This window comes from Pseudomonas sp. 10S5 (assembly GCF_035019745.1).
Classification (GTDB): Bacteria; Pseudomonadota; Gammaproteobacteria; order Pseudomonadales; family Pseudomonadaceae; genus Aquipseudomonas.
In genome coordinates this window covers 170,603-282,010 of sequence record NZ_JASJVL010000003.1, presented here as the reverse complement: position 1 = coordinate 282,010, position 111,408 = coordinate 170,603, and the positions used below count along the sequence as shown (strand labels likewise).

General features: G+C 54.0%; 117 protein-coding genes, 1 tRNA gene and 8 pseudogenes (2 of these 126 only partly in view). 62 read left to right on the top strand and 64 right to left on the bottom strand.

Annotation, left to right across the window (positions count from 1 at the left end):
• From QN378_RS04540 to QN378_RS04515, 6 genes are all read right to left on the bottom strand, one after another.
• A protein-coding gene (locus tag QN378_RS04540; protein ID WP_322202611.1) for an anti-sigma regulatory factor crosses the window boundary here: on the bottom strand, window positions 1-392 show its 5' portion. It extends 13 nt beyond the left edge of the window; the window shows 392 of its 405 coding nt (coding positions 1-392); the start codon lies at window positions 390-392; its stop codon lies off the left edge, out of view.
• On the bottom strand, window positions 389-751 hold the full coding sequence (locus QN378_RS04535; protein WP_323549405.1) for an STAS domain-containing protein: 363 nt from the start codon (window positions 749-751) through the stop codon (window positions 389-391). The genes QN378_RS04540 and QN378_RS04535 overlap by 4 nt, the downstream gene beginning before the upstream one ends.
• A 2-nt stretch (window positions 752-753) precedes the next feature.
• The gene (locus QN378_RS04530) at window positions 754-1,605 is read right to left on the bottom strand and encodes an STAS domain-containing protein (RefSeq protein WP_322202608.1); all 852 of its coding nucleotides are present in this window, start codon (window positions 1,603-1,605) and stop codon (window positions 754-756) included.
• Window positions 1,606-1,788: 183 nt separating this feature from the next.
• Window positions 1,789-2,646 (bottom strand): SDR family oxidoreductase, encoded by an 858-nt coding sequence (locus tag QN378_RS04525; RefSeq protein ID WP_322202606.1) that lies wholly within the window; start codon window positions 2,644-2,646, stop codon window positions 1,789-1,791.
• A gap of 193 nt (window positions 2,647-2,839) precedes the next feature.
• Complete coding sequence (locus tag QN378_RS04520) at window positions 2,840-3,685, bottom strand: isocitrate lyase/phosphoenolpyruvate mutase family protein (RefSeq protein ID WP_322202604.1); 846 nt, start codon at window positions 3,683-3,685, stop codon at window positions 2,840-2,842.
• Window positions 3,686-3,951: 266 nt separating this feature from the next.
• A complete protein-coding gene (locus QN378_RS04515; protein WP_322202602.1) occupies window positions 3,952-4,992 on the bottom strand; it encodes an NAD(P)-dependent alcohol dehydrogenase in 1,041 nt (346 codons plus the stop codon).
• A 166-nt stretch (window positions 4,993-5,158) separates the two neighbouring features.
• Between QN378_RS04515 and QN378_RS04510 the strand changes: the two genes are divergently transcribed.
• A complete protein-coding gene (locus QN378_RS04510; RefSeq protein WP_322202601.1) occupies window positions 5,159-6,052 on the top strand; it encodes a LysR family transcriptional regulator in 894 nt (297 codons plus the stop codon).
• Between the two features lie 94 nt (window positions 6,053-6,146).
• Here the strand turns inward: QN378_RS04510 and QN378_RS04505 are convergent, their stop codons facing one another.
• The 3 genes from QN378_RS04505 to QN378_RS04495 all read right to left on the bottom strand — a co-directional run bounded on the left by QN378_RS04505 (window position 6,147) and on the right by QN378_RS04495 (window position 8,621).
• Window positions 6,147-7,382 (bottom strand): MFS transporter, encoded by a 1,236-nt coding sequence (locus QN378_RS04505; RefSeq protein WP_322202598.1) that lies wholly within the window; start codon window positions 7,380-7,382, stop codon window positions 6,147-6,149.
• A 47-nt stretch (window positions 7,383-7,429) separates the two neighbouring features.
• Window positions 7,430-8,023 carry a TetR/AcrR family transcriptional regulator gene (locus QN378_RS04500; RefSeq protein WP_322202596.1) on the bottom strand — a complete coding sequence of 198 codons (594 nt, stop codon included), beginning with the start codon at window positions 8,021-8,023 and terminating at the stop codon, window positions 7,430-7,432.
• 157 nt (window positions 8,024-8,180) lie between these two features.
• The gene (locus tag QN378_RS04495; protein ID WP_323552861.1) at window positions 8,181-8,621 is read right to left on the bottom strand and encodes a hotdog fold domain-containing protein; all 441 of its coding nucleotides are present in this window, start codon (window positions 8,619-8,621) and stop codon (window positions 8,181-8,183) included.
• 146 nt (window positions 8,622-8,767) lie between these two features.
• On the opposite strand from QN378_RS04495, the gene QN378_RS04490 reads away from it, so the two are divergent.
• Complete coding sequence (locus QN378_RS04490; RefSeq protein ID WP_322202592.1) at window positions 8,768-9,388, top strand: TetR/AcrR family transcriptional regulator; 621 nt, start codon at window positions 8,768-8,770, stop codon at window positions 9,386-9,388.
• 50 nt (window positions 9,389-9,438) lie between these two features.
• On the opposite strand, the pseudogene QN378_RS04485 reads toward QN378_RS04490, so the two are convergent.
• Both QN378_RS04485 and QN378_RS04480 read right to left on the bottom strand, forming a co-directional pair.
• A pseudogene (locus QN378_RS04485) lies at window positions 9,439-9,555 on the bottom strand (cell wall hydrolase); the annotation flags it as partial.
• Window positions 9,556-9,620: 65 nt separating this feature from the next.
• Window positions 9,621-9,959 carry a hypothetical protein gene (locus tag QN378_RS04480; protein WP_322202591.1) on the bottom strand — a complete coding sequence of 113 codons (339 nt, stop codon included), beginning with the start codon at window positions 9,957-9,959 and terminating at the stop codon, window positions 9,621-9,623.
• Window positions 9,960-10,223: 264 nt separating this feature from the next.
• Here QN378_RS04480 and pcsA point away from each other — a divergent pair, with 264 nt between their 5' ends.
• On the top strand, window positions 10,224-10,943 hold the full coding sequence (pcsA, locus tag QN378_RS04475) for a phosphatidylcholine synthase (RefSeq protein ID WP_322206844.1): 720 nt from the start codon (window positions 10,224-10,226) through the stop codon (window positions 10,941-10,943).
• Window positions 10,944-10,980: 37 nt separating this feature from the next.
• Here pcsA and QN378_RS04470 read toward each other — a convergent pair whose 3' ends face one another.
• A complete protein-coding gene (locus tag QN378_RS04470; RefSeq protein ID WP_322202589.1) occupies window positions 10,981-11,115 on the bottom strand; it encodes a hypothetical protein in 135 nt (44 codons plus the stop codon).
• Here QN378_RS04470 and QN378_RS04465 point away from each other — a divergent pair.
• Together QN378_RS04465 and QN378_RS04460 are read left to right on the top strand one after the other, a co-directional pair.
• A complete protein-coding gene (locus QN378_RS04465) occupies window positions 11,114-11,965 on the top strand; it encodes a CAP domain-containing protein (protein ID WP_322202587.1) in 852 nt (283 codons plus the stop codon). The genes QN378_RS04470 and QN378_RS04465 overlap by 2 nt on opposite strands.
• Before the next feature lie 143 nt (window positions 11,966-12,108).
• Window positions 12,109-12,231: a hypothetical protein gene (locus tag QN378_RS04460; RefSeq protein WP_322202585.1), complete on the top strand. Its 123-nt coding sequence runs from the start codon at window positions 12,109-12,111 to the stop codon at window positions 12,229-12,231.
• A gap of 74 nt (window positions 12,232-12,305) precedes the next feature.
• On the opposite strand, the gene katG is transcribed toward QN378_RS04460, so the two are convergent.
• Window positions 12,306-14,576: a catalase/peroxidase HPI gene (katG, locus tag QN378_RS04455; protein WP_322202583.1), complete on the bottom strand. Its 2,271-nt coding sequence runs from the start codon at window positions 14,574-14,576 to the stop codon at window positions 12,306-12,308.
• 280 nt (window positions 14,577-14,856) lie between these two features.
• Between katG and QN378_RS04450 the strand changes: the two genes are divergently transcribed.
• Together QN378_RS04450 and QN378_RS04445 are read left to right on the top strand one after the other, a co-directional pair.
• Complete coding sequence (locus tag QN378_RS04450) at window positions 14,857-15,267, top strand: ester cyclase (protein ID WP_322202581.1); 411 nt, start codon at window positions 14,857-14,859, stop codon at window positions 15,265-15,267.
• Between the two features lie 67 nt (window positions 15,268-15,334).
• Window positions 15,335-15,769 carry a GNAT family N-acetyltransferase gene (locus tag QN378_RS04445; protein ID WP_322202579.1) on the top strand — a complete coding sequence of 145 codons (435 nt, stop codon included), beginning with the start codon at window positions 15,335-15,337 and terminating at the stop codon, window positions 15,767-15,769.
• Between the two features lie 81 nt (window positions 15,770-15,850).
• Here the strand turns inward: QN378_RS04445 and QN378_RS04440 are convergent, their stop codons facing one another.
• The 3 genes from QN378_RS04440 to QN378_RS04430 all read right to left on the bottom strand — a co-directional run bounded on the left by QN378_RS04440 (window position 15,851) and on the right by QN378_RS04430 (window position 20,122).
• Window positions 15,851-16,738, bottom strand: a complete 888-nt coding sequence (locus QN378_RS04440) for a serine hydrolase domain-containing protein (protein ID WP_322202577.1) — start codon at window positions 16,736-16,738, stop codon at window positions 15,851-15,853.
• Between the two features lie 242 nt (window positions 16,739-16,980).
• The gene (locus tag QN378_RS04435) at window positions 16,981-19,419 is read right to left on the bottom strand and encodes an AAA family ATPase (protein WP_322202573.1); all 2,439 of its coding nucleotides are present in this window, start codon (window positions 19,417-19,419) and stop codon (window positions 16,981-16,983) included.
• Window positions 19,420-19,828: 409 nt separating this feature from the next.
• Window positions 19,829-20,122 carry a DUF4124 domain-containing protein gene (locus QN378_RS04430; protein ID WP_323547029.1) on the bottom strand — a complete coding sequence of 98 codons (294 nt, stop codon included), beginning with the start codon at window positions 20,120-20,122 and terminating at the stop codon, window positions 19,829-19,831.
• A 176-nt stretch (window positions 20,123-20,298) separates the two neighbouring features.
• On the opposite strand from QN378_RS04430, the gene QN378_RS04425 reads away from it, so the two are divergent.
• The 3 genes from QN378_RS04425 to QN378_RS04415 all read left to right on the top strand — a co-directional run bounded on the left by QN378_RS04425 (window position 20,299) and on the right by QN378_RS04415 (window position 21,924).
• Window positions 20,299-20,958: an aspartate/glutamate racemase family protein gene (locus QN378_RS04425; RefSeq protein ID WP_322202571.1), complete on the top strand. Its 660-nt coding sequence runs from the start codon at window positions 20,299-20,301 to the stop codon at window positions 20,956-20,958.
• The gene (locus QN378_RS04420) at window positions 20,955-21,653 is read left to right on the top strand and encodes a tRNA (adenine(22)-N(1))-methyltransferase (protein WP_322202569.1); all 699 of its coding nucleotides are present in this window, start codon (window positions 20,955-20,957) and stop codon (window positions 21,651-21,653) included. The genes QN378_RS04425 and QN378_RS04420 overlap by 4 nt, the downstream gene beginning before the upstream one ends.
• A gap of 109 nt (window positions 21,654-21,762) precedes the next feature.
• Window positions 21,763-21,924 (top strand): DUF2986 domain-containing protein, encoded by a 162-nt coding sequence (locus tag QN378_RS04415; RefSeq protein WP_322164895.1) that lies wholly within the window; start codon window positions 21,763-21,765, stop codon window positions 21,922-21,924.
• 114 nt (window positions 21,925-22,038) lie between these two features.
• Here the strand turns inward: QN378_RS04415 and QN378_RS04410 are convergent, their stop codons facing one another.
• Complete coding sequence (locus QN378_RS04410) at window positions 22,039-22,638, bottom strand: carbonic anhydrase (RefSeq protein WP_322202567.1); 600 nt, start codon at window positions 22,636-22,638, stop codon at window positions 22,039-22,041.
• A 198-nt stretch (window positions 22,639-22,836) separates the two neighbouring features.
• On the opposite strand from QN378_RS04410, the gene QN378_RS23510 reads away from it, so the two are divergent.
• From QN378_RS23510 to QN378_RS04385, 6 genes are all read left to right on the top strand, one after another.
• The gene (locus QN378_RS23510) at window positions 22,837-23,106 is read left to right on the top strand and encodes a LysR family transcriptional regulator (protein ID WP_322202565.1); all 270 of its coding nucleotides are present in this window, start codon (window positions 22,837-22,839) and stop codon (window positions 23,104-23,106) included.
• Between the two features lie 5 nt (window positions 23,107-23,111).
• Window positions 23,112-23,396: a LysR substrate-binding domain-containing protein gene (locus QN378_RS23505; RefSeq protein WP_322206843.1), complete on the top strand. Its 285-nt coding sequence runs from the start codon at window positions 23,112-23,114 to the stop codon at window positions 23,394-23,396.
• Entirely contained in the window at window positions 23,384-23,809 is a 426-nt protein-coding gene (locus QN378_RS04400; RefSeq protein ID WP_323547030.1) for a LysR substrate-binding domain-containing protein, read from the top strand. The genes QN378_RS23505 and QN378_RS04400 overlap by 13 nt, the downstream gene beginning before the upstream one ends.
• Window positions 23,810-24,068: 259 nt before the next feature.
• Window positions 24,069-24,908 carry a glutathione-dependent disulfide-bond oxidoreductase gene (gene yghU, locus QN378_RS04395; protein WP_322202562.1) on the top strand — a complete coding sequence of 280 codons (840 nt, stop codon included), beginning with the start codon at window positions 24,069-24,071 and terminating at the stop codon, window positions 24,906-24,908.
• Between the two features lie 173 nt (window positions 24,909-25,081).
• Window positions 25,082-26,428, top strand: coding sequence for a chloride channel protein (locus QN378_RS04390; protein ID WP_323547031.1), 1,347 nt, complete (start codon window positions 25,082-25,084; stop codon window positions 26,426-26,428).
• Window positions 26,429-26,631: 203 nt separating this feature from the next.
• Entirely contained in the window at window positions 26,632-27,360 is a 729-nt protein-coding gene (locus QN378_RS04385; RefSeq protein WP_322202560.1) for a TorF family putative porin, read from the top strand.
• A 126-nt stretch (window positions 27,361-27,486) separates the two neighbouring features.
• Here the strand turns inward: QN378_RS04385 and QN378_RS04380 are convergent, their stop codons facing one another.
• Together QN378_RS04380 and QN378_RS04375 are read right to left on the bottom strand one after the other, a co-directional pair.
• Window positions 27,487-27,909 carry a M15 family metallopeptidase gene (locus QN378_RS04380; RefSeq protein ID WP_322202559.1) on the bottom strand — a complete coding sequence of 141 codons (423 nt, stop codon included), beginning with the start codon at window positions 27,907-27,909 and terminating at the stop codon, window positions 27,487-27,489.
• Window positions 27,910-28,010: 101 nt separating this feature from the next.
• Window positions 28,011-28,700 (bottom strand): GNAT family N-acetyltransferase, encoded by a 690-nt coding sequence (locus QN378_RS04375; RefSeq protein WP_322202558.1) that lies wholly within the window; start codon window positions 28,698-28,700, stop codon window positions 28,011-28,013.
• A gap of 274 nt (window positions 28,701-28,974) precedes the next feature.
• Between QN378_RS04375 and QN378_RS04370 the strand changes: the two genes are divergently transcribed.
• Entirely contained in the window at window positions 28,975-29,565 is a 591-nt protein-coding gene (locus tag QN378_RS04370) for an NAD(P)H-dependent oxidoreductase (protein WP_322202557.1), read from the top strand.
• 288 nt (window positions 29,566-29,853) lie between these two features.
• On the opposite strand, the gene QN378_RS04365 is transcribed toward QN378_RS04370, so the two are convergent.
• Window positions 29,854-30,717, bottom strand: a complete 864-nt coding sequence (locus QN378_RS04365; RefSeq protein ID WP_323547032.1) for an aldo/keto reductase family oxidoreductase — start codon at window positions 30,715-30,717, stop codon at window positions 29,854-29,856.
• Between the two features lie 99 nt (window positions 30,718-30,816).
• On the opposite strand from QN378_RS04365, the gene QN378_RS04360 reads away from it, so the two are divergent.
• Window positions 30,817-31,713 carry a LysR family transcriptional regulator gene (locus QN378_RS04360; RefSeq protein WP_322202552.1) on the top strand — a complete coding sequence of 299 codons (897 nt, stop codon included), beginning with the start codon at window positions 30,817-30,819 and terminating at the stop codon, window positions 31,711-31,713.
• Window positions 31,714-31,809: 96 nt separating this feature from the next.
• On the opposite strand, the gene QN378_RS04355 is transcribed toward QN378_RS04360, so the two are convergent.
• A complete protein-coding gene (locus QN378_RS04355; RefSeq protein ID WP_322202550.1) occupies window positions 31,810-32,550 on the bottom strand; it encodes a glucose 1-dehydrogenase in 741 nt (246 codons plus the stop codon).
• Between the two features lie 72 nt (window positions 32,551-32,622).
• On the opposite strand from QN378_RS04355, the gene QN378_RS04350 reads away from it, so the two are divergent.
• From QN378_RS04350 to QN378_RS04335, 4 genes are all read left to right on the top strand, one after another.
• Complete coding sequence (locus tag QN378_RS04350) at window positions 32,623-33,549, top strand: LysR family transcriptional regulator (protein ID WP_323547033.1); 927 nt, start codon at window positions 32,623-32,625, stop codon at window positions 33,547-33,549.
• Window positions 33,550-33,991: 442 nt separating this feature from the next.
• On the top strand, window positions 33,992-34,285 hold the full coding sequence (locus tag QN378_RS04345) for a DUF6388 family protein (RefSeq protein WP_322202546.1): 294 nt from the start codon (window positions 33,992-33,994) through the stop codon (window positions 34,283-34,285).
• Window positions 34,286-34,412: 127 nt separating this feature from the next.
• Entirely contained in the window at window positions 34,413-35,108 is a 696-nt protein-coding gene (locus QN378_RS04340; protein ID WP_323547034.1) for a crotonase/enoyl-CoA hydratase family protein, read from the top strand.
• A 139-nt stretch (window positions 35,109-35,247) separates the two neighbouring features.
• Window positions 35,248-36,219, top strand: a complete 972-nt coding sequence (locus QN378_RS04335; RefSeq protein ID WP_322202543.1) for a magnesium and cobalt transport protein CorA — start codon at window positions 35,248-35,250, stop codon at window positions 36,217-36,219.
• A gap of 216 nt (window positions 36,220-36,435) precedes the next feature.
• Here the strand turns inward: QN378_RS04335 and QN378_RS04330 are convergent, their stop codons facing one another.
• From QN378_RS04330 to QN378_RS04280, 11 genes are all read right to left on the bottom strand, one after another.
• Window positions 36,436-37,164, bottom strand: coding sequence for an amidotransferase (locus QN378_RS04330; RefSeq protein WP_322202541.1), 729 nt, complete (start codon window positions 37,162-37,164; stop codon window positions 36,436-36,438).
• Window positions 37,165-37,857: 693 nt separating this feature from the next.
• Window positions 37,858-38,664, bottom strand: coding sequence for a transglutaminase family protein (locus QN378_RS04325; RefSeq protein WP_322202539.1), 807 nt, complete (start codon window positions 38,662-38,664; stop codon window positions 37,858-37,860).
• Window positions 38,661-39,620 (bottom strand): alpha-E domain-containing protein, encoded by a 960-nt coding sequence (locus QN378_RS04320; protein ID WP_323547035.1) that lies wholly within the window; start codon window positions 39,618-39,620, stop codon window positions 38,661-38,663. Before QN378_RS04320 ends, QN378_RS04325 begins: the two co-directional genes overlap by 4 nt.
• A 12-nt stretch (window positions 39,621-39,632) precedes the next feature.
• Window positions 39,633-41,042: a circularly permuted type 2 ATP-grasp protein gene (locus QN378_RS04315; RefSeq protein ID WP_322202535.1), complete on the bottom strand. Its 1,410-nt coding sequence runs from the start codon at window positions 41,040-41,042 to the stop codon at window positions 39,633-39,635.
• Between the two features lie 446 nt (window positions 41,043-41,488).
• Window positions 41,489-41,827, bottom strand: a complete 339-nt coding sequence (locus QN378_RS04310; protein WP_322202533.1) for a ribonuclease E inhibitor RraB — start codon at window positions 41,825-41,827, stop codon at window positions 41,489-41,491.
• A 243-nt stretch (window positions 41,828-42,070) separates the two neighbouring features.
• Window positions 42,071-42,307: a hypothetical protein gene (locus tag QN378_RS04305; protein WP_322202531.1), complete on the bottom strand. Its 237-nt coding sequence runs from the start codon at window positions 42,305-42,307 to the stop codon at window positions 42,071-42,073.
• A gap of 124 nt (window positions 42,308-42,431) precedes the next feature.
• Window positions 42,432-44,519: an LTA synthase family protein gene (locus QN378_RS04300; RefSeq protein WP_323547036.1), complete on the bottom strand. Its 2,088-nt coding sequence runs from the start codon at window positions 44,517-44,519 to the stop codon at window positions 42,432-42,434.
• 161 nt (window positions 44,520-44,680) lie between these two features.
• The gene (speE, locus tag QN378_RS04295; protein WP_322202527.1) at window positions 44,681-45,541 is read right to left on the bottom strand and encodes a polyamine aminopropyltransferase; all 861 of its coding nucleotides are present in this window, start codon (window positions 45,539-45,541) and stop codon (window positions 44,681-44,683) included.
• Between the two features lie 216 nt (window positions 45,542-45,757).
• Window positions 45,758-45,949, bottom strand: coding sequence for a PLDc N-terminal domain-containing protein (locus tag QN378_RS04290; RefSeq protein ID WP_322202525.1), 192 nt, complete (start codon window positions 45,947-45,949; stop codon window positions 45,758-45,760).
• 106 nt (window positions 45,950-46,055) lie between these two features.
• Entirely contained in the window at window positions 46,056-46,586 is a 531-nt protein-coding gene (locus QN378_RS04285; RefSeq protein WP_322202523.1) for a hypothetical protein, read from the bottom strand.
• Window positions 46,587-46,697: 111 nt separating this feature from the next.
• Complete coding sequence (locus QN378_RS04280) at window positions 46,698-47,195, bottom strand: ankyrin repeat domain-containing protein (protein ID WP_323547065.1); 498 nt, start codon at window positions 47,193-47,195, stop codon at window positions 46,698-46,700.
• A gap of 440 nt (window positions 47,196-47,635) precedes the next feature.
• Between QN378_RS04280 and QN378_RS04275 the strand changes: the two genes are divergently transcribed.
• On the top strand, window positions 47,636-47,914 hold the full coding sequence (locus QN378_RS04275; RefSeq protein ID WP_322202521.1) for a DUF3509 domain-containing protein: 279 nt from the start codon (window positions 47,636-47,638) through the stop codon (window positions 47,912-47,914).
• Between the two features lie 339 nt (window positions 47,915-48,253).
• A complete protein-coding gene (locus QN378_RS04270) occupies window positions 48,254-49,261 on the top strand; it encodes a hypothetical protein (RefSeq protein ID WP_322202519.1) in 1,008 nt (335 codons plus the stop codon).
• Here the strand turns inward: QN378_RS04270 and QN378_RS04265 are convergent.
• The 6 genes from QN378_RS04265 to aroC form a co-directional block, all read right to left on the bottom strand.
• Window positions 49,243-49,965 (bottom strand): helix-turn-helix transcriptional regulator, encoded by a 723-nt coding sequence (locus tag QN378_RS04265; protein ID WP_322202517.1) that lies wholly within the window; start codon window positions 49,963-49,965, stop codon window positions 49,243-49,245. The two genes, QN378_RS04270 and QN378_RS04265, sit on opposite strands and share 19 nt — an antisense overlap.
• A gap of 205 nt (window positions 49,966-50,170) precedes the next feature.
• A complete protein-coding gene (mtnC, locus tag QN378_RS04260) occupies window positions 50,171-50,854 on the bottom strand; it encodes an acireductone synthase (protein ID WP_322202515.1) in 684 nt (227 codons plus the stop codon).
• A 16-nt stretch (window positions 50,855-50,870) separates the two neighbouring features.
• Complete coding sequence (locus QN378_RS04255; RefSeq protein WP_322202512.1) at window positions 50,871-51,416, bottom strand: acireductone dioxygenase; 546 nt, start codon at window positions 51,414-51,416, stop codon at window positions 50,871-50,873.
• Complete coding sequence (locus tag QN378_RS04250; RefSeq protein ID WP_322202511.1) at window positions 51,413-52,042, bottom strand: methylthioribulose 1-phosphate dehydratase; 630 nt, start codon at window positions 52,040-52,042, stop codon at window positions 51,413-51,415. The genes QN378_RS04255 and QN378_RS04250 overlap by 4 nt, the downstream gene beginning before the upstream one ends.
• Complete coding sequence (locus tag QN378_RS04245; protein ID WP_407074035.1) at window positions 52,039-53,178, bottom strand: MFS transporter; 1,140 nt, start codon at window positions 53,176-53,178, stop codon at window positions 52,039-52,041. Before QN378_RS04245 ends, QN378_RS04250 begins: the two co-directional genes overlap by 4 nt.
• 82 nt (window positions 53,179-53,260) lie before the next feature.
• Complete coding sequence (gene aroC, locus QN378_RS04240) at window positions 53,261-54,352, bottom strand: chorismate synthase (RefSeq protein WP_323547037.1); 1,092 nt, start codon at window positions 54,350-54,352, stop codon at window positions 53,261-53,263.
• 140 nt (window positions 54,353-54,492) lie between these two features.
• On the opposite strand from aroC, the gene QN378_RS04235 reads away from it, so the two are divergent.
• Both QN378_RS04235 and QN378_RS04230 read left to right on the top strand, forming a co-directional pair.
• Window positions 54,493-55,488, top strand: a complete 996-nt coding sequence (locus QN378_RS04235) for an alpha/beta hydrolase (RefSeq protein WP_322202507.1) — start codon at window positions 54,493-54,495, stop codon at window positions 55,486-55,488.
• 129 nt (window positions 55,489-55,617) lie between these two features.
• Entirely contained in the window at window positions 55,618-56,415 is a 798-nt protein-coding gene (locus QN378_RS04230; RefSeq protein ID WP_322202505.1) for a hypothetical protein, read from the top strand.
• Window positions 56,416-56,551: 136 nt separating this feature from the next.
• Here QN378_RS04230 and prmB read toward each other — a convergent pair whose 3' ends face one another.
• Window positions 56,552-57,460 carry a 50S ribosomal protein L3 N(5)-glutamine methyltransferase gene (gene prmB / locus QN378_RS04225; protein WP_322202504.1) on the bottom strand — a complete coding sequence of 303 codons (909 nt, stop codon included), beginning with the start codon at window positions 57,458-57,460 and terminating at the stop codon, window positions 56,552-56,554.
• Window positions 57,461-57,728: 268 nt separating this feature from the next.
• Here prmB and QN378_RS04220 point away from each other — a divergent pair, with 268 nt between their 5' ends.
• From QN378_RS04220 to QN378_RS04210, 3 genes are all read left to right on the top strand, one after another.
• Window positions 57,729-58,319, top strand: coding sequence for a cysteine hydrolase family protein (locus QN378_RS04220; RefSeq protein WP_322202502.1), 591 nt, complete (start codon window positions 57,729-57,731; stop codon window positions 58,317-58,319).
• A 169-nt stretch (window positions 58,320-58,488) separates the two neighbouring features.
• A complete protein-coding gene (locus tag QN378_RS04215) occupies window positions 58,489-58,809 on the top strand; it encodes a hypothetical protein (protein WP_322202500.1) in 321 nt (106 codons plus the stop codon).
• Between the two features lie 107 nt (window positions 58,810-58,916).
• Entirely contained in the window at window positions 58,917-59,474 is a 558-nt protein-coding gene (locus QN378_RS04210; protein WP_322202498.1) for a Smr/MutS family protein, read from the top strand.
• Window positions 59,475-59,550: 76 nt separating this feature from the next.
• On the opposite strand, the gene QN378_RS04205 is transcribed toward QN378_RS04210, so the two are convergent.
• Window positions 59,551-59,676: a hypothetical protein gene (locus QN378_RS04205; protein ID WP_322202496.1), complete on the bottom strand. Its 126-nt coding sequence runs from the start codon at window positions 59,674-59,676 to the stop codon at window positions 59,551-59,553.
• A 228-nt stretch (window positions 59,677-59,904) separates the two neighbouring features.
• Between QN378_RS04205 and folE the strand changes: the two genes are divergently transcribed.
• Both folE and QN378_RS04195 read left to right on the top strand, forming a co-directional pair.
• The gene (gene folE / locus QN378_RS04200; RefSeq protein ID WP_322202494.1) at window positions 59,905-60,450 is read left to right on the top strand and encodes a GTP cyclohydrolase I FolE; all 546 of its coding nucleotides are present in this window, start codon (window positions 59,905-59,907) and stop codon (window positions 60,448-60,450) included.
• 88 nt (window positions 60,451-60,538) lie between these two features.
• Window positions 60,539-60,904: a glutathione S-transferase N-terminal domain-containing protein gene (locus QN378_RS04195; protein ID WP_322202492.1), complete on the top strand. Its 366-nt coding sequence runs from the start codon at window positions 60,539-60,541 to the stop codon at window positions 60,902-60,904.
• Window positions 60,905-61,059: 155 nt separating this feature from the next.
• Here the strand turns inward: QN378_RS04195 and QN378_RS04190 are convergent, their stop codons facing one another.
• Window positions 61,060-61,449: a lysozyme inhibitor LprI family protein gene (locus tag QN378_RS04190; RefSeq protein WP_322202490.1), complete on the bottom strand. Its 390-nt coding sequence runs from the start codon at window positions 61,447-61,449 to the stop codon at window positions 61,060-61,062.
• Window positions 61,450-61,474: 25 nt separating this feature from the next.
• The gene (locus tag QN378_RS04185; protein WP_322202488.1) at window positions 61,475-62,077 is read right to left on the bottom strand and encodes a glutathione S-transferase family protein; all 603 of its coding nucleotides are present in this window, start codon (window positions 62,075-62,077) and stop codon (window positions 61,475-61,477) included.
• A gap of 246 nt (window positions 62,078-62,323) precedes the next feature.
• Between QN378_RS04185 and QN378_RS04180 the strand changes: the two genes are divergently transcribed.
• On the top strand, window positions 62,324-63,517 hold the full coding sequence (locus QN378_RS04180) for a benzoate/H(+) symporter BenE family transporter (RefSeq protein WP_323547038.1): 1,194 nt from the start codon (window positions 62,324-62,326) through the stop codon (window positions 63,515-63,517).
• Between the two features lie 166 nt (window positions 63,518-63,683).
• On the opposite strand, the gene QN378_RS23500 is transcribed toward QN378_RS04180, so the two are convergent.
• The 3 genes and pseudogenes from QN378_RS23500 to QN378_RS04170 form a co-directional block, all read right to left on the bottom strand.
• Window positions 63,684-64,547, bottom strand: a complete 864-nt coding sequence (locus QN378_RS23500) for a methyl-accepting chemotaxis protein (protein ID WP_416194842.1) — start codon at window positions 64,545-64,547, stop codon at window positions 63,684-63,686.
• Window positions 64,542-64,769: pseudogene (locus QN378_RS23495) on the bottom strand (HAMP domain-containing protein); the annotation flags it as partial. The gene QN378_RS23500 and the pseudogene QN378_RS23495, both read right to left, overlap by 6 nt.
• Window positions 64,770-65,844: 1,075 nt before the next feature.
• Entirely contained in the window at window positions 65,845-66,795 is a 951-nt protein-coding gene (locus QN378_RS04170; RefSeq protein ID WP_322202482.1) for an LD-carboxypeptidase, read from the bottom strand.
• A gap of 179 nt (window positions 66,796-66,974) precedes the next feature.
• Here QN378_RS04170 and QN378_RS04165 point away from each other — a divergent pair, with 179 nt between their 5' ends.
• Window positions 66,975-68,192, top strand: a complete 1,218-nt coding sequence (locus QN378_RS04165) for an alanine--glyoxylate aminotransferase family protein (protein WP_322202480.1) — start codon at window positions 66,975-66,977, stop codon at window positions 68,190-68,192.
• A gap of 40 nt (window positions 68,193-68,232) precedes the next feature.
• Here QN378_RS04165 and QN378_RS04160 read toward each other — a convergent pair whose 3' ends face one another.
• Together QN378_RS04160 and QN378_RS04155 are read right to left on the bottom strand one after the other, a co-directional pair.
• Complete coding sequence (locus QN378_RS04160; protein WP_322202478.1) at window positions 68,233-69,690, bottom strand: mechanosensitive ion channel family protein; 1,458 nt, start codon at window positions 69,688-69,690, stop codon at window positions 68,233-68,235.
• 196 nt (window positions 69,691-69,886) lie between these two features.
• The gene (locus QN378_RS04155) at window positions 69,887-70,648 is read right to left on the bottom strand and encodes an SDR family oxidoreductase (RefSeq protein ID WP_322202476.1); all 762 of its coding nucleotides are present in this window, start codon (window positions 70,646-70,648) and stop codon (window positions 69,887-69,889) included.
• Window positions 70,649-70,885: 237 nt separating this feature from the next.
• Between QN378_RS04155 and QN378_RS04150 the strand changes: the two genes are divergently transcribed.
• A complete protein-coding gene (locus tag QN378_RS04150) occupies window positions 70,886-71,890 on the top strand; it encodes an NADP-dependent oxidoreductase (protein WP_322202474.1) in 1,005 nt (334 codons plus the stop codon).
• A gap of 129 nt (window positions 71,891-72,019) precedes the next feature.
• Here the strand turns inward: QN378_RS04150 and pyrF are convergent, their stop codons facing one another.
• Entirely contained in the window at window positions 72,020-72,718 is a 699-nt protein-coding gene (gene pyrF, locus QN378_RS04145) for an orotidine-5'-phosphate decarboxylase (RefSeq protein WP_322202472.1), read from the bottom strand.
• Window positions 72,719-72,896: 178 nt separating this feature from the next.
• Here pyrF and QN378_RS04140 point away from each other — a divergent pair, with 178 nt between their 5' ends.
• Window positions 72,897-73,064: a DUF2897 family protein gene (locus tag QN378_RS04140; RefSeq protein WP_322202471.1), complete on the top strand. Its 168-nt coding sequence runs from the start codon at window positions 72,897-72,899 to the stop codon at window positions 73,062-73,064.
• Between the two features lie 77 nt (window positions 73,065-73,141).
• Here the strand turns inward: QN378_RS04140 and QN378_RS04135 are convergent, their stop codons facing one another.
• Entirely contained in the window at window positions 73,142-73,924 is a 783-nt protein-coding gene (locus tag QN378_RS04135) for a transporter substrate-binding domain-containing protein (RefSeq protein ID WP_322202469.1), read from the bottom strand.
• Between the two features lie 525 nt (window positions 73,925-74,449).
• Here QN378_RS04135 and QN378_RS04130 point away from each other — a divergent pair.
• Together QN378_RS04130 and QN378_RS04125 are read left to right on the top strand one after the other, a co-directional pair.
• Window positions 74,450-74,995 carry an exonuclease domain-containing protein gene (locus tag QN378_RS04130; protein WP_322202467.1) on the top strand — a complete coding sequence of 182 codons (546 nt, stop codon included), beginning with the start codon at window positions 74,450-74,452 and terminating at the stop codon, window positions 74,993-74,995.
• Between the two features lie 98 nt (window positions 74,996-75,093).
• Window positions 75,094-75,378, top strand: a complete 285-nt coding sequence (locus QN378_RS04125) for a pyrimidine/purine nucleoside phosphorylase (protein ID WP_322202464.1) — start codon at window positions 75,094-75,096, stop codon at window positions 75,376-75,378.
• Window positions 75,379-75,473: 95 nt separating this feature from the next.
• Here QN378_RS04125 and QN378_RS04120 read toward each other — a convergent pair whose 3' ends face one another.
• Window positions 75,474-76,037, bottom strand: a complete 564-nt coding sequence (locus tag QN378_RS04120; protein WP_323547067.1) for a cysteine hydrolase family protein — start codon at window positions 76,035-76,037, stop codon at window positions 75,474-75,476.
• Between the two features lie 270 nt (window positions 76,038-76,307).
• Here QN378_RS04120 and QN378_RS04115 point away from each other — a divergent pair, with 270 nt between their 5' ends.
• The 3 genes from QN378_RS04115 (at window position 76,308) to QN378_RS04105 (ending at window position 77,776) form a co-directional block, all read left to right on the top strand.
• A complete protein-coding gene (locus QN378_RS04115; protein ID WP_322202462.1) occupies window positions 76,308-77,054 on the top strand; it encodes a 3-oxoacyl-ACP reductase family protein in 747 nt (248 codons plus the stop codon).
• A 175-nt stretch (window positions 77,055-77,229) separates the two neighbouring features.
• Window positions 77,230-77,319, top strand: a tRNA-Ser gene (locus QN378_RS04110).
• Window positions 77,320-77,452: 133 nt separating this feature from the next.
• The gene (locus QN378_RS04105) at window positions 77,453-77,776 is read left to right on the top strand and encodes a hypothetical protein (protein ID WP_322202460.1); all 324 of its coding nucleotides are present in this window, start codon (window positions 77,453-77,455) and stop codon (window positions 77,774-77,776) included.
• A 168-nt stretch (window positions 77,777-77,944) separates the two neighbouring features.
• Here the strand turns inward: QN378_RS04105 and QN378_RS04100 are convergent, their stop codons facing one another.
• Window positions 77,945-78,184, bottom strand: a complete 240-nt coding sequence (locus QN378_RS04100; RefSeq protein WP_322202458.1) for a DNA-binding protein — start codon at window positions 78,182-78,184, stop codon at window positions 77,945-77,947.
• 89 nt (window positions 78,185-78,273) lie between these two features.
• On the opposite strand from QN378_RS04100, the gene QN378_RS04095 reads away from it, so the two are divergent.
• Window positions 78,274-78,618 (top strand): helix-turn-helix transcriptional regulator, encoded by a 345-nt coding sequence (locus QN378_RS04095; RefSeq protein ID WP_322206839.1) that lies wholly within the window; start codon window positions 78,274-78,276, stop codon window positions 78,616-78,618.
• Between the two features lie 240 nt (window positions 78,619-78,858).
• A complete protein-coding gene (locus tag QN378_RS04090) occupies window positions 78,859-79,557 on the top strand; it encodes a hypothetical protein (protein WP_322202455.1) in 699 nt (232 codons plus the stop codon).
• Window positions 79,558-79,669: 112 nt separating this feature from the next.
• Here the strand turns inward: QN378_RS04090 and QN378_RS04085 are convergent, their stop codons facing one another.
• Entirely contained in the window at window positions 79,670-80,359 is a 690-nt protein-coding gene (locus QN378_RS04085) for a dihydrofolate reductase family protein (protein WP_322202453.1), read from the bottom strand.
• Between the two features lie 235 nt (window positions 80,360-80,594).
• Here QN378_RS04085 and QN378_RS04080 point away from each other — a divergent pair.
• Window positions 80,595-80,755: pseudogene (locus QN378_RS04080) on the top strand (aldehyde dehydrogenase); the annotation flags it as partial.
• Between the two features lie 75 nt (window positions 80,756-80,830).
• Here QN378_RS04080 and QN378_RS04075 read toward each other — a convergent pair.
• Window positions 80,831-81,616 (bottom strand): sulfite exporter TauE/SafE family protein, encoded by a 786-nt coding sequence (locus QN378_RS04075; protein ID WP_322202451.1) that lies wholly within the window; start codon window positions 81,614-81,616, stop codon window positions 80,831-80,833.
• 153 nt (window positions 81,617-81,769) lie between these two features.
• Window positions 81,770-83,839 carry a maltose alpha-D-glucosyltransferase gene (gene treS, locus QN378_RS04070; protein WP_323547039.1) on the bottom strand — a complete coding sequence of 690 codons (2,070 nt, stop codon included), beginning with the start codon at window positions 83,837-83,839 and terminating at the stop codon, window positions 81,770-81,772.
• 398 nt (window positions 83,840-84,237) lie between these two features.
• On the opposite strand from treS, the gene QN378_RS04065 reads away from it, so the two are divergent.
• The 3 genes from QN378_RS04065 (at window position 84,238) to QN378_RS04055 (ending at window position 87,904) form a co-directional block, all read left to right on the top strand.
• A complete protein-coding gene (locus QN378_RS04065; protein WP_323547040.1) occupies window positions 84,238-84,930 on the top strand; it encodes a hypothetical protein in 693 nt (230 codons plus the stop codon).
• A 174-nt stretch (window positions 84,931-85,104) separates the two neighbouring features.
• The gene (locus QN378_RS04060; RefSeq protein WP_323547041.1) at window positions 85,105-86,424 is read left to right on the top strand and encodes an Nramp family divalent metal transporter; all 1,320 of its coding nucleotides are present in this window, start codon (window positions 85,105-85,107) and stop codon (window positions 86,422-86,424) included.
• Window positions 86,425-86,494: 70 nt separating this feature from the next.
• Complete coding sequence (locus tag QN378_RS04055) at window positions 86,495-87,904, top strand: DUF2252 domain-containing protein (RefSeq protein WP_323547042.1); 1,410 nt, start codon at window positions 86,495-86,497, stop codon at window positions 87,902-87,904.
• On the opposite strand, the gene QN378_RS04050 is transcribed toward QN378_RS04055, so the two are convergent.
• The 4 genes and pseudogenes from QN378_RS04050 to QN378_RS23485 form a co-directional block, all read right to left on the bottom strand.
• Window positions 87,892-89,301 (bottom strand): MFS transporter, encoded by a 1,410-nt coding sequence (locus tag QN378_RS04050; RefSeq protein WP_323547043.1) that lies wholly within the window; start codon window positions 89,299-89,301, stop codon window positions 87,892-87,894. The genes QN378_RS04055 and QN378_RS04050 overlap by 13 nt on opposite strands.
• 271 nt (window positions 89,302-89,572) lie before the next feature.
• A complete protein-coding gene (locus tag QN378_RS04045; protein WP_322202440.1) occupies window positions 89,573-89,797 on the bottom strand; it encodes a DUF2188 domain-containing protein in 225 nt (74 codons plus the stop codon).
• Window positions 89,798-89,868: 71 nt separating this feature from the next.
• Window positions 89,869-91,011, bottom strand: a pseudogene (locus QN378_RS23490) (ATP-binding protein); the annotation flags it as partial.
• Between the two features lie 138 nt (window positions 91,012-91,149).
• Window positions 91,150-92,325: pseudogene (locus QN378_RS23485) on the bottom strand (PAS domain-containing protein); the annotation flags it as partial.
• Window positions 92,326-93,125: 800 nt separating this feature from the next.
• Here QN378_RS23485 and QN378_RS04035 point away from each other — a divergent pair.
• The 5 genes and pseudogenes from QN378_RS04035 to QN378_RS04020 all read left to right on the top strand — a co-directional run bounded on the left by QN378_RS04035 (window position 93,126) and on the right by QN378_RS04020 (window position 98,241).
• Window positions 93,126-93,440, top strand: a complete 315-nt coding sequence (locus tag QN378_RS04035; protein WP_323547045.1) for a cation transporter — start codon at window positions 93,126-93,128, stop codon at window positions 93,438-93,440.
• A gap of 59 nt (window positions 93,441-93,499) precedes the next feature.
• Window positions 93,500-94,540 (top strand): DMT family transporter, encoded by a 1,041-nt coding sequence (locus QN378_RS04030; RefSeq protein ID WP_323547046.1) that lies wholly within the window; start codon window positions 93,500-93,502, stop codon window positions 94,538-94,540.
• A gap of 189 nt (window positions 94,541-94,729) precedes the next feature.
• Window positions 94,730-95,767: pseudogene (locus QN378_RS23480) on the top strand (methyl-accepting chemotaxis protein); the annotation flags it as partial.
• Entirely contained in the window at window positions 95,765-96,652 is an 888-nt protein-coding gene (locus QN378_RS23475; protein ID WP_416350647.1) for a methyl-accepting chemotaxis protein, read from the top strand. The pseudogene QN378_RS23480 and the gene QN378_RS23475, both read left to right, overlap by 3 nt.
• A 257-nt stretch (window positions 96,653-96,909) precedes the next feature.
• Window positions 96,910-98,241, top strand: coding sequence for an MFS transporter (locus tag QN378_RS04020; protein ID WP_323547068.1), 1,332 nt, complete (start codon window positions 96,910-96,912; stop codon window positions 98,239-98,241).
• A gap of 39 nt (window positions 98,242-98,280) precedes the next feature.
• Here the strand turns inward: QN378_RS04020 and QN378_RS04015 are convergent, their stop codons facing one another.
• The 5 genes and pseudogenes from QN378_RS04015 to QN378_RS23465 form a co-directional block, all read right to left on the bottom strand.
• Entirely contained in the window at window positions 98,281-99,246 is a 966-nt protein-coding gene (locus tag QN378_RS04015; protein WP_416350646.1) for an AraC family transcriptional regulator N-terminal domain-containing protein, read from the bottom strand.
• Between the two features lie 4 nt (window positions 99,247-99,250).
• The gene (locus QN378_RS04010) at window positions 99,251-100,084 is read right to left on the bottom strand and encodes an oxidoreductase (RefSeq protein ID WP_323547048.1); all 834 of its coding nucleotides are present in this window, start codon (window positions 100,082-100,084) and stop codon (window positions 99,251-99,253) included.
• A gap of 233 nt (window positions 100,085-100,317) precedes the next feature.
• Window positions 100,318-100,995, bottom strand: a complete 678-nt coding sequence (locus QN378_RS04005) for a hypothetical protein (RefSeq protein ID WP_323547049.1) — start codon at window positions 100,993-100,995, stop codon at window positions 100,318-100,320.
• Window positions 100,996-101,520: 525 nt separating this feature from the next.
• On the bottom strand, window positions 101,521-102,309 hold the full coding sequence (locus QN378_RS23470) for a methyl-accepting chemotaxis protein (RefSeq protein ID WP_416194840.1): 789 nt from the start codon (window positions 102,307-102,309) through the stop codon (window positions 101,521-101,523).
• A 69-nt stretch (window positions 102,310-102,378) separates the two neighbouring features.
• Window positions 102,379-103,194 (bottom strand): annotated as a pseudogene (locus QN378_RS23465) (MCP four helix bundle domain-containing protein); the annotation flags it as partial.
• 660 nt (window positions 103,195-103,854) lie between these two features.
• Between QN378_RS23465 and QN378_RS03995 the strand changes: the two are divergent.
• The 5 genes from QN378_RS03995 (at window position 103,855) to QN378_RS03975 (ending at window position 107,785) form a co-directional block, all read left to right on the top strand.
• The gene (locus QN378_RS03995) at window positions 103,855-105,207 is read left to right on the top strand and encodes an OprD family outer membrane porin (protein WP_322202426.1); all 1,353 of its coding nucleotides are present in this window, start codon (window positions 103,855-103,857) and stop codon (window positions 105,205-105,207) included.
• A gap of 210 nt (window positions 105,208-105,417) precedes the next feature.
• Complete coding sequence (locus QN378_RS03990) at window positions 105,418-106,122, top strand: YoaK family protein (protein WP_322202424.1); 705 nt, start codon at window positions 105,418-105,420, stop codon at window positions 106,120-106,122.
• A 57-nt stretch (window positions 106,123-106,179) separates the two neighbouring features.
• Window positions 106,180-106,524 carry a DUF6388 family protein gene (locus QN378_RS03985; RefSeq protein WP_322202422.1) on the top strand — a complete coding sequence of 115 codons (345 nt, stop codon included), beginning with the start codon at window positions 106,180-106,182 and terminating at the stop codon, window positions 106,522-106,524.
• 76 nt (window positions 106,525-106,600) lie between these two features.
• Complete coding sequence (locus QN378_RS03980) at window positions 106,601-106,951, top strand: hypothetical protein (protein ID WP_323547050.1); 351 nt, start codon at window positions 106,601-106,603, stop codon at window positions 106,949-106,951.
• Between the two features lie 45 nt (window positions 106,952-106,996).
• Window positions 106,997-107,785 carry an SDR family oxidoreductase gene (locus QN378_RS03975; protein ID WP_322202418.1) on the top strand — a complete coding sequence of 263 codons (789 nt, stop codon included), beginning with the start codon at window positions 106,997-106,999 and terminating at the stop codon, window positions 107,783-107,785.
• A gap of 57 nt (window positions 107,786-107,842) precedes the next feature.
• On the opposite strand, the gene QN378_RS03970 is transcribed toward QN378_RS03975, so the two are convergent.
• Window positions 107,843-108,169 (bottom strand): hypothetical protein, encoded by a 327-nt coding sequence (locus tag QN378_RS03970; RefSeq protein ID WP_323547051.1) that lies wholly within the window; start codon window positions 108,167-108,169, stop codon window positions 107,843-107,845.
• A gap of 690 nt (window positions 108,170-108,859) precedes the next feature.
• On the opposite strand from QN378_RS03970, the pseudogene QN378_RS03965 reads away from it, so the two are divergent.
• The 6 genes and pseudogenes from QN378_RS03965 to QN378_RS03940 form a co-directional block, all read left to right on the top strand.
• Window positions 108,860-109,027: pseudogene (locus QN378_RS03965) on the top strand (hypothetical protein); the annotation flags it as partial.
• 299 nt (window positions 109,028-109,326) lie between these two features.
• On the top strand, window positions 109,327-109,575 hold the full coding sequence (locus QN378_RS23460) for a type II toxin-antitoxin system MqsR family toxin (protein WP_407074033.1): 249 nt from the start codon (window positions 109,327-109,329) through the stop codon (window positions 109,573-109,575).
• The gene (locus tag QN378_RS03955; RefSeq protein ID WP_323547053.1) at window positions 109,502-109,903 is read left to right on the top strand and encodes a type II toxin-antitoxin system MqsA family antitoxin; all 402 of its coding nucleotides are present in this window, start codon (window positions 109,502-109,504) and stop codon (window positions 109,901-109,903) included. The genes QN378_RS23460 and QN378_RS03955 overlap by 74 nt, the downstream gene beginning before the upstream one ends.
• Before the next feature lie 659 nt (window positions 109,904-110,562).
• On the top strand, window positions 110,563-110,700 hold the full coding sequence (gene lysC / locus QN378_RS03950; RefSeq protein WP_323547054.1) for an Rz1-like lysis system protein LysC: 138 nt from the start codon (window positions 110,563-110,565) through the stop codon (window positions 110,698-110,700).
• The gene (locus QN378_RS03945) at window positions 110,697-111,230 is read left to right on the top strand and encodes a phage tail protein (RefSeq protein ID WP_323547055.1); all 534 of its coding nucleotides are present in this window, start codon (window positions 110,697-110,699) and stop codon (window positions 111,228-111,230) included. Before lysC ends, QN378_RS03945 begins: the two co-directional genes overlap by 4 nt.
• Window positions 111,223-111,408, top strand: partial view of a phage virion morphogenesis protein gene (locus QN378_RS03940; protein ID WP_323547056.1) — the beginning only. It continues 270 nt past the right edge of the window; only the first 186 of its 456 coding nucleotides appear in the window; its start codon is at window positions 111,223-111,225; its stop codon lies beyond the right edge, outside the window. Before QN378_RS03945 ends, QN378_RS03940 begins: the two co-directional genes overlap by 8 nt.

Here is a 111,408-nt window from a genome sequence, read left to right as displayed (position 1 = left end):
GTAATCGTTACCCGGGTGCCTGCACCCGGCGTAGTGTCCAGCTCGAACTCGTCAACCAAGCGCTTTGCCCCGGTCAACCCCAAGCCCAATCCGTTGCCGGAAGTCCAGCCATCGGTCATAGCCAGCTTGAGGTCGGGGATTCCCGGCCCTTCGTCACGGAATGTTATACGAAGGCCGGTACGCAAGCCGTCCTCCAAAATCTGCCATTCCATGTCCCCACCGCCGCCATGCACCATGGTGTTTCGTGCCAACTCACTCACCGCCGTGACCATTTTGGTCAAGTCGATCAAACGCATTGCGCAATCTTGCGCCAACTTACGCACCAGCTGCCGCGCAAGCACTACGTCCTGTTCGATAACAACCGGCTGAGTGCCGCTGTTGCGTACGATCATTGCGCAAGCACCCGCTCGCGCAGCAACTTCATGCCACGCTCAACGTTAAGCGCTGTGCTGACACCCGGCAGCGTCATGCCCAGTTCGACTAATGTAATAGCCACTGCCGGCTGCATGCCAACCAGAACCGTTTCTGCATCCATGATCCGAGACAATCCGGAAATAGTGCCGATCATTCGGCCGATGAACGAGTCCACCATATCCAGCGCAGAAATATCGATCAGCACGCCACGCGCCGATGTTCGGCTGATTCGTTCGGACAGGTCATCTTGCAGCGTCAGCGCGAGCTGGTCATGCATGTCGACCTGGATGGTGACCAGTAAGAAGTCACCCATTTGAAGGATCGGAATTCGCTCCATCGTTATACCGCCTTGGTAACAGTCACGCCCAGACGTCGCAGCGCCAGTGCCAATGCATCAGCCAGGTTAGCTTTAGTAACCACGCCCTGTAGGTCCAGACCCAAATGGACGATGGTTTGGGCAATTTGCGGACGTACGCCGCTGATGATGCAATCGGCGCCCATCAATCGAATCGCGGTCACGGTTTTCAGCAAATGCTGAGCAACCAAGGTATCAACCGTGGGTACACCGGTGATGTCGATGATGGCGATTTCTGAACCGGTATCAACGATGCGTTGTAGCAGTGACTCCATTACTACCTGTGTGCGCTGGGAATCCAGTGTGCCAATCATCGGAAGGGCGAGCACGCCGTCCCACAATTTCACCACTGGCGTAGAAAGCTCCAGCAGCTCTTCTTGCTGACGCTTGATCACCGCTTCGCGAGACTTCTGAAACGTGCGAATAGTGTGCATGCCTAATGCGTCCAGCAATTCAGATATCTGCCAGAGCTGATCAGCCAACATGGCGGGATCGTCTTTGTACTCACTTTGCAGAACAGCGAATAGCGCACCTTTCAATGAAAAGATGAAACTCGCTGTTTGTTGAGAGTCCTGTCCGAGCAGCGCCCGACTATGAGACAACTTTTCGAGAAACTGACGGGTTTCATCCCAGTCGCCGCCAGCAAGACTCTGCGTGCTGCCTTTCTCCCATACCGCGACAATCAAACGCAAAAACTCCGCCACCTGCTGCTTGAGATCGTCCTCTTTCAAATTGCGTGTAGCGCCGCTCGCTTCAAGCCCGGCGAGCCAGGTAGCAGACAATTGCGATTGGGACTTTTTCATCGCGTCGGTGGTGCGCTGTTGCAATGCCGCCATGTGCTTTAACTCCTGATAGAAAGCGATAGGCCCTTCCAACGACTTCCCATTAACCAACAGGAATCCTGCAAGCCTCTTGGACCGCGTACGCGCCGGGCAATTCAGAAACATAATTACAGCCAATGATGCCCATCATTGTGACAGACGATCAAGGGGCCATGGCGCCCCATGATCAGCCCCCTGTCAAAGAATGGGTTTGCCACCAGTGACGCCAATTCTCGACCCGGAAATGTAACTGGACTCGTTAGAGGCCAGCAACACATACAGAGGCGCCAGCTCTGCCGGTTGGCCAGGACGGCCCAACGGCGTCTGCGATCCGAATGAGGTAATGTCCTCGGAGGTCATGGTCGAGACAATCAGCGGGGTCCAGATTGGGCCGGGGGCCACACTGTTGACTCGAATGCCTTTCTCGCCCAATAGCTCGGCAAGCCCAGCGCTAAAGTTGGCGATGGCGCCTTTGGTGGCAGCATAGGCCAGTAACGTCGGCTTAGGCATGTCGGAATTGACCGAGCTGGTATTTATGATCGAGCTGCCCTCGGCCATGTGTTTGAGCGCGGCCTGAGTGATGCGAAACATGGCGGTGATATTCACATCAAACGTACGCACCCACTCCTCGTCAGGAATTTCCTCCAGGCTTTGGTGGGTCATTTGAAAGGCCGCGTTGTTGACCAAAATATCGATGCGTCCGAAGCGCTCCACCGTCTGATCCACGATGCTCAGGCAATGCGAGCGTTGAGCGAGGTCTCCGGGCATTAGTAAGCACTGCCGACCCGCCTGTTCAATCAGCTGCGCAGTCGCCTTGGCGTCTTCATGTTCATCCAGATAAGAAAGGGCAACGTCAGCGCCTTCGCGGGCAAACGCAATCGCCACCGCTCGGCCAATGCCACTGTCGGCACCGGTAATTAACGCAACTTTGTTGGTCAGTCGTCCTGCACCTATGTAGCTCTCTTCACCACAATCAGGCACTGGATTCATGCGATGTTGATCACCTGGGACATTTTGATGTTGATCGGCAAAAGGTGGGCGTGGGTAAGATTTCATGAATAACTCTCCGATTCAATAAGCGAAAATGGCGCCCACCAAAACGTCGATTTACCGCTAAGACGATTGCGCGAGGCGTGCTTATTTTTCCGACCCGGTGAGTGCTTGCAGGTTCACAGCAAGTGCTTATTGGTGATGTTCGCCAACACACACAGCTCTTGAACACACAGGCGTGTTGAACTTCGGGGGTTACCTAAACCACTGATTCATCACCCGTGGACGTCATGAACCGGTTGGCGTCAGCAAAGCTTGTAGCGCTACCTGAAAAACTAAAGGTACCGCTGTTTTTCACCTCTTCGGCGGCGCGAATAAACGCCCCCATGGCGGCCCGTGCAAGGGAGCTACCAAGGCTTATTCTCTGAACGCCCGCTTGAGCGAGTTCATCGACAGTTAATGCACTACCGCCCAAACTCATCAGCACGTTTACTGGTTTCTCCAATGCAGCGCACACGAGCCGAATCGTTTCCAGATCAGGTAAGCCGGGAGCGAACAAAACATCGGCGCCAGCTTCTTGAAACGCAATTAATCGGCGAAGCGTATCGTCCAGGTCAGGCCGACCACAGATGAAATTTTCAGCACGCGCCACAAATACAAAAGGGAACGGCAGACTTCGTGCGGCCTCAACACCAGCAGCCACGCGCTCTACGGCATGATTGAAATCATAGATACGATGCTTCAAGTTGCCGGTTGCATCTTCGATTGAACCCCCAACAAGCCCTACTTTCGCAGCGGCATGAATGGTGTATGCCACCTCTTCGGGGGAGTCTCCAAACCCATTTTCCAGATCTGCAGTTACCGGCAGGCTCGTTGCTTCGACTATACGCCGGGCATTCTCAAGCACCTCGTCACGCGACAGAGCCCCTTCAGCATCTCTTTTTCCCAAGCTAAAGGCTAAGCCAGCGCTTGTTGTGGCCAACGCCTCGAATCCAAGCGCTGCCAATACCTTAGCGCTACCGGCATCCCAAGGATTGGGAACAATCAACGGCTGCCCTCGGCGATGACAACGTTGAAACGTCAATGCTTTTTCAATAATAGACACGGGCGGTCTCCTCTTCTGCAAGCTGTACCACGGTCGGCTGACCGCATAGCAAACACCCTACTAATGTAGGCAATTTCCTAGTATCTGCGGCATCGCGCTTTTAGGTGTAGGGTCTGCCACCAACCCCCTTGAGAGCGAACTTATTCGTGAAAGCGTCGGTGTATTCAGCCTCCTGTGCGCATGAACACCTGTATTCGCGAACAAATTGACTCCCACCGCAGTGTTTCAAGCAACAAAATATAATTTAAGAATAATAAGTTATGCATTTACTTGGCTATCTGAGCGTCAATTGAGAAATCAATCACGACTTTGCCGAACGCGCCCCGTTTTAAGTGAGCTAACGCTTGCGGCAGTTGGTCGAAGGAATAAGTCCCATCAATTACCGGCTTGAGGCCGTGACTGTCGACCATTCGCACCAAGTCTTCCAACGCACGGCGTGGTCCCACTGCAACAGCGACGATGCAAGCCCTACGGCTCAGAAAAGCCATGACCGAGGTGCGCAACTCTGCGGATTCGAGCAGACCAATAATTGAAACCCGACCCCCGGGAACTACCGCTTGCAACGATCGGCCAAGGTTGTCGCCCCCGGCCATTTCCAGAATGTGATCAGCGCCTCGGCCAGCAGTCAATTCAAGTACAGCGTTCTGCCAATCAGGCCTAGCCATGCGATTAATACCGTGGCTGGCTCCGAGTTTGATTGCCCGAGAGATCTTTTCGTCGCTGCTACTGGTGACAATCACTGTTGCGCCACTGGCCGCTGCCAGCTGTATAGCGAATAACGAAACACCACCGGTGCCTTGGACTAACACCGTCTGCCCAGCGCGCAAATGGCCTAACTCGATGAGCGCCATCCAGGCGGTCAGGGCGGCGATGGGCATTGTACTGGCCTCGGTTGAGGTAAGGCTATTTGGCGCCCGAACGCACCACTCGGCTGGAGTGGCGACGTAGTGCGCGAGCATGCCTTGGATCGGGCCGCCCTGGGTTGGCATCTTGTCCCACGTCTGGGGTGGACCATCGATCCACTGGGTAATATAAGTGGATATGACCCGCTCGCCGACACGAAAGCGAGTCACCCCGTCACCCACCGCAACGACGGTCCCTGACATGTCCGACGCGGGGGTAAACGGGAACACCAGCTCCGCGGTCATGCCGTTTTCGATCACTTCAGTATCGCGATAGTTAAGGGAAACAGCTTCGATTTTTACCACTATTTCCCCGGCTTTAGGCTCCGGTTGTGGTACCGAAACCTGGGCCAGATTATCGAGACCAAATGAGGAAATTTCCCAGCGTTTCATTGAATCAATCATGACGATTACCTCGGTTAGGTTCAGTAGCACCGATGATAAGAGTCGTGAACGTGTAAATTAAGTGGGTGCCACCTCCGCGCTATACGGAGATTGTGTTCCGTAATACATTGCCTCTGTTCCCGTCGGCTAGCTTCCTCTTGAACGCCGTGTCCGCAATCGAGTGAAAATGGATAACCTCAGTACTCTCAACGTTTTCGTTTGTGTTGCTGAAACACGCAGTTTCGTCGCGACCGGACGCGTGCTGGGTGTATCAGCATCCGCTGTCGGCAAAAGCATCGTGCGCCTGGAAGAGCGCTTTGGAGTGCGGCTGTTTAACCGCAGCACCAGAAGCGTCACGTTAACCGAAGACGGCAGACGTTTCCTGGAACGTAGCCGGCGCATTTTGGCCGAAATAGCCGCTGCCGAAGCCGAGTTTTTAAACGCTAATACCGCCCCCAGCGGGCGTTTGAAAATAAGCCTGCCTCTCATCGGCGAACCCTTTTTGCAAGTGCTGGCCAATTTCAAAAAAACCTATCCTGCTGTAGATCTGGATCTGACATTCGATGATCGGCGAGTCGACATAATCGAGGAGGGTTACGACGCAGTGCTGCGCAGTGGTGAGGTTCCCGATTCAGGCCTGACCTCACGTCATCTGGGGGAGTACAAAATGATCCTGGTCGGCTCGCCCGACTATTTTCTGCAACACGGTGCCCCGCAGCACGTCAACGATTTGCTGCAGCATGCCTGCATCCAATTTCGCTTCCCAAACACAGGGAAGCTACAGGTCTGGCCTTTGCGTATAGATCAACAGGAGATTGACCTACAGCTGCCAATCTCAATGGTCTGCAATAACCTCGAAGCCCGACTTAGCTTTGCGGTCCAAGGCATCGGCATCGCCTGTTTGCCTGATTTTGCCATTCGTAAATGGTTGGATTGCGGCAAGTTAGTCCGAATACTTCACGGCTGTTCTGACTCAGGCACATTCAAGATCATGTGGCCCTCGGGCAAGCACCCTGCACTCAAGCTGCGCGTATTCATAGACTTCGTGAAGACGCATCTTTTTCCTGAAGAATCTCGATAATCAAGAATGGCGACTCGTTGTGAACCCAACAGGAAAGTCCCAGGAGTTTCATTTACGATCGTTTATTTGGAGCCTACCGCGTCAGTCAACGCTCTCAGGCAATAGGCAAGGCGCTGACGCGGCTGTTCGAGACCGACGGCAATCTCGCCGTCAATACCATTAAGATCACGCCGACCACCCCGATAAGGGCGTAAACCTCAGAAAACGTCCCGCTGTGGCTCGCCAACAGCCCTGCGCCGTAGTTTCCGAGCATGCCGCCTGTGCCTTGCATAACGTTTGCGATGCCAAAAATAGCGACGGCAGTAGCGGTAGAAGTTGCCAGCTTCGAAACATACGCAGGAATCAGCCCAAAAATTGGGTAGAAAGCGGTAGCAAATAGCACACCCGCAACGAGAGGCCAGTGTCCATGCGGATAGACGACAAAGATCAGCGCCGCTAGCACGACGCAAACATACACCAGCAACATCGCGGTTCGAAGTCCCGCCTTGTCCGAGAGCCAGCCAACAGCCAAGCCAGCGAACATGCCGACCAACCCAATGGTTGCCCAAATTTGCGCCGTGTATTCCACCCCAAAGCCCAACTCGGTACGCAGGTAAGACGAGAGGTAATTTTGAAAGGGAAAAGTGGAAAAGCCGATCAAGAAGTTCATTGACCAAATAGTCAGAACCCATGGCTGCATCAACTCACTTCCTCGGCTGAATAGCTGGACAGAGGAAAGCGCTACAGAGTCCGCCTTTAGACTATCGGTCGATAATTGTTCTCTCCTGAACAAGCCTGCGTCCCTAAATTTTCGATACACCACTAGCGCAATAAACAAACTGATAATACCGACCAATAACCATACAGTCCGCCATTCCCCTCGAGGGGAGTAGATAGGCACAAGCAAACTATTGACGAAAACGCCATAACTGGTGCCACTCGATACAAGCCCCATTGCCATCCCACGGAAGCGATAGTCGACCACCCTCGATATGACATCGACCATCGGCACAAAGACAGTGGCGGCTGTGCCCGCAAGTACCGTCAACAAGGCGCCAATAACCAAAATATTGCTTGAGAGCGGAACCAGCAAAAGGGCTATTGCGCAAATAATGCCGGAGCCCAATATCATCAAGCCACCACCCACTTTAGGTGTCAGCCAGGCAGCCAAAACTGCGCTGATTAAAAACCCGAACTGCCCTGATGCAGTAATCGCCCCCACGTATGAAAAATCGAACCCGAGCGTCGCCTGCATATCAGGTACAAGCTGAGCAAACAGGTAAATTCCGAATCCATAGCTGGCCGCTACGAGACTTGTAAGCAACACCACGATTACAGCGTTGGAGCGCATGGCGGCCATCCGTATGGGAGATAGATTTTTTGTGTAGGCAGCTTCGTTTAGTTAAGCGAAAGGCGACCGACGAGCGCGGCGTTAATCAACTCATCCGCCAACTCCCGGGCTATGAAAAACACGCGGTCATCATTTTCCAGGGCACCTGTTAAAAATGCCCCTTCAAGTAGAAGAAACAGCCGCTGCGCAATCACTTCGGCATTAATGAGCCCGGCGCTTTCAGCGAGCATCTTCAAGTGGCTCCTCACACTTTGCTTGTGCCTGGCGACTGCAAGTCGCACGGGATGACTTCGGTCAGGAAACTCGGCTGAGCAATTGACGTATGCGCAGCCGCGTAAGCCGCCCTTTACCAGCCAGTCGCGATAAAGGTCAAACAGACTAAGCAATTTTTCAGCAGGGTGTGCAATGCCCGCTAAAGTGCTACCTACAGCCGTGTTCCAACGCTCATTGCGCTGCTCAAGGAACGCGACAATCAATTCATCCTTGGAAGAGAAATATGCATAAAGGGTCATTTTGGTCACACCCGCATGCGCTGCGATGGCTGCTATACCCGTCGCATTGATGCCGTCTCTTAAAAAGAGCTCAGACGCTGTCGTTAATAACCGTTGACGAGTAGCGCTTGACCCGGACTTAGCTTGCATAAATTCACCTCCGCCGAAACTATACCGACCGGTAAGTATTCAGTGAGAGCAAAACCGCATTCCGCTTATCTGTTTGCGACGCACAAGTGTCAGCTTTGATAGGGGTAGTTGGTAGCACTCGCCGTTCTGAACATTGCGCGAGGCCACCAAACGCTGCTTACCCGATTTTCACGTTCATGGTTATCTTCGCCGTAAACACCTTGATGCCGCCTTCATCGAATATGTCCACCGGTACAACCTTGTCCCCTGCCGTCGACCAATCGATAGCGCTGCCGTCCGCCACCGCGCGAATATCGGTCTTCGCTTTCGCCAGGTATTCGACGGTCATGCCCTTGGGTATCCAACGGGCTCCGTCCGGAATTGATACGTCAGTCATCGTCCCGCCAGCGAGTTCAGCTGCGTTGCACAGCGCAATAGCATGCACCGTGCCCAAATGGTTGGTGATCTCCTTTCGAAAGGGTGCCGTTACTACCGAATGACCAGGCCGAAGCTCGATGATCTCAGGCGTAATAGAGCTGAAATAAGGGGCCATTGTGCAAGCCATGTTGCTAAATGCAGCAGGGCCAACGCTGTTGTAAAGACTAAGGGTTTGACTCATATCGCACCTCGACGTGGGATTGAAAAAAAACAGAATATTATTCTGCAAAAGAACAATATTCTCCAAAGCTGCTGCCTGTCAATCGGCTGCATTCCCCCACGGCGGTGATCTGCCTTACTATCGCAACCTTTGAATTGGCAAACAAAATGGAAACCGTTGAACTGCTTGACCGCTGTTATCCCGGTAGAAGAGCTGAGCTAAAACGCTCGATTCTCAAAACAGCCCTGTCGCTCTTCAATGAACACGGGATAGAAGCCACGACCATCGACAACCTTCGGGCCGCGTGCGAGACGAGCGTCGGTGCGATCTATCATCACTTTGGCAACAAAGAAGGGGTGATCGCCGCGCTGTTTCTGACCGCTATAGAGGACCAGACCCGCCTGCGTGACAGCTTTCTGGCCGAAGCAAAAACCTCCAGAGAGTGGGTATACGCGCTGGTCTACAGCTACGTCGACTGGGTTGAACGCCAGCCAGACTGGGCAAGATTTCAATATCACGCGCGTCATGCGGTGACCAAGGGTCCGTTCAATGAGCAACTTATGCTGGCCAACAAATCGCGCAACTCAAAACTGTCCGATTGGTTAAAAGATCCACTTCACAGCCGTGAACTTAAAGTACTACCCATGGAATTGGTGCCGTCGTTAATTATTGGTCAGGCAGAAAATTATTGCCGGGCATGGCTGTCCGGGCGCGTAAAACATGGTCCCGTGGCCTACCGGGAACAGCTTGCCGAAGCGGCATGGAGTTCGGTCGGGTTAAATGTTTAATCGACCACTCACCCGCGGATAGTTACACGCCTGGCTCAAGTTTTTGCCTACACCCGGCCCGCAAAGCCCTCGTGGCCTATTCGGTTCAGGATCACATTGGCGACGTCTTCCATGTCCGACGACGTCCCGCCTTTGGCTTCCCAGTAGAGGGTCCGAGACAGACACGTAAACTACTCAAATCATTCCACTGTCTTTGAGGTTGCGCATACTGAGCGCGGGAAGTTCTGTACGGCTATGAAATAGGTGTGACCGATATCACTTCAAAATATTTGAACTTCTTCTTTTTAGCTTCATTCTTCGCCTCTTGCTCCGCGACGAAAGTACTCAATGTGTTCGCGTCATAAATAAAAACCTCTTCCTCCCCTTCGAATTCGCTGGTGACGTGTAGCGTGACCCTAAGCTTTGGCGAGAGTGGTTTAGAAACCGCACGGGACTTAGGAAGCGGTTTTGGTCTGGGCGTTGGCTTTACGACAACCTCCGGCTCGGGCACCATCACCGGCTCGGGTTCGGCAGGGCTCGAAGGGCCGAATAGCGCTTCGCGCATCTCTTCCTCACTCAGTTCTGTACTCATGGACTTCTCGTTACTCAGATAAGAGCCGGGATCTTCAACACGTCGAAGAGATTTTACAAGCCCTGATGGCCTGAAAATGTAAGGAGCTACGTGGATCGGGCATCTTACCGAACCACGTTTACTGTCAGGTGTCCCCCGTAGCGCGCAATGGATGAACCTTATTGCTGGATACCCAGTCGATAGTTGCAACTTGCTGGTTTTGCCGGTAACTCCGTAGACGCTACGGTGGTAACTTGCATGCTTCGATTTCTGGAGAACATCGCGGTGATATCTACTTTAAGCATTGCTAGGCTCAAGGCGTGGGGCGCCCACGGTTTTACCGCAACCGGCGTGGTCACTGCCTTTTTAGCGACGATCGCATTATTTGACAGCCAACCGAAAGCTTGCCTGCTGTGGTTGGGGGTCGCGCTGATAGTGGATGGCCTGGACGGTGCGCTCGCGCGAAAGGTCAATGTTCAATCGGTCTTGCCGAATTTCGATGGATCTATTCTAGATCTGGTTATCGACTACCTGACCTATGTCTTCATCCCGGCATTGTTCATCTATCGCTACATTCCGCTGCCTGCCTACACCCTGCTGCTTGCTGTGTCGATGATCCTGATCTCGTCACTGTTCTGCTTCTGCAACGTAAACATGAAGAGTAAGGACAATTATTTCCAAGGCTTCCCCGCCGCATGGAATGTCGTTGCTCTATGTATTTACATCATCTCCCCACCGCCTTGGTTAACCCTGATCACGGTTATCGGACTTTCACTGTTGACTGTGACCCGGATTAAATTTCTGCACCCGTTCCGCGTCCGCCAGTTCATGCCGATCAACATTGCCGTCACGGCCGTCTGGCTACTGTGCAGCCTGTCGCTGGTGGTAAACCATCCCGCCATTAGCCCAATGGTGATGGGCCTCTGGCTGTTAATGTCGGCCTATTTCCTGGGCATCTGCGCGTGGCGCACACTGGCGGAACGGCTGGATCGATCGCGGGCTTGAAAACGGGGTTTTTCTCTCGCTGAAATCAGCGGATCATTCAGACGCAGGCGCCCGGAACGGCCTTGGCTGATCGAACAAAACAGCTATCCCACTGCTTATACTGCCTTGGCTCTGGCAGCGCTTGGGTGATATCGCGCATGATGGCCGCAGTCAGTCCAAGGGAGAGTTTCATGCGCGCTGTACCGTCCGTTATGCATCTTGTTGTGTTGTCGCTAGGCATGTTGTTCGCTGCCACAGCGATGGCGACCGAAGAATCCCAGTTGGTCGATTCCATCAACGCCTACCGCAGTCAATTACAGCGCTGCGCTGATGGCGTTTCCCACGAACTGCCAGCGCTGACGGCTGATCCGCGGTTGATCCTTCCGGCCGCTGGAACGGCGGACCTCAAACAAGCGATGGCAAGTGCGGCGTACCCCATGGTCCACGTACAGGCCATCACGTTGTCCGGGCCGCGCGACGCACAGGCTGCTCTGCAGATGGTGCAAGAGAGTTTCTGCAAAGTGGTGTTGGACCCACAATACGTTGATATCGGTGTCAGTCGAGAAGGACGTGATTGGCGCATTGTGCTGGCACGTCCACTGCTGACTGCCCGCCTTGGCACATCGCAAGCGGAAGGCCGGAAATTACTCATCCTGCTCAATGCTGCCCGCGCCCAGCCGCGTCATTGCGGTGCCCAATCATTTGCCGCCACGGCGCCGTTGACCTGGAACGCAGTGCTGGCGACAGCGTCAGATACCCATTCCCGAGACATGGCAAACGGCAATTATTTCGATCACAAAGACCGCGATGACCACACGCCGGGTGACCGAGCCGAGCTGGCGGGTTACATGGGCAGTGAAATCGGAGAAAACATCGCAGCTGGGCAAGACACCGGACGCAAAGTGGTGGATGGCTGGCTTTCCAGTCCGGGCCACTGCGCTAACGTGATGAACCCACAGTTTCGCGAGTTGGGCGCAGCGTATGCGGTTGATCCGAAGAGCGATGCGGGGATTTACTGGACGGCGATGCTTGGGGTGCAGTAAATACGGGGACCATGCCGCGTCCTTCCTTTTCTGCCGTACGCCATCATCATTCCCATTGATGAACACCATGGACACAGACACTTTCTGGTTTGACGCCTCACCAGTAACAATGGCGCCATTCAAACCTGACTGGGGCTATGATCATGATCTTCCACGCCATCAATGTCGTGCTTCTCAGCGCCATGACGCTTTACGTCGTTAACTCCGTCTACTCGATGATTGACCTGGTTCGCGCGGCGACGGTTGATACTGATTTCGGAGTGTGAATTACCTCTAAAACTACAACGCCTCCACACGGGAGGCGTTGCAGGTTTTCAGAGACAACAGTTCAACGCAGGTTTCACGCTAAATCGAAGCGGTCCAGGTTCATCACTTTGGTCCAGGCGGCTACGAAGTCCTTAACAAACTTCTCTTGTGCGTCCGCGCTGGCATAGACCTCAGCCAAGGCCCGCAGTTGGGCATGTGAACCGAAAACCAGATCGACACGGGTGCCGGTCCACCTGACTGCGCCGGTTTTGCGGTCACGTCCTTCGAACGTATCCTTGGCATCCGAGACAGCGTTCCACGCAACGCCCATGTCGAGCAAGTTGACGAAGAAGTCGTTGGTCAATGCTTCCGGCCGCTGAGTGAAGACACCGTGCCGAGTCTGTCCGACGTTGGTGTTCAAGACACGCATGCCGCCAACGAGCACCGTCATTTCGGGTGCGGTCAGGGTCAGCAGTTGTGCCTTATCAACCAACAATGCTTCAGCCGAGACGCTGTATTTACCCTTGGTATAGTTACGGAAACCATCAGCGATAGGCTCAAGATAAGCGCAAGACTCCACGTCCGTCTGCTCCTGCGAGGCGTCCATGCGACCTGGCGCAAAAGGCACTGTCAGCGTGTGACCGGCATTCTTCGCGGCTTGTTCGACCCCAACACCACCGGCCAACACAATCAGGTCAGCCAGCGAGATCTTCTTACCCCCAGACTGCGCGCTGTTGAACTCGCCCTGGATACTTTCAAGGGTGTTCAGCACGCTGCTTAATTGCTCCGGTTGGTTGGCCTGCCAATACTTCTGCGGGACGAGACGCAAACGCCCCCCATTGGCACCACCACGCTTGTCAGAACCGCGAAAGGTCGACGCAGCTGCCCATGCAGTCGACACCAGTTGCGAGACAGAAAGGCCTGAAGCCAGAATCTTGCCTTTGAGCGATGCGATCTCGGCTTCAGCCACCAACGCATGATCAACTGCCGGGATAGGGTCTTGCCAAAGCAACGCTTCAGCCGGCATTTCCGGGCCAAGGTATCGTGCGAGCGGACCCATGTCGCGGTGTGTCAGCTTGAACCACGCGCGGGCAAAGGCATCAGTCAACTGCTCTGGATTCTCAAGGAAGCGCCGTGAAATTTTCTCGTAGACCGGGTCGAATCGCAGGGCCAAATCAGAGGTCAGCATGGATGGAGCATGACGCTTGGATGGATCGTGGGCATCTGGAACGGTACCGGCGCCCCCGCCGTTTTTCGGCGTCCATTGATGCGCACCAGCAGGGCTCTTGGTCAATTCCCATTCAAAGCCGAACAGGTTCTCAAGGTACTGATTGCTCCACTTGGTGGGCGTTGACGTCCAAGTCACTTCCAGGCCACTGGTAATCGTGTCAACGCCTTTGCCGGTGCCGAAGCTGTTCTTCCAGCCAAAGCCCTGCGCTTCAATGTCAGCAGCTTCAGGCTCGGCGCCGACGTTGGTTGCAGGCCCTGCACCGTGGGTTTTGCCAAAGGCGTGGCCGCCTGCGATTAGCGCCACCGTCTCTTCGTCATTCATTGCCATGCGACCGAAGGTCTCGCGGATATCCTTCGCTGAAGCGACCGGGTCAGGGTTACCTTCCGGACCTTCCGGGTTCACGTAAATCAACCCCATCTGCACCGCTGCGAGCGGATTTTCAAGGTTACGTCCTTGGCTGTCGGTACGGCTCTCCTCAATGCCATGCTTCTCCGGTTCGGCAACCAGTACCCCTTCACCTGGCTCTTGCATCTGCGTGGTATTGCCATAACGACTGTCGCCGCCCAACCATGTGGTTTCCGAGCCCCAGTAGACATCTTCCTCTGGCTCCCAGACGTCATCACGGCCACCGGAATAACCAAAGGTTTTGAAGTCCATCGACTCCAATGCCACGTTCCCCGTAAGGATGATCAGGTCAGCCCAGGAAATTTTGCGGCCATATTTCTGTTTGATCGGCCAAATCAGCCGACGCGCTTTGTCGAGACTGACGTTATCTGGCCAGCTGTTGAGTGGAGCGAAGCGCTGCTGGCCGGCACCGGCGCCGCCGCGGCCGTCAGCGGTGCGGTAAGTACCGGCGCTGTGCCAAGCCATACGAATAAATAAAGGTCCGTAGTGACCAAAGTCAGCAGGCCACCAGTCTTGAGAGTCAGTCATCAAGACTCTCAAGTCATTCTTCACGGCCGCTAGGTCGAGGCTCTTGAATTCTTCGGCGTAGTTGAAGCCCTCTCCCATGGGGTCAGACAAGGGCGAGTGTTGGTGCAGGATCTTTAAATTGAGTTGATTAGGCCACCAGTCCCTGTTCGTGGTGCCACCACCGGCGGCTTGATTAAATGGGCATTTCGATTCAGTGGACATGTCTGATTTACCTTTGTCGTTTTCATAGGCTTACGAAGCGTTGAGCATCTTCCTATGAGGTTTCAGCGGTCTAGCTTACGCCGACGCTAGGCCTAGACTAGTCGCCTTCTGGGATAGTTCTAATAGAAAAAGCAAAGTCTCTCGATAGGGATTCTCTGTTACGGACTGCCATGCGCCACCGATACTGACTGAATCAGCGCCTTTGCGAATAAATTTGCTCCCTCCAACCATTGGACCAACTATTTTTCAGACATGCCCTGTAAAACAAAAAGTGACGACCATGACTAAAATCGACCTCCCCAACGTGTACCGAGGCTATATCGCCTGCCTGAACGAGCAAAACTGGTCAGCGCTGGAAACCTTTGTGCATGAGGACGTGTACTACAACGATCGCCGTATCGAACTCACCGGCTACCGCGAAATGCTGGAAAGAGACTTCGATCAAATCCCGGACCTGCATTTCAACATCCAGCTGCTGATTGCCGAATCGGACTACATAGCCGCTCGCCTAAACTTCGTGTGTACCCCAAAAGCTCTATTTCTCGGCCTGCCGGTGAACGGAAAGAAAGTGTTCTTCACCGAAAACGTCTTCTACCGATTCAACGGCGAAAAGATCGAACAGGTCTGGTCGGTCATCGACAAAGCGGCTATCGAAGCGCAGCTAGTGGGTAACAACGATTATTCCCGCTGACCTGCGGCGCACTCAATGGATCTGCTAGGCTGCCGAGCCCGACCGCCGACAAAGCCAGGCTCAAACCATGTTCACGTTGCGCGTCATGACCCTAGACGATTACGACTCGGTCATTGACCTCATGCGCGCCACTCCGGGCGTCACCTTCCGCGATGCCGACTCCCATGAATCGACCTCACGCTATCTAGAACGAAACCCCGGAATGAGCTTCATCGCCGAAGACGGGACGGTCCTCTGCGGCTGCATCATGTCCGGCCACGATGGCCGCCGAGGGTACTTACAGCACTTGGTCGTCTCGCCCGAATATCGGCGACAAGGAATCGCCAATGCATTGGTGGACCGCTGCCTTTCCACGCTTGAGGAACACGGAATACTTAAATGCCATCTCGACGTGATCAAGACCAATACGACAGCGGCGGATTATTGGAACAGTCAGGGTTGGCAGTTAAGGACTGATATTGATCGGTATTCGTTTTCGCGCTTGGGGGGTGGGAATGTTTGAGTGGGCTGTTGTTGTTTCGCGTTATAAATGCGCATTGTTATCGACGAACCTAGCTTTCACTTGAAGTGATCTGCATCGCCGCTAGCACATTGTCCGGACAGCAGCCAAAAGCCGCCTCGATGCCTCAGCTTCGACTCTCCCTTCGTCATTGCCTTCACTGAACACTGAACAGGTGGCTGTGCTTGTTCCATTTGAACAGTGATATACCGCAATAACCCCGCCCGGCCCCGCGCCGGTATGCCCGATAAGAGTCTGGCCAGTATTCACGCCGCCAATCATAAGACCGAGACCATAGCCTGGAGTAATCCAGGGCCGTCCTGGCATCGGTCCGCCGAGCACGATTGCATCTAGCATCTCGTTCTGCAAAAAAGATGAGAGGAATGACCCATTCAGCAGTTGGTCCAGCAGAACAGTCGTTTGATTAAGTGGGCCGACCAACAGACCGTGATAGACCCAACCGGGGTGATAAGTCGACGCAGAGCCGAGATAGGCACCCAGCAAATCCTCTGGCGTTTTTGCCAGTCGTACGTTGGACAAACCGAAGGGCGAAAACACGCGTTCAACTAAGGCATCGCCAAGGCTAAGCCCCGTCACTCGCTCAATGAGTCTTCCCACGAACATATAACCCACGTTGGAATACCGCCAGCCAGCGCCTGGCGCGTAGCGCAACTTGGAGGCGTCGAGACGCTGCATCATATCTTTCGCTGACCATGGGACGTCGCCGTCGGCAACCGCCGCGTGGTATTCCTTCAGCTCTCCATAGTCAGCCAGCCCCGCTTGGTGCTTGAGCAGTTGCCGCAGAGCAAATTGACCCTCCGGCAAAGACGCATCCAGCTCAATCAAACCGTCTCGAACCAATGAAAGCGCCGCTACGGCAAGCACTGTTTTGGTAAAGCTCCACCAAGGGACGATGACCTCGGATTGATCAGACTCCAGCGGCTTACCGTTTAATAGTGTGGAGGAAAGCACTGTTGGGATGCTCTGTATGGGGCTGAAGTATCAGCGATGAAGTAGGCCGGATGATGGAACGGCGGGCAAGGGTTGCCTTTCGGGATAGGGCAGTTTTCGGCCAGAAGCGGACGTTCAACAAGGCTCTATTTTGAGATTTGGAGGCGCCTACAGAGCCGGGATAATTCATATAGATATGGCGAGTATCAGAGAGGGAGAAGCTTTTGAAACGGCGCACCACCAAGCACGCCGGCTCAAGCGACTCAGAATGGGATATCAGGGTCCGAACCATCCGCGCCGGCTGAGAATGGCTTAGGAGACTGCGCTAAAATGGGGATTACCAAGGACGCAGCAGTGCGCAATGGCTCGACAGCAACTACATCACCAAGCGCTCCTGAAAAAACGATAATTTCATCTGCCCCAGCTTCAGTGCCGCCAGCATCTCCGAACAGATCCTCATCTTCTGGCTTTTCCTCAACAGGATCTAAATCGACAAAGTCTCGCCCCATCATCATTTTATAATGAGGCATATGTTCCATAGTCTTAAAGACCTTGAAGAAGATTTTTATATAGCTTTGTGCCATACCATCGCTTATTGCCACGTACAGCTCATCTGGCGAATAGTGCGATCCGTCGTTAACCCAACTGATTAATGACTGACATTGAACCTTTTCCTGCCCTTCAAACTTGTCAATGATAACATGCGTATCTATATTCCCTAGGATTTTGAAGTAGTTCTCCAAGATCCTACGCATGGTGTTTTGGATTGTAAGCACCGGCAGTGGTTTTTTTGTCAACTCTGCCCACAGCAGCTGATAGGATGTTTTAATAGGATTGCTCTCAAAGCCTTCGATCTTCGAGAAATGATCGGGCTTGCGTATTACCCAAAACGTCTCATCCTTAACTGAAACATCTCCAGTCCTCTGGGGATTAAAGGTGATTTCTTTATGAAAGTGCACGTTATGGGTCAGGATAAAGGCCTGTTTTAGGTTATTCCCCTTCTGGCGAACCTCGTGAAAGAGCTTTTTGATCAAACTACTTACGATGAACAGCACATCGCTATCCAAGCTTGAAACCGGGTCATCAATGACGACTATTCGATCAGTGCTGATACCTGAGTTCGAGATACTTCCCCTAAGCAAATGATAGAAGTAAAGGAAGGTAACGAAGGTCTTTTCGCCTTCACTGAGCGTAGCTTTAGCATCAGTTCCATCGCTTCTGATCAGGCGATATGAATTATCGGCACACGCAGGATCTAGGGAGAAACTTCGGAATCCAAAGTTTTTCAGGATTTTATTGATCGCAATGACAGTAGGTTTCACGCTTGTCAGCGAAGTTTCAATCTTCGCAATTTCTGCGTCAGCTGTGGATATATCTAACGTTGCCCTATCTAGGCTTACAGTGATGCCATCAATTGCTTTGCCGATACGATCAACATCTTTGGTGTAATCAGCAAGAGTGTCTTTAAGCTCAACATCAAGAAGATACCGCCACACCGCATCTGTTAACTTCTTCTGCTCAACGGAGAATCCCGAAACAAGACGATTATGTTCAGAAACCTTGAGGTTGGCTAAATTTATCAGCTCAGAAATTCTAAGCGGAATATCTGCAAGACTTTCCAACGCCACGTCAATGCTGGGGCTAGCCACCTTGTGGTCAATGCGTTGCCTGTTCACCAACAGGATTGCATTCAGGGCCTGCAATTGAAGATCAAGTTTCTCTTTATCTAGATGCGAACAATCCGTGGCTAGGACTATTTGAGCCTGGGCTAACAGTCCATCTGCTACTGCGTTATAAGTATCCCGAAACTGCGAAAGAGCTCTAGTACCAGCTTCGAACGTTTCGTCGAAGTAATCCTCAAGGCTTTCTTGGAATTCATGCGGCAATTTCTGTTGACAGAAAGGACAGTCGTCGTCGGTATGGCCCAAGTACTTCATACCTTGCCTAATCCAGTCACTGTTCCCCAAGTGCTGGATCATCGCAGATACATTGACGTCCTCTTTGCCGACCACTTTCTTGCTCATGACAAGGTTTTGCTCAAGCGCGACCAAGCGAGACAGGTCAAGAATGGAGATGGCATTCATGGGTAATGGTACGTCACCATAAAGTACGTCTGCGCGTTTGCGCAGGTCTTCGATATCAACCAACTGGGAAGTATTATTTTTGCTCTCCTGTAAGACCCTATTCTTGAAGGCCTCCCGGTTATTTCTTAGGCCTTTAAAAGCCCCCTGAAACTCATCGTCGTGCTTCTGCTTTTGTTCCCAACACCGTCCTACTAGTTTTTCTTCCAGGGTATTGTTTTCGGCGACCTTCCCGCTCTTACCGTCTAGGCCGTGTAGGTTTTCTTGCGCTTTGGTTTTGAACAGCGCGTGGCGGTTTCTTTCCTTATTGAGCTCTTCCAGGTGATCAAGTTGCGCCTGCTCGGCCTGCCCCAGCGTGAACACACCTTTGAACTGCTTCGAATCAGTGAAATTCGCAGCGATGAAATCGTTGTTGTAGACCATTGCCGGAATCGGATTGCCCTTCGCCCACGTGACCCTGGAGGTCGTTGAAAGTGCGGGGTTGTTTATCAGCCTGCTGATCGTTGTCTTGCCTGCTCCGTTTGCACCGTAGAAGTAGTTCACAGCCTTAAGGTTTTGAATCGTTTCGGGGGTTACGGGGCTGTAGGTTGCTATGTTGGAAAGGGTGATCGATTCAATCATGTCTCGCATCCGTGGAGAGGGGAAGTTCGGGAACAAGCCAAGGCGGCCTTAGGCGCACGTCATCCTCGAATCCAGAGCAAGAGGTGGCCTTTTGCCCCCTCAGCGTAGACCAATACACCAGCTTTTGAAGGGGTAGCAATCGAAAACTACCACCGCGAACCCGGTTTTAGATGCACTTCTGTTTTTTGGTCGCTCTGGGGGAGTGGTCGCGCGTCCTACGCACCTCGACTACAGCTAGCCACTCTGCATCTTCAAGTTGCGCATCATCGAAAAGGGGACAGATTTATTTTTCTATAACAGTCCGCTTTTGGCCGAATCCTGCCATTGCTAACCGGCTCCTGGGGGTCGAATTAGCCCGTCACCAGCGACCACAATGCACCGCTCTGAGACCAGATCCCAACAAACCTCTCTACCGTTTCCGCTCCAACACCTCATTTAATTTCTCGTCATTCTCCATCAACACTTCCACCTCTTTAATCCGCTCGGCGTAGTCAGCCGCTGCGGCTTTGAGGACGGCTTCTTGCCGTTGAGACATATATGACGTTGATGCATTCAGCGAGTCAACGCTACACGGTGTCTGCTGAAAAATGCTTTTGCCGTCTGGATTGGTGCATGTGTAGACAGCACCGGCGCTCGCAGTGCTTGCACCTGCCAAGAGCACTGCACACACGATGATTGGGGAAAGGAGGTTAGTTTTACTCACGCTGTACCTGTCGGTGGCCTAGGGTGTTTCATAAATATCGCCGTTAATTCCATCCGCAGTGTAATCCAAGCCGGCGGGTTGAATGGTCTCCCATACCCTGTGGAGTCCAGGAAGCTGTTAGGGTGAAGTGCGACCTGACAACAGCATTCATAAACCTGAGAGAAAGAGATTGAGTGATGCGTATCACCTGCCTACACACGGCTGAGAGCAACATAGCGGTCTTTGACTTGGCCGCAAAGGAGCTGGGTATTGGGCCCGAAATTTTGCGGCATGAAGTTCGAGCGGACCTCTTGGCTGCGGCCGAGCGTGCCGGTGGACTGACGGCTGACCTATTGAATGCAACGCAACTAGCGCTGTTTTCACTCGCTCAGCACGCTGACGCCGTTGCGCTTACCTGTTCGACCTTGGGCCCCGCTATCGAGGGCATTGCAAATGCTCAGTCGCCGATTTTGAGAGTCGATGAAGCACTGGCCTCGGCTGCCGTTCATGCAGGTTCTGCGGGGGGCAAAGTCGTAGTGTTGTGCGCGGTCGAAACCACAATCGACCCCACCTCTCGTCTGTTCCTTCATGCTGCGCAGGGATCAAACGCATTGGTCGAGGTGCAGCTTGTTTCCGGCGCTTGGGCATTGTTCAAGTCTGGCGACCTTGAGGGATACTTAGCGGCCATTGCGAAAGCGGTAGACGCTGCCTATATCGACGGCGCGTCAGTAGTTGCACTGGCACAAGCATCCATGAGTGGCGCCGCTTCGCTTGTGACCGCTGGCCCACCCCCACTCACCAGCGCAACGGCAGGTTTGAGGGCCGCACTGGAAGTCGAAAAAAAGGACCGCAGTTGAACGAACACACTTTGTCCATGCGTTTGGAGCGCGTGGCGGCAAATGTGCCAGCAGGTGCAAGACTGGCCGATATTGGCTCGGATCACGGCTACCTGCCGGTAGCGTTGATGCACCGGGGTCTCATCGCGACAGCGGTGCTCGGTGAAGTGGCCTTGACGCCGTTCCGCTCGGCCCAACGCACGGTACGCGAGAATGGCCTGGACCAGCGAATCACTTTGCGTCTGGCCAACGGCCTGGCAGCGATTGATGCCAGAGACGGGATCACGGCAATCAGCATTTGCGGCATGGGCGGCGAGACGATTCGCGACATTCTTGACAGCGGTAAGGCGCGCTTGAGCGGCCAGGAGCGGCTGATTCTGCAGCCCAACGGCGGCGAGCAGCCTTTGCGCCAATGGCTGATGGACAATGGCTACCGAATTCTCTGCGAGGAGGTGCTGCGAGAAAACCGCTTCGACTATGAAATCATCGTGGCTGAGCGCGCCTGCCCGGTGATGTACACCGCCGAGGAGTTGTACTTCGGCCCGCTGCAGATGCAGGCGCGTAGCCCGGCGTTTTTGCTCAAGTGGCAGCGCATACTGCGTCAGAAGCAGAAGACCTTGACTCATTTCGCCAAGGCGCGGCAGGCCTTGTCCGAGGACAAGGTGCAGGACGTCGCCCAACAGGCCCGGTGGATAACCGAACTGCTGGCGTGTTGAACGGTGCCGAGCGGTGATCAGACCAGGCACTAACCGCGTCGCAGCCTGACAAGCATCGGGGCAATAGTTAAGCTGATACCCTTCAAGCAATTACATGCTGAGCAGAACTATGAATCGTCAAAAAAAACTACAGCAGTTATTCAAGGCCAAAGCTAAAAAGGCCAGTTCCAAATTGGCACCGTCAAATCGGTCTACCTACGTCAGTAAAGCCGACCGATTGAAATTGGCGGCTGAATCCAGTCTTGAGCCAATCATTGCCGCTGAGAGCTGATCTGTCTCTCTAGCACTAACGGCATTTATCGTGGGCTCATTGTTTTATCGTCGCCAACAGTTGGAGCACCTGTTGTTTCAACAGGGTGTTCAAACTCTCGAGGATATGGGGATTTCAAGGCCACGGGATGCGCCGATGAGGAGGATGGATTTGGGCATGGTTGGGTTTTGCATTGATGGCTCCCTTGTACGTGAAACCTGATTGAGCGCGGGCTCGGTCGTGACTCCGCCCTAAACATCGAGCGCAGTTCCACATCGAGACAACAACCCTACTCCCCCGAAGCAACCCTGCCGGTACTACCGTATCAATTCGCCCGATAGCCACGTCGTAAACAAGCCCTGTCACGGTAATTCCACCCGGCAAATTCGGGTTGGCTTTCAGTGCGGCGACGTCTATCTCGACCGCTTTATACGGATCGTCGATCTGCAGCGCCTCAAGCTGGTGTTCTTCGACGCCCATGTATTTCGCCAACAACTCAGGGGCGTGGTGATAGCAACCGGATATGCCGCAGTCGGTGTGGTGCAAGACGATCAGGTTCCAGCCATGACCCACCTGCGCGCCAGCAACCCGCGAGACGGTGCCAAGAATGGCCATCATTCCGAACAGCGCCGGGTTCCCGCGGCCGCCCACGTTGCGGATAACGGCGGCCTCGCCGGGCGCGAGTTTGAGCACGTCCATGGGGTCGACCCGAGGGTCGACGCAGCCGATGATCATGGTTTTTTGCGTGAAGGAATAATCTTGAGGGCAGCAGAGAAACCGGTCTCTGCGAATTCAGTATTGCGTTGGGTCAAAGTCTGAAGAAAGTCCATGATGGCCTTGTCGTTAAGTCAGTTAGGGAATCAAACGCGCTGGGGAAGTTTGGTCGACATCATTGCCTGCACCTTTTTCGGGTCGGCAGTGAATGCATCGTGAATGCCACGCGACTGGGCGCCGGCGATAACTTCATCGTTGGTGCCCGCTTCAAGGGCGTCCAGCGCGTCAGTGACCACTTCAACTGGGCTGAGATATCCTCACGTTGCGGCTTTACACCCGCGTGCCCGCCTTGGGAGTTTCTCGGCAGCCGCTCGCGAGAGCGGGCTTGCGCAGCCTCAGGTCTCCCGGATGATTGCGGAGCTGGTGCGCGGCTGCTTTCACGCACCACCCGAACCGTGGTTCCGACCGAAGCGGGCATCGAATTTCTGACGCGCATGGAACCGATTCTCGCGGCCGTCGATGACGCGCAGAACAGCGTGCGGGAAACCGGAGAGCTACGTGGCCTGCTCCGCATCGGGATGCCGTCAACGATGGGTATCCGCGTCGTGCTGCCCAAGTTGTCTGCGTTTACTGAACGTCATCCGCTGCTGCACATCGAGCTGCTGCATGAAGATCAGTGGCAGGACATGGTCAAAGAAGCTGTCGACGTCGGCATCCGCGTGGGCAACTTGCCGGACTTGCCGGTACCGCCCGGCAGATTGGAACGATGCGCCGTGTGATCGTGGCCTCTCCCGGCTACCTCGCGCGCCACGGCACACCGGACACCCCAGCCGACATCGAGCACCATCGAATCATCGGCGGCTCGGCCGGTGCACAAATCTCTTCGTGGCAATTTGAGCGCGACGGCAAGGTTTCATCCATCACGCTCAACCCCCAGGTCTCGATCAATGACACCGCAGGGGCGCTAGCGGCAGCAACAGGAGGCTTGGGGATTACATCCACCACGTCGTGGGCCTGCGCATTGGAGTTAGAAAGCGGAGCCTTGGTGCACCTATTTCCAGAATGGAAAATGGCCGAACTGCCCGTCCACGCGTACTTTCCGATGGGTCGACCACGCGCCTGGCAGCGCGCGTTTGCTGACTTTCTGGCCGCCACCCTCGCCAGCGATACCCGGCATTTTGTAAATCTGTAGAAGGGGCCGCCACGGCTTCGACGCCGCGCTGTCGCGCAGCAAACTGGGTGGCACATTGTGCTGTTTAAGATTTGCAGCGTGAGGACGCAAGCCTTCGCGAATAAATTCGGTCCCACCGTTTTTGGCGCTGCACAGATTTTTGTAGGGAGTTGGGAGTCCAGTGGGACCGAATTTATTCGGGAATGGATTTCAGAGCCATAGTTGACGATCAAACCGGGTAGGCTCTCTAATCGCCAAAAGAAACCACGAGGTTCGTCTCATGAGCAAAGCGTCCTATGTTCCACCGAAGGTCTGGAAAAACAACGCGCCATCTGGCGGCCAGTTCGCCAGCATCAACCGCCCGGTTGCGGGACCAACCCACGATAAGGTGTTGCCCATTGGAAAACACCCGCTGCAGCTCTACTCATTGGCCACGCCCAATGGCGTGAAGGTAACTATCCTGCTCGAAGAGCTACTGGCGCTTGGGCATACCGACGCCGAGTACGATGCGTGGCTGATCCGTATTAACGACGGCGACCAGTTCTCCAGCGGTTTTGTCGCCATCAACCCCAACTCAAAAATCCCGGCCTTGCTGGATCACAGCGTGGAGCCGGCGATTCGAGTCTTTGAGTCTGGGTCGATTTTGCTTTACCTGGCGGAAAAATTCGGTGCCTTCCTGCCCACCGATGTGGCCGGGCGCACGGAAACTCTGAATTGGCTTTTCTGGCAGATGGGTGCAGCGCCGTACCTGGGTGGGGGCTTTGGGCATTTCTACGCTTATGCACCGGAAAAGCTTGAATACCCAATCAATCGCTTCAGCATGGAGACTAAGCGTCAATTGGATGTCCTTGACCGCCGCCTTGGTGAAAGTGCCTATTTGGCGGGGAATGGCTATACCATCGCTGACATCGCAGTCTGGGCCTGGTACGGCCAATTGGTGCGGGGCAACCTGTATTCGGCTGCCGAGTTTCTGTCTGTGCAGGAGTACACCCATCTGCAACGCTGGGCAGAAGAAATCGCCAACCGGCCTGCGGTCATCCGTGGCTGTCGAGTCAACCGGCCATGGGGCGATGAAGCAAGCCAAGTGCCGGAGCGGCATCAGGCTGAAGATTTAGGCTGATGCCGCCATTCTTCCAGGCAGGAACATGGCTTGGGGGAAACAGGGTCGCGTTAGCTTGAGCGTGGGGACAATTTATGCCATCTAACGGTGGTGTCCCCCTCTTTAGTACCCTATCGCCGATTTGATTCAAGCGGTGTGTTAGCCTGACCGCAATTAAGCCAGTAGGTGCATCAATGAGATACATATTTGCACCGTTGCGCGGACGTTTTACGTCTGCCCGTTGGCGAACTCGCTTGACGCTTTGGACCGCAGCCACGATAGCCGGTTTATCGGTGGTTCTCTTCGCCAAGCTTGCTGATCAGGCGTTGGCTCTCTTTGCCACCGTTACAACCGGTCGCAGCTGGCTTCCCTTTCTGCTTACACCTCTGCTCGGCATGTTGGTGGTATTTCTCACTCAACGCTTTTTCCCGGGCAGCCAAGGCAGCGGTATTCCTCAGGTGATCGCGGCAACGCGGTTGGTAGCCAACGGAAAACCGATAACCAAACTGATTTCGTTGCGTATCGCTCTAGGCAAGATTGGTCTTGGTACGTTGGCGCTGACGGGCGGATTTTCAGCCGGCCGAGAAGGCCCCTCGGTGCAGGTGGCCGCGTCCATCATGCACGCGGCGCACCGCTTTTTACCTCACACTCGGGTTGTCAGGGTTCAAGACTTGATTCTTGCCGGAGGTGCAGCAGGCATTGCTGCGGCATTCAACACTCCTTTGGCAGGCATCGCTTTTGCGGTGGAAGAGCTGGGTCGCAAACTAGAAACACGTACCAGTGGGGTGCTTTTAAGCACAATTATCCTGTCCGGGATGATTGCCATTGGCTTGCAGGGGAACTACAACTACTTCGGCCGATTGGATGTCGACGCCGTAACGCGACAGATCATTGTGCCAGTGCTTGCCTTGGGCGTGTTCTGCGGTTTATTGGGAGGACTCTTCAGTCGCTTATTGCTGCTGCCCCAGCGATATCGGAAAAACGTGGTTTGGAAATGGAGAGACATGCACCCCGTCTGGTTCGCAGGCATCTGCGGCCTAGTGGTTGCGTCATTGGGATGGGCCAGTGGAGGTATTTCTTTCGGCAGCGGTTACGGCGTCGCTACTCAGATCATTAACCATGGACAAAGCATTCCTTGGTACGCCGCCGCTACTCGGTTTTTGGCCACCCTGGCGACCTATTTTTCCGGTATTCCTGGCGGCATCTTTGCACCGTCTCTCGCAGTAGGGGCTTCGTTAGGAGCAAACGTCGCCGAGCTTTTCAATTTGGCCCCGCAACCCATCATTGCGTTGTGCATGGCTGGATTCCTTGCCGCCGTCACTCAATCGCCCATCACCTCGGCGATCATTGTGATGGAAATGATCGACAGTCACGGCATGGTTATCAGCCTGATGGGCATCGCGCTTATCTCGAGAGCCGTCAGCTCGCGATTCGGACCTGAGTTATATCAGCAACTGGCACTTGGCTTTCTGCAATCCTCTCAACGTGAACAAACGGCACCCAAGGTCACTGCCGCCGTACTCGACGCTCACTTTAAGTAAACGCTAGATTGGGAAAACCCTTCCATTGGTTATCAAGAGTGGTCATTCTCGATGTAACATTTTTTGTACTGATTCGACCAGTGGTCGAGTCATCCGCTTATTCCCCGGTATCCTTGGGAGCTCTAGCTCGCGGTTCTCATCAGGCTTAGGCTACATCGATTAGACACCATCGACTCCACTCCTCACCATCCAAGGAGTGAGGTATGCCTCATGCTCGCTGTTACGCGCTGATTGTCAGCACTTTGCTCGTTTGCCAGACGGTCGCGGCGCAGGTCATTGTCCGAGACCTCGGCGACTTTAGCCTTAAACTCGGAACCACGCCCAGCCGTAGTATGGCTCAAGGTCTCGTCACGCCTACGAGTGGTGGCTCAACATTCCACGGCGGTCTAGACCTGACGCATGACAGTGGCTTTTACGTTGGTCAGTGGTCACCCCACGCAGGCATCGCCCCGCAAAGTTCACTCGAAGTAGATTCCTACATGGGCTTTAAAAAGCCGTTCGACAAAACATTGGGCTATGAATTGGGGGTCATTCGGTACAGCTATCCCAACACCGACCAGATTGATAGCCATGAGCTTTATGCTGGCTTCCAGGTTTTCGATTCCCGTATAGGTACCGCGTTCAGTAACGACGCCGGACGCCAAGACAGTACGCTGTTTCTCGACCTGGGTGGCATTGCACCTCTGGGAGTCGATTTGCGCATGCAATACGGCAATCACCAACTCGACACGCCAACCTTGATTGAAGACGGAGGCATGGTGAGCACATACAAAGACTGGTCGTTCAACGTTTCGCGCCCGTTGATGGGCATGAACATGAACCTGGTGTATAGCGGCTCAAGCCTCACTGGCGCCAATTGCAGTGCGTACAGCGGTCATAACTCCGAGTGCGAAACCACGGTTACGCTCAAAGTAGTACGCTCGTTTTTTTGATCAACTGGACTGGACATCGCGTGGTCAAACTCGCGTCCTGCGGTATGAGCATGTTCGCGCACTTCTGACGCTTTTTAGGACTTAACCGCGCAAGCTTGTTGGGCATCCACCTACACTAAAATGACGTCAACCTTGTCTAAATCTCCAATGCCAAGGCTCGTACCCATAGCCGGCAGCATTGTTGATCGGGTAAGACATCTGAAAGCCGAATGATCCCGCGTTTTTTTCTAACCATTTAAAAGCCAACGTCTCTTCGAATTCACGCTCTAGTGCAACGCTTCCGCAAGTTCCTATATCAACAGCGCAACCCGTGTGGTGCTCGCTGAAGAAGGGAGGAGCCGAAACCGCAAGAATGGTTTCAATACTCAAACCCGAGTCTAGTTTCCTTTTTATTATTTCCGCCTGCCGCTCAACGCTTCTGAACGCCGAAATAATGTGAATATCCACACCACAACTACCGGCGGAAAACTTCAACTGTCGCCACGCCTCTGCAGCGATGGGCAGTAACAGGTGCTTTCTTGCGTTAGCATCAACTTCGGCAAGCTCCAAGGCCTTCACCTCAATGAACTCTTGCAGATTGCGATCAATAACGAAGTGTAGCGATATACCTAGGCAATCAAGCATCCGCAGCGCAGCGGGCGTGTAGCACATCATAAGACGGCAGCGCGCCGTTCAATCACAAGCGCCGTCGCTTGGCGCGTCATCTGATCAAGGTGTCGGTCGCGTTTTTTTTCAGCCTCTTCCATCGCTTTTTTTCCGTGTTGTTTCAGCAAATACAAATGAATCTGCCGAACTTCCAGCGAGCTATAAATCGGTGCGACGTCCAGCACCGCCAGCAACCCGCTCGTACCGTGATCACGGGTGTTCATGACAATCTGTGGGCCGCGGGCGGTCAATACCTGAAAGCCCATAGACTCGAAATACGGCACTTTGGCAGCGGTGCAGGCCAGTTCAGCGTGTGGGTACCGACCGAGCAATTCCTGGAGCATCGAGCGGGCAATGCCTTGACGTCTATGAGTCGCACACACGGCCATGTATGGCACGGCGCAGGCATCGGGATCATCTGTCACCGGTAAATACAGCAAGAAACCTAAGACCTTAGAAGTATCCTCAACATCCAGCGCCACGATTAATTCGACGGGAATGCCTTTTGATCCGTCCATTGCATTCAGGTAAAGATGGACCTCGAAGCCGATGCCGTATTGATAAAGGCTGTAAAGCGGATTACTCGGCGCGATGGCCACCATGCTGATGTCAGTTAGGTAGTCCACAACCATCTTCAATATCTGGTCTTTAATGGGTTCAGGCGGCGGCATTTGAAAAAGGGTGATCATGGACATCGAGTATCGGGCTCCGAAGGTCAAGGCGCCCCTGGCCTCATCATGCCAGCGTCGGGCGGCGTCTATCATAACGCTTCTTAGCGCTAACAACGGTTGACCGCGCCTGAATAAAGCCCGGCAAAGCCGGATGGCCCGCCGTGCATCGCCTCAACACGGCGCACCTCTACCGGCTCGCCATCAAACGGCGCCGCCGGAGCTCGCTACCGCGCCGCACCATTGGTGCCTATATTGGATCTATTGCGTAGAACGATTCACTCATCCAGGAACCCATACAATGACCGACACCTCGCCCCTGACCATCGCTGTATTACTGGGCTCCGTGCGTTCCGATCGTCAAGGCATCAAAGCCGCTCGCTTGCTCTTGGCAGCGCTTGAAAAGCGTGGGCACGAGGCGGTTCTCGTAGACCCTATGGTGACTCGCCTGCCTCTGCTGGACCGCATGTATAAGGAATACCCCAAAGGCTCGGCACCGGCCGAGCTGGAGCAACTTGCCACTCTTTACCGCCGTGCCGATGGTTTTCTGTTGGTGAGCGCGGAATACAATCACGGCGTCCCGCCAGCGCTGAAAAATCTGCTTGACCACTTTCTCGAAGAGTACATGTGGCGCCCTTCCGCAATCACTTGTTATTCCGCAGGAAGGTTTGGCGGCGTGCGAGCCGCCATGCAACTGCGCATGATCTTGGGAGAATTGGGCATGCCGAGCATACCCAGCCTGTTTTCCATACCTAACATCGGCGATGCCTTGGCTGATGACGGACAGCCCAAGGAAAAACGCACAACTAAACAAATGAACAGATTTCTGGATGAGTTTGAATGGTATGCGCAGGCTTTGAGACGTCAACGAGCGAATGGGATGCCTTATTGAAATGTGATGCCTGATAGCTGGATCCAAGCTCCCGTGTGAGAGGCAGCAATTGCTCAACGCGTTTGCGTATGAGGACTGGCTACGCCTGCAGTGAAGCATCTGACCCAAAAACCGCAGCGCATGGAATCCCAAAGAGATAGCCGCCTGCTTGGGTTGAAAGCAAACTATTACGACTCAGGATGGCAGGAGCAAGGCTTGCCCGCAAAGGCTTCAAGGACTGCGATAGCGAGCCAAGTTAAACGCGACCTTTGCCGCCGAGCCGCAACGCTGGCCACGATGTATCAACCCCTAAACCACCCCCTCCAGCTCACCCAACAATTGCGCCCCAATCATCAACTCACTCGCAGACAAATTCTCCCGCAAATGCGCCACGGACGACGTCCCCGGAATCAGCAAAATATTTGGCGCTCGCTGCAGCAACCAGGCCAGCGCCACACACAGCGGTGAAGCACCCAACTTCACAGCAACGCTCGAAAGAACGTCCGATTGCAGCGGTGTAAACCCGCCCATTGGAAAGAACGGGACGTAAGCAATGCCCTGCGCGCCCAGATCGGCGATGAGTTGTTCGTCATCTCGATGGGAAAGGTTGTAGTGGTTCTGGACGCAGACGATATCGGCGATACCCTGCGCCTGCTTGACTTGGGTTGCCGTGACGTTGCTCAGTCCCAGATGGCGAATGAGGCCTTGGCGTTGCAATTCGGCCAGGGCGGTGAACTGTTCTTCGATGGACTCTTCGGAGGGCGAGTGAATATCGCCCCACGCCCGAAAGTTCACCACTTCCAGTACGTCTAGACCCAAGTTGCTCAGGTTGTCATGCACGGCGCGGGTCAATTCGGCTGGGGTTTGTGCCGGGTTCCATGAGGCGTCAGCTCCACGCTGGGCGCCGACCTTGGTCACGATCACCAAGTCCTGAGCGTAGGGGTGCAAGGCTTCGCGGATGATCTGGTTGGTGACATGCGGTCCGTAGAAGTCGGCCGTATCAAAGTGGTTTACCCCGGCTGCCAAGGCTTCGCGTAGTACGGCGACTGCCGCTTTCGGGTCTTTAGGCGGACCGAATACTTGCGGACCCGCCAACTGCATTGCACCGTAGCCCATCCGATTAACTGTCCGGTCGCCGAGTAAATAGGTGCCTGCTGTGCTGATGTCGCTCATTTTGTGTGCCCCATCCAATGTATGTAGATCCACTATAGTCATTGACCACTCTACTGATAATCAGGTGCAATCGGCACGGGCTGTACGGAGTAGCGAACAATGGCGACAGATATTCAAGACTTGCTGGCGTTTGTGGCCGTGGTGAACGCCGGCGGATTTCGCGAGGGCGCCCGTGCGAGTGGGAAATCGGCCTCAAGTCTCAGCGACGGGGTCCGACGCATGGAAGCTCGGCTCGGCGTGCGCTTGCTCAATCGCACCACCCGCAGCGTGGCACCAACGGAGGCTGGCGCACGATTGATGGAACGCATCGTCCCCGCACTGGGCGAGGTCGAATCGGCGCTTGATGTGGTCAACGAGTTTCGCGAACGGCCGTCGGGCACCCTGAAGCTGAACGTCCCCGTCAGCGCCGCACGACTGGTACTTCCAGGAATTATCACGCCGTTCCTGCACGCCTACCCCGATATCCGCTTGGAGGTGATCGTCGAAGAGAGCTTCGTTGACATGCTCGCGGCGGGTTGTGACGCGGGCATTCGCTACGATGAGCGACTTGAACAGGACATGATCGCCGTTCCTATCGGCCCACGCTTTCAACGTTTCGCAACTGCCGCATCGCCGGCCTATCTGAATGCCAGAGGTCGGCCCCAACATCCTCGCGACCTGCTCGATCACGCCTGCCTGCGAGGCAAGTTTCCCAGCGGCTCGATGCCACCCTGGGAATACGAACGTGACGGCGAAACTCTCCGCGTCGACCCCACGGGTCCGTTGATTGTCAGGGTGGGAGGTGCCGTGGACTTGGCGGTACAGGCTGCGATTGACGGCTTGGGCATCGTTTACTTATTCGAGGACTGGCTGCGGCCTTACTTGGACGTTGGGGTACTGGAACCAGTACTTGAGCCCTGGTGGCAGAACTTTACCGGACCATTTTTGTATTACCCAGGGCGCCGCTACGTGCCCTCTCCCCTTAGAGCATTTGTGGACTTTATTAAGGCCAATTGAGCGCGGGCTATTTTGAAAACCGCACACTAGAGACATTACCTAATCGACCTTAGCTAGAGTCGATGACGCCGTTAATAGGCCGAAGGCTGCTTGATGCTAGAAAATCATCCCTCCCGCTACATCGATGGTATTGCCCGTCACCCAGGCGGCATCCTCAGACACCACATAAGCCACCGATGCCGCAATATCCTTGGGTTTACCCACACGCCCCATGGGGGTCTTGGCGGTAAAGAATTCATCCATGCCTTTGGCCGATTCCGCATTACCCTCCGTGTGCACAAACCCCGGCGCGATGCCAACCACGCGTATGCCTCGGGGGCCCAACTCCATAGCGAGAGAGCGGGTCAATGTGTTTACCGCGCCTTTGGTGGCGCAATACACATGTACGCTTGGGTACGGGCTATGAGCCAGACCCGAGCTGATATTGACGATAACCGAACCGGCCTTCATTACCCGTGCGGCTGCTTGGGTTGTAAGCAGCAATCCGCGTACGTTCAGGTTGAAGTGCTCATCGAAACTTTCGGCACTCAACGCCTCAAGCGAGTCCTGCTTATATACACCCGCATTATTGATCAGAATATCCAGGCGCCCGAACGCCCCGACTGCGGCCTCAATCAACGGCGCAATATCCGACGGATTGGAAATGTCAGCCCTGCACGCAAAGGCTTCGCCACCTGTCGAGACGATGCGTTGCACAACTTTATCCGCGTCTTCGGCGCTGCGTGAGTAATTGACGACAACTTTGGCGCCATCAGCGGCCAAGCGCTCAGCGATAGCCGCACCTATACCCTTCGAGGAGCCTGTGACAATAGCGACTTTTCCAGATAAATGACTCATAAGGACTGCTCCTGTGAAATTGAACAGCCATGTTAGGCTGGGTCATATCATTGAATAAGCGGAGCCAACGGCATGCAGTATGAAGCACTGCTTCACAATGGCGTCCTGCCTGCGGAGCTATTGCCGGGTATCGCCGCATTTGCCCAAGTAGCAAGACACGGGAGTTTTACTAAGGCGGCCGCGCAGATGGGGGTATCACCATCTGCCCTTTCTCAAACCTTACGTAACTTTGAAGCGCGCCTTGGCGTTCGGCTGTTGGAACGCTCGACGCGGCGGGTCGGAGTTACCGAAATAGGTCAGCGATTTCTTCACCAAGCACAACCGGGTCTAGCTGCATTGGCCTCAGCCATAGAAGATGTCAACGAGTTGCGGGACAAACCCACTGGGCTGCTGCGCCTCAATCTCTCGCGCACCGCTGCCGACATTTTGCTAATGCCTCATTTGCTGGCGTTTATCGATACCTACCCGGACATCACCTTGGAGATCCATTGCGATAACGCCCTATTGGACGTCGTCGCAGGCGGCTTCGATGCGGGTATACGCGTGGGCGAGAACCTTGCCCAGGATGTTGTCGCTGTCCCCCTAGGCGGCCCTCATCGCATTGCCACTGTCGCAGCCCCCAGCTACTTACTTGGCCGTGAACATCCACGCAAACCTGAAGACCTTGACCAGCACCGCTGCCTCAACATCCGTTTAACCGGCGCAATATACCGCTGGGACTACAATCACAAAGGTCAGGCCGTAGCATTCCAACCCCGTGGGCCCCTAATTACCAATGACGTTGACACACTGATGCAAGCCATACGCGCCGGTGCAGGAATTGGCTGCGCATTCGAAGCGCAGGTTCAACCGGACATCGACAGCGGCAAGCTAGTGCCCTTGCTCGGACCTTGGTGGCCCAGCGTCTCTGCCTTTTATCTCTACTACCCCAGCCGAATTCACGTACCGCGCAAACTGCGAGTTTTCATTGAATTTATGCAGAATTGTTGGAACCGATGAGCGACAACAAAGGGCCTCAAGAACCCGCAGATCAAACCGCACGGCGCACAATCTTCATCGCTAAAATATTTCGTAACTCCATAGCAAAAACCCTGGGGCTTCGAAGAAGGCACCAGGGTTTTCAACCTTCCAGGGTAAACTCCTGCACTGGGTCAAACGGCGCGAGCCATATCAGTTACTACCCACGCCGTTGTAAGCCAAATGACTGCCAAGCCTGAAAACAGTGCGACATATTTTTCATTTGTCATCACATGTCTTCCACTCTGGCTTCCAGTTTATGGGGACGTGAATCCCGCTTAAATATCCAAATAGGATTAATACTTTCGATAGCAAAAAATGCGCGCACCCTTTCCTTCATTCGCATTTCGGCCGTGCCCTTTGAGGTGTAATCTACGCCCGGTTGCCGTTTGGCTCGACGTTAATGTGCATAAGGGATAAACAAATGGACGCATTAGACTTCAATGAAGCCGCACTGGCGAAATACATCACCACCAACCCAGGCCTGCAGGAAGAGATAAAAGACCTCAGCCCTGAGGAACAAAAGCAGCAAACTCAATGGGCGTTCGAAGACGAAGCCGAAGATCAAGGCATCGAACCTTGGGAGCTGGCATTGCAGTTGGTCGCAGAAAACCCTGAGCAGTTGAAAGCCATGCGTCTCGAAGCGCATACCCAAGTCGCCCAAACGCTGGGAATGGACTGGGCGGAATATTGTGAGTTGAACGATATTCAGGAATGAGTCATCAGGGCTGTCGTCTGCATTTAACGACATCGACTTCAACCCTGACTCACCAGTCAGTCATAGCGCTTTACCTGGGCGCTGCGGGTGGGTAACGTCAGCCGTCTTCAACACAAGGATTGGCATCATGAGTGAGTTGATTTCGTACAGCCTGGAAGACGGCATCGCCACCCTGACCCTGAGTAACGGCAAGGTCAATGCAATATCCCCGGAGGTGATCACCGCCTTTAACGCGGCACTGGATCAAGCCGAGCAAGACCGCGCCGTGGTCATCATTACCGGCCAACCTGGCATTCTCTCGGGGGGGTATGACCTAAAGGTCATGATGACCGGCCCGGTAAACGCAATCAATTTGGTCACGGCTGGTTCGAGTTTGGCACGACGACTGCTGGCGCACCCATTCCCGGTGATCATTGCTTGTCCCGGCCACGCTATAGCCAAAGGCGCGTTTCTGCTGTTGTCGGTGGACTACCGCATCGGGGTCGACGGCCCCTATAACATTGGTTTGAATGAAGTACAAATTGGCATGACCATGCACCATGCCGGCATTGAATTGGCGCGGGACCGTCTGAGTAAATCCGCGCTTCATCGCTCAGTAATCAATGGCGAAATGTTCGACCCGAAAAGTGCAGTGGATGCGGGCTTCCTCGATAAAGTGGTCAGCGCCGAAGATCTGCAACGTACCGCACGAGCCGCTGCATCGCAGTTAAAGAAAATCAACATGATCGCTCACAAGCAAACCAAATTAAAAGTGCGCAAAGCCTTGCTGGACGCTCTGGACGAGTCCATCAAACTGGACCAGCAACACTCGGTGGTCGGATAGCTCCCTGATTGAAAAAGCCTGGCGTGCGCCAGGCTTTCAACGCACTTGAACTCGCAAACCTTTACTGACTCTGATCAGGAGGGCCACCTGAAGCTAAGGGTCCATACACCGCCACTTATAAATAAGAAGTGATACCACCATGGGCCGAGTCGTTGCTGCTGCGGTTTACAGCGCCGGAAAAAAGGTTGCCAATATCTCCCTTGACGAGGGCGCCGAATGGGCCGCAAAGCCGGGGCATTTTGTTTGGATTGGCCTGGAACAACCTAACGTTGAGGAACTGAGTAAGTTGCAACGTCAGTTTCATTTACACGAACTGGCAATCGAAGACGCCCTCGAAAAACATAGCCGCCCCAAGTTGGAAACTTTTGGTGACGCGCTCTTTATCGTGACCTACTCGCCGATCCGCGAGAACGGCAAACTTGAATTTATCGAAACTCATATCTTTGCCGGTAAAGGTTATGTCATCACGTCGCGCAACGGTCACTCCAAATCCTATGGACTGGTTCGTCAGCGCTGTGAAGCAAGGCCATTGCTTTTGGAGCACGGCGAGGACTTCGTGTTGTATGCGCTGCTGGATTTTGTCACTGAGTGCTATCAGCCAGTGACCGAGGCGATCCATGCTGAACTGGACGTACTTGAAAATGGCGTAGTGGGTGGTGTGCTTAACGAAGCCGATATTCTCAGCATTCATAGCCTGCGGCGTGATGTCTTGCGATTAAGGCGCTACGTAGCGCCAATGGTGGAGATCGGTGAAGAACTTCAGAAACTGGCCTTTCCGTTTATCGACAAAAATATGCGCCCGTACTTTCGCGATGTTGAAATTCATGTCACGCGCCAGATGGAAGATCTGGCCAACCTGCGAGACATCGCTAGCCAAACCATTGAAATTGGTCTTTTGCTGGAATCCTCCCGACAAAGCATCGTGCAACGCAAGTTTGCAGCATGGGCAGCCATTTTGGCATTCCCGACGGCAATCGCCGGGATCTACGGAATGAATTTTCAGAACATGCCCGAGTTGAGCTGGCACTACGGCTACTTCGCGGTGCTCGGGTTCATCGTGGCAGGGTGCGTAGGGTTATACGCCAGCTTCAAACGGTCGGGGTGGTTATAACTCAGCGCAGTAGGACCTAAACAGACGCAACTCCTGTGGAGCAGTTCCGCCTGTGCAGTGTCTTATAATCCCCCAACTGATTCAGACAGAAATACCTGGATCGCCTGCATTAACACTTGCATTGGTCTGCCGGGTGCCAGGCATTCGTCGCAGCCTTCGACGATCCCTGCAACGTTATTTTTACGCCGGCGCACCTTCCATTATGACTAAAACGCTTCAGACGTCTTCGACCTCAACTTTATGCGCCACAAAGCGCATCATCCATTCAGCCACTGTTGTGCCCTGATGCTCAAATTCCAAGCTGGCAATTGCGTCGCTGTAAAGAACTTCGCCAAGCGCTTGCTGGCGGATGTCCAGTAAGGCACGGGAATAATCATGGATAAATTCAGGGTGGCCTTGAAAACACAGCACCTGATGATTGATGTGGTAGGCGGCAAACGGGCAAAACTCACTTGAGGCTATCACCGTAGCATTGTCCGGGAGTGCAGTTACCTGATCCTGATGACTGATCAACAATGTCAGGTCATCAATAATAGGGGTCATCCACGGTGTGGCAGGAGCCAGCGCGTAGCGATGAGTGCCAACGCCCCAGCCCTGGATTGCGCGTTCACTTTTACCGCCCAGCAGCAACGCTAATAATTGATGGCCAAAACAGATACCCAGTAACTTATCACCGCGCTCGAAGCGCCGCCTCAGATAGATTTTCAGCGTCTGAATCCAGGGCTCACTGCCAAATGAATCAGCCTTGCTACCCGTCACCAGGTACGCATCGAACTGTTCGTCATCGGCAGGATAAACACCCTGCATGACGTTGTAGGTGCTGAACGCTGCAGGAACTGGCTGCTGTGAAAACAACCGTTCGAACATTTGCCCATAACCCTGAAATTGATCGACCAGCTCCGGCCGCAGGACATCAGTTTCCAAAATGCAGATGCGTAACGACATAAAATACCCAAACGATTAAGGCAATAGCGCGCCGTAGAGCCTGCCTCGGATAACCACTTCAAGGCAAGCCCCGATGCTATTTGTGTAATGGCCCCTAAAAAGGGTGTTCAGTGAGTCGACGACCTAAGCGCGCTTAAAATCATTAATTGTTTACCCGGACGAACGGTAGTCAACTATCTAGTAGGCTGAAAAAATGATAAACGTGTCTAGCAAGGGCCGAAAAGAAAGATGGCAATCCGCCTCATTACTTTTTTGGATAAAACTAAACTAATTCAAACCAAATGAATCTAAGTCAAGTGGACCGTGGGCTCTAAGGTTACCTTTATAACAGGTGAACGCAAAAAAAAGATAACACGCGTTTGAGTGGCCGGACTTTCCGGGACACCTGTTCTGCACCCCCTCTGCCAGCTATCCGATTAATAAAGTGCTCAATAATCGGTGAGCTTTTGTCGCTCAGGAATAACAACAAAAGGCATCAGCTATGTTTAAGTATTCAAAAATTCGTCAAGCAGGGATTATCGTCGTCGTCACTACCTTAGTTTTGATCTTGCCGAACATGACCCGTCTGTTCGGCTAATGCGCCGCTGTGCCAAGACGATGCTTTAGTCCGGCTCAGAGGTCTTCATATCTTTTTTGGGTTATTCATTGTAAAGCCAATTGACTACAGGAGCGCCGATACGGCGCCCCGCTTCGTCAACTTTGCTGTTGCGTCTGGGTAGCGCGGATCGGCGAAACTGATACTTTGGCGTGCATTTGCTCGCAACCCCCGCCGCGGCGCATGCCCCGTACCGGGCAGGCATCCAGATAGTCCAAACCCACAGCCAACTTCAAGTGACGCTCAGGTCGCGACAGCTGATTGGTAACGTCAAAACTGTACCAGGCGTCATCAATCCAGGCTTCTGCCCAGGCATGACTGGCGAGGTGTTCGCTGTCTTCGCTATACAAGTAGCCCGACACATACCGCGCTGGGATGCCCAGGCTGCGAACACCGGCGAGAAATGCATGGGTATGGTCCTGACACACACCTGCTTTGCCGGCGAATGCCTCCGCGGCACTGGTATCGACTTCAGTCGAACCGGGCGTGTATGTCATGTAGTGGTTCAAGCCATGCATCAAATCGATCAGCGCTGTGCGGTCTTTACGCTGTTGGCATTGCATGGCGGCAAAGACACGTATGGCTTCATCGGGTTCGGTCAGGCGGGTAAAACGCAAGAACGGCAGCGCCGATTGACTTTCGTGTTCGGATTCAGTTTTCTCGTCGATTTCAACCTGACCACGGGCGCCGATAATAATTGCCTCGTGTGGCTCATCAAGCGTCAGCACATGGAGGATGTTGCCGAAAGGATCTACCTGCGCGCGCACCGGGCGTGGCAGTGTCAGTTGCCAGCTGAGTACATGCTGGCGTTCGCTGTCGTGTGGCGTTAGCCGCAGGTATTGGATACTGGCACGGACCTGGTCTTCATAGTGATACGTAGTTTCGTGGCTAATTGAGAGCCTCATGCAGCCTCCAGGTACGAAGTGTGGATAGCGTTACCCAATTGGGCTACCAGCGGAATAAATTCGTTCAACCATTTATGCAAACCCTCACCGAGAATCTCATCAATGCCGGTGTAACGCAGACGCGCCTCCAACTGAGCTGCCAAGCGTTGGGCCGGACGACCGTTGGTCCCAGACAAGCTGGCCAGCGTCTCGTCAATCTCCTCCATGCAAGCGCGTAGCGAACGAGGGATATCCGCACGCAACAGCAATAGTTCGGCCACTTGGCGCGCACCCGGCGCATCCCGATACAGTTCGGTATAGGCTTCAAACGACGACAGCGCCCGCAACAACGCGCTCCATTGGTAGTAACCATGGGCCGTGGTGTCTGCCACTTCTTCAGTATCGTGCCCGCGTAATTCAAGCATCTCGTAGCGGGCGTCCAACAGGCGCAAGGTATTGTCGGCGCGCTCGATGAACGTCCCTAGCCGAATAAAGCGGAATGCGTCATGGCGCATGATGGTGCCATACGTCGCACCCCGAAACAGATGGGAGCGCTCCTTGACCCATTCGCAAAACCGGCTAATGCCGTAACGGCTCAAGCCCTGATCAGCGATACCGCGAATCTCCAGCCAAGTAGCATTAATGTTTTCCCACATGTCCGCCGTGATTCGGCCACGTACCGCATGGGCACTGGCCCGCGCCGCGCCCAAGCAGCTATAGATGCTGGCCGGGTTGGTTGCATCAAGGGCAAAGAAGTGCAACAAACGTTCAGCGTGCAACTCACCGTGGCGCTCCACGTAATCGTCAAGCGTTCCGGTAATTAGCAGCGGCATGGCAATTTCATGCAAACCATCGTCTTGCCCGTCCTGCGGCATTAGCGACAGCGAATAACTGACGTCGAGCATCCGGGCAAGATTTTCCGCTCGCTCCAGGTATCGCGACATCCAATATAAATCCGAGGCAGTTCTACTTAGCATTGGCAGGCTTCCTTAATCCTCAACCACCCAAGTGTCCTTGGTTCCACCGCCCTGAGACGAGTTTACGACGAGTGAGCCTTCACGCAGCGCCACTCGAGTAAGGCCACCAGGAACGACCCGGGTTTCACGGCCGGAAAGAACAAACGGGCGTAAGTCGATGTGGCGCGGGGCGATGCCGTTTTCGACAAATGTCGGGCAAGTCGACAAGCATAAAGTGGGCTGTGCGATATACGCGTGCGGCTTGGCCTTGAGCCGCGCCCGAAACGACTCGATCTCTGCCGCCGTAGCCGCCGGACCAACCAACATCCCGTAACCGCCTGACCCCTGGGTTTCCTTGACCACAAGTTCTGGCAGATGAGCCAGAACGTGAGACAACTCTTCGGGTTTGCGGCATTGCCAAGTGGGAACGTTTTGCAGGAGAGGTTCTTCGTCTAAGTAGAAACGAATCATGTCCGTGACATAGGGGTAAATTGACTTATCGTCCGCAACCCCTGTGCCGATAGCGTTAGCTAGCACCACGTTACCCGAGCGATAGGCCGACAAAAGGCCTGGCACGCCAAGCATCGAATCTGGGTTAAACGCCAACGGGTCGAGAAAGGCATCGTCCAGGCGACGGTAAATTACATCGACCGCTTTAGGGCCATCGGTGGTGCGCATGAACACGCGATCATCGCGCACGAACAGGTCAGCACCCTCCACCAACTCAACCCCCATCTCCCGCGCCAAAAAGGCGTGTTCGAAAAAGGCGCTGTTAAAGCGGCCAGGCGTCAAAACCACCACGCTCGGATTATCAATAGGGCTGGAGCTTTTCAGGGTGTCGAGCAGCATGTTCGGGTAGTGATCGATGGGCGCGATACGTTGCGCTGCAAACAACTCTGGAAACAGGCGCATCATCATCTTGCGATCTTCGAGCATGTAGCTCACACCGCTTGGCGTACGCAAATTGTCTTCGAGCACGTAATAGGTGCCATCGCCATCACGCACCAGATCGACGCCTGACACGTGCGAGTAAATATCACGGTGCAGATTCAGGCCTTGCATCGCTAATTGGTATTGCTCGTTGGCCAGCACCTGTTCTGCGGGAATAATCCCGGCCTTGATAATTCGCTGATCGTGGTAGAGATCGGCGAGAAACATATTCAACGCCTTGACCCGCTGAATACAGCCGCGCTCGACGAAGCGCCATTCGCTGGCTGGGATGCTGCGTGGAATGGTATCGAAAGGAATCAGCCGCTCAGTGCCTTGATCATCGCCATACAGAGTGAATGTGATACCCGCACGATGAAACAGAAGATCGGCCTCACGCCTGCGCTGCGCTAATAACTCGGGCGGGGTTTCACCTAACCAGCGGGCGAACTCCCGATAATGCGGGCGCACTAGGCCGCCAGCGTCATACATTTCATCATAAAAAGTGCGAGTCATGCCGTACTCCTTGTCACCACGGACACCAAAGGTCTTCGCAAAGCCCGTGCCATCGACATAAACGCTGACTTATCAAGCAGTTGGTTAAACCCTTCATGCAGTCCGCACCATTCCAGCGCACTAACCGCCCCAAAAAAACTAGTACGCTTCATTCGGACGCGTCTCATCGCCAATGGCTATCACCCGCATAGTCAGAGTTGATTTCACAGTAAGGGTCTGTTTGCAGATAATCGCCCGCATTCAAGCGAACATCAGGTGTGGTGTGTCCGCCCAGGCTTGATTTTTTACTAGCTATTAACCGAACTTCCCTTTGGGCCACTCAATGAGTGGCTTTTTTTTCCACAACTTTTAATTCCGTTGCAGAAAACGGCGTCGGATGAGCGGCTTGGATTGAAAAAACCGACTGACGAGGCGTCAGTCGGAAGAGGGGGATACTAAACACGTAGTTAGTGGAGACCTTTAATCACTTGAGTGACTCCCCAGCCCTCGACCTCACCATCCAGAGGCGTGATCATCGTCTGAAAGTCCTGTTCAAAATCACCGATGCCGCCATAGGTGGCGTACATCAATTTACTCAACTGAAGATGCCAAACCCCGTCATCACGCGCGCTGACCTGCGCGTTGAGCGATTCTCCGCGAAACTGCCCTGCAGCCTGCCGTGCCCGTTCCTCATCCGGAAAGACGGCGTAAAACTCGATGGGATGGATACTGGCGAAATCGAAACCGCCCTCTTTCATGCGGCGCAGTACATTACTGCTGATGTCCTCTTGATAGGCTGTGCTCATGAAACGTCCTCCTATGCAACGATAGATAGAGTTTCAACTTTCCCGGCACGACCGCTGATCAGTGGCCGCTCAGCGACAGGTACTCTGCCACCGGGGGATCAAGCATGTAGCTGACAAGGCCAAGTAGCGAAAAACCTGGCGTCGACATTTAGAGGCCGGAGCAACGCTGCACCGGCCTCATTTGCAGAGTAATCCTATCGACGGCCTGTGCCAATGGCAAAACAGGCGTTAGCGAATGAGCGCTCAGTAAGCCTCAGTAACAGTGAGTATCTGCACACTGTGCATGGCTTTTAAAGACTTTACAGTAGGCTCCGGCGCTCGACCGTCAAGGTCATTCAAGTCAAGCTTATCGGCAACAGGAAACAAAACCTCACGCAGGTAATCAGCTGCGTCTTCATTACTCGGGCGTTGCTCGCGCTCAAGCTCAAGGCTCTGCTGTACACCGTCCTTATCGACATACGTAATGGTCCACTGTTTCATCAATGTCTCCTTGGCCAAGCCGAAAGCGGCTCACTCAATCTGGACCTTGAGGATTCTCCATTCGTTCCACCGTGACGCAGGCAAAAAAAGAGGCCAATCAAGGCCTCTTCTCATTATTGACCTGTCAGCGCATTTTTCCCGCGCTCACACCTGCCGTGTTGTCCATCAAACTTTTCGTCGCCGTTTGTATGAACGCTTCCAGCTTTTCCTTGAGCTGCGCCTGATCAGGTTGAGCAGTCATCACTTCAGCGTGGGGTTTGGCGCCCAACTGGTACTGATATAGCAGCGGTGGCATGCCTTTGGGCTCGACCAGAATGCGATCACCAGTGACATAGCCCACGGTTAATTCGCCGCCAGAAGGCTTGATCACACCGAAACCCTTGTCGCCTTCCGGAAGGTTCAACAGGTCGCGCCCCCAGCACTGGTTACGCGATTCCCCGCCCAACCGGCCCATGATGGTTGGCACGATGTCGATCTGAGTGCCCACCGTACTGCTGCGCTTGCCGAACTTCTCCTGTATACCCGGGCCGATCAGCAACAGCGGCACGTTAAAACGACCCAGATCCAACTCAGTGATCTGTTTGTCGTTGCCGAAGCCGTGGTCGCCCACGATTACGAACAAGGTGTCCTTGAAGTAGGACTCTTTCTTGGCTTTCTCAAAAAACTGCCCCAGTGCCCAGTCGGCATAACGCATGGCAGTCAGGTGTTCGTCCAGCGTACCGTGGCCGGTCACGCGCTCGACAGGCAAGTTTGCAGGTAGCGCATAAGGCGTGTGGTTCGACAAGGTTTGCAACAGCGCATAAAACGGCTTTTTGCCTTCTCGGGCCTTCAGCTCTTGAGCGCCACGGTCGAACATGTCCTGGTCCGACACGCCCCATGTTGGGTCGGAGAACACTGGATTAACAAAATCATTACGACCAATAAACGTGGTCATTCCCTGATTACTGAAGAAGCCCGACTGGTTATCCCAAGCAAAGTCGCCGTTGTAGACATAAACGTCGTCGTAACCACGGGCACTGAGCAACTGCGGCAAGCCGGACAGTTTGTTACTGCCTTCCGGGGTCTGCATCAGGTATTCAAAACCTGGCAAGTTAGGAAAGCAGGCCATGGTCGCGAACATACCCTGGTGGGTATGAGTGCCGTTGGAGAAGAAGCGATCGAACAACAATCCTTCTTGCGACAACTTGTCGAAGTTTGGCGTGATATTGGCATCGCTGCCCAAAGCGCCCACCGAGTGACCGGCGAAGCTTTCCATCAGGATCACCACCACGTTGCGAATCGGCAGCGTGTTTTCAATGGGCGGAACCGTGTCTCTGCGCACAGCGGCCTGATCTGCGTCGACCAACGTGTCATGGGCAGTCAGCAACATGTCGCGGGTGACCTTCTGCGCTTGGGCATCAGGCATCGTCGACTTCCAGATGTTGGCGTGCTGGTCCGAACTCAAGGCTTTAGCGGCTTCAATCAGCGACAAGGTGCCATTGAGGCCCAACTGGTTGGCGAAGTTCGAATTTGTGGTGTAGGCATCACCCCATCGCAGCGGCGGGCCTTGGCGCAAGGTGCCACGGGAAGCAATTACCGCGACCGCTAGGCACAATACAAACACGCCGATGCGCGTATACCAGGGAGCTACCGAACGGTTGTTTCCGGAGCTGACGCTCATCGTGCGTTGCGGTCGCGTCAGACGGTCGATACCTTTGAATACAAGGCTCAGCAGCCAGGTCACGGCAGCCCAGACCAGCAGATACCGTGCTACCGGGAAACCGTACCACAGCATGCTCAGCACGGTTTTGGGGTCTTCCTTGACGTACTGGAACACCAAACCATTGAGGCGCTGGTGAAACTCACGGTAGAAGTCCAGTTCCATCAAGCCCAGGAACAGCGTGATACTGGCGCCCAAGGTCAACCAAAAACGGAACAGTCCACGCCATTTCATCACCCTGGCGCTGAGCAATGCCAACAGTAACGGGATCAACAAATAAACCGTCAAGCGCAAATCGAAACGCAGGCCATTGCCCATGGCCTCCATGAACGTCGAAGCCGGCGTCGTGCCTATCATTTGACGGTTATAGACCAGCAGCGCAATGCGCAGCAGACTGTACATCACCATCAACACGATCCCGCTCAGCAGGGTATAAGCCAAGTGAGATTTGACAGTAGGTTGTAGCGGGCGTGATGAGGTGGGCTGATGACTCCGGGAGTCCGTTTTGGCCATGGTGTTCTTAGATCCGTTGGATTCGAGGAGTAAATTGAAAGCGTGCGCCCGAGCCTTTTGGGCGAATAGGCGGCACGATACTCTTCGAAATATTGTGAAATTTCTACAGAGCGCCATGGCTGAAATGTAAGCAATCCTTTCAGCCTGACGTTCTAGCCCGTTTAGTCGTTACTTGGCTTATTTACAGCCTGCAGAACATATTGCGGCAAGGCAAATGCACCAATATGAATCTCGGGATTGTAATAACGCGTAACAATACCGCTGCCAGCAAACCGTTGACGCAGGGTCTCCAGCGTTAGCTTACGGTAGGCGGTATTAGTCGCGCCCCAAGCAAAGGTCATGGCGCCGCCGATATAGGTCGGAATGGCTGCTTGGTAGAAATGCCAGTCCGGAAACAGGCTACGCAAGCGACCCGCAGTGGTCTGCACTTCAGTCAACTGCATAAAAGGCGTGCCGTTTTGGGTGACCAAAATGCCGCCTTCTTCCAGACAGCGGCGGCAAGCTTGATAAAAATTTTCAGAGAACAACACTTCCCCCGGACCGACCGGGTCAGTGGAGTCGGAGATGATGATGTCGAACTTATCCTGGGTGGTTGAGACGAAATGCATACCGTCGTCGATGATTAGATTCAATCGCGGATCTTCGAAAGAACCCTTGGAGTGATTGGGCAAAAACTCTTTGCACATCTCGACCACGGTACCATCGATTTCGACCATGGTGATGTGTTCGACGCTGCGATGCTTGGCCACTTCACGCAGCATTCCGCCGTCGCCGCCGCCGATGATCAGCACGCGCTTGGCCGAGCCGTGGGCCAGGATCGGGACATGGGTGAGCATCTCGTGATAGATAAACTCATCGGCTTCGGTGGTCTGAATCACACCGTCGAGCGCCATAACCCGGCCCATGCGCGGGTTTTCGAAAATAACCAGGTGTTGATGCTCAGTGCGAACTTCGTGCAGCAGTTTTTCAATACGAAAGCGCTGGCCATAGCCTTCGTACAATGTTTCTTGGTAATCGCTCATGGGTAAGTCCCCGGTAAATGCTGGTGGCAACGGACAGCGGCGGCTTCATAAGAAGCACCGCCCCTAAGAAAGGAGGCGAGCATTCTACGTTGCGGACGATGTTAGGTCGAACCTCCTTTGGTCTGCGGGCGATACTGATCGCAGACAAAAAAAATGCGCCTTACAGCATCAGCCATTAGGCGCCTGAGGTCCCGCATCGAACCGGACGAGGGCAGATCAGATTCTTACGTTGCCCCTGGGTCCGGCAATCGCCCATATAATCAGGCCCAATACCGGCAGCAACAAAATCAGCAACACCCATAGGATTTTCATCCCGACTTCGGCGCCACTCTTCAATACATTGATGACCGCCCAGATATCCAGAACCAGGATGATCAACCCAATCAGACCATTAAAAGTGGAACCCATGGTTATTGCTCCTAAGTAAGTGCTTACCTGCTTAGGATGTTTGAGCGGTCAGAGGGTTCCGTTCGCTAAGCTCTTATTTTGGGCACAACCCTTGTGTGCCGACCTATCAAACGTAGAGCTCAATCCGTAGCGCTTCCAACGACGGCGCCGCGGCGATCCCGACCGCTGCGCACAATTCCAACACGCGATCCAGATCGTTGCCGTAAACCAGCACTGCCTGCAGCTCATCGTCCAACGGTTGGCTCAGGTTCATCAGTACGTAACCACCCTTATCTTTATTCATGCTGCTTAACTGAATCTGAATTCGGTTTAGCGCGATCAAGGGCTCGACCTTGGCGAGTTGCTTGGGTTTGATGTTAAACGTTACCTCGTCGCCAAACGAAGCGACTATCTGCGCAAAAAGGTCCATGTAACTGTCAGCCTGGAACAGTACAGTGTCCGGCAGACTTCCTATCACCATCCACTCACCCAGCGGGAACGGGAAGCTGTCGTCATAGTTGACGTCAGGATTGGCAGCTAGAAACGCTTGCGGATCCGCGTAGGCTCTTTCGGACTCGTCAGCCACTTGGGCGATTTCATTAGCTTCCATGCAACCCGAACTGACTTTGCTGATTAATTCTATGAGTTGGTTTTTCATGGAAGTCCTGACAGGTGGCCAACAGTAGCCAAAAAATTAGGCGCGCAGGATAGCCGGAAATGGCGCACGGCTCTATGGATAGCGACTAATGGCCATGCATTTACTCAACTGCTAGCGACTAAGCCCGCTCAGTAATTCAGCCGTGTCCACCGCGCCCATGGTTTGTGCGGCTGCCAGCGGTGTGACGCCCTTGGCATCCTGAGCGTGGGGATTGGCGCCTTGAGACAACAGGTAATCGACGATTTCGGTGCGGTTGAACATGGCAGCCATCATCAAGGCGGTGCGCCCATCTGCAGACGCGCCTTCGACATTCGCACCGCCTTCAACCAGCACTTTAACTACCGGCAAGTCACCCTTGAAGGCCGCACCAGCAATAGGACTTTGCCCGTTGTCGTTTCGAATTTCCGGGTCAGCCTTAAAGGCCAATAACACCTGGACAGCCTCTAGATGTCCGTGATAACTGGCAAGCATCAACAAGGTGTCACCTTTATGGTTGCGCAAATTAGGTGTCAGATCCTTCTCCAATAACAAGCCCAACATCCTCGCATCGCCCTTTCGAGCCAGGTCGAAAACCTGCTCGGCAAATTCTAAGGCTTCATCATCGGTCATTTGCTGAGCAGTAGGTTTGAAATCGTCAGTCACGGTGCTACTCCTTGAATACACGCTATAAAAAGCCTGTGGTAGAGATCGGATACCTGCAGTCTCCTGAGCTGCTGGCTAAGGGTCAACGTATACAGGCGATAGAGAGTCTCAATAGGATCAACGCTCTACTTAATAAACGTCACATAATGTTGAGTCATCCTTTCTCTGAATGTTGCATCGCCTCAATTTGATTTTGCCCAGCAGGCTTCAGCAACACGATAAAACCCGGCGTATTATCCGCAAAATGCAGGATGCCCGATGGCCACTCATGCAATTTGCACGAAACTCACAATCATAGATTTTTTTAAGTGTTTGATTTATATAGCTATGTTAGATATCAGAATGCTGGCACAGACACTGCAACGGCTTTCCCAAGCTTGTTACCCATTGAGCAACGGAGCCAAGACATGACTTTTATCCAAGAAAAATTTGCATCCGTATTTTCTGAATTCGAGGTGACTACTCAATTACGCCCTGACGGGGGCGTCTTACTCACCCTACGCAACACTGAAGGTAAACAAATTCGCCGCTCGGTGACCTATGCCCAACTGCACACCCCCGTTCAATTGGATTGGGTGATCAGTGCGATTCGTCGTGACTTGGCCGCGCAAGCCAGCGAACTTCCCGCGATTTCGATGCTGCAAAGCCAACACCGTTTCGATCTGCCGACTTACCACACCCGTTAAGTCAAATAGTTTGGTACCCGCGAACTGATTATAAAAGGCCCTAAGACCCAGCTCTTAGGGCTTTGGACATCTACTTCCCACTCGGGCGCACAGACCATCGCATTGAACGGCCTCAGGCAATAGTTAATACCTTCCTGCCGCGGTTATCACCTACCTGTCAGGGTAGTTTTATTCCACAGAAATTCGTCATACCGTTTCTCTCGTCAGGCCTATCGCCTGATCATTATGGAGAACGACATCATGAATAATTCCACCCTCAATCGAGTTAAACCATCGCAGCAAAATTCGTTCGGTTTCTACCCACTGACCAAGTGGTAACAACCGAAAGTAAGTTAGAACTTGCCGGAGCTTGTTGCTGCGGCAAGTTTTCTTAATGCGATGGAGTTAACCATGAAGCTAACCGAACAGTTTGAACAATTCTTTAATTCTACCGACATCACGTTGCTCACCGATTCCATTGAATTGATTACCCATGCACAACGACATCGTATTAATGCCCGATTGATAAGCGAATTGGAGAAAATGCCCATAAACAGTGTGTGTATTACGCTTAGCAGAGCAGGCACCGAATCATTGTTAAAATGCGCGGCGGCCGGGAATTCAGGACGGGCCATTTACACTCAAGCTCACGCTTTCGATCCCACGCTTAAAAGCGTGATTTATACCCTCGAACAAATGTGCGTCACCGATTACCAGCTGGCCATGCGTCAGCAAGAACAACTGCTATTGTTACTCGATAAAAACGAACCGCTGATCCTTACCGGGCCGAACACGCTCGGCTATCTAGTCATTGCCAAAGACGTCGCACCTTACGCGATGATTGAAGAGGATGTTCAGGCCGCACACGACAGCTTCATCTTCCCGCTGGCGGAACTCCTCGAAGTTCATTACACCCATATGGACCCTGACGCGCCCCGACCTTTTAACCTGAACGGTACGTTCCGAGTCGCCGGTATTTTGTTGGCGCGGGGTTACCACGACTCATCGATTCCAGCCCAGCTGATTACCTCCCTGACTGCACTTTCAAATCTTGTTGCACTTCACCACGCCACTGCAATCATAGAGGACAATTTAGTTCAATCATTCACAGTAGCTGGTCGCGATTACTGCACGCTATTAAACGAGGCCACGGGTCCACGCGGCCTGCATCTGACTGAATGTGCGTTCGGGGTCAACGCCAGTATTGCTGCTACCATCGACTACCGGATTAACTCGCAACTCAATGAAGGCATAGAGGGAATGCATGTTGCTGTGGGTGATGGGCGTCGTGGTTACCACATCGACCTGTTGATGCCAGGGGTTGCTGCTGCGCCAGCCCCCGAAACCAATCATTTGAGAATGCCTTGATACAGCGCCTCCCCCACCGCTTGCGCCCGATTTGAAACGCCCAATTTGGAATAAATACTTTTGAAGTGGTACTTCACTGTAGCTTCGGAAATCTCTCGGATGACCCCGATTTCCCACGCTGTTTTGCCTGCCCGCGCCCACTTGAGCACTTCAAGCTCTTTTTCGGTTAGCGCTTTGGTATGAAATTTCCGGCCTCTTCCGGCCATGTGCAGAATAGGCACGAGACTGCTTAGTAAATACCGGTCGTTGTCGGTGAGGGGACGGCTCATGGCATTGAGTGAACAAACTGTAATGACGCCCTGACTGGCATGAGCTTCATTGGAATAGGCATATGAAGCGCCTGGCATCAGCATATAGTCTTCAATTAGTTCTTTGAATGCATGCGTCGGAGGGTGCATGCCAAAGGCCAAGTCCCACTCTAAAAACCCTGGTGACTCTCGCAAACCGCGAACAACCGGATCATCAACTGACAATCGTGCATGACGGTAGAGGTCGCGCCAGATACTGTCTACGTTCGACGTGATACACGTTAGCAATACCGGCCCCTTGAATTGATAAAACAGGGCGCGCTCACAGCAACATTGGCACCGCAACCATTCAAGGGCATTTTCGATTGCCTTGTCACCGTTAAGCTCTGTGATGCTGATAATCATCTGTTGAATGAGCTGATTTAAATCGTTATTCAATGAATCAAGACTTTCCATTCTTATTCTCCCTTACCCCGACATTTGTCGCTCTAGTGCCCTCCAAGACCTAACTTAGCGGCTGACCAAGAGTTGCACAGTAAAAGACTTTAAAAAATCCACGAAATAACAAACAGGTGTTACTTACCTGACAAAGAGAAACTTCCTACGAGATAAAAACGCACAACCTACAATTACCGCCCACCCGGAGGGAGGGCGATAGGCTTCAGAATCCGCTTAGATCAATCACAGCAAAGCTGCCAACATTTGCATGCCCGATCAACTCACCACTGCCACGCACAAGGCCACAGGTGGCCATGCCCGCCTGCTGCGCAGCGTCCAGCTCTTCGACGATATCGGAAAGAAACAGAATCTCCTCGGCTGGGTTGCCAATCGCTGCGGTGATGTTTCGGTACGATTCAGGCTCGCGCTTGGGGCCTGATGTCGTATCGAAGTAGCCACTGAACAATCGAGATAAGTCACCCGCCTCTGAACACCCAAAAATTAGCTGCTGAGCCTGAATTGAGCCTGAAGAATAGACATACAACGCATAACCTTCCTGATGCCAGCGCTTTAATGCTTCAACAGCATCTGGATAAACATGGCCCTTAAGTTGTCCCGCCCGATAGCCCCGCTCCCAAACCATACCTTGCAGAGCTTTGAGCGGTGTTGCTTTGCGGTCGTCAGCGATCCACTCCAGGAGGATTTCGATCACCTGTTCAACGTCTGCGCCGGGCTTGGCGCTTTGATCACGCACCGCCTGCAATTGCAACGCCACGGCCGGCTGAGTAGCTTCTTGACGGACAAATTCAGGAAGGTGCTTGGCGGCATAAGGAAACAACACATCAAACACGAAACTGACCGCGCTGGTGGTGCCCTCAATGTCCGTCAGGACAACTTTAATCGGCATTCGAACTCCGGCTCTATCAATCTTCAAGACGAGGAAATTGGCTGGCAATCTGATCGCCCGTGAACTTCGCGACCCAACCTTCTGGGTTATTAAATAAGCGAATCGCAACAAAATGCGGGTGTTCGCCCATGTCGAACCAATGCCGCGTGCCCGCGGGCACCGTGATCAGGTCATTTTTTTCGCACAGCACTGCGTACACATAATCCTCTATGTGCAGTGTGAATAATCCGCGACCGGCAACGAAGAAACGCACTTCGTCTTCGCCGTGCTGATGTTCATCGAGAAATTTGGCACGCAATTCAACTTTTTGTGGATGGTCGCGATCAAGACTGATTACATCCACGGTGACGTAACCGCGCTCAGTCATGAGCCTATCGATTTGCACTTGATAGGCCGCTATCACCTCTTCCTGAGAGGCACCTGGGGTAATAGGAGCCGACGCTTGCCAGCGATCAAAACCGACCCCGTGCTCGGCCAAGGTTGAGGCAATATCTTCTACATGGGTCAACACCTTGTTCGGAAAACAAGGACTAGAAACGTGATAAACGGACAGGCTGCTCACAGCGGCAACTCCTTGACATTGAGTACTGAGCGGATTTTTAGCTCGCACTCGAACAAAAATTCAAACGCTTCGATCTGGCGCAACGCATCACTCATCTGCGCCCCCCAGGTGTAAAGGCCATGGCCGCGAATCAGATAGCCTGGACAATTGATGTGAGCGTCCAGCCAAGGCTGCACCTTCTCCGCTAGCCGGGCAATGTCTTGATCATTGTCGAAAATAGGCACGACAACCTGGGATTCATGGCTCGCCACTCCGGCAAACGCTTTTTGCAGTTCGTAGTTTTCAAACATCAAATGATCACCCGGCGTCAGGCGCGACAGCACGGTCGCATTGACCGAATGGGTGTGCAACACCGCGCCTATCTGTGGGCGACAGCGGTAGAGCTGGGTGTGAAGCAGTGTCTCGGCCGAAGGTTTTTTCCCCGGTTCAAGACTGTTGCCGGACAAGTCAGTGACCAATATGTCGTCAGGCATTAGCTGCCCTTTATGCTTTCCCGATGCCGTCAACAATGCGGTGGTCGCCGATAAGCGCGTCGAGTAATTACTGCTGGTGGCCGGAGACCAACCACGGCTGTATAGGAAGCGCCCGGCTTCGATAATCTGTTGGGCGAGTTGTTCGCGAGTCATGCCCTGTCCTCTTTCATTCGTGTCGCAATCATGACGGCAGCGGCCAACGCTGCAAGGCTGGCAATACTGAAGGTCCAGTTTGGCCCCAACACGGTCCAGCTATAACCGGAATACAAAGCCCCCAATGCACCGCCTGTCCCAGACAACGCGGCATACAGGGCCTGACCTTGCCCTTGTTGTTGAGGGCCAAAACTGCGCTGCACAAAATGGATAGCCGCCGCGTGAAAGCTGCCGAAGGTCGCAGCGTGAAGCGCCTGGGCAACAATCAATATTGGCAAGTATTCGGCGAAACTGCCCAACAATATCCAGCGCAACGCAGCCAGGAGAAAACTGGCAAGCAACACCTGCCGGACCGAAAACCGCCGCAAAATTCGGCTCATCGACAAAAACATCAAAACCTCAGCGACTACACCCAAGGCCCATAGCAACCCAATGACGCCGCGACTGTAGCCCAAGTGTTCGAGGTGCAGCGTCAAAAAAGTGTAGTAAGGGCCATGGCTTAGCTGCATCAGCGCTACGCAGCCAAAAAAAGCCAGCACGCCGGGCCGACCGAGCTGCTTCAAAAACCCTCCAGCTTCTGGCCGCTGCGCCGAGAACAGCGGTTGCGCATTTGGTACCCACGCGCTGCTAACGACAATTCCAGCCATGATTAACAGCAGTGCTTGCGGGTAGGCATCCAGACTCGACCACTCAAACAAGCGGCCTAAAGCGACGACGGTGAGAATGAACCCTATAGAACCCCACAATCGAACCTGGCTGTAGCGCGACGTTTGCCCATGCAGATGCGCCAATGTAATGACTTCGAACTGCGGTAACACGGCGTGCCAGAAGAAAGCTTGCAGCGCCATGACCATCGCCAGCCAAGCATAACTTTTGTCGAACAGAATCAAGGAAAAGGACAGCAAAGTGCAGATTGCCCCAAGCCGCACGATGGCCAGACGGCGTCCGGTGTAATCCCCCAGCCAACCCCAAATATTGGGGGCGATGCAGCGCATCAGCATGGGGATTGCCACCAGTTCACCGATGCGCGCGCTGGAAAAACCAAGATGGTCGAAGTACAACGCCAGAAAAGGGGCGGTCGATCCAAGCAGCGCAAAGTAGAACAGATAGAAACTGGACAACCGCCAATAAGGGATCGGACCGGGAGTCAGCGCTGCCGAGCCCTTTAGAAGCGCTACCACAACTAAAGCGCCGTGGCACCTGCGCCGTCATCAGGCATTACAGTTGACCCAAAATGGGCGTCGAGACCCGCACATCAGCGTTCTGACCTCGATTACGCAACAGGTGATCCATCAAAACGAGGGCCATCATTGCTTCGGCAATGGGCGTGGCACGAATGCCAACGCACGGATCATGGCGACCTTTGGTAATGACGTCCGCCGCATTGCCATTCACGTCGATGGAGTGCCCTGGCGTGGTGATACTGGACGTCGGCTTGAGTGCAAGATGAGCAACGATAGGCTGCCCAGACGAAATACCGCCTAAAATACCGCCGGAATTGTTCGACAGGAAACCATCGGGTGTCAGTTCATCACGGTGTTCGGTGCCGCGCTGGGCAACGCTGGCGAAACCGGCGCCAATTTCAACGCCCTTGACCGCATTTATGCTCATTAGCGCATGAGCCAGTTCAGCATCCAGACGGTCAAAAATCGGCTCGCCGAGGCCCGGCTTGATGCCCTCGGCCACGACAGTGATTTTCGCTCCGACTGAATCCTGATCTCGGCGCAATTGATCCATGTAAGTCTCAAGTTCTCGCACTTTCTCCGGGTCAGGGCAGAAAAATGCGTTTTGCTCCACCGATTCCCAGGTTTTGAAAGGGATTTCGATTGGCCCCAACTGGCTCATGTAACCGCGAATTTGAATACCTTGGGTGGCCAGATACTTCTTGGCAATGGCGCCGGCAGCCACACGCATGGCGGTTTCGCGGGCAGAACTACGTCCGCCTCCACGATAATCACGTACCCCATATTTGTGGTGGTAGGTGTAGTCGGCGTGGGCGGGGCGGAACACGTCCTGAATCGCCGAATAGTCTTTGGACTTCTGATCGGTGTTGCGAATCAACAGGCCAATTGGGGTGCCCGTGGTCTTGCCTTCGAACACCCCCGACAGAATCTCGACCTCATCGGCTTCCTGGCGCTGGGTGGTGTGGCGACTGGTGCCAGGCTTGCGGCGGTCAAGGTCACGTTGAAGGTCGTGCGACGACAGTTCTAGCCCCGGCGGGCAGCCGTCAACAATTGCAACCAATGCTGGACCATGGCTTTCGCCGGCAGTGGTGACAGTGAACAGCTTGCCGTAGGTGTTGCCGGACATGCAGGACGCTCCGCAGAAAAACATCAAAATAACAAGTGCGCCAGTATACGCAGGCTGCCTGCGTAGTTCATCCTTCTGGCACCGAACCTTATACATAAGGACGCGTCCAATCGGCACTCTTACTGAACGTGGCCCTCTAGATGTTACGAGTCATCGCTGTTACCCGTCTTATCACCTTGATTATTCCATTGCTCAGTGGATTTGTTCAGGCCGCTCCCGCTCCGACCGTTGCACCGACCGTTATATTGCAACGCCCCATCAGTCTCGATACCGGGACCGGCGAACTGTTTGGCACCTTGGTACTGCCCAAGTCGGACGCGCCGGTACCGGTAGTGTTGATGATTTCCGGCTCCGGACCCACTGATCGCGACGGCAATAATACCGATGGCGGGCGCAACGACAGCATGGAGCGGCTGGCAAAGATTCTCGCCAGGCACAACATTGCCAGCGTGCGCTACGACAAACGAGGTGTAGCGGCGAGCAAGGCAGCAACGCCCGATGAGCGTAATTTAAGTATCGAAGCCTATGTGGCCGACGCCGTAGCCTGGAGCCAAAAACTCAAAGCTGACTCGCGCCTGGGGCCGTTGATCTTGATGGGGCACAGCGAAGGGGCACTGGTCGCTTCCCTTGCCGCGCAAAAAGCTGGCGCCGCCGCCGTGATTTCTATCGCCGGTACCGGACGCCCGGTGGATGAGGTGGTGCGAGAACAGTTGCATTACCGGTTGCCACCCGCATTACTGCTACGCAGCAACCAACTCATTGAATCGTTAAAAGCAGGGCGCACCGACGATAACGTGCCGCCAGCATTGGAGGTGGTGTTCCGCCCCAGCGTGCAGCCGTATTTGATTTCATTGTTTCATCAGGACCCGGCCAAAGCGTTCGGCAAGCTGCAAGTGCCAGCGCTGATCATTCAAGGTAGCCATGACATTCAAGTCGGTGTGGGTGATGCTGAACGGCTGCATACAGCTAAACCAGATGCCGAGTTGGCAGTTATTGACGGCATGAATCACGTGATGCGTATTGTGCCCAATGACCTTAAGCAACAACTGGCCTCCTACAAAGACCCACAGCTACCTCTCGCCAGCGAGCTTTCAGCGCGTATTCTGCATTTTATTGGCTCGCTCCCCGCCGGCTAACGACTTGATAGTGTCTGCATCAGCCCAACCATCAAATGGGTAGCACCCTACAGTCTTGGACCAAGCAGCCGATAGCAGGTGGCTGACACGGAGATTGCTGCCTGGTGCCTGAAACGCAGGATTGCTGATATGACCGATACTCAAGACTCAACCGACACCGACACCGACACGCCAGCCACTGAGCCCGAACCGGCCCTTTTACCCTGGGCGGAGGTCCAGCCAGACCTGTTTCAAATGCTGCGTCTGGCGCCCCTCCCTACTCACCGCATTACTGGCATACGTCCTCTGCGCTTTGTGCAGTTTGGACGGGTGGAACGCCACAGCAAGGAAATCAGCTTACTTCGCCTGAATATTCAATTGCCCGGGCAACGGGTACGCAAAGAACAAAATCACTTGGACGTGTGGGTCGATCACCTCACTCACCGCATCCGGTACGTCCCCGAGTCAGGATTGCAGATCGAACCCTGGAACCGCGGAATCGGTCGATACATGGCGGCATACGCCACGTCTTGGGCTCGAAAAAGATGGTCGCATTACACCGTCAATGGCATTGCGCTTGCCAGCAAAGATGCCCTTAACGACGATACACGCCTGCGCCGAGACAGCTTTCTTAAAGCGTTAGGCTTTGAAGTCGCATACGCTGATGCTCAGCACCTGAAAGGCACCATTAAAGAGGTGCTGATGGGGCAATTGCACAGCACCTGGAACAACGACAAACTCCAGATATTAGAGATTATCGATGCCGCCAACATGCTCGAACAGGCAGAAATAAATCTGCAAGAGCAAGACCTGAAAATGCGTCAGCAGGAAGCGACTTTGACCCGGTTCAAACGTGAAGACACCGGTTTGCGGTTCACGATTGCCTGCCTGGTAACCTTTGCAGTGTTCCAGGCGGCGTTGCTGATCTGGATTGCAACACACCGCTGACCCGGGATGTAATTGTACGGACTCGCCCAAGCCCAGGCGACCCTGCGCCAAGGTGGCCTGTTCAGAAACCAACGACAGCGAGGATCTCTACCCAATTACAGGTAGAGTTTTCCACTGTGGTATCAACGCTGCGTCATCACACTCGAGAAGCGAACAACGCTTGGTGCTCACGGCATTGCTCGGCCGTGAGCATGAATACCCCATGTCCACCTCGCTCGAAATCCAGCCACGCAAAATCAACTTCCGGGTACAGCGACTCGACGTGAATCTGGCTATTGCCCACTTCAATGATTAACAAGCCTTTTTCGGTCAAGTGTTCTGCCGCCTGGCTCAGCACGCGTCGCACCAGATTCAGACCGTCATCGCCACACGCCAGTGCCAACTCCGGCTCATGTTGATACTCGTCAGGCATGTCAGCGAAGTCTTCAGCGTCGACATAGGGTGGGTTGGAAACAATGAGATCAAAGCGCTGCCCCGGCAGGCCATCGAACCCGTCGCCCTGCACGGTGTAGACACGATCATCGACGCCATGACGCTCAATATTCTGGTTGGCCACTTCCAATGCTTCGTAGGACAAGTCAGCCAGCACCACCTCTGCGTCAGGAAACTCGAACGCACAGGCAATACCGATACACCCCGAGCCCGTACACAAGTCGAGAATTCTCGTCGGCGCATTTGCCAACCACGGTTCGAAACGTTTTTCAATTTGCTCGCCAATCGGCGAACGCGGAATCAGCACCCGATCGTCGACAATGAACGATAACCCGCAAAAAAGTGCTTCGCCCAACAGATAGGCGGTCGGAATTCGGTCTGTAATGCGGCGCTTGAGCAAGCGTTGCAAATTGACCAGTTCATCGTCTTCAAGCCGACAATCCAGGTAGCTGTCCGCAATTTCCCACGGCAGATGCAACGCACCCAATACCAATTGACGGGCTTCGTCCCAGGCATTATCGGTGCCATGACCGAAAAATAGATTTTCTCCATGAAAACGGCTGACAGCCCAACGGATGTGGTCGCGCAGGGTGCGCAGGCGGGACGTAATCACAGACAAGACTCCTTAAAAAACGACGGGGGATTCTAACAGCCATGAGCACAACAAACGATGCCTGCAACCGGCGTTGGCAAGCGAAAACACGCGTTCGTTTGGCGTAGGTCTTTTACGATTCATCTTAATTTTCTTGGCAATTTGCCATCTTCCATCAACCATAAAATGCCTCGCAGGCCAATAACCACGGTACTTGTGAGTATTGCCATTCACAGAACCGCTCAGCCAGAGGAGAATGTCGCAAAAGCCCCACCTGAAGGAGCCCCAGATGTCCGATCCAAAAACGATGTTTCAACTCAGTGGCCGTGGATATGCACCGGCGAATCTGAGTCATGCCACGCTGATTATTATTGATGCACAGAAAGAGTACATGAGTGGCCCTCTGGCCCTGACCGGCGTGAACGAAGCGGTCGCCAATATCTGTAAATTGGTCGTTGCTGCCCGTGCCGCTAATCGGCCTATCGTGCATATCCGCCATTTGGGTACGGTAGGCGGCTTGTTCGATCCGCAGGGTGAACGCGGCGAAATGCTCCCGCAACTCTTGCCTCAAGGTGAAGAACATCTTGTTGAAAAGCGCCTGCCTAATGCCTTCAATGGCACAGGGTTGGATGATTTGCTGCAAAGCCTTGGGCACCTCGACCTGATCGTGTGCGGCTTCATGAGTCATTCAAGCATCAGCACCACGGTGCGCGCCGCCAAAGACTACGGCTATCGTTGCACGCTGGTTGAAGATGCCTGCGCTACCCGCAACCTGCCAAGCAAACAGGGGGTCATCAGCGCTGAGGTCGTCCACCAAACCGAAATGGCGATCATGGCCGATAACTTTGCCACGCTTGCTTTGACCGCAGAGTTGATCTAAGCCGTAACTTAATTCGTCAGCATGGGCGTGGCCAGCACCAGCTCGAACACCGCCGCGCCATAAACCGCTCATCCATTGATCAATTGCATTTGCCGTTGAACGCCCCTAATCGGGAACCATGCGATCATAAAATGGTCAGAGCGCCGATACTCTGAGAGGAAAAGTCGGAATGAAAATATCCGATGGTTTCGATGCTCGTCGCCTTCGCCCCAAAGGTTCAGGTAATTGGCTGATGCGCTTGGGCGCTGTATTTGCTGCGCTGCTGGCAACATGCGGGGTATTGCTGATTTTGGCGGGTATCGCGAGTTTAATTGGTCACCCGCCCGCATTGGGAGACCTTAACGCCAGCCCGCTTGGCGCCTTATTGGTCGTTGTCGCCGGCGTATTTGTGTTGTATGTGGCTGTTTGGTTGTGGCGCCGCTGCCGCCGCCGTCTGCGCCGGACCGGTTCACTGAACATGTCCCCGCACTTGATGAAGAAGCACGATTAAACCCATAGCGTTTAGCCTGCAGCACAAGCGAGGCTCGGTAAAAATTTTTTTGTCACGCAGGGTGCGCCGTGACTTGGGTAAACTAGTCCTCCCGCGCGGAGGCTCACATGCAAGACGACGACTTTTCCCTGTTTAAGAATGAGATCCGTGGCGTAAAGCCGATAAAGCAAGTCCATGCAGATATTGGCAAACCCAAGGCGGACCGCAAACACCTCGCCAAATTGCGCCAAGCTGCAACCGTTCGTACCGACTCGGTAACAGTTGACGGTTTGTCAGACCAGTTTGTGATCGATGTAGGCCCCGAAGATGAACTCAACTGGTCGCGAGACGGGGTCCAAGAAGGCCAAATGCGAAAGCTCAAGCTTGGCCAAATCAGTTTCGAGGGCAGCTTGGACTTGCACGGCATGACAGTGGAGGTCGCACGCGAAACCTTGTGGGAATTCTTGGCAGAGGCCACCAAACTGGAAATCCGCTGTGTGCGGGTAACCCACGGCAAATCGGTTCGACTCGATGGTAAAAGGCCGCTGATCAAAAGCCACGTCAATACGTGGTTACGTCAACACGCCCAGGTGCTCGGTTTCTGCTCTTGCTTGGCGAAGCATGGGGGCGCGGGGGCGGTTTATGTCGTTCTCAAGCGCACCATGATGGAAGGCCGTGACGAGTAGCTCCTCTGGTCACGGCCTTCCAAGTGCTGGCTGGATCGTATCTATCTGACCTTCAACATTCTGGCCCGGCCGGAGATCAGTAACGGCGACCGTCGGCGTACCGGTGATCATGCCAGTGACCATCATGCCAAGGCCCGAAGAAACAGCCGGACATCGATGAAAATACGGCTACCAAAATCGCAACTTTTACGAGTCGACTCATTTCATTCACTCTCTTAACGGCAGGTTTTTGTTACCTGATAATTCAGACAGCGAATTCGAGAATATGATGAGGCGACGACTGTAAAGGTTGGGTAAAGTTATGAATTAACTGCGATTAATGCCACTTCAGTGGAGCCGAAGCTTGGCTTCCAAGCCGCAGCGATACACCTGCCCGCTTGCGTACGCTACTATGTCGGCCATCATTGAATCCACACGGAAACACCGCCCTGTGACATTGGAACAGAATTACACCGCGATTTTGGGTCAATTGGGTGAGGACGTCTCTCGCGAAGGATTGATCGATACACCCAAGCGTGCAGCCAAGGCCATGAAGTACCTGTGCCGCGGATATGAACAAACCCTTGAAGAAGTCACCAATGGTGCTCTTTTTAGCTCTGACGCCAGTGAAATGGTCCTGGTCAAAGACATTGAGTTGTATTCATTGTGTGAACACCATTTGCTGCCTTTTATCGGCAAAGCTCACGTCGCCTACATCCCCAACGGCAAAGTGCTCGGCTTGTCTAAAGTCGCCCGTATCGTTGACATGTATGCGCGCCGATTACAAATCCAAGAGAATCTAAGCCGCCAGGTGGCCGAAGCGATCTATCAGGTCACGGGGGCACTGGGTGTAGCCGTAGTGATTGAAGCAAAGCACATGTGCATGATGATGCGCGGCGTCGAAAAGCAAAACTCATCAATGATAACGTCCGTGATGCTGGGCGAGTTTCGTGAAAATGCGGCCACTCGCAGCGAATTTCTTAGTCTTATCAAATGACTGTCTTCAAACATAGCAAGACTACAATCCTGCATACCTGAACGACTTGCTTTCCGTTTTTATCCCTATATGAGGCTTCACCGTGTTCATGAAGGCTTTGAGGGTTGGCTTGGGCCAGCTCGTCCTGTTAATCGATTTTGTCACTCGTCCGAGCAAAAAACAGCGTACTCCGGCTGCTCAAGCTTCTGTCGACCAATCCGCGCAACACCTGATCTTGTATCAGTTCCACGCCTGCCCCTTCTGTGTAAAAACACGCCGCGCACTGCGCAGTCTGAATGTGCCCGTGGCATTGCGTGATGCGAAGAACAACGAAATGGACCGTCAAACGCTTCTCGCCGAAGGCGGCAAGATCAAAGTGCCGTGCCTGCGAATCGAAGAAAACGGTCAGATTGTTTGGATGTACGAATCCAAAGTGATCATCAACTACCTGCAACAGCGCTTTGCGGCTGTCTAACTGAGCAGCGCAATAACGTCGCAGGAGCCGAAGGCTGCTGTTCAACAGAGGACAGTCGCCTTCGAACAACGCTGAAAGCTAAGCAGTGTCGCCCTTACCGCAGCCTTCTGCCCCTACTACAGGTCTTACGTGTGCAGACAACGCGGCACCGACGGTTAGTCAGGGCATCCAGCCTGTCGACAGGCTCCATACGCTTTCAACTGTTCCACCCGCTGCAGGGTCAGAGCAGCCATGCACTGCGCATGCAGCAGTGGCCAGATCGAGCCCGAGTCCTCGGGCTTGCCGACTTGGTATAAACAATCGGCCTCACGAAAAGCAATCCACTTTATCTGAGCGTTTTTCAGCGCCAGTTTGCGTGCCGGGGTTTTCAGATAAGCCATCTGCGCCTGGTACTGCCGATTCAAATCTGCATCAGCATTGGCCAAGTCTCGGCCAGCACAGGCATTCATGGCCGTCTGATTGGCCTCACAGTCGTCGGCCAGCGCGGTTGGCACGTTCGCCAAGCCGATGCCCAACGTCATAACAATCGTCATCAGATAACGCATGGTAATTACTCCTTCAGCATAAACATCAGTCCAACATTCCAACATAGCCCGGCTGCTGCGCTACCCGTGCGAGCCAGTGCCGGACTGCCGGATACACTTCAAGGTCAAAGCCACCTTGATTGGCAACGTGGGTATACGCATAAAGTGCAACGTCAGCGATGGAGAACGAATCGCCTACTAAAAATAGCGTACGGGCAAGTTGCTGCTCCATGACCGCCAGGGCGCGATAGCCAGCTTTCTGCAGGGTGCGGTATTCCTCCATGCGCTCTTGCGGCAGCCCTAAGTAGAACTGAATAAACCGGGCGACCGCGATGTACGGTTCATGGCTGTACTGTTCAAAAAACTGCCATTGCAAAACCTGAGTGCGCAAGCGTGGCTCGCTGGGCAAGTAGCGGCTGCCATCGGCAAGAAAATTCAGGATCGCGTTGGATTCCCACAAATACGTGCCGTCTCCCAATTCCAGCACTGGAATCTTGCCATTAGGGTTCATCGCCAGAAACGCCGGCGTCTCGGTTTCACCGCCAAGGATATCCACCGCCACCCATCGGTATTCGATCCGCAAAAGGTTGAGCATTAATTTGATCTTGTAGCAATTGCCTGAGTTGTAATCGCCATAAACCGTATACATACACCACTCCCCGCAATGCGCCTTTAATAACCCCTACCGCACGCTTTAACCAAAACGTGCTGCATGATTCAAACAGGGTGCGAGTATATCGCGCCAGGTTCGCTTTCAAGCAGATGGCTGTAACTACGTCGTTATCGTCGGTTTTTTTTGACTGTACGGCTCATTGTGAGCCTCGCTGTATCGCAGCATCCGTTGCTGACCAGGTTTAGGCTTGCGCTACGCCGAACAATGTTAAGGAATACCCGTATGACCGATGTCACTACCCCCGTTCGCCTGCGGCCGTTTGCCGACAGCTCACCCTCTGCGGTAGTCGCCGGGTTCATCGCCATGATGACCGGCTGCACCAGTTCATTGGTGCTGATGTTTCAAGCGGGTCAAGCAGCCGGTTTAACCAGTGCGCAAATTTCATCCTGGATCTGGGCATTGTTCATTGGTATGGCGCTTTGCAGCATCGGCCTGTCGTTGCGTTACCGCACGCCGATCACGGTGGCATGGTCGACACCGGGTGCAGCGCTGTTGATCACCAGCCTTGGAGGAGTGTCCTACGGCGAGGCGATCGGGGCGTTCATCACCTGTGCCGTGCTGGTGACATTGTGCGGCATTACCGGCAGTTTCGAGCGCATGGTAAAGCGTATACCTGCCTCGCTGGCAGCAGCGTTGCTGGCAGGGATTCTGTTTAAGATCGGCAGTGAAATATTTATCGCGGCGCAACACCGAACCGGCTTGGTGCTGAGCATGTTCTTCTGCTATTTACTGATAAAGCGTGGGTCGCCGCGCTATGCGGTACTCGCCGCGTTAGTCGTGGGCACGGCCGTGTCTGGCGTGCTCGGGTTACTGGATTTCAGCGGGTTTTCACTGGAAGTGGCAACGCCGATTTGGACTACGCCATCGTTCTCGCTAGCGGCGACTATTAGCATTGGCATCCCGTTGTTTGTAGTGGCAATGACGTCGCAAAACATGCCGGGAATAGCGGTATTGCGGGCCGACGGTTATATGGTTCCGGCTTCACCGCTAATTTCAGCGACCGGTCTGGCTTCGTTGTTGTTGGCGCCATTTGGCTCTCATGGCATAAACCTGGCGGCCATCAGCGCAGCGATCTGCACCGGTCCGCACGCCCACGAAGACCGCGACAAGCGATACACCGCTGCGGTCTGGTGTGGAATTTTCTACGGGATTGCTGGGGTGTTTGGCGCAACACTGGCCGCGTTATTTGCTGCACTGCCCAAAGAGTTAGTGCTGTCGATTGCTGCGCTGGCGTTGTTTGGCTCAATCATCAACGGCCTGACCATCGCCATGAACGAACCTAAAGAACGTGAAGCCGCGCTGGTCACTTTTATGGTCACTGCGTCAGGCTTGACGTTATTTTCCATTGGCTCGGCATTTTGGGGAATTGTGGCTGGGGTGCTGACCTTGATGATTTTGAATAGCCGTAAAGGCTGAAATCTGTAGAGGCTGCCCAAAGCTGCGATTCAATTAAGGCCGGCCACTGCCGCAATACCGCTCAGGATTTGGTGACCAAATTTAGCCTTCGGCAGCGCCTAAACATCTTGCGCCGCCAATGCAAAATGACTGCGCTGGAAACCGGGCGGCATATCCCGACAGATCCTCAAAGCCGGAAGTGACCCACCATTCCTTTAAGCTCGGTACCTAACTGCGCCAGCTCAATGCTAGATGCTGCGTTGCCCTGCATGGCCATAGCCGATTGATCAGCACTGGCGCGGATACTGGTAACGCTGCGATTAATCTCTTCGGCAACTGAACTTTGCTGCTCGGCCGCTGCGGCGATTTGCTGGTTCATTTGCTGTATCAATGACACCGCTGCGGCGATGCTGCCCAAAGCACTCTCGGTTTCTAGAGCGTCGCTGACCGCCATTTTCACCAATTCACCGCTGCTCTGAATCTGTGCAACAGAAGACTGCGCTCCACTCTGGAGACTGACGACCAAGCGTTCGATTTCTTCGGTAGATTGCTGCGTGCGCTTGGCCAGCGCTCGGACCTCGTCAGCGACTACGGCAAAACCACGTCCCTGCTCTCCGGCGCGAGCAGCTTCGATGGCCGCGTTAAGCGCCAGCAAATTGGTTTGCTCGGCCACACTTTTGATCACCCCAAGCACTTTGCCAATGTTATGAATCTCGGCACTGAGGTTCTCGATGCTTTGGCTGGCAGAGGTAGAAGAAACAGCAAGCGCCTCGATCCGCTGCATGCTTTGACGAACCACTTTCTGACCACTTTCGACCTTGTCGTCAGCGGTTTGCGCGGCTAGCGCGGCTTCTTCGGCGTTGCGCGCCACATCGTGAACGGTGGCGGTCATTTGGTTCATGGCGGTGGCGACTTGCTCGGTCTCTTCGCGCTGGCTATTGACCTCCAGGTTGGTTTGCTCGGTCACCGCAGACAGCGAATGGGCGGACGTTGCCAGTTGCTCGATCCCAGCCTGCAAGCCACTGACGATACCGCTCAGACTCGCGCCCATTTGCTGCATGGCTAGCATCAGTTGGCCAATCTCATCACGACGACTCACCGCGACTGTCGCGCTCAGATCGCCCGAAGCAATCTGCTGAGCGGCACGAATCACGCTGCGTAACGGCGCCACGATCAACCGCGTGATGATCCACGCAGCAATGAATCCCACCAATAACGCCAGTACCGACGAGCCAATGATCTGAATGGAGTTGGTTTTAAGTTGGGTTTGCATCGCCAGATCTTGGGCCGCATAAGCCTCGTTCACCCGCTGTACAACCTGCTTGGCGTTGTCGGCCAACTGCGCATTTACTTGTGCTTCATTGGCAAGCAAACCAGTGTATTCGTTTAATTTGTCAGTGAAGTTCGCAATATGCGTGGCGCACTCAGTGAGGACGGTCAAATAGCCCGAATCCTTGACCACGCCTTTTAACTGCTCGGCCAAGACCAATGCCTGGTCTGCCTGTTCGATCTTGCCTTCTTTAGGCGGTTCGCCAGAGCCCTGTTTGCGGCTTTGATTGAGGCGCACTCGGGCCTCATCCATAGCTTGGAGCATTAGCCGCGAAACCTGGCTGACCTGATTGGCTTGTTCAATGAATTCAGATCCATCCTTGCCTTGCGACTGTTTCAACGCGTAGGCGCCGTCATCGGCCAAACCACTTTGCAGAACATCGAGGTTATTAGCCACGCTGGAAACCGACCAGCTGGCCATTTCAAGTGCCAAGTCTTTGCTTTGGCTGATGCTGACGAATTGATCAAAGGATTTACGGTAAGCCGTAAGCGCGGTCTGTACTTGGCCCATCACGGTTTTGTTGTCATCCGACTGAGCTTTAAGTTGCTCAGCCAATGCGTTCAGAGCGTCGATGCCTGCGTGAAGGCTTTCGACCAATTTTGGGTCGCCGTGCAGCGCATAATCCTGTTCCTGCAAACGTACTTTTAGCAGCCCGCTGTTTAGGGTGGACATCTGCTTGAGGCCATCGAAACGCACGCTGATGGTCTGCAGCGACCAAACACCAATGGCAGCAACCAAGGCGGTCAACAACAGAACTAGCGTAAAACCAATCCCCAGCTTCTTCGCCATTCCGAGATTAGCAAATCGTGCTTGCACGGCCGAAATCATAGCGCTCAATTCCCATTTGAATGTCAAAGGTGCTCAGGCTATGAATCAAGCCATTCTATGCATGTGCAGATTCTCAATGGGATCGTCCTAGCACAAGCCTCTGGCGCCGGAATAATGGCAAAAAGCTAGCCGTCCGTCGTTTTTAGAATGCTGTGTGTCGGCCATGCATTGAAGTATTGCGTGATGGTGCTCAGTAGCACGCAGGCGAAACCCACAGGGTGCCTGCATCGGCATCCAGCGTAGCGTAAGTACCTAGCGGCACCGCGATGTTCGGATCACCATGACCGATGGACAGCCCGCCCAGTACTGGAATTCCAAGATCACACAATCGCTCGCGCAGCACATCCGCCAGGGTGACTTGGCCAGATATTCCCAGCGGTTCACTGAACTGTCCCACCGCGATACCCGCCACCCGTTGCAGGATGCCGCAATTGCGCAAATGGGTGAGCAATCGATCAACCCGGTAGGCCGATTCACCCACGTCCTCAAGTAGCAGGATCGCGCCATTCAAATCAGGCATGAACGGCGTACCCACCGACGTGCTCAGCAAGCTCAAATTGCCACCGAGCAATAGTCCATTAACGCTACCTTCTCTGCGAACCCCTGCCGTGGACTCCTTCGGGTCGGTCTGGATCAGCGTCGGTTCGGTGGTCATCAGTGTGTGCTTGACGCTGCTGTTGGTCAGACCTCCCCGCTCAAGCTGAACCCCTACCGGACCATGAATCGTCGCCAAGCGTGCGTTACACCAAAGGGCTGCATGCAGCGCGGTGATGTCAGAAAAACCCAGCACCAGTTTCGGGTCACGCCGAACCGCGTCAAAATCGAGGTGTTCGATAATGCGCTGTACGCCATAACCACCACGGTTACAGATCACCGCGCGAATCTCAGGATCGGCTAACGCGTCGTTTAGGTCTGCCGCACGCTGCTCATCGCTGCCCGCGTAAAACGAATACTTATCCAGCGCATGAGGGTAAACGCGGGGCTGCAGGCCCCAACTCATCAACACGTTGACTGCCGCTTCCACTCGGGCTTGGGCCACAGGCCCTGCGGGCGAAACCAGCGCAACGGCGTCGCCGACCTGCAGCCGCTGTGGGTGAAGTGTCGGTTGATCAGTGCGTAGTCGAGTGTGATGAAAATCCATGATTTCTCACTGCCCCCAGATTTCGATGAGGCAGTTAACCACAAAATTGCCCGGCTGTTCCCCTCCAAAGCCATGCGCGGCATGAACGGAAGGCTCAGTTGGAGTATGCTCAGCCACGTCTGAAACAGCGCTCCGCTGACTGAGTAGCGCCCCTATTTTTTCGCTCAATAAAGAACGTCATGAACATTAAAATTCCGTCTTCTATCATTGCGCTCGACCAAATTCTGCCTCAGGAACCCCTATTGATGATGGGTGCCGGACCTGTGCCGCTGCCGCACAAAGTCGCGTACGCCAACTCAATCGTCATCAATCACCTGGGCGACGTCATGAACCGGGTCGTAGATCAGGTCAAGGACATGGGCGCCTACGTGTTCCAAACGGCGTCCAAGCATGTATTGGGCGTAGCCGGACCGGGCTCGGCAGCGATGGAGATGGCGATATGTAATTTGGTGACGCCGGGCAGCAAGGTGCTGTCGATCACCAATGGCTACTTCAGCCGACGCATGGCCGAGATGTCCTCCCGCGTCGGGGGCATTGTGACCGTGCTGGAAGTACCGGACAACCAGGCGGCCAATCCTGAAATCGTTGAGCAGTATCTGAAACAGGGCGATTTCCGCACGCTGACCATCGTTCAGGGCGAAACCTCAAACACGGTTTATAACCGCGAGTTGGAAACCATCTCCCGGCTGGCGCATTCCTACGATTGCGCAGTGATTGTCGATGCGGTCTGTACGCTGAGCACGATGCCGTTCGACATGGACGAATGGCAAGTCGATGCAGTGATCACCGGTGGTCAAAAGGGCTTGTCGTCAATTCCCGGCGTCTCGCTGCTGGCGTTTTCCGACTTCGCATGGGAACGCATCGAAGCGCGCAAGCAACCTATCGCTCATTGGTGCCTGGACGCGATCTTGGCTGATAAGTTCTGGAACAAGCGTTCGTACCACTACACCGCCCCGGTTTCCGGGATTCTGGCGCTGCACGAAGCACTGCACCTGGTCTGTGAAGAAACCCTGCCGCGCCGGTTCCGTCGCCATGAGCTGTGTTCGAAAGCGCTGCAAGCGGGCATGCAAGCTATGGGACTCGAACTCTTGGTGCCCGAAGAAGTACGTCTTAATTCAGTGATCGGAATCAAAGTACCGGACGGGGTTTCTGCGGACGTCGTCAGAGACCATATGACTGCGGTTCACCGAGTCGAAATTTCTGGATCGTTTGGCTTGAACATCGTGCGTATCGGCCAGATGGGAGAGCAAAGCCGGGTGCATAACCTGTTTCGAACGCTGCACGCCTTGGGCTCAAGCATGCGCCATGCCGGTGCATCACTGGATCTGCCAACCGGTATTTCTGAACTGGAACGCTATTTGTCTCGCGACAGCGTGACGGCAGCAGCGGCCAACTGAAACTTCTGCCCCCTAATCGGCGCGTCAAACCGACCGTCTGTTAAGGGGGTGGCTGCGTCCGGTTCACGCTTTTACGCAACCAATGCAAGAAACCGCCTGGCGCCATTTCAACGGGCTTGTATTGCTGCAACATCGCAGCCCTGGCCTGGGCGCGAAAACGCGCCAGACCAACCAACGCGCCTCGCAGCTCAGGATGTTCATCTAACCAGGGTTCAAGGTCTTTAGCGTCAAGGTGATAAACCAAGCAATCGGTACGGGCAGTGAAACGCACCACCGACGCAGATTGGTCGATAATTCCGCTCTCGCCTATTAACTCCCCCGGTCCCATTCGGCCTAACTCGCACCAGCCTTCCGTGCGTTCGATGTCCACCGATACCACCCCTGACTCGATGATCAAAAGCGACTCGGGCACCGCACCTTGAGGGAGAATGATCGCCCCCGCTGGAAACGAACTTATACGCATGTGTCGTTCAAGCTCAGCACGATCTTCTTCGCTGAGTCCTCTCAGTGCGCTGACGCTGTTGAGTGCCGCCAATTGACGAGTTGCTGCCTGCAGCTGTGTTCTATTTTGACGGATGGTTTCAGATGCGTTCAGTTGACGGTATATCAAGTCATACAGCTGATTACGCACCGCACCACGGCGATCCCTGGATTTAACGTAGCCCGTTACCTCATACTCAACGCTACGCAAACCAGACGTTTTAACCACAGCACTGCCTTTGGGCTTGACCAGCAACTCCCGGCAACCCTGGATAGCTTTATCCAGAGAATCCAGCACCAAACTCGGGCGCAAGCGCACCGGCAATTCGATGGTCAGCACTACCGAATGAAAATGATCCGGGCGGCTGAGGTTTGCGATGCGCATCTTGGCCGCCATGGCATTGGGAATAACCACCGTGCTGCCTTCAGAGGTCAGCAGGTAGGTCGAGCGCCAGTCAATTTCGATGACCTTACCTTCGACGCCGTCGACACTGATCACATCGTCAACGCGAAACGGTTTGGTGGCGTTGAGCACAATGCCAGAGAACACATCACCCAGCGTACTCTGCACAGCCAGACCTAAGATAATTGCCACCGCCCCCGACGTGGCGAGCAAGCCCCTGACCGGTAGATCAAGGACGTAAGCCGCTGCGGCAACGATCGCGACCAAAAAAATGATGGCACCCATCAGATCCTGAAGTAGATGCCCCTTACCCCCGATGCGTGGCTCTAATATGACCACCGCCAAAGCGGTCAGAGCCCGCGCGCCAAACAACCACCAAGTGATGGCCAGCAAGGTCGCCAACGTGTTTCGCGCCGGGGTAAATCCATCGGGGACTGGAAATAACGGGCTCAAACCGCCGTTAAGCAAGGCCACACTGAACAAGAGAAAAAGCGCCAGCCGCACCACCATTTTGCGGCGCATAAAACGAGGCGCAACCCATTGCCATACGATTAAGTCGATCACTAAAAACAGCGAAGCGCTCGCCAACGGATAAGCGAACCACAAGGAATCCATCTACACCCCCAGACACATCGGCAGCCCTAAGCAGCGAGCTTAGCCGATCACAGTCCAGAGCGGCACCCAGTACGGTAGGGCCATTGCCATCGTCGGCAAGCCGACTCCGGTAGCATCTCGATCCGACATTAAATATCGGATGGACACAGATACTGTGGAGCACACTTGCCCGCAAAAAATCTCCTTGCGTAGAAGATCAAATCGCCGTCACACCACCGTCGACGGCCAATGCGTGCCCAGTAATGAAACTGGCACCGTCGCTGCAGAGGTAAAGCACCGCGCTTGCGATTTCATCGACCGTACCAATGCGCCCAACAGGATGCATAACGGCAACAAACTCGGCTTTTTTCGGATCAGCCTCATGAGCACGGCGATACATGTCGGTATCGATCACTGCCGGACAGACTGCATTGACGCGGATTTTCTTTTTCGCGAATTCGATCGCGGCAGACTTTGTCAGGCCAATTACAGCGTGCTTGGAGGCGCTGTAAATACTCATTTTCGGCGCGGCTCCCAAGCCAGCTACTGAAGCCGTATTAACAATCGACCCACCGCCTTGAGCCATCATCAGCGGTAATTGATATTTCATGCACAGCCATACGCCTTTTACGTTAACGCCCATGATCGCGTCGAATTCAGCTTCGCTGCCCTCTGGCAAACGACCTTTTTCTATCTCGATACCAGCGTTATTGAACGCATAATCCACACGACCGTAAGCACTGACAGCCTGCTCCATCATATTTTTTACATCGGCTTCTTGAGTCACGTTACAACGGACAAATAGCGCCTCGCCATGTGCTGCGTGGATCAACTCGACGGTGCCTAGCGCGCCCTCGCTGTCCAGATCCGCCACTACTACCTTTAAGCCCTCGGCAGCAAACGCCAGCGCAGTAGCGCGACCGATGCCAGCGGCAGCCCCAGTGACCAAAGCCACTTGACCGGAAAAATTCATCGTCATGTCTGTCTCCTTCGATTCATTTCGATGGATCAGTCTAGCCAGCGCCGAATGACCTATGTCAGCACTATTACCGCCCCGGTTAGAGACTTATGCATCCAAGTGATTAAGCCCGTGGTGACTTCATCACCGAGGTGGATTGAAGCGCATTCGCCAGACTCACAAACCTTGCCGGAATCCCGGCCAACGACTATCACGTACGCTGCTTGACCTACCTCCCATTACACAAGAGCGCGTGCCATGACTGATCAGATTAATCGTCAATTTTTGCTAGCTAAACGCCCAAGCGGTGCTGTAACGCGGGAGGATTTCATTTATCAACAAGTGCCTGTGGGCGACATCGCTGCCGGTCAAGTTTTGGTAAAAAATGAATATTTGTCGTTGGACCCCGCTATGCGTGGCTGGATGAACGAAGGTAAGTCCTACATCGCACCGGTCAACCTGGGCGACGTGATGCGCGCGCTGGGAGTGGGTAAAGTTCTCGCCTCGCAGAACCCGGGATTTGCCGTCGGTGATTACGTCCAAGGCGCGTTGGGTGTGCAGGATTACTTTCTTGGAGAGCCTAAAGGTTTCTACAAGATCGACCCAAAACTAGCGCCGCTGCCACGCTATCTATCAGCACTGGGCATGACCGGCATGACTGCTTACTTTGCCCTGCTCGACGTCGGCGCGCCTAAAAGCGGCGAAACCGTGGTGATCTCCGGCGCCGCAGGAGCGGTAGGGAGCGTTGCTGGACAAATCGCCAAAATCAAGGGGTGCAGGGTAATCGGCATCGCGGGCGGCAAAGAAAAATGTCAGTCCTTGATTGATGAATTAGGATTCGACGGAGTTATCGACTACAAAAGTGAAGACGTTATCGCGGGCTTGAAACGCGAGTGCCCTAAAGGCGTTGACGTCTATTTCGATAATGTTGGCGGTGACATCCTTGATGACGTGCTATCCCGTCTGGCGCCCAAGGCCCGCGTGATTATTTGCGGCGCTATCAGCCAGTACAACAACAAGGAAGCGATCAAAGGCCCGACGAACTATCTGTCGTTGTTGGTCAACCGAGCGCGCATGGAAGGTTTTGTAGTCATGGATTACGCGACCCAATTTGCCGCTGCCGGACAAGAGATGGCGGGTTGGTTGGCATCGGGCCAATTGAAAAGCAAAGAACACATTGTTGAGGGCCTGGAAACCTTTCCCGAAACCTTACTGAAGCTTTTCAATGGGGAAAATTTCGGCAAATTAGTGTTAAAGGTTTGATGGATAGGCGTCGGCGCTTGTTTTTCAAGAGCCGACGTTTTGGCGAGATTTAAACCAGATCCGTTAGATAAATCGCTTCGCAGACACGCTTGGCTGCCGCAAGAGCCGTGAACCTATTCTCGATAATACTCACACCAAACTCACGACTATTTCAGCCAGCGTTTTGGCCGGATCGGCAGCCAAGCTGATCGGGCGACCGATGACGAGGTAGTCCGAGCCCGCGTCGAGTGCCTGGCGCGGTGTGAGTATTCGGCGTTGATCATCCAACGCGCTGCCCGCCGGACGAATACCAGGGGTCACCAGTTGCAGCGACGGGTAGGCGGCCTTCAATGCCTGGGCTTCCAATGCGGAACACACTAGACCATCCAGCCCGGCCTTTTGCGCCAGGGCGGCCAGACGCAACACTTGAACCTGCGGCTCAACGTCCAAGCCGATATCAGCCAAATCGGCACGGGTCATGCTGGTCAGAACGGTAACGCCAATCAGTAAAGGTTTCGGACCGCTACGCTGATCCAACACTTCACGGCACGCCTCCATCATGCGTAAACCGCCTGAACAATGAACATTGACCATCCACACTCCCATCTCCGCAGCGGCCTTGACCGCCATGGCCGTGGTGTTAGGAATGTCGTGGAATTTCAAGTCCAAAAACACCTCAAACCCCTTGTTGCGCAAGGTCTCTACTATGTCTGACGCGCAGCTGGTGAACAGCTCTTTACCCACTTTGACTCGGCAGAGCTTTGGGTCCAGTTGGTCCGCCAGTCTCAACGCGGCGTCGCGGGTTGGAAAATCCAGGGCGACAATGATAGGAGTCTGGCAGGCGGACATGAGTAGGCTCTCAGGCAAGTCGAAATGGGCGCGGCATTGTAGCTGAACTGGCTGGACAGAGGCACGCTGCAATCTGCCTAATCGACAACTCATTAACATGTTGGCCGAGGAACGCCTAGAATTGAACCACTAGCAGTGCAGAGTGTTCTATAGGCACAACAACACAAGGAGAGTTCTTATGCCGTGGTATGCGTGGTTAATTTTAGTCATCGCAATTGGCTCGGTCGTCGGCGGTTTGTTGATGTTGCGCGACACTGCGACAAAGGTCGATCTGTCTGAAGAACAGCGCAAACGCGTCCAGCAACGCAACGCGGAAATGGACGCTAAAGAAGCCAAGGATCGTTGACCAAGCCTCTATTGGTCAGCTCTAGAAGAGAAGATGCTCAACGCTGTGGCTGGATAGATCCTGAAGCTACGACGTGACTAATCCGCTCCATCAACCGCCACGGCACGATGTGTCGGTATTGGCGACACCGCAATACGAAACGGCTGGAATATCTTGAACATCTGCCCGTTTTCGCGAAGCTTCTGTAAGAGGGCAGCGAATTGCTCTCCCGTTATCCTTGCCTTTGGGCTTAATAGCGCAAAGTGACGATACACTTGATCAATTCGATCAGATACCAACAATTGCTTGGCCTCCTCGCTGTTTCGTGCCATGTAATCGCTGAGGTAAGAGCGTGTGACTAAAGCGATGTCGGCACGGTCGCGCAACACCATTAGCAAATTCGCATCATGGGAATACGTCAACGTCGCGTTGAAATGCTCAGCCAGATATTTAGGATCGGCGTTAAACCCCGAAAATTCGTAGTGATAACCGCTAAACAGCGCCAGGCGTTTGCCCTGCAAGTGATCGAAATACGACTGGGTGCGGCCATCCATGCGCTTGGCGACAAAAATTTCGGCGTCTTCGAGGCCCATATCTACATTGACATGGGGGATGTCTTTCCATCCCCAATCCGGGTTTTCGAAAATGGCTACGTCGATCCGACCCTGCTCAAAATCCCGAAACCGACGGGGGATAGAGGTCGGCACCAATACAAACCGAAAGGTAGTTTGCACCGTATTCAACGACTCGGCTAACTGAGGTAGCAAGCCAGTGTCCTCGCCTTTCTCCGGGCGGATGGTGTAAGGCGGGAAATGGGCAGCGCCAATCCGAACCAATTGTTCCGCATTGGCCTGCAACGTCAATAGCGTGCAGAAACCCATTATCGATATTCGGAAAATTTTCCGGACAAAAGAGGATATCAAGACGGCACCCCTCCAAGTAGTTGGACCCACGTGAATTATCTATTCCTACTGGTTAATCATTTTCAAAAAAATGATATCAATACGCCCATTAGACCGGTTTTAAGTCTTATTTAACACCATCATCAATGCCCCTGCTGCCCACTGATTCAGCGTCATACTGCGTATCGCTGAATCAGGCCGAGGTTAATAGCGATGCGACTGTAGGAAAACGCCATGTGATGACCACTGCTTCTAAACTTTTTACTCATTCCCGGCGAGACTCTCCTCGGAAATAGCCCACCGGCGCGCTTCGATATGACGGCTCAATCCCCGGCGAATGCTTGGATGAGAGCTACGATATAAAATTTACACAGATTTAAAATCCGCACTTGTCGGAAAGGCGCCTATGGATAAAAACTTCAATGGCCGCTCACCATTGAACATACAGGGCCTGAATTGTGTCTACGCTCAACCTACCCTACCGCTGCTTGACCGGAGTTCGATATGCCACATTGGCTGGTGATTGATCTGGAGGCCACGACGGAAGACGGCGGCTGGCCGATGGCCGAAATGGAAATTATTGAAATCGGCGTGACCCTAGTGAACCAGAACGGCCGTGAACTCGATCATTTCGAGCGATTTGTGCGTCCGCAGCGTCGTCCTTTACTGACGCATTTTTGCCGAGAGCTTACGCACATCAGCCAAAGCAATATTGATAACGCCCAACCGTTGTCCATTGTTTGGCCACAATTCGAGCGCTGGCTCAGTAACCATCTTGCGCGTGTAGTCAGCTGGGCCAGCTGGGGTGAATATGATCGTCGGCAACTGGAGCAGGAGTGGCAGCACCATAATATGGTCAGCGCGCTCAGTACGTTGCCCCATGTAAACCTCAAGCAGCGGTTTATCGAAACCCGACAACTTCAGCGCCCCTTAGGCCTGAACGGCGCGTTGCAACTGGCCGGGATGCAATTTCAGGGGCAACAACACCGGGCTCTGGTTGATGCGCGCAATACCGCACGGCTCCTACCGTTGATTCTTCCAGGCAGATAATTCATTCCCGTTGGCACCCGTCCTAAAGCAGATGACGGCCTTTTATACGTTCGGCATACTGGACGACCTTTTTCAGCCCTTTTTGTAAGGAATCGACCATGTTCAAAGTCAACGAGTACTTCGACGGCACCGTAAAATCGATTGCTTTCAGCCAAGCAGAGGGCCAAGCCACTATCGGCGTAATGGCCGCAGGCAAGTACGATTTCGGCACCAGCCAGCGTGAAATCATGCACGTAATCTCCGGCGCATTGAAAGTCAAACTGCCCGGTAGCGATGAATTTGAAGAATTTGTATCGGGCACTCAGTTCAACCTGCCAGCCAATTGCAAATTCAAACTGGAAGTGGATGTAGATACCGCGTACTTGTGCGAATACCGCGACTGATGCAGGAGGGCGGGACGTCCATCGCGAGCTGACATCACTTATATAGAGGGTCGTCATTAGCGTTTCGCGAGAGAGGCGATGCGGCACAACGTGGATCACCTCTCAAGCGCATCCAATACCTCACCCGTCGAGACCACTGTTGCATACTCTCCGTGCAAGTTGCCCAGCGACATCGCGTGCACCTCTTCGGCGGTATGTAGATTGCCGAAGAAGTCAGCTTGATCGAAGGTGAAACAAGCGTCATGCGCGACCACTACTTCAAACCCAAGATTGCCTCCACTGCGCGCCGTCGACTCCACTGAGTTATTCGTCACGACGCCGACGATAATTACCTGAGTAATGGAATGGGTGCGCAAATAACGTTCCAATGACGTCCCACAAAACGCATCGGGCGTTTGTTTTTGTAACTCGCTCTCACCTACCACGGGCAGAAACTCAGGTTGATAGTCGACACCCGATTGCTCCGGCCAGAACACCGAACTCGGTGACCGCGAAAAATGCCGAACATGAATCACTGGACGGTCAGTCGCCCGCCAGACCAACAGCAGCCGAAGCATCTGCAGCTCGGCATAACGATTGTTGCGCCGTCCCAGCTTCGGGTGATTGATGCCGTTCTGCATATCAATCAGCACCAAAGCTGCATTGAATTGAATATCCATATGATCCTGGTCCTCTTGAGAGCGCTGAGTGCCTGCGCCAGTTTGATTGGCAAACTGTTCGATTACAAAGTCTAAAAACACACGGGTCCTGCCGGGCAACAGTTTATGTTCGCGGTACAGCGGGATATTGCCGTCGTCGACGCACCCGTCGGGCAAGACGCTTAGCAGCAGCCCATCACGTAAATTCGGAGCGGCGAACAACTCCCCAGATATACTGGCTTCCACGCAACTCCCCTGGCACCATTAAAACGCTCACTCTCGGAGAATCGCATGCCCAATCAGATTTTCACCAACAAAGTGGCGCTCATTCAAGGCGGCTCCCGAGGTATCGGCGCAGCCATCGTCAAACGCCTAGCCGAACACGGCGCAGCCGTCGCCTTTACCTACGTCAGTTCTCAAGCAAAAGCTCAGGAACTGCAAGACAGCATCACGGCCAAAGGCGGCAAGGCCCTAGCCATCAAAGCCGATAGCGCGGATGCCGAGGCAATCCGCCAGGCAGTGGACACCACCGTCAAAACGTTCGGCCAATTAGACATTTTGGTCAACAACGCAGGAGTCCTGGCCATCGCCCCACTGGAAGACTTCAGCCTGGAAGACTTCGACAAAACGCTGGCGATCAATGTTCGTAGCGTTTTTATTGCCTCACAGGCCGCCTCGCGGCACATGAAAAAAGGCGGACGCATCATCAACATCGGCAGCACCAACGCCGATCGCATGCCCTTTGGCGGTGGCGGTCCTTATGCAATGAGTAAGGCGGCATTGGTCGGCCTGACCAAAGGCTTGGCGCGCGACCTCGGCCCACGCGGCATAACCATCAACAACGTTCAACCAGGCCCCGTCGACACCGACATGAATCCGGCCAGCGGTGACTTTGCCGACTCCTTGATCCCGCTGCTTGCAGTGGGTCGCTACGGTACCGCTGACGAAATCGCCAGCTTTGTCGCCTACTTGGCTGGCCCGGAAGCTGGTTACATTACCGGCGCAAGTCTTACCATCGACGGCGGCTTCGGCGCCTGATCGCCGCCAAACGTCAGCCAATGAAACGGCCCAAGGCTTCCACCGAAGCCTAAGCCGTGATGCATTCAAGCGTTATCCTCTTAAGCACATGAAAATTCTGAAAAAAACTTTTGCCTTCGCCAAAGGTTTCGACTACATTAGCGCGCCTCGACAGACCGAATGGTTGGCGAGATACGGTGAGGTGTCCGAGAGGCTTAAGGAGCACGCCTGGAAAGTGTGTATAGAAGAAATTTTATCGAGGGTTCGAATCCCTCCCTCACCGCCACATTGAAACAACACGAAGCCCCTGAATTCATTGATGAATTGCAGGGGCTTCGTGGTTTCTGAGGTTTAAAAAGGGCGTTGGGATTCAATGCAGGCTGTCTGTGCTTTATAGCCTAAAAAAACAGCCAAGAAATATGGAATTTGGCAAAACGCAAGCAGTCTCACAGCACTCACCTATTCACTTTTCCGGTGGCTTTATGTGGAAACGACGCAGACCAAGACGTGTCGAACATGATCTCTCGGATGCTGCTGATAATCTTCGAGATGCAGTTAATGTGCTTTTAGACATTTCAGTTGAGCTGATACAAGGCGGCAATGGCGGCGCCCTCAAATCGATTGCCGGCGTGATCGTGGCCCTGCAAGACGATGAAGTAATACTTCGTGAGCACGCAGCGAACTTGAAATCGGTAGCGGGTGGACGCCGAACAAGTGACAGGCTGTCTACCGGCGAACCGTAAAGCATCAGAGGAGGACAGCAGAACTGGACCTCCTATTCAACAAAGTCCACTTTATTTATTGCCCGCAAACGGCCCACTTCACCCGTATTCGGCTGAAGTTTGGAAGGTGGCGCCTGACCATCAATTAACGTACTTGACCCGTCAGCGGCACGCGGACGAGCAAGCAAATTATTCAGTAGGCCCGAGCGCCATTTTTGCGATAACTGGGTCGGGGGAAATCACGCCGATCTTCATCCCCAACAACACCGCTACCTTGTGCGATTCTCCCCGTCGACCTTTCTTGTGGCCGGAAAGAATTTGATAGGTCGTAGACGGGTCAACGCCATGATCCCGTGCAAAATCCTGTACCGTCTTCCCTTGTTGCTCCAGCCAAGCCTTGGCTTGTGCCGCCGTTCGAATGCCAGACATAGGCAAATCCATCCAAATTCGTTCAAAATGGTTTATAAATAATCTATCGGCCACCCGAAAGAATAGAGCGATCTGCATTGAACATTCAAGTGAATGGAATTGGTTTCCGACTAAGGAAAGAAAGGGAGCGCCTCGGGCTTTCTCAGCGCGCCTTTGGCAAAAGCGGAGGCGTAGCGACTAACGCACAAGGAAAATACGAAGGCGGCGATCGTGTGCCGAAAGCGGGCTACTTTGCCGCGCTGACAGCCATTGGTGTAGATGTGCTCTTTGTCTTGACTGGCGCCAGGGCGCCTATCCGCTTTGACAATCTGAGTCAATTAGAGCAAAGCGTGCTGGCTAACTTCAGGTCTCTGCAGCCAGAGGACCAAGATGCGGTCAAGCGTCTAACAACCACCATTGCTGATTTATCGGCGCTGTATCCGACAGTCGGCTAATAATCCGGATTAAGAGCCATTGATTGACGGTATTAACATTTAGCTACAGATCACCCAACAGATTGGGTGGGCCGCAAAAATTGGCGCTGTGCATCTAAGACGTTTTTGGTACGCGTATTCGAAGTTACCAAACGATAGGTTGATCCCTCGTGACAACAGCGCGCAGGTCCACTAGATTAGGTGCCCGAAACGCCCGATGCTTTTCGCGCCTCAAATCAAGTCAATGAAATAGTGAAATTAATGCCTGACTCCCTTACCGAAGAAGCTGTGATCCCCTTGTCCTCTAAACAGGAATACGAAAACGCCATCAGCCTTTCACAGCACGTTTCGCAAGCTAAAACCATCAGTGAGATGGTTCTTGATGCGTTTCACACGGCTAAAGAAAGCGACCACATCCGCCAACTGCGGACAGCGATTCGCCAAGCCCAAGAGGCCGTTGATGACGATAAAGCCTACGAGTTAATGGGTGAACTTAAACATCTCAAAGACGCAGAAGCCGCCGGCACGGAAGCTTTGGCTGAACTGAGCACACAATTCTCGATTAGCCGAATTCTGTTCAGTTACAAAGATGATCCGGCGTTTCAGGAGTTAGTGTACGGCTTAGCGCTTAAAGTGCTGAATCACACGCATCAGAGCGTTAGCAATCCTCTTGTTGGCAAAAGCAAAAGCGCGCGCATCAAAAAAGAAATAGAAACCTTCACCATCAGCAAAGACGGCGTTAGCGTCAACTTGCCACTCCGCACGCCACGGGCAAAGCCGAATGTCGACCGTGAAGCCTTCGAGTTTCTCGGATTCGCCTTCATCGGTGAAGGTGATTCGGCTGAACTTCAAGTTCAGACCTTTGTGGACAGCGACGGCAACGCACAATCGGCCACTCGAAAAAACATCATTACTGCGCTTCAACAACAAAAAGCGTTCAGCGGGTATCAGATAGGCTAATTATCCATCTGCGCAAACAATCCGCGAGGTGAGAGCGACAGTGTTGGCAAGGCGGCGCATTAGTACACCGCATGATCCTTCGCCAACACACTCGTCAGTTCCTATCCCCGGTTCAGGCGGTTTTTTTATAGCGCAACCACACCCCGCCACCCTCCTGAACCTCTGCCGACACCAACGTCAAATAGGTCGGTTGCTTCCAGGCCTCGCTGGCCACTTCAAATGAAGCAGGATGTTCGCCTCGGCCATCAATCAGCGGCAGGATCAGCACACTGACTTCATCCACCAATCCAGCATTTATGAACGAGCCACTGACGTGAGGACCACCCTCGACGACCAGGTGTTTGATACCCAATTCATCCGACAGGATGTCGACAGTCTGCCGCAAATCAATCTCGGCCTTGCCACCAAACAGGTAGGAAACATTGATTGACTGCAGGTAAGCCAGATAATCATCGGCCACACTCTCAGCGACCACTTCGACCACGTGCGAACCTAAGGCTTGATTACTCTTCCACGCTACCTTGCCTTGGGGATCAATGGAGATTGCGTAGGTTGCAGCGTCACGCTGAGCAAAGTAGTGCGTGCGAGGAATAGGCGCCTGAGCCAGCCCCTTGGGATAGTCGTCACCGTGGGCGATTTCCTGCATAGTAACCCGCCCGCATACCCACGCATCGAACTCGAACTGTTGGGCAAGCTTTTCATAAAGATCGCCGGCGTTTTTTTTGAATGGGCGATCCCAGCCGTCCGTCAGGGCGTGGCCGTCCAAGGACGACATCATGTGGCAAATAACATAAGGCTTCATGGACAACTCCAAATAATTCGGGTGACGAGTTTGTGGTCAGGCTACGGCCTTGCGGCTGCCGGCTGATTAACGTCCCTGGATTCAAGTACGGTCTTGTCTTCGACACGCTCTTGTTGAAGAAATTGCTGTCCCACTTTCGTGTTATGCAGCTTTTATGGCGCTGGCCCGGTTGGTTTGATGGCCGCGCACTCGGCGATGATCAAAGGCGCCTCACACGTGTTCGTCGGCTACCGACCGGCTTCGTACCGGGCAAGCCAATGTCAAAGCCTATAACAAGCAACTCGCCGAGTTGACTGACCACGATCATGCAAGCCGTCGCAGATTATTTCTCACACGCTAAAACTATCTGGAAAGCCCAGCGCCTACGTGCACTTTGACGCGCGAGATAAGAGTTGACTACGTGGTATGAAAGCCTGCAGCTTGAACTTGAAGAGTGCCGCTCGGGTTCAGATCTGAGCGTCACTTCAACCATCAAAAAGCCAAGCTATATCCAATGCAAGCGAGCATGACGGCCAAGCAAGGACGTAATATGTTGTCGGAGATTTTGCCAGTTAGCTGACTTCCGATATAGATCCCGGGCAGTGAACCCATCAACAAGAAACCCAGCACATGCCAGTCCATATTTCCCATACTCGCGTGACCTAGACCCGCGACAAGAGTCAGGGGAACCGCGTGAGCGATTTCGGTACCTACCAATCGCCTTGTCGGCAAAAATGGGTACAGGATGAACAGTGCCACGGTACCCAAGGCACCTGCACCGATAGACGTCAATGCCACCATGGTGCCAAGTATCAGGCCGGTGATAACCGTCAAAATATTGAGGCGCGTGCCACTAAGGTTGTACTTTCCGCCCGCGCGTTTATGTGAAAACTCAAGGAGCTGCTTTCTGAAGAAGATTGCCAGTGCTGTCACCAGCAAGACGACTCCCAACGCTTGTTTGATTATCGCGTTCATGGTCTGAGGAGCGGTATGGAGGCTGCTCAGATACCACAGCGTCAGCGCAACGGCTGGGACGCTGCCAAGGGTTAGCCAACCCGTGACGGACCAATCTATATTCTTATTCTTTCGATGCACCAAAACACCACCGGACTTGGTGATGGCTGCGTACAGCAAATCTGTCCCTACTGCAGTGGCGGGGTTGATCCCGAACCAAAGAAGAATGGGCGTCATTAATGAGCCGCCGCCAACGCCCGTCATCCCGACAATAAACCCGACCGTCAAGCCAGCAATTACTAATCCAAAATTTCCAAGATCCATTACATGTTCCAATCAGCGCAAGCGCATGAAAAATCTGGACAGCAGCATAACGATCTTTCCATTCTTTGTTTATATTAAAACGATCTATCTTTAGACCCTCGTTGTTTCAAGTGGAAGGACGCTGTCGCCGAATTTCCGACAGCGTTTGAATCATCAAACCATTGGCAACGTAATACTCACTACACGTAACGCCAACCCTTCATACGCATCCAGCGTAATGGTGAACTCGCCGTTCTCGGTCAAGTCGCCTTCAACCCGCTCATTTATTATGTCTACCACTGGCCCCGGTGCGATATCGGGCAAGTGCAGGGTTTCGACGATTTGCTCATTGCTGAAGTTAAGCGCAGTAATTTGGGTACCCTTCCCCGCTGGTAGCTCGTGAACCATGATCAACAGCCCCGGATTCTGCACGTCGGGGATCAGGATTTGGCGACTGGCCGCAATATCGTAGGCTCGGCGCACTGCAAGAATTTTTTTCAACTGTGTGGCGAAAGAATCGCTACGTTGCAGCTGGTTGGTGATGCTGCCATAGAGGGTTTTCGGGCGCGGCATATTGCCAGCGGAAAACCCGGCGTCGGGGTCCATATCCACCAAATCGTAGGCGCCCCGGTGTATCCAACGGGTGTCACCGTCTTGCATAAGATGTTGGACCTGTTCGGCCGGCAGCGTAAGGGCGCCAACCAGGTCCCAGCCAGATAACGCGAAGACCCCAGGTTGCATGGCGTTGTACATCACTAGCAGCAGGTGAATGTGTTGAATCTGCTTAATGTCGGCGTCGGTGATGGCGTCGAGGTCACGAATGCCCAAGGCAGCAGTAATAATGCTGGCGGTAGTACAAGACACGCCGTTAGTGACGAACTTGAGGTTATAAGGCGCATGTTCGCCGGCCAAGCGCTCGTACATTTCTTCGCGGATGTGTTCGCGGAGAATGTTTCCGGGAAATGTCTGACCCTGATAGTGATAAGTGTCGTGAGCATGCAGTGTCCAGAAATGCACTAACTCCAACGTTAGTTCATCGTGATTTTGCAGTGCGTGGATCAGCGACGCGGGGTCGATACCGAATACATGCACTTGGCGCAACATCAGTCGCAAAAACTCGGTGGTGCTGGTGAGCAGCGCGTGCTGATAAGCAGGCCGCGTAATGAAATCGTAGGACAAGTCGGCCCCGCCGTGAGACATGGCGGCGATATCATCCAACGTCAGGTTAAGTTCCTGAAAGCTGAAAGCACCGGCTTTACGAATCGCGCCACCGAGTAATTGGTTGCCGGTGATCGACAGTGGATGGCTCTCGGACCAGGCGCTGCCCTCAGCCTTGCGCTCAACCCCAAGAAAGCCATTTGCGTCGAGACGCAACACCCGCGCGCCCATAACGTCGATGGCGTGCAACGCGTCGCCAATGATCATTTGCTGCGCGGCAAAGCTTGGGTCCAACCAGTTAAGCGACGGCTGGCCTTCCTTGAAGTAGTGCAAATACACCCAGCGTCGGTCTTTGCCATCAACCCCGGTCACCACCCCCGTGGCGCTCCAATCAGTCTCTTTGACTCCCGGTTCGAAAAAGATCACCCGCTGCAATTGGCCGACGATGTAGTGCTTGTCCCGAAGGACGTCCACCACATCGGGCAACAAGTTCACGGCATCGCGAGTAGGCGCAAGTTCGGGCAACAGGTGCCAATCTTCTTCTCTGATTTCCACCATGTGATACAGGCCGGGATAGTCCTCGTAAGCCATTTCGGCCAAGCGAAAATCCGCGCCTTTGCCGGTGTGAGACGGTATCACATCGTCAATCATGACCGCGTTGTGCGCGGCAGCCGTCCGGCTCAAGCCTAGCAATTGCGCCTCAGTGCCCAGTTCAGGGTCAATTTCAAAACTGATCCGATCAAAGTTGCCGTCAATACTCGGGGTGCGCTCCCGCCCCCGCAAACCGCCCGACGCTTTTAGCGGGCCATTGTGAATGCCTTGCACGCCAATTTCGGATAAGGCGCGCCACAGGGCTTCATCGCCCAGCGCTTCCAACACCGAACCACCTTTGCGGGTGATTATCGACGCTGGGTACGCGGTAAACCACACTGAGGCAATGGCCGAAGCATCCCGAGGCCGGGCTTGAGCATAGGGTCTTTGCCAGAGGCGGCCTTGGCCTGAATAAAGTTTCGCCCTCTGTTTTGCTGCGTTGAGCATCGATTGCTCAACCAACCAATCCACGTATTGCTTATCCGGGGTCGTCATACCGCCAGTTACTCCGTTGTCACGTTATTTGCACAATGTAAGAACCCAGGTGACCGCAAACGTTGCATAACCACGAGTTTTGTAATGGGCTGTTGGACCGCGCGAGCAAGGGCATGGGTCGCTTTTTGCCCAAAATAGCTATCGATTGAACGTACAAACGGTCTTGCGCGCGCGGGAAAATTTCTAATAAAAATTAATATTCAGGACACTAGTTCCAACGCCACACCCGTCGTAATTTTCATAAAGTAAACGTTTGCTGCATAACAAAAACTTTACCGCTCTGCTTTGCTTATTACAGCCGTGACTTAATGCCGCCCGTCTGCCACTCGCAACTCTTTTACCTATGTTCACTCCAGAACTATGAAGGTTGGTTTTATTCACAAACAAGAGAGACGGACATGAAACATACACTTGTTGCAGCTTTTGATAACTTCAGCGACGCCGACAAAGTTAGAACGGAATTAGTCGATCAAGGCATCGCTCATACCGATATCACCGTCGCGGCGGCCGAGAGCGATTCCACATCAGGTTTAGCCGCTGAATCTTCTTCAGGATTGGTCGATGAGTCTTCTAACTCCCGGACGGGCAGCCATAACGAATCCATGGGCGATAAAATTAGCCGTTTCTTCAGTTCGCTGTTTGGCAACGATGATGATGACAATCTGCATCACCACGCTGTCGCCTACCCCGAAGCCTACCGTCGAGGCTCGACGCTGGTGACAGTTACAGTGGACACCGATGAAATGGCCGACGAGGCTGAACATGTGATGGAGCGCAATGGCGCCATTGACATTAACGAGCGCAGCGCAAGCTGGGTGAGTAAGGATTTAACAGGCGAACCCGGCAGCTACATTTCCCCGGACTCCGGCTTGACCTCTCCTCCAGGGCTCAATGCTCGTGACAACATCCCCACTGACTCGGTGCGCGTATCCCGCGTCAGCGAGGGTCTGTTCAGTGAAACGGCGCGCCCAAGTGGTGTGAGTGAGCCCAGTACGTTGCGCGGAGACGACGTCATCGGCCAACGCCACACGGTTGATGGATTGGGCGGCGAGGTTGATGATGAACCAAACCCGCTAAAAGATCGTCGCTAGTTCTTGAGGCGTAGGGCGTCAGGACTAACGCCCTCGCCCCAATTTCCACAAGACCGTCATTGGCTGCAAACAGTAGAGCACCTGTGTTGCTGATCGCTGATATCAAACAGGTGCTTGGGGGTGTTACGGATTGCGACTAAGCTGCGTCTTTGTTTTTTTTGAACGAGATGCCGTGTGAAATTTAGTCTGCCAAAAATAGCCACCGCACCGTTCTGCCCGCCCGAAGTAGCCGGCTCGGTGGTTGTCGATTCTGGCGCCCCACTCTGGAAGCGCGTTGTTAAGTTCGCCGGACCTGGGTTGCTGATTTCAATCGGCTACATGGACCCGGGTAATTGGGCCACCGCCATCGAGGCCGGTTCGCGCTACGGCTACGATTTATTATTCGTGGTTCTGTTGGCAAGTCTGGCCGGAATCGCCTTGCAATGTCTGTGCTCGCGACTCGGCATTGCCACCGGTCGCGACTTGGCGCAATTGTGTCGTGAACGCTATAGCACCCGGTCGGCGCGCACTCAGTGGGTGCTCGCGGAAATATCGATCGTCGCCACTGACTTGGCTGAGGTGTTGGGCTGCGCCTTGGCGTTTCACCTGCTATTGGGCGTTTCCCTGACGTTCGGTATTGCCTTGACGGCCTTCGATACCCTGCTGGTGCTAGCCCTGCAAAATCGGGGTTTCCGCCGTTTGGAGGCGATCATGCTGATGTTAGTACTGACCATTGGCGTGTGCTTCTTCATCGAATTGATGCTGATCAAACCCTATTGGCCAGATGTATTCCATGGCTTCAAACCCTCTCTTTCTGCCATCAACGGGGCTGCACCGCTGTACTTGGCAATCGGGATTCTGGGGGCCACCGTGATGCCCCATAACCTCTACTTGCACACGTCAGTGGTTCAAACCCGGCTGATCGGCCAGGATTTGGCAAGTCGTCAAGACGCGGTACGGCTGTCGCGCATCGATACCATGGGCTCGTTAGCCTTGGCTTTTTTAGTCAATGCCGCAATCCTTATCCTCGCCGCTGCCGCATTTCATCAAACTGGCCACACCGGAGTGGTGGATATTCAAGATGCTTATCACCTGCTCGATCCCTTAGTGGGGGGTACCTTTGCAAGCCTGCTATTCGGCATTGCGTTGTTGGCTTCGGGACAGAGCTCAACGTTTACCGGCACCATCGCCGGCCAGGTGATCATGGAAGGCTTTTTAAACCTGCGCATCCCGTGCTGGCAGCGGCGCTTGATCACCCGCGGCCTGGCGTTAATTCCGGCGTTCACCGGCGTCTGGTTGATGGGTGATGACGCAGTGGGAAAGCTGCTAATCCTTAGCCAAGTGGTGTTGAGCCTGCAACTGCCATTTGCCCTGTACCCTTTGATCCGCATGACCAACGACAAGCGCCTGATGGGCACCTTCGTCAACAACCTGCCCACACGTCTACTGGCTTGGAGTTTGTTTGCGGGGATCAGCGTGGCCAACATTTGGCTCATCGCGCAGTTGTTGAATTAATCGCTGGTAGCCTTGCGAGTCTTTCGCCGCCCTCTACGCTCTGTGAACAATCACTGAACGAAGGGCTTCCATGACCACCCTCAAAGACCGTCTGACGTTTGGCAAGGACGCCCGCAAACACTGCTCACGCAGTTCGCAGTCCGATCCCGGGGACATCGACCGCGATCCAATCCCGCTGATCGAAACCTCTAGTGAGGGTCGTATAAAACCTTTGGTCGAACTGCGTTACGGGCGGATGTTGGTTTCGCCCTTCACGTTTTATCGAGGCAACGCCTTGTTGCACGCCCATGACTTAGGCGGTACACCGAACATGAGCCTGACCATTCCCGCGTGTGGCGATTGTCACTTGATGAACTTCGGCGGCTTCGCCACCCCCGAACGTAACCTGCTGTTCAGCGTCAATGACTTCGACGAAGCCCACCCTGGCCCTTGGGAATGGGACTTGAAACGCTTGGTGGCGAGTTTCATGATCGCGGCCCGCGACTTACGCCACGGCAAAAGCGTGGAAGAAAGCGTGTGCCGCGAAGTCGTTACCACCTATCAAAACACCATGGCCGATTGCGCCCACCAAGGCGCTTTGGACCTATGGTACGACGCCATTAGTTATGAACATTTGTTGGAACAAGCACAGTCCAACAGCGCCCTCGCTCGACTCGAACGCGCGATTCAGAAAGCCGAACGCCGTACCCACGCCGACCTGCTACCCAAAATAAGCGAACATGACGAACACGGACACTTATCGATTCGAGACGACTTACCGGAAATCTTCCACTTGAATAGTGCCGGTACCCTGCTGGAGGCTGAAGATGACTGGATGCGCCTGAAGAGTGGACACGCGCTTCATGAAACGTTCATGCGCGATTACCGGCTTACATTGCAAGCAGACCGTCGTGCTTTGCTGGCACGCTTCGAAGTGCAGGACATGGCTTTTAAGGTGGTCGGTGTCGGCAGCGTCGGTACCCGTTGCCTGGTCGCGTTGCTGACCGACGATCAGCAGCGCCCACTGTTTCTCCAGATCAAAGAAGCGCGGGCCTCCGTACTGTCGGGTTACGTTAAAGCCAAGTCTCGCATTCGCCACAATGGGCAACGGGTGGTGGAGGGACAACGCCTGATGCAGTCCGCCAGCGACCTTTTTCTTGGCTGGACTACGGGCCCGGGTGGCCGCCATTTCTATGTACGGCAGCTGCGGGACAAGAAAATTTCAGCAGAATTAGAGACCTTTGACAGTGAAGCCTTCGCCGCTTACGGACGCATCTGTGCCCAGGCACTGGCCCACGCCCACGCCAAAGCCTCGGGCTGCGCGGCAGAGATCAGCGGCTACATCGGCAAAGGCGCGAGCCTGGCGGATGCCCTACTTAAATACGCACAAACGTATACCGAGCAAAACGAGCGCGACTTCGAGCGTTTTCAGAAAGCCTGTCGTAACGGGCGTTTGCAGGCGCGTTCGGAGGCAGACCTGGCCGCTGATCATTTGCCCTGAGCCGTCGGTGCGCGTTGGATGACCAATGCACACGCTCCTGCGGTGACGCACACAGCGGCCGACAAAATCACGGCCCCATGAAACGCACCGGTTAGCGACTCGCCTTGGTAGACCAATACCTTGCCCAGCAATGCTGTGGCCATTAGGCCGCCGGTTCGGGCGATGGCGTTGTTTAGTCCCGACGCCGAACCGGTGTGCTGTTTATCTACCGAGGCAAAGATCGCTGTCGTTAATGGCGCAACGGCGCAGCTCAGGCCTACCGCGATAACCGCCAGAGCGGGCAATACATCGGCCCAGTAACTGACATGAATGCTCATTCGTAAAAACAACAGAAAACCGGCGCCAACGATGCAAGGCCCAACTATTAAAAACGGCCGTGCGCCAAACCGGCCCGCTAACCCACCTAACCAAGGGGATGCCACGGCCAGGACCAAAGGAATTGGCAACAATGCCGCACCCGCTTGAGTGCTGGAATAACCGCTGGCGACAATCACCACATACGGCAAAAGAACGGTCAGGCAGCCCAACGCTCCGTAGAGCAAAAAAGTTAGCAGCGTCAATCCGGTAAACCCCGGTGAGCCGAACAGCGCCAACGGCATCATCGCCGTTAGGCCTTTTTTGTGTTCCCACACTAGAAACCCGGCCAGCAATGCTGATCCGGCCAGCAAACTGATTACCCCATTGGAAGAACCACCTTCAGGACCGGTGACCACAATCAGCGCCCAGGTAACCGCACCAAGGCCGAGGGTTGCCAATAACGCACCCACCCAGTCCAACGGGGTTGTGTCGCCGCTGAGGTGATCTTTCTCGACGTAGCGCCATGCCAGGTAAATTGCCGCGCTGGCCAGCGGTATGTTGATGAAGAAGATCATTCGCCAACTGACGGTATCGATCAGCCAGCCCCCCAGAATAGGCCCCCCCGCGCCAGTGGCCGCTGCGGCTGCGGCCCATATGCCAATGGCGCGCCCCTGTTTCTCACCTTCAAAGGTGGCACCGAGGATTGCCAGGCTGTTGGGCATCAGAAACGCCGCCCCCACTCCTTGGGCCAAACGCGCCGCGATGAGTGTCGCCAAATCAGGGGCCAGCCCACACACCACGGACGCGACGCCAAAAATAAGGATGCCCAAGATGAGCACTCGACGTCGCCCGAAGCGGTCTCCCATGGAGCCGCCGAGCAACAAGAGCGCGCTCAACGGCAGCAGGTAACCGTCAATCAGCCACTGCAACCCGCGATGGCCTGCAGCAAAGTCAAGGTCAATGGCGGGAAGGCCGACGTTAACCACCGAGCTGTCGATAAACGCCAGGCTTGACGCCAGCACACAGGTGACCAAGGTAAGAATACCCAGCCCGTCCGTGAGAAAAGTGTCTTGGATGCCGCCCGGTGGAGTCGGGGTCATTTGTCGGCCTTCTTTTAAACGATGCGCAACCGGTAGAAATAAACAATTACTGTGCAGAACACACGTCTAGCAAGCGGTTTGTTCCTCGGTGGTTTATTGCGGAAATGAGGTATCGGGGAAGTTGAAAGCGTGGTCCATCAGGAAATCCACATCGCACGTGTCCCGAATAAATTTGGTGCCAACGAATCGTGTGAAAATCCAAATCCAAGAGCCGAGAATTTATTCGCAAATGAGGACAATCGTTCACTTGGAATGCTGCACGTGTGCACTCTCAACCCGGCGGTTGCGACGGGTCGGCGCTATGTGGATACGTACGCTCCTCCTGTATCGTACCGTCCTCCTTATGAATCCTTAGCGATGCTGTTCGCGCACTGAGGAACTCGCTGGCCAGTTTGATCAATTCTTCTTTGGTGCCTACTGTTTTTGAAGCATGAACCGCACCCCGCTTTTTCAATGACCAGAAAGTTCCGGTTTTTTCGATGTGGTAGTTATCCATAATGGCTCCGTCAACAAAATAAACGTTGTTAATGCGCCACCGATGGATTCCAGAGGTGTATTAAAATTCCATCAACCCGCCGGACGATGCTGAGTCACCACCGCCTTGCGCAGAACCCGCGACAACTGCTCCACTGAGTAAGGCTTGTGCAACAACTCAAACCCGTACGACCCTTTCTGCGCCAACACATGGCTATAGCCACTGGTCAGTACCACCGGCAAATCGGGGTACCGTCGGCGAATCTCCTGAGCAAGGTCAATGCCGTTCATTCCCGGCATGATCACGTCGGAAAAAACCACATCAAACTGCATGCCGTTTAAAGCCAACTCGGTCAGTGCATCCTTGGCATTCGCCACCCACACGGCGACATAACCCAGCTCACCTAACGTTTGCATGGCGAAGCTGCCCACTTCTTTGTTGTCCTCCACCACCAACACACCGGTGCCATGACCATTTACCAGGACATCGGGCTCTGCAACAGCCGCCAAGGGCAACGGGCAAGCAACGTGGGGCAGATAGAGGGTGAACAAGGACCCTTTGCCGAGGGCGCTGCTGACATGAATTTCGCCGCCCGACTGTTTGGCAAATCCAAACACTTGGGACAACCCCAGGCCGGTGCCTTGCCCCACATCCTTGGTGGTGAAAAACGGCTCGAAGATCTGCTCGATATGTTCAGTGGAAATGCCGGTGCCGGTATCCTCAAGCGACACGGCGATGAAATCACCTTCGTTCCGCGTCTGCATGCCCGGAATGTAAGGGACACAGCTGACGCTAATGATCAGCCGCCCCTCTCCGTCCATAGCGTCGCGAGCATTAACCGCCATGTTTACCAACGTGGTATCGAACTGGCTGCGATCCGCGTTAACAAAGCAGGCTTGTGAGGGAAAGTGCGTGATGATCTCAATCCGTGAGCCGGTCAACGCACGGACCATATCGACAATGGCCTTAACTCCCAGATTGACGTCGAATACCTCCGGCATCAATGCCTGGCGCCGGGCGAAAGCCAATAACTGGCCAGTCAGCTTGGCTGCCCGGTCTACGGTATCGGAGATAGCGTTGATGAACCGCTCTCGCTTCTCTTGGGTAAGATTGGGACGTTTGAGCAGATCGGTCGAGGACTTGATGACTGTGAGCAAGTTGTTGAAGTCGTGGGCCACGCCGCCCGTCAACTGGCCGACCGCCTCCATTTTTTGCGCCTGACGCAAGGCTTCCTCGACCTTCATCAGCTCACCCGTGCGCGCCTCCACCTTGGCTTCCAGCGATTCGTTGGCCTCCCGCAAGCGAACCTCACTGCTGCGCAAGGCCGCTTCGCCAGAACTGCGCTCGGCGGCTGAACGGGTTCTTTCCGCGACTTCCTGAATGAACTGCAATTCCTCGGCCGACCAACTTCTCGGTGCCCTTTGGGCGACACACAGCACAGCAACCAACGCATCACGCTCGATGACCGGAGCATAAACCAGCGTCGGGATCTGCGCTGCGCTAGCCTTCATCGGCATCCGGCCATGGACTTGCACCATCTCGCCGCGCTGAAGACGCGCAACATGGGCAGCTTGGTGCTGAAGCGGTGACCATTGCACCGGTGACTCGAATCCCGGCGCGCTCCAAAACTGCTCGATACTTAACACTTGGGCCTCCCCGCTGAAAGCCCCATAGCCCACACGACTGACCTGGAGTGTTTCGCCGACTACTTCAGTGGCAGCAACGGTGATGTCAGTCGCATCGCTAAGGCCGCGAAATCTGTCGGCCAATCTACCCAATGATTCTCGCAAGGTTTCGGCTCTTCGCCGGCTGGTTTCGTTGCGCGCGATTTTTAAGAAGCCTTGAGGCTGGCCGGTAGGGTCCAACGGTAAGGGATGGACCGAACCGTTCAAGTAAACGTATTCGCCGTCTTTGCGCACATGCCAGCGCTCGTCGGCTGCGCTGCCTTGGCGTAAGGCGGTGGCTCGTTCCTGAGCGTCAGTGCCGCAGGCACGATCGCCAGCCGTAAACAGTAGCTCACTCTTCAAACCGGTAATTTCGTTGGCGGTCCAGCCGAAAATACTTTCTGCTCCTTTGGACCACGTGCTGATGCGGCCGTCTAGATCAGTGGTGAGAATGGCGTAATCCTTTGCACCTTCGACGACAAGTCGCAGCCGCGCCTCACTTTCGCGCAATGCCACATCGGCTTTGACCCGCACTGTGACGTCGGCGCCTTCGACAAAAATCGCCGTCACATTGCCGTGATCATCCTTGATGGGTTGATAGACAAAATCGACGAACCGCTCATCAATGGGACCGCCAGAGACAGGCTGAACGGCAAACGAAGCGCCAATAGCAGAAAACGCCACTCCGGTGTCGAAAACGTTATTGAGCAACTGTAAATAACCCTGTTCAACGGCGTCCGGCAACGCCTCGGCTACCGTTCGGCCGATTACTGGCCGATGGCCGATCAATTGTAGATAACCAGGATTGGCCAGTTCGAAACGGTGTTCCCGACCACGCAACATGGCCATGAATGTCGGCGCCTGCTCGAACAGTCTCGAAAGCATGACGCCTTCAAGGGCAGCCCGTCGCTTGGCCAAGATTTGCCCAGTAGTTTCAGTGCACAACACCAGAACGCCGCCAATGCCGCTCTGGCTGTCTTCGTCGTCAACCGGGCTGAAACCGTAGGTCCAATAGACGTCATCCTGGCGACCATTGCGGGTGATGGGGACTAATTGATTTACATGCCAGGTAGCTCCGCCACCGCTCATCACCTGGACAATCTGCGGACCAATCACGTCCCAGATTTCATCCCATACCTGACGCGCGGGCTGCCCCAGTGAGCCAGGGTGCAACTCCGGGCCTAATGATTGCCGGTAAGCATCGTTGTAGATGCAAAGGCTGTCCTGCCCCCAGAAAATATACATAGGGTGATGGGTGTTGAGCATCAAACGCACAACCGTGCGCAGGCTTTGTGACCAACTGTCCGGGACGCCAAGCGCCGTGGCGTCCCAGTGATGGCCGCGAATCAAGCGTCCCATTTCGCCGCCGCCCTTTAAAAAGCTGGCGACATCCCGCACCTTCTCAATCGACACGGCGTGGGCCTAAAGATATGAACATCGAAAGTCTTAAAGGTCTTGGAATCATTTTCTGCTCACTCATGTCCATTACTTCGCGTCGGAGCAAGACCACAGCGTCGGTTCATTTATTGATCAGTTTGTTTCTGATGGCTGTGCAAAGGGCTAGTCAAAGATCTATTGAAAACTCAATTCATGGACAAATGTGCTCATGTTTATAGAACATAGTTCAAATACGTTCATTTCATCCGTATAAATGCCGGATAAAGTTAGATGACGACCTGGAAGCCATGACCGAACATCACCTTCACCACCACGATACATCTGGCCATGATCATGGCTCTACCGGCCATCACCATCACTCTGCCCCTGCTGCTGGCTTTGACAGCGCTTTTGCCATAGGTTCTGCAATAAATGCAGCTTTTGTCGCCGCCGAAGTGGCTTTTGGTTTGACCGCCCATTCGGTCGCGTTATTGGCCGATGCGGCACACAATCCGGGCGATGTTTTGGGTCTGCTACTGGCGGGGTGGCGCTCTGGCTCGGACGCCGAGGTCACACCCAGCCGTACCTATGGTTTGGGCCGCAGTTCAAATCGAGACGGGTGACGTAGCATGTCCTTGCCAGTTGGCACCGGCACACATTATAAAATCTGGGAGCCCCCCCGATGAACGTAAGTGTTTTATATGCGCTCGCCGCAGCGGCGTTATTCGGTGTAAGTACGCCACTGGCTAAATTATTCGGCATTGGAATCAACCCACTATTGCTGGCCGGTCTTTTGTACCTTGGTAGTGGCTTGGGGCTGGCCGTGACCCGAGTGATCCGGGATCGAGGCTGGCGCGCCAGCGGCCTTACCCCACTGGAATGGCCATGGTTAATCGGAGCAATCGCCTTCGGCGGCGTGCTTGGGCCAGCATTGCTGATGTTTGGATTAATGCGAACTTCTGGCGCCGCCGCTTCGTTGATGCTGAATCTAGAGGCTGTCCTGACCGCACTAGTGGCCTGGGTAGTCTTCAAAGAGAACGCCGACCGACGCATCGTTGCCGGAATGATCGCTATTGTTCTTGGCGGTCTGGTGCTGTCGTGGTCACAGCAACGTCAGCCGGCTTTTGACTGGCTCGGGCCAATGGCAATCACGCTAGCCTGCCTATGCTGGGCAATTGATAACAATCTGACCCGCAAAGTATCGGGGTCCGATGCGCTATTCGTTGCAGGTAGCAAAGGCTTGGTCGCCGCAACGGTCAACTGCTCACTGGCGTTGTTCATGGGTTCTCGGTTGCCGGGCATTTCTGTTCTGGCCCCGACACTTCTGCTGGGTTTTCTCGGCTACGGCGTCAGCTTGGTGCTGTTTGTGCTCGCCCTGCGGGGCCTCGGCAGCGCACGTACCGGCGCCTATTTTTCGACCGCACCTTTTCTCGGTGCAGCGATCTCGCTTTTGTTGCTGAATGAACCCGCCCCCCCACTGTTCTGGGTCGCATCGACATTAATGGGGATTGGGGTCTGGCTTCATCTCACCGAGAATCATGCACATGCTCATGAGCACGCCCCTCTCAAACATAACCATCGCCACGTTCACGACGAGCACCATCAACATAAGCACGCATTTAAGTGGGAAAGCGCTGAGCCCCACAGCCATGAGCATGCGCATGCGCCATTGCAACACAGCCATTTTCACTTCCCGGACATTCATCACCGCCACCGGCATTGAAGCTTCAGCCACCGGCGATTACGGCCAACAAATCCGTTAGTTTCAGTCTCTTGATCGATTCCCTGAACATTGACATACAGCTATCGGTTTTTTGGCCGATAGCGTCTTTGCGCATGGGTTTATTGGCCTGATCGGAAGATTTCCCGCCGCGCGAAGATGAAAGAATAGACCCCATTGCGGAGTAACTCGATGAATAGCTGGCTTGCCAATATCAGCGTCAATATCAAGCTGGCTTTGGGCTTCGGCCTGGTGCTGGTACTGACCGCCATTTTGGCGCTGATCAGTTGGACCAGCCTTGATGGCCTCATAGATCGCAGCGACCGGATGAGCAGTATTTCGGCGCTGAGTAACCAACTGGCTAACCTGCGGGTATCACGTTTGCAGTACATGATTGCCAATGGTGACGAGACCGTTGGACAAACCGTACAAGTGGCCATTGATGGCTACAAAAATCAGCAGCAGAAACTGCGAACGATGCTAAGCAGCGCCGAGGACGCAAAGTTGCTTACCCAGTTGAGCGATGTCAGCAACAACTACGAAAGCGCCTTGGTAAAAATGCGCAATGCCTACACCGTCAGCAGCCACGTCCGGGCGCAGATGGGTATCGACGCGGTGAAGGGCGCTGACATCATCGGCGCGATCATCACCGCCGTGCTGCAGATGGCACCCACTGATGAAGGCCGATTCGTACAGTACCAAGCGATCATGAAAGCCAAGGAAGACTTGGCACTGGTGCGATACGAAGTACGCGGATACACAGCTAACGTCACGGCCAATACCGAACAAAAAGCCATGAATCAACTGCAATCCACCATTGGCGGCCTTAAACCACTCGGTGAGGTATTCGGCAGCTCACAACCGGAAAAACTCAAACAACTGGAAACTGCGCTGCTTAATTACCGGGCCTCGGTCCAAGCGTTTAAGGTCGCCAACGGTGATATCGTTTCCTCGCGTAAATCACTGGGTGAGCTGGGTGCTGCCATCCTCAGCCTAAACGACGAATTGTATAAACTTCAGACCCGCTTGCGTGATCAGGACAGTGCTCGGTCACGCACCCTGCAAATCGGCGCCACGCTGTTGGCTTTGATCATCGGGACCTTGGCGGCGGTGATCATCACGCGTCAGATCACCCTGCCATTGCAACAGACGTTGACGGTGATCGAACGCATCGCTTCAGGCGATCTGTCTCACAGCCCGGCCGTCACCCGCCGTGATGAGCTCGGCATGTTGCAACAAGGCACCCAGCGCATGGGCAGTACCTTGCGCGCGTTGATTCGTGGGATTCATGAAGGCGTGACACAAATTGCCAGTGCCGCTGACGCGTTGTCCGCGGCGACCCAACAAACCAGCGCTGGCGTCAACAGCCAAAAAATCGAAACCGATCAGGTCGCAACGGCCATGCATGAAATGTCGGCCACGGTTCAGGAAGTGGCACGCAGCGCCGAACAAGCTTCAAACGCTGCTTCTGCCGCTGACAAGCAAGCCCGCGAAGGCGACAAGGTGGTGGGCGAGGCGATTGTGCAGATTGAGCGCCTGGCGGCTGAGGTGGTTCGCTCCAGCGAGGCGATGAATGGCCTGCAATTGGAAAGCAACAAGATCGGCAAAGTCATGGACGTCATTAAGGCTGTGGCTGAGCAAACCAATTTACTGGCACTCAACGCCGCGATTGAAGCTGCACGGGCCGGTGAGGCCGGTCGTGGGTTTGCGGTGGTCGCGGACGAAGTACGGGGCTTGGCGCAACGAACGCAAAAGTCCACCGAGGAAATCGAAGCCTTGGTCGCCGGCCTGCAACACGGTACGCAACAGGTTTCGAGCATCATGCTCAGCAGCCGTAACCTGACTGACAGCAGCGTAGCCCTGACCCGACAAGCCGGCGCCTCGCTGGACAGTATTACCCAAACGGTGTCGAGCATTCAGGCGATGAACCAGCAAATCGCCGCCGCCGCAGAGCAACAAAGCGCAGTGGCCGATGAAATTAGCCGCAGCATCATCAATGTGCGCGATGCTTCAGAACAGACCGCCGCGGCCAGTGGTGAAACCGCAGCGTCAAGCGTTGAGTTGGCGCGCCTGGGCACACAGCTGCAAACGTTGGTCAGCCGTTTTCGCATGTGAGAGACGGACCAGAGCAGTGCTGCGCAGATTTGCGCGCAGCACTGAAGCATCGGTCAGGCCCCAGTAAACATTAGCGACCTACCATTGCACAGACGAACCTTAAACCGGCATGCTCACTTTCCAGCTGTTTGCCTGCCTGGCAACCTGACTGCCTGATTCAATCAGATGTCTTCGGAGCCTCGTCGGTAATGACCCAACCCAGCCCGCTGGAAACCCGCGCTGTCAGCACCAAACTGTCGTCCCTTGAATTCCGTGGAATGGTCGCGATTCTGCTATCGATTGCCTTGGCGACCCTCGACACCGCTATTGCTAATACCGCGTTACCAGCCATCGCCGCCGACCTGAACGCGTCGCCTGCTGCCTCGGTATGGGTGATCAATGCGTATCAACTTGCTGCTGTCGCCACGTTGCTGCCGCTGGCTGCGCTGGGTGGAATAATCGGCCATCGCCGGGTGTTCCTCGGTGGTCTGGTGCTATTCATCGTGGCGTCCGGACTGTGTACTTTGTCGTGGTCATTGCCGACTTTGACCATTGCCCGGGTGTTTCAGGGACTAGGCGCCGCCGCTATCATGAGCGTCAATGCAGCCCTGATCAGTTCTATTTTCTCCCCTCAACGTTTGGGTCGAGGGCTGGGTATGAACGCACTGGTGGTGGGCTCATCATTTGCTGCCGGACCCACCGTGGCGTCTCTAGTGTTATCGGTTGCACATTGGCCGTGGTTGTTTGCCATCAACCTGCCAATTGGCCTGTTCGCTTTGTATTTTGCCTGGTCCACTTTGCCCGTAACAAAACTCAGCGGTCTGCCGTTTGATCGCATCACGGCGACGTTGAACGTGATTGCCTTTGGCGCACTGATCTTCGCCTTGAGTCAGGCCGCACAACTGGGCTCTATGACCAGCGTGATGATTGCCCTGGGCATCTTTATAGTGGGCGGCGCATTGATGCTGCGCCGGGAGGCTGCGCATCCGGCACCAATGTTTCCATTGGACTTGCTAAAGCGCCCGCTGTTTGCCCTTTCTGCCCTCACAGCAGTCTGCTCGTTCGCAACCCAAGGCTTGGCGTTTGTGTCACTACCGTTCTTTTTCGAAAACGTCTTAGGGCGCGACCCGGTGCAGACTGGCTTTTTAATGACGCCGTGGTCGGTGGTGGTGGCCGTGATTGCACCCTTCGCCGGGCGTCTGTCGGATCGTTACCCTCCCGGTCTGTTGGGCGCAATTGGCTTGGCTGTGTTGTGTGGCGGGATGATTTCGCTGACCCAGTTGCCGAGTAATCCAGACGCATGGGACATCGGTATTCGCATGGTGATCTGTGGTCTGGGCTTTGGCTTCTTCCAGGCACCCAACCAAAAGGCCCTGCTCACCAGCGCCCCACCTGAACGCAGCAGCGGCGCCAGTGGCACCATCGCCACCGCACGCCTGATCGGCCAAGCCACCGGCGCGGCATTGGTGGCCCTGAGCTACGGAATTTCCGGCGATCACGGTCCGGTGCTCGCCCTGACCATCGGCGCTTGCTTCGCCGCAGTCGGCTGCGTTGCCAGCGGCTTACGCTTGATGACGCCGAATACGGTTAGCAAGCATATTGGGAAGTGATGGTCGGATTTCGGCAGGCAAATCTGTAGGAGCGTTTTTTTAATGCGATGACACATAGATAGAGGGGCTGGTCGGGGCTGGCAGTGCGTAGGTGCGTTTCATCCATTGCACCTCTGCTTGGGGTGTTCGGCCGAAGAAGCGTTTGAACTCCCGGCTGAACTGGGAGGCGCTTTCATAGCCGACGCTGAACCCGGCGATGGCCGCCGTCATGTCGTTGCGTAGCATCAACAGCCTGGCTTGGTGCAGGCGAGTAGATTTCAGGTATTGCATCGGCGACGTGTCGGTCACGGTTCGAAAATGCAGGTGAAAGCTCGGCACGCTCATGCCCGCCACTTTCGCCAGGCACTCGACGTCCAGCGGCTCTGGGTAACGTGCGTGAATCCGCCGAATTGCCTTGGTGATTTTGCCAAATTGCCCTTGGCGGTTGAGTGCCGCACGCATGGATCCGCCCTGCTCACCGCCGATGATTCGGTAGTAAATTTCCCGAACCAACGCCGGTCCAAGGATCAATGCGTCAACCGGCTCGCTCATGACCTCTAAAAAGCGCAGTACTGAATCGCTCAGCTTGTCGTCCATCGGCGATGAATACATGCCCCTTGGGACTGCCGTTGCAGCGCTTTTGCGCTCGCCCACCTGAAGCATCAGCTCAGCGGCCAGTTTGAAATCCAGGCGCAGGTACACTGCCAGCATCGGTTCTTCTTCGCTTGCGTCAGTTTCCATCGTGAACGGGACCGGGACTGACACCACCAGATAATGCTGCGCGTCGTAGATGTAAACCTCGTCCCCCCAATAACCGCGCTTGCGCCCCTGACAAAGAATCACAATGCCTGGGTCATACAGCACTGGGGTCCGAGTCAGCGGCCGATTGGACCGAAGAAAGCGAACGTCATCCAATGGCGTCAGGTTGTAACCTTCCACCGGCGCCAGCCGTTCCATCAATTCAATGGTACGCCGCGTCTTGAATAGCTCGTAGTCCATGGGCATCTCAGGGTGTGCGATGGGCATCGGGTCAGCCATCGGTCGACAGGCTCAGTGCTTCCCATGCATCAATGTCTTCAACCATCTGGTTCAATTTGCTCCTGACCAACGCCAGGGCATCGCTGCCCAGCAATAAGTGTACCGGGGGAGCCGGGCTAGCGATCAACTGCAGTATGGCCAGCCCGGCTTTTTGTGGATCGCCGAGCTGCTTGCCGCTTTTTTCTTCACGGCCTTTTCGCACAGGATCGAAGGACTCATCATAGTCCTGAATACTTCTCGGGCTTCGTTGCATCGAGCGCCCCGCCCACTCGGTTCGGAACGAACCGGGGGCTACTGCCGTGACAAAAACATTGAACGGTTTGAGTTCTTTGCTCAACGTTTCAGAGATACCTTCCAGCGCGAATTTGCTCGCGCAGTAGTAAGCAATCCCCGGCATCGTGATGAAGCCACCCATGGACGTGATGTTGATGACATGGCCGGCCCTGCGCTGACGAAAATACGGCACAAAGGCTTTGGTTATCGCTACCGCACCAAACACATTGACCTCGAACTGCTGACGCATTTCTTCAATCGGAGACTCTTCGAAAATGCCTTCATGGCCGTAACCAGCGTTGTTGACCAGTACATCCACCGGACCAAACTCAGCCTCTGCCTTGGCGACGATATCGTCAATCGCTGCGAAGTCAGTAACGTCTAACATATAAGCGTGCGCACGCTCCGGGGACTGGGCCTGGAAACTCAACAACGCTTCGCTGTTACGAACAGTACCTATGACGTGGTGCCCGGCCGCGAGGGCTTGCGTCGCCAACGCACTGCCTAAACCGCTGCTGACGCCGGTAATAAAAATCGTTTTGACAGGGGTCATGATAGGGCTCTCGATCAGTGATTCAGTGTCGTTATCCTGAGACCAAACCCTAGGCGTGCGAAGACTGAATCATCTGCGATGATTGCCTATTCCTATTAAATTCAATAGCCCCAGCTCGACGCCGCGCTGTCGTGCGGCATACCCACATCCTGTAGAAGCCAACTTGTTGGCGAGGGGCTTGATGCGTGCATCAGATAAAACGCCTCGCGAACACGTTGCTCCTACAGAGATCGTCAAGGAGTTAACGGCGAACCCGGCGACGCGGGGTTTGCCACAGGGGACGGTGATACGACGGGAGCTGGCCGAGGTGGTTTAAAGAAGTCTCGCGACCGGCGTATACGGCTCGCCAAGGTGCTGTTCGCGTGCAAATTGTCATAGTGAAATACCGCAGTTGCTCGCACGACGTCGGGGTCTGCGGGTAAATTAGTGTGCAGCGAACGGTAACCCCAGAACAAATACATATCGCCTGGCAACATGTGAATTCGAGTGAACTTCTCGTCACCGTTGGCGTAACGTTTCTTCAACCAGCGTTGAGCCCAGCGATTATCAACGAGCATTTTATCGATCAGGTTGAAAAAGTAATTGCGCCGTAACGGACGATGATTACGTAACATCAACAGATCGCCTGGATCGGTTTCCTCTGGCATGCAGACGGGCATAATTGTAGTTAGCACAAAAGAGTCGTAATGAAAGATCATTGACTCCCGCTGGCCACCATCGCCTATCAAACAGCGCAACACTTGATGCAGCTGCCGCTCGACTGGCTGTCGTCCCGTGGCAATCTCTACAATCCGCTGGCACAAATCAATGAATACGGCTGAACTACCCCATTCGTGAAGCAGAGAACCGGAAACGGCCTCTTGCCCAGTCAATGCAACATAGCCGTTGCCCGCAGCATCGACGGCGGCCATCACAAGGTTCCTTAACTCCGTTAACTCATGGTCTGTAGCCCATCCGGGTAGCACCGCATAACCATCCTTGTTGATGGATTCCACAAGGGTTTTAATTCCAACTTCCGAAAACGACGTGTATTGCATACGCCTGCACCTCTTTGTGTATCGTCCGTTTTTTTGAGGTTGGCCAACAATGCATAGCTATACGAATCAACTACGAAGGCAAAAAGAGAGTAGCAGTACTTATAAAAGGCGCAATTCCAAAGGACCATAATTTATTTAAATTTATCTTGTACGCTGTTGTACATTTTTATACGACCCAGGTATCTTCGCTATCAAATAGCCATACTTTTCTATAAACGCTAAAAATAGTCTCTTTTATACACTGTTACTTTGAGTTAACAGCACATGTCTTGCAGACGGACACTTTGGGGTATTCGCTGAACAGATCATCGGCGAGTTGGCTGGCGACGGGTACACACCCAAGGAAGCTGGCTGCTAGCGCACAGCAGTCGCCTATAATTCGGGCCAGCCCGCTAGCCCTTACAATACAAACCGCTGCACCATCGCATTCAAATCCGTCGCCAGCCTCGACAACGCGTCACTGGCAACGGTGGTTTGCTGTGCGCCCGAGGCAGTTTGTGCGGACAAGTCGCGAATGCTGCTGAGGTTTCGATCAACTTCACTGGCAACGCTAGCTTGCTGGTCGGCAGCATGGGCGATGAGCAAATTTCGGTCGCTAATGGTAGAGGTTGCCGTAATGATCACCGCCAATGCGTTACCCGCCGCCGCAGCCTGATCCAAGGTAACGTTGGCTTGAGTGGCGGTAAGTCGCAGCGCTTCTGCGGTGGCTTGGGTGCTTTTCTGGACGTCGTTGATCAAGCTTTCAATCTCCGTGGTGGAGGCGCTGGTGCGTTTTGCCAGAGAGCGCACTTCGTCAGCAACCACCGCGAAACCTCGACCAGCGTCCCCCGCCCTAGCGGCCTCGATGGCCGCGTTAAGCGCGAGCAAGTTAGTCTGATTGGCAACGGCACGGATCACATCAAGAATTTTTCCAATGCTCAGGGTACGCTCAGCGAGGCTTTCAGCCTGGTGCGAGGAGTCGAGCACATTGCCAGTCAGTTGCTTAATGGACGCAATGGTATCGTGTAGCCGCTGTTGCCCCTGAACTGCTGCATTGCTGGAGGCCTGAGATTCCCCGGATGTGCTGCTGGCATTGCCCGCTACCTCTACGGCTGCTTGGCTCATTTGATTAACCGCGACCGCAGCCTGCTCAATTTCGTCGTTTTGCAATTGCAAATTGTGTGCGCTGGATTGAGCGATAGAGCTCATTTCCTGAACCGATTGCGCCAGCTGCGTCGCGGCTGAGCCAATCTGCGCGATAGTGCCGTGAAGGTTGCCACGCATACGTCCCAACATACTAAGCAGTTGAGCGGTTTCGTCTTTCCCCACAGGAATAGCTTGCGGACTAAGGTCGCCCTCAGCAATGGTGCTAGCGATGTGCAGTGCGTGACGCACTGGGCGGATGATGCTGACGCTCAAGCGCCATGCCAGCAGCAACGTCAGCACCAACGCAAGAATAATTGCGCTTAACGCGATTGACCGAGCTTGGCGGTAGCTTTTTCCCGCTGCCTCGACCGTCGTCGCAGCGCTCTGCTTATTGAGCTCTCGCAGCAGTTGCACCTGCATGTCCATCAAGTCGCCCTGCATGGACAATGTGGTGTTAACCAGCATTCGTGCGTCGTTGATTTTTCGTTGCTCAATAAGAGACATTTCATCATGCAAGCTGGGAATAAAAGTTTTATAAGCTTCTTGCAACGCCAGGATCGAATCGCGTTCGGTGCTGTCGGTAACGCGGGCAAGGTAGTCGTGGAAACCTTTCTCGACCTCGTTTTTCAACTGCTCGACATTGATTTTGCTCGTAATAACCGCGCTCGGATCATCCGCGTTTGCTACCAGATTAGAGGTCTCTGCGCGCATTTTGACTAAGTCGATGGCCAGAAGGTCGGCCATGGCGATACTGGGCATCGCCCCGCTTTCAACGGCTTCGCCCTGCTTGCGGATGTCCTGCATTTGCCACAGACAAAATGCCCCAACGGCCACTAGCAGTGCGGCAGTAATGCCAAAACAACCGACCAGGCGCTGGGTGATCTTAAAACGTCGCAGTACGGTCGTTTCGGAAAATGAGCTTAAAACCCGAGGCCAAAATCTATTCACTGCTGATTACGCCTCTTCAACGAGTACTTCGGAGAGGCATGTATAAGGCTATTGTGTGATGTCTTTGTGACATTAGAAAATATTTGTTCTGCACTGTATGCAATGAAAACTGCAAATAGGGTTAGACCGACCAGGCTCGTATATGCAGCACTAGGGTGGGCCCGGCGCAATACGTGTAAGAACGGCAGGGGTAGGCCAGGCGATTCAATCCGTTTGGGTAGTTTTGCGCATCCAAGACCGCGCTATCACGCCCAGGGATTTTGACGGACACAACATTGGGAATTTCAGAGAACTGAACAGAAACTGCCACTCAGTTGATTTTAAAACCGGCCTCTCTGATTACGCTCTGATGTTGGAAGTGCCAATAATGAAATTCTGTATTGAAACGCTTTAACTAAAGTCTAGTAGACTCCGTCGTCGCCCACCGCTAAGAGTGCGCGTAGTTACACTTCCAATTCACACAAGTCAAATGAATAAAACCTAACTAAAGTTTCATACTCGCCATGGCCTTACGTCATTCAACTGTCATACGGATAACTTTTACTGAACCTAATTACTGACAGCGTAGGTTCGCTGTAGTTCGGCTAATGCAGTGCGAGTCTGAATACCCGACTATTACGCTCTGCGACCGATTGAATATCCCTGTAAACGAGACTCATGATGATCAAGAAACTAACCAGGCCAGTAGTTGGCGTTCTACTGGGCGGCGTAATGCTATCTGCACATGCGGATTTCATCGATGACAGCCACGCCGACTTGACCCTGCTCAACCGTTACCTGAACCAACAGGGCCGCGATGTAGTGGGAAGCACGGCCAAAGCCAAGAGTTATCGGGATTGGGGGCAAGGTTTCCAGCTCAACTTCAAATCTGGCTATACCGAAGGCGCGGTGGGTGTTGGCCTCGATGTCGAAGCGTTTTACGGCGTTAAGCTCGACTCGGGCGGAGACTTGAATAACAAAGATCATCAAAGTAATTACCCGGGCAGCATGTTTCCGTTACACGACGGTAAGTCGGCTAATGATTTCAGTGTCTTGAGCCCGACCTTTAAAATGCGCTTCCTTAAAGATGAATTGCGCGTCGGCATGCTCAATCAAAACAACCCGATGTTGGCCAACACCGATGGCCGGTTGTATCACCAGACCAATACCGGTACGCAACTGGTTTCCAAGGACCTGTCGGACTTCACCTTCACCGGCGGCGACATCATCCTAACGAAGATCCGTAACGAAACTAACGACAGCGACATGACCACCGGCGGGGGTGCAAAGCTCAGCAACCGCTTCCTTTACGGCGGTGCGGATTATGCGGGCTTGGCTAATACGACAGTCAGCCTGTGGTATTCCAACTTGCAGGATTACTACCAACAGGCATTCATCGGTGCCAAACACACTGATCGACTGCCGGTTGGCAGCCTGCTCAGCGATTTTCGGGCCTACCGCAGCTTGGGCGTCGGCGGCAACGCAGATGGCAATACCGACTACGCCACCGCAGGTTCCTACAGCGGCGGCTTGAACAAAGGTCGGATCAACCAATCGACCTTTAGTTTGATGGAAAGCTACAGCCTGATGGGTCATACCATTGGTCTTGGTGCGCAGAAGAACACCGGCGATAGCGACTTTCCGTTTCTGGACTCTGGCTTGAACAGCGGCGATGCACGCCAAGGGCCTGGAGCCGGCGCGGACACACCAGCACTAACCAACCTCCAACTCAATAAATTCCAGCACGCGGGGGAGCAAACTTGGCTTGCGCAGTACAAGTATGATTTCAGTCAGCTAGGAATCAACGGCTTGGGCTTCGCTGCAACTTACGGGTATGGCGATCATATAAAGGTTGCCAAGGGCGGCAACAGCGAGTGGGAACGCGACTTTGCGTTCAGTTACTTGGTGCCAGAAGGGAAGCTGAAAGGTTTTGGCGTAACCTGGAAAAATGCGATGGCTAACCCGAGCATGATCGGCCAGACCCATCAGGACGAAAACCGCTTCTACGTCAGCTACGTCGTACCTTTGTGGTAGGCAATAGCCTGGCATAAGCGAAGCACCGCAACATTCAAAGCCGGACCACACATGACGTGGGTCTGGTTTTTTTTGGAATGCAATAAATGCCTCTGTAGAAATTCGTCGAATTCAAATCCGGTGGTGATTGCCCCATACTCAGGGGCGCGAAAAGACTCGATTGTTCGCCGTAAGGAAAACCACGGACCCCGCCCACATGAAAATCTGCTGATGTTGCCCTCCCCAGTCAAATCTCACGTCCATCCTGCACTCCTTCACGCGCAAAAATGGCGCGGACGCGTTGGTCTTACGCTCGTTGCCTGTCTCTCTGTCTTAGCGGGCATGACCGACGCCATCGGTTTCATGGCCTCGGGAGACTTTGTATCGTTTATGAGCGGTAACACCACCCGTCTAGCAGTCGCCATCAGCAATGGCGATTTAAACCTAGTGCTGCGCCTTGCGTTGCTAGTCGCGACCTTTATCATCAGTAACGCACTGGGCATCGTCGTCAGCCGAATGACCAGTCGGCGCACGCTGCCGCTGCTGTTATGCATTGCCGCCCTGCTATGTGCATCAGCGACATGGCCATTTGATAATCAACTTCCGGCATTACTGGGCGCCATTACCGCCATGGGCATGCTCAACGCTGCCGTCGAAGAGGTGAACGGATTCCCGGTCGGACTGACTTATGTGACCGGCGCCCTCTCCCGTTTTGGTCGCGGCTTGGGACGGTGGATGCTGGGCGAACAGAGAAATGGCTGGAGGGTTCAGTTGATTCCTTGGACAGGTATGTTCGTCGGAGCAGTAGTTGGCGCTCTGCTTGAACAACATCTGGGTCTTAAGGCTTTGTTTGCCAGCGGCGCGCTTTCTGCCATTCTTGCAGTTGCGTCGTTAAAGATTCCCCGTCGCTGGCAGCTGGCGTATATGCCTAAATAACAGCATTGGCAAAGCAAGCTGCACGTGCTCGAAAAACGCTATTAAAAAGCAGACCCCATGATCCCAGCCGAACAGCGTCACCAAACCGCGCTAGAGACTTTCCTCAACCAACACCCTGCCCTTTGCGAGGAACTCGACCACCTTAACCCTTTAGCCGCGCAGGCCAAAGGCGAAACCATGGCACATTACCGCGACGAGCGGCTCCATGAAGCCTTCGAAGCGGAGGCCGAACAGTTAGGCTTCTTTGCTTGGGAGCTGACGTTGAAGTTAACCGCCACATCCGACGAGGAATTCCAGGCACAACGCCTCGAAGTGCACAAGGAAGTTGCTGAAATGGCTGGCATGACCTGGGGGGACTACTGCGCGGAACACGGGATTGACGACGGTGTATTGCCTTACTGATGACCAAATTGCCCGCGCAAACCCGCCCCTCATCGGCAAGTGTTACAGTCAGTGTTTTCCAAACCAAGGACACACCATGCGGATATTTATAGGCGCCCTTACCCTTGGATTCCTGGCAGGCTGCGCATCGCCGAGCATGGATATGGCCCGCACCGCAGCGCCGCGCAAGACCTTTACCTCCGAGAAAAAAGACGAACTGGTTGCTCAATGCATTCAATTTGCCTGGCAGGACGACGTGATGTTCGGCGTCGAAGCCGATGCGTATCTGAAGCCGGGCACTAAAGGCGGTTTCACGGTTTATACCCGTAGCGCTGAGTATTTCGCCGACGTCCAGAGCGCAGCCACTGGGACGACGATCAACTATTATGTCGCCAAAGATGATGCTCTGGCCGAGCGGCGATTGGCCTCATTGGCGACCTGTCTGTAATATTTTCTGTCGGCTTCGCCGCCCATCTGAACGAGGTTTAATTTCATGGATTTACATTTAAGAAATAAACTTGCACTGGTGTCCGGTTCAACCAAAGGCATTGGCTTCGCCATCGTCTCCGGGCTGGCTCGTGAAGGCGCCCGTGTGATTCTTAACGGTCGTTCCCAGGCATCGGTGGACGAGGCGCTAAGCAAACTTTCTGGGCTATACCCCAAAACGGACGCCCAAGGGTTTGCGGGCGACTTGTCTGACCCAGAACAGATCAAGCGATTGCTCGCGCAGTTCCCGGAAGTCGACATTTTGGTAAACAACCTCGGAATTTTCGATCCCAAGCCATTCGAAGATATTTCCGACGAAGAATGGGATCGGTTCTTTAACACCAATGTAATGTCCGGCGTACGCCTGTCACGAGCCTATCTACCGACGATGAAAGCCAAAAACTGGGGTCGCGTGGTCTTTATCAGCAGCGAAAGCGGCGTGCAAATTCCGGTTGAGATGATTCATTACGGCGTCACTAAAACCGCACAATTGGGTTTATCTCGCGGCTTGGCCGAAAGTTGCGCAGGCACCGGTGTCACTGTTAATGCCGTGCTACCAGGCCCTACCAGTTCAGAAGGCGTAAGTGAATTTGTGAACAAATTGTCGGGTGGACAACCGTTCGCAGCGTTTGAAAAAGAATTTTTCGAAAAAGCTCGCCCTACCTCGCTTCTGAAGCGTTTTACCACTCCCGAAGAAGTCGCCAACATGGTGATTTACGTGTGCTCCCAAGCGTCTTCAGCTACCAACGGCGCTGCATTGCGAGTAGACGGCGGCGTGGTCAAATCGGCTTTTTAAGCACGGGCAGCACCCTCTGGGGTATCACAGTAAAAAGAGCGTTATAAAGGCTTCCTTTTACAACTCGTCTTCAACAGGCGGTTTGGGTGAAGGGAGTTCGCTGAGTATGTCTGCGAGATCGTGCCAAGGATGCTGGCACGTTTCGTCGCGAAAACTGCAGCTAAAGTCGTGCTTAAAAGCCTCATCTGCCAGCCAGATATTTTGCATTCGCTGACAATCGGTGCATTGCAAATGATCGAAAAGCACAGTCCATCTTTGACGCCAGATCATCATGTCGCGGCTTAGCTTTAGGCCCTGGCTCAAGTGTGTTTCTACCCATAAGGTCGGCTCAACCTGCACTGGCTTATAGTGAAGTTTCGCAACGTCGTTTAATTCGATGCCCATTGACAACTCCTTTCGAACCCCATCGCCTAATCACCTCTTGCAAGAAGTAGCAGCAAGCCACCGCGACCTAACGTATTAACCGCCACCCCACAACTCAGAGAAAATGACGAGCCAAAAAGCATGACGGTTCAGAATCTCCCGATGAGTGGTAAGTCCCCTCCCAAAAAAAACTTCAGATAACAACCAGATGCGTCCTTATGCTCCCTATATGCAAAGGGGTAATTCAAGACGTTCCGTTTTCAGGAGACTGTTAAGCGCCAAATTGCTATCGGCTTTGATGGAGGCAGGAGTCAGCGCGGGTTCGATGGAAACAATAAAACCGGTAGCCCACCACATGGCGGTAAGCCATAAAACACCAATAACCAGAAAAAGAGCGAGCAGTCGTTTTGCGTTCATGAGCCTCACTCGGCTGGGGCTCTGACTGCGAGCAACAATAAATTAAGTACAACTTAGTTCAGTTTCGTTCAGTTCGTTAGATATTGACGGTGTCCGACCCTAAACGCGTTGTCCCAATTTCCGATAAGACCGCAGCCAAGCTGCGCACCGGTCCGTTTCAATCCATTCAGATTCGGCGCAAAGCGTTATCAGCAAAGGAGTTGATAGCCACGATGAGCAACCGATGAAAATGTTGCGAGCGAGGACAGAAAAAAACGGTCAGTTTGATGGCAGGTGGCAGTATGGAAATTTTGCTTGGCTTGGGCTTCACTTTCCATTACGGGGGATTCAACTACGTTGGCGCCGCTTGAGGGCAAAGTGCTGCTTGTGGTCAACGTCGCATCGAAATGTGGCCTCATGCCTCAATACGAGGGACTGGAAAAGTTCTATGAGGCCAAGCGCGCTGAAGGATTGGACCCGCTAAGAATGCGCAGTCCGAGAACAAAGGCCTGTGAGCGTTTCAATCTCCCTTCGTACCAGTTTCGTACCACTCCCCACCCAAGCGGTCGCCGGAGAGATTTACTCTCTCTCATCTGAAGCAGCTTCTGACAAAAATAACCTATTTGCCAAATTTAAACCTATTAGGTTAATATCTTTTTCATGGAAAAACGAACCCCCCACAGCAAACTGACCACCGTCAAAGCCCTGATCGAAGCGGGCAAGGTACGTACCACAAATGCTGCGCGAGTCGGCGCAACGGACTTGGATCTGGGCTTACGGATATGCTGGCCATCGTGGCGGCTCTCACGCCACCAGATTTCTACAAAAGCATGACCACCCACGCCGATCACGCCGTCTGGCAAGACGTATACCGCCCCAGCACAACCGTTGGCGACGTGTATTTAAAGCTGACAGTCATTGCCGACGTGCTGATCGTTCCTTCAAGGAGTTATGAATATGAAATGCCCTGTTTGTGGTGCGGCGGAACTGATCCACGACACCCGCGACCTGCCCTATACCTACAAGGATGAAAGCACCGTTATTACTGCGGTGACTGGGGACTTCTGCCCGGCCTGTGCGGAATCCATACTGGACGCGACTGAATCGGATCGGGTAATGCGTGAAATGCGCCAGTTTTCGAAACAAGTAAACGCAGCCATTGTTGACCCCGCTTTTATCAGTACTGTGCGCAAGAAATTATCGCTCGATCAGCGCCAAGCGGCTGAAATTTTCGGGGGCGGTGCTAATGCTTTTTCCCGATACGAAACTGGCAAGACCAAGCCACCGCTGTCTCTTGTCTTGTTGTTGAGGCTGCTAGACCATCACCCCGAGTTATTAAGTGAGGTCAGGGCCGCGTAACATCATAGCTGCGTGGCAAGCTTCCTGGCTCATTCGCCCATGGTTCTCAAACAGGAAGTCCACTCCCTAGTCAGCGGTTTGCCGCCTGGCGGACTGCCCTGGGGGGCTCTCCCGCCAAAACGGCACCAGGTTCAGCTATGTTCGTGTTGCGGCGGGTACCAGCTCGTCGTGTAGCAATTTTTTAGCATTTAAGCTTTCAACCTCCTAGTTCAATGAGTCCGCGACAGCGCTAGCGCTAGGTTTCGCGAGCATGTGCATCGACGTCTACGTGTGTCTAGTCGGCGTTTTTGGGGAGAGCCACCGGAAAAAGGTAATAAAAGTAATTTGGTCTCGATTAACGCCTCAAGCTATTGATTTAATTTAGGTTTTACTAATATAGAAAAGGTAATATTGATCGGTTGTAATCTGAGCTTTATGCACCGCCCTTTAAAATCAATAGCTTACGATCACATTTCCTTTTTCAAATTACCTTTCTAAGTAATGTCCTTGAGGCAGAAAAAACGTGGCCTCTAGCCCGATTGCACCCTCGTTTCACCTAAATTACCTTTTTCCGATGGCGATCCTTAAATCGCACGGGTTGCTGTGATGCGTCTGTAGAAGGTTTGCGTCCAAATTCAGCTCCGTGCTGCAGGGTTACCGTCACTGGTTGTCCGGCCGTAGTGCCCTGCAGCCTACCGGCGACACAGCCAACCCATAACGGCGAGTTACTGACCGATCAAGAGCGGGTCGAGTCCGCTTGGGCCGAATGCGCAGCCCAAGTCGACATGCTCTATCAGCAACAGCAGGTCGCCCCATGAACAAGTCCGACAACCTTCGCGCCCACCTGCTGACATCCATCTCAGAACTCAAACACGACCCTGATCGCCTGCTGATATTCATCGACAACGGCAACGTCCGCTGCACGGCAGCCACTAGCCTGTCATTCGAATATAGCTACGACCTGCAAATCATCCTCACTGACTTTGCCGGCCACCCCGACAGCGTCATGCTGCCGTTGCTGGCCTGGCTGCGCATCAACCAATCCGAGCTGCTGGCCAACCTTGAAAAATCCACCAACGGCATCCGTTTCGAAGCCGACCTGCTGGACAAAAGCAAAGTAGACCTAAGCCTCACACTGCCCCTCACCGAACGGGTCATCGTCAAGCTTCAGTCCGACGGCACCTACGACCTGCGCCACGCTTCAGAACCGCGATACACCGCCTATCAAGACGCCGAGCCAGTCCAGGTCTACGCCAACGGCGAACTCCTCGCCGAGTGGCAGCCCCCGCAAGCGGGCGATGCCATGGCATTAACCACCCCGCACCCACGGCCGGATCGCCATGAGTGATCTCGATGGCTTGGAAGACTGGGTCGGCGTCCTGCTCAACAAGCTTGAACCCGCCGCCCGCATCAGCCTGGCACAAGGCATTGCAAAGCAGCTACGCCGAAGCCAACAGCAACGCATCACCTCCCAGCGCACGCCCTCAGGCAGCGCGTTCGCGCCGCGAAAGCAACGCAATTTGCGG

What these genes read in the sequence shown, in the direction of transcription:
- QN378_RS04535 (WP_323549405.1), bottom strand. Translation starts at nt 751, where the DNA reads ATGGAGCGAATTCCGATCCTTCAAATGGGTGACTTCTTACTGGTCACC.
- QN378_RS04530 (WP_322202608.1), bottom strand. Translation starts at nt 1,605, where the DNA reads ATGGCGGCATTGCAACAGCGCACCACCGACGCGATGAAAAAGTCCCAA.
- QN378_RS04525 (WP_322202606.1), bottom strand. Translation starts at nt 2,646, where the DNA reads ATGAAATCTTACCCACGCCCACCTTTTGCCGATCAACATCAAAATGTC.
- QN378_RS04515 (WP_322202602.1), bottom strand. Translation starts at nt 4,992, where the DNA reads ATGATTGATTCAATGAAACGCTGGGAAATTTCCTCATTTGGTCTCGAT.
- QN378_RS04510 (WP_322202601.1), top strand. Translation starts at nt 5,159, where the DNA reads ATGGATAACCTCAGTACTCTCAACGTTTTCGTTTGTGTTGCTGAAACA.
- QN378_RS04505 (WP_322202598.1), bottom strand. Translation starts at nt 7,382, where the DNA reads ATGCGCTCCAACGCTGTAATCGTGGTGTTGCTTACAAGTCTCGTAGCG.
- QN378_RS04500 (WP_322202596.1), bottom strand. Translation starts at nt 8,023, where the DNA reads ATGCAAGCTAAGTCCGGGTCAAGCGCTACTCGTCAACGGTTATTAACG.
- QN378_RS04495 (WP_323552861.1), bottom strand. Translation starts at nt 8,621, where the DNA reads ATGAGTCAAACCCTTAGTCTTTACAACAGCGTTGGCCCTGCTGCATTT.
- QN378_RS04490 (WP_322202592.1), top strand. Translation starts at nt 8,768, where the DNA reads ATGGAAACCGTTGAACTGCTTGACCGCTGTTATCCCGGTAGAAGAGCT.
- QN378_RS04480 (WP_322202591.1), bottom strand. Translation starts at nt 9,959, where the DNA reads ATGAGTACAGAACTGAGTGAGGAAGAGATGCGCGAAGCGCTATTCGGC.
- QN378_RS04465 (WP_322202587.1), top strand. Translation starts at nt 11,114, where the DNA reads ATGCGCGCTGTACCGTCCGTTATGCATCTTGTTGTGTTGTCGCTAGGC.
- QN378_RS04470 (WP_322202589.1), bottom strand. Translation starts at nt 11,115, where the DNA reads ATGAAACTCTCCCTTGGACTGACTGCGGCCATCATGCGCGATATCACC.
- QN378_RS04460 (WP_322202585.1), top strand. Translation starts at nt 12,109, where the DNA reads ATGATCTTCCACGCCATCAATGTCGTGCTTCTCAGCGCCATGACGCTT.
- katG (WP_322202583.1), bottom strand. Translation starts at nt 14,576, where the DNA reads ATGTCCACTGAATCGAAATGCCCATTTAATCAAGCCGCCGGTGGTGGC.
- QN378_RS04450 (WP_322202581.1), top strand. Translation starts at nt 14,857, where the DNA reads ATGACTAAAATCGACCTCCCCAACGTGTACCGAGGCTATATCGCCTGC.
- QN378_RS04445 (WP_322202579.1), top strand. Translation starts at nt 15,335, where the DNA reads ATGTTCACGTTGCGCGTCATGACCCTAGACGATTACGACTCGGTCATT.
- QN378_RS04435 (WP_322202573.1), bottom strand. Translation starts at nt 19,419, where the DNA reads ATGATTGAATCGATCACCCTTTCCAACATAGCAACCTACAGCCCCGTA.
- QN378_RS04425 (WP_322202571.1), top strand. Translation starts at nt 20,299, where the DNA reads ATGCGTATCACCTGCCTACACACGGCTGAGAGCAACATAGCGGTCTTT.
- QN378_RS04415 (WP_322164895.1), top strand. Translation starts at nt 21,763, where the DNA reads ATGAATCGTCAAAAAAAACTACAGCAGTTATTCAAGGCCAAAGCTAAA.
- QN378_RS04410 (WP_322202567.1), bottom strand. Translation starts at nt 22,638, where the DNA reads ATGATCATCGGCTGCGTCGACCCTCGGGTCGACCCCATGGACGTGCTC.
- QN378_RS23510 (WP_322202565.1), top strand. Translation starts at nt 22,837, where the DNA reads ATGCCACGCGACTGGGCGCCGGCGATAACTTCATCGTTGGTGCCCGCT.
- QN378_RS23505 (WP_322206843.1), top strand. Translation starts at nt 23,112, where the DNA reads ATGGAACCGATTCTCGCGGCCGTCGATGACGCGCAGAACAGCGTGCGG.
- QN378_RS04400 (WP_323547030.1), top strand. Translation starts at nt 23,384, where the DNA reads ATGCGCCGTGTGATCGTGGCCTCTCCCGGCTACCTCGCGCGCCACGGC.
- yghU (WP_322202562.1), top strand. Translation starts at nt 24,069, where the DNA reads ATGAGCAAAGCGTCCTATGTTCCACCGAAGGTCTGGAAAAACAACGCG.
- QN378_RS04390 (WP_323547031.1), top strand. Translation starts at nt 25,082, where the DNA reads ATGAGATACATATTTGCACCGTTGCGCGGACGTTTTACGTCTGCCCGT.
- QN378_RS04385 (WP_322202560.1), top strand. Translation starts at nt 26,632, where the DNA reads ATGCCTCATGCTCGCTGTTACGCGCTGATTGTCAGCACTTTGCTCGTT.
- QN378_RS04375 (WP_322202558.1), bottom strand. Translation starts at nt 28,700, where the DNA reads ATGTCCATGATCACCCTTTTTCAAATGCCGCCGCCTGAACCCATTAAA.
- QN378_RS04370 (WP_322202557.1), top strand. Translation starts at nt 28,975, where the DNA reads ATGACCGACACCTCGCCCCTGACCATCGCTGTATTACTGGGCTCCGTG.
- QN378_RS04365 (WP_323547032.1), bottom strand. Translation starts at nt 30,717, where the DNA reads ATGAGCGACATCAGCACAGCAGGCACCTATTTACTCGGCGACCGGACA.
- QN378_RS04360 (WP_322202552.1), top strand. Translation starts at nt 30,817, where the DNA reads ATGGCGACAGATATTCAAGACTTGCTGGCGTTTGTGGCCGTGGTGAAC.
- QN378_RS04355 (WP_322202550.1), bottom strand. Translation starts at nt 32,550, where the DNA reads ATGAGTCATTTATCTGGAAAAGTCGCTATTGTCACAGGCTCCTCGAAG.
- QN378_RS04350 (WP_323547033.1), top strand. Translation starts at nt 32,623, where the DNA reads ATGCAGTATGAAGCACTGCTTCACAATGGCGTCCTGCCTGCGGAGCTA.
- QN378_RS04345 (WP_322202546.1), top strand. Translation starts at nt 33,992, where the DNA reads ATGGACGCATTAGACTTCAATGAAGCCGCACTGGCGAAATACATCACC.
- QN378_RS04340 (WP_323547034.1), top strand. Translation starts at nt 34,413, where the DNA reads ATGAGTGAGTTGATTTCGTACAGCCTGGAAGACGGCATCGCCACCCTG.
- QN378_RS04335 (WP_322202543.1), top strand. Translation starts at nt 35,248, where the DNA reads ATGGGCCGAGTCGTTGCTGCTGCGGTTTACAGCGCCGGAAAAAAGGTT.
- QN378_RS04330 (WP_322202541.1), bottom strand. Translation starts at nt 37,164, where the DNA reads ATGTCGTTACGCATCTGCATTTTGGAAACTGATGTCCTGCGGCCGGAG.
- QN378_RS04325 (WP_322202539.1), bottom strand. Translation starts at nt 38,664, where the DNA reads ATGAGGCTCTCAATTAGCCACGAAACTACGTATCACTATGAAGACCAG.
- QN378_RS04320 (WP_323547035.1), bottom strand. Translation starts at nt 39,620, where the DNA reads ATGCTAAGTAGAACTGCCTCGGATTTATATTGGATGTCGCGATACCTG.
- QN378_RS04315 (WP_322202535.1), bottom strand. Translation starts at nt 41,042, where the DNA reads ATGACTCGCACTTTTTATGATGAAATGTATGACGCTGGCGGCCTAGTG.
- QN378_RS04310 (WP_322202533.1), bottom strand. Translation starts at nt 41,827, where the DNA reads ATGAGCACAGCCTATCAAGAGGACATCAGCAGTAATGTACTGCGCCGC.
- QN378_RS04305 (WP_322202531.1), bottom strand. Translation starts at nt 42,307, where the DNA reads ATGAAACAGTGGACCATTACGTATGTCGATAAGGACGGTGTACAGCAG.
- QN378_RS04300 (WP_323547036.1), bottom strand. Translation starts at nt 44,519, where the DNA reads ATGGCCAAAACGGACTCCCGGAGTCATCAGCCCACCTCATCACGCCCG.
- speE (WP_322202527.1), bottom strand. Translation starts at nt 45,541, where the DNA reads ATGAGCGATTACCAAGAAACATTGTACGAAGGCTATGGCCAGCGCTTT.
- QN378_RS04290 (WP_322202525.1), bottom strand. Translation starts at nt 45,949, where the DNA reads ATGGGTTCCACTTTTAATGGTCTGATTGGGTTGATCATCCTGGTTCTG.
- QN378_RS04285 (WP_322202523.1), bottom strand. Translation starts at nt 46,586, where the DNA reads ATGAAAAACCAACTCATAGAATTAATCAGCAAAGTCAGTTCGGGTTGC.
- QN378_RS04280 (WP_323547065.1), bottom strand. Translation starts at nt 47,195, where the DNA reads ATGACCGATGATGAAGCCTTAGAATTTGCCGAGCAGGTTTTCGACCTG.
- QN378_RS04275 (WP_322202521.1), top strand. Translation starts at nt 47,636, where the DNA reads ATGACTTTTATCCAAGAAAAATTTGCATCCGTATTTTCTGAATTCGAG.
- QN378_RS04265 (WP_322202517.1), bottom strand. Translation starts at nt 49,965, where the DNA reads ATGGAAAGTCTTGATTCATTGAATAACGATTTAAATCAGCTCATTCAA.
- mtnC (WP_322202515.1), bottom strand. Translation starts at nt 50,854, where the DNA reads ATGCCGATTAAAGTTGTCCTGACGGACATTGAGGGCACCACCAGCGCG.
- QN378_RS04250 (WP_322202511.1), bottom strand. Translation starts at nt 52,042, where the DNA reads ATGACTCGCGAACAACTCGCCCAACAGATTATCGAAGCCGGGCGCTTC.
- aroC (WP_323547037.1), bottom strand. Translation starts at nt 54,352, where the DNA reads ATGTCCGGCAACACCTACGGCAAGCTGTTCACTGTCACCACTGCCGGC.
- QN378_RS04235 (WP_322202507.1), top strand. Translation starts at nt 54,493, where the DNA reads ATGTTACGAGTCATCGCTGTTACCCGTCTTATCACCTTGATTATTCCA.
- QN378_RS04230 (WP_322202505.1), top strand. Translation starts at nt 55,618, where the DNA reads ATGACCGATACTCAAGACTCAACCGACACCGACACCGACACGCCAGCC.
- QN378_RS04220 (WP_322202502.1), top strand. Translation starts at nt 57,729, where the DNA reads ATGTCCGATCCAAAAACGATGTTTCAACTCAGTGGCCGTGGATATGCA.
- QN378_RS04215 (WP_322202500.1), top strand. Translation starts at nt 58,489, where the DNA reads ATGAAAATATCCGATGGTTTCGATGCTCGTCGCCTTCGCCCCAAAGGT.
- QN378_RS04210 (WP_322202498.1), top strand. Translation starts at nt 58,917, where the DNA reads ATGCAAGACGACGACTTTTCCCTGTTTAAGAATGAGATCCGTGGCGTA.
- QN378_RS04205 (WP_322202496.1), bottom strand. Translation starts at nt 59,676, where the DNA reads ATGAGTCGACTCGTAAAAGTTGCGATTTTGGTAGCCGTATTTTCATCG.
- QN378_RS04195 (WP_322202492.1), top strand. Translation starts at nt 60,539, where the DNA reads ATGAAGGCTTTGAGGGTTGGCTTGGGCCAGCTCGTCCTGTTAATCGAT.
- QN378_RS04190 (WP_322202490.1), bottom strand. Translation starts at nt 61,449, where the DNA reads ATGCGTTATCTGATGACGATTGTTATGACGTTGGGCATCGGCTTGGCG.
- QN378_RS04185 (WP_322202488.1), bottom strand. Translation starts at nt 62,077, where the DNA reads ATGTATACGGTTTATGGCGATTACAACTCAGGCAATTGCTACAAGATC.
- QN378_RS04180 (WP_323547038.1), top strand. Translation starts at nt 62,324, where the DNA reads ATGACCGATGTCACTACCCCCGTTCGCCTGCGGCCGTTTGCCGACAGC.
- QN378_RS23500 (WP_416194842.1), bottom strand. Translation starts at nt 64,547, where the DNA reads ATGGGCGCGAGTCTGAGCGGTATCGTCAGTGGCTTGCAGGCTGGGATC.
- QN378_RS04170 (WP_322202482.1), bottom strand. Translation starts at nt 66,795, where the DNA reads ATGGATTTTCATCACACTCGACTACGCACTGATCAACCGACACTTCAC.
- QN378_RS04165 (WP_322202480.1), top strand. Translation starts at nt 66,975, where the DNA reads ATGAACATTAAAATTCCGTCTTCTATCATTGCGCTCGACCAAATTCTG.
- QN378_RS04160 (WP_322202478.1), bottom strand. Translation starts at nt 69,690, where the DNA reads ATGGATTCCTTGTGGTTCGCTTATCCGTTGGCGAGCGCTTCGCTGTTT.
- QN378_RS04155 (WP_322202476.1), bottom strand. Translation starts at nt 70,648, where the DNA reads ATGACGATGAATTTTTCCGGTCAAGTGGCTTTGGTCACTGGGGCTGCC.
- QN378_RS04150 (WP_322202474.1), top strand. Translation starts at nt 70,886, where the DNA reads ATGACTGATCAGATTAATCGTCAATTTTTGCTAGCTAAACGCCCAAGC.
- pyrF (WP_322202472.1), bottom strand. Translation starts at nt 72,718, where the DNA reads ATGTCCGCCTGCCAGACTCCTATCATTGTCGCCCTGGATTTTCCAACC.
- QN378_RS04140 (WP_322202471.1), top strand. Translation starts at nt 72,897, where the DNA reads ATGCCGTGGTATGCGTGGTTAATTTTAGTCATCGCAATTGGCTCGGTC.
- QN378_RS04135 (WP_322202469.1), bottom strand. Translation starts at nt 73,924, where the DNA reads ATGGGTTTCTGCACGCTATTGACGTTGCAGGCCAATGCGGAACAATTG.
- QN378_RS04130 (WP_322202467.1), top strand. Translation starts at nt 74,450, where the DNA reads ATGCCACATTGGCTGGTGATTGATCTGGAGGCCACGACGGAAGACGGC.
- QN378_RS04125 (WP_322202464.1), top strand. Translation starts at nt 75,094, where the DNA reads ATGTTCAAAGTCAACGAGTACTTCGACGGCACCGTAAAATCGATTGCT.
- QN378_RS04120 (WP_323547067.1), bottom strand. Translation starts at nt 76,037, where the DNA reads ATGGATATTCAATTCAATGCAGCTTTGGTGCTGATTGATATGCAGAAC.
- QN378_RS04115 (WP_322202462.1), top strand. Translation starts at nt 76,308, where the DNA reads ATGCCCAATCAGATTTTCACCAACAAAGTGGCGCTCATTCAAGGCGGC.
- QN378_RS04105 (WP_322202460.1), top strand. Translation starts at nt 77,453, where the DNA reads ATGGAATTTGGCAAAACGCAAGCAGTCTCACAGCACTCACCTATTCAC.
- QN378_RS04100 (WP_322202458.1), bottom strand. Translation starts at nt 78,184, where the DNA reads ATGTCTGGCATTCGAACGGCGGCACAAGCCAAGGCTTGGCTGGAGCAA.
- QN378_RS04090 (WP_322202455.1), top strand. Translation starts at nt 78,859, where the DNA reads ATGCCTGACTCCCTTACCGAAGAAGCTGTGATCCCCTTGTCCTCTAAA.
- QN378_RS04085 (WP_322202453.1), bottom strand. Translation starts at nt 80,359, where the DNA reads ATGAAGCCTTATGTTATTTGCCACATGATGTCGTCCTTGGACGGCCAC.
- QN378_RS04075 (WP_322202451.1), bottom strand. Translation starts at nt 81,616, where the DNA reads ATGGATCTTGGAAATTTTGGATTAGTAATTGCTGGCTTGACGGTCGGG.
- treS (WP_323547039.1), bottom strand. Translation starts at nt 83,839, where the DNA reads ATGACGACCCCGGATAAGCAATACGTGGATTGGTTGGTTGAGCAATCG.
- QN378_RS04065 (WP_323547040.1), top strand. Translation starts at nt 84,238, where the DNA reads ATGAAACATACACTTGTTGCAGCTTTTGATAACTTCAGCGACGCCGAC.
- QN378_RS04055 (WP_323547042.1), top strand. Translation starts at nt 86,495, where the DNA reads ATGACCACCCTCAAAGACCGTCTGACGTTTGGCAAGGACGCCCGCAAA.
- QN378_RS04050 (WP_323547043.1), bottom strand. Translation starts at nt 89,301, where the DNA reads ATGACCCCGACTCCACCGGGCGGCATCCAAGACACTTTTCTCACGGAC.
- QN378_RS04045 (WP_322202440.1), bottom strand. Translation starts at nt 89,797, where the DNA reads ATGGATAACTACCACATCGAAAAAACCGGAACTTTCTGGTCATTGAAA.
- QN378_RS04035 (WP_323547045.1), top strand. Translation starts at nt 93,126, where the DNA reads ATGACCGAACATCACCTTCACCACCACGATACATCTGGCCATGATCAT.
- QN378_RS04030 (WP_323547046.1), top strand. Translation starts at nt 93,500, where the DNA reads ATGAACGTAAGTGTTTTATATGCGCTCGCCGCAGCGGCGTTATTCGGT.
- QN378_RS23475 (WP_416350647.1), top strand. Translation starts at nt 95,765, where the DNA reads ATGTTGCAACAAGGCACCCAGCGCATGGGCAGTACCTTGCGCGCGTTG.
- QN378_RS04020 (WP_323547068.1), top strand. Translation starts at nt 96,910, where the DNA reads ATGGTCGCGATTCTGCTATCGATTGCCTTGGCGACCCTCGACACCGCT.
- QN378_RS04015 (WP_416350646.1), bottom strand. Translation starts at nt 99,246, where the DNA reads ATGCCCATCGCACACCCTGAGATGCCCATGGACTACGAGCTATTCAAG.
- QN378_RS04010 (WP_323547048.1), bottom strand. Translation starts at nt 100,084, where the DNA reads ATGACCCCTGTCAAAACGATTTTTATTACCGGCGTCAGCAGCGGTTTA.
- QN378_RS04005 (WP_323547049.1), bottom strand. Translation starts at nt 100,995, where the DNA reads ATGGCCGCCGTCGATGCTGCGGGCAACGGCTATGTTGCATTGACTGGG.
- QN378_RS23470 (WP_416194840.1), bottom strand. Translation starts at nt 102,309, where the DNA reads ATGAGCTCTATCGCTCAATCCAGCGCACACAATTTGCAATTGCAAAAC.
- QN378_RS03995 (WP_322202426.1), top strand. Translation starts at nt 103,855, where the DNA reads ATGATCAAGAAACTAACCAGGCCAGTAGTTGGCGTTCTACTGGGCGGC.
- QN378_RS03990 (WP_322202424.1), top strand. Translation starts at nt 105,418, where the DNA reads ATGTTGCCCTCCCCAGTCAAATCTCACGTCCATCCTGCACTCCTTCAC.
- QN378_RS03985 (WP_322202422.1), top strand. Translation starts at nt 106,180, where the DNA reads ATGATCCCAGCCGAACAGCGTCACCAAACCGCGCTAGAGACTTTCCTC.
- QN378_RS03980 (WP_323547050.1), top strand. Translation starts at nt 106,601, where the DNA reads ATGCGGATATTTATAGGCGCCCTTACCCTTGGATTCCTGGCAGGCTGC.
- QN378_RS03975 (WP_322202418.1), top strand. Translation starts at nt 106,997, where the DNA reads ATGGATTTACATTTAAGAAATAAACTTGCACTGGTGTCCGGTTCAACC.
- QN378_RS03970 (WP_323547051.1), bottom strand. Translation starts at nt 108,169, where the DNA reads ATGGGCATCGAATTAAACGACGTTGCGAAACTTCACTATAAGCCAGTG.
- QN378_RS23460 (WP_407074033.1), top strand. Translation starts at nt 109,327, where the DNA reads ATGCTGGCCATCGTGGCGGCTCTCACGCCACCAGATTTCTACAAAAGC.
- QN378_RS03955 (WP_323547053.1), top strand. Translation starts at nt 109,502, where the DNA reads ATGAAATGCCCTGTTTGTGGTGCGGCGGAACTGATCCACGACACCCGC.
- QN378_RS03945 (WP_323547055.1), top strand. Translation starts at nt 110,697, where the DNA reads ATGAACAAGTCCGACAACCTTCGCGCCCACCTGCTGACATCCATCTCA.